Origin of the sequence: Rugamonas rubra, assembly GCF_900114705.1 — a bacterium.
Taxonomy (GTDB): Bacteria; Pseudomonadota; Gammaproteobacteria; order Burkholderiales; family Burkholderiaceae_D; genus Rugamonas; species Rugamonas rubra.
Map to the genome: position 1 here is coordinate 1 of NZ_FOTW01000028.1, position 95340 is coordinate 95340.

Consider the following 95340-nt stretch of genomic DNA (forward strand, 5'->3'; position numbering starts at 1 on the left):
ACAATATCGAGCGCGCGTTGGCATTGTTCATGGTCGTGGCGTGGCGCATCGCCCACTTGATGCGCCTGGGCCGCATCTGTCCGGATCTGGACGCGGGCCTGTTCTTTGATCCTGACGAAATCCGCGGAGCCTACCTGCTCACGAAGGAGCGACGGCCGGATCGACCTCCGACCCTGAACGAAGTCTTGCGACTGATCGCCCGCGTCGGCGGATTCTTGGGGCGAAAAGGCGACGGCGATCCAGGAGTGAAAACGATTTGGCAGGGGATTCAGGAAGTGCGCGTGGCCGCACTAACGATAAAAGCGCTACGCGAGGAAGCCGAGTGACTTGTGTATAAACCTATGGGGATAAGGAAGTGAGGTCGGATCTGGCCCACCCCTGCCAGTCAGCAAGGAATGAACCTCTTTGTAGACATTGTTGGGCGAAAAGAACTGAATAACCACATTGGTATCGAGGCCAAACTGCCGGGCAATGTCCTTCAGAACGTTCAGATTGGGTTCCTTACGAGTTTTCTCCGCACGAATGCCGTTTTGCAAATTCTCAAACTGCTTTTGTTGTCGTGGTAACTCGATATTGCAAGGCAAGGGTGAGTAGTACACAACCAGGGTGTCGCGATAGTTGGTGCAGTCGGCTCCCATGTCGTCTGAGTCCAAGACGCTGGAAATTATCGATGATAGCATCCGCGTTTTCCCTGCTCCGTTCGGGCCGACTACCAGGGTCATGGACGTTGCCTTGAAGATGTTCAGGGTGGGGTTGTCGCAGACCTCTTGCGGAACTAATTGGACAGGCCCGGCGAATGTTTGTATGGTTTTTATCATGGTTACGTGGCACAGGAAGAGGCAGCTCGCCAGAAGGGCAAAACTGACTCATTCTGCAATAGATATTTTCATAATTCAATAGCGCTTCCGCCAGCTAGCGGGTGATCTGCCAGATCGGACTGGTGTAAGGCGACGATTGTTGTCGCCTCGACCTCAAATAGCATGTCCTGCAGCACTAGGTGTGGCACGGAAATCAACGTGTAGGGCCGGCGCCATGTCGCTCAAGATGGCGCGCAGGGCGGCACTGAAGATGGCGAGCCGCTCCTCGCTGTGGTGGACGATCAGCGCGGTGACCTTGACCACGTCGGCCGCCGCCAGCGCGGTGCGCAGGTTGGCCAGCGCCTGCTGCACCTGTTCGGCGAAGTCGGGCGACAGCTCGCCGCCCTGGCCGGCGACGTAGACCAGCCGGGTCGACGTTGTCGCCTCGACGACGTGGGTATAGCAATTCGGCCGGGGATCGAACAGGGCGGGCGGATTGGTGAAAGTGTGCGGACCGGACCGAGGCCACTGTAAAACTTGACATCCTCCCTTCCCTGAAGGAAGGGATTCCTACGGCGCTAGGCGGTGGTTTGCTTAGTCGCTTCGGTGGGTTCCTGCTTCACAGGGCGGCCTGACTGCGCCGGCTCTCCACAGGCTAACAAGCGGTATCCCCGCTCTAACACATTGATCGCGCCGACCACATCGGCGTGATTTTCATAGCCGCATTCGACGCACAAGAATTTCGCCCGTGTTCGCCGATTGTCTTTTGATATGTGGCCGCAGCGCGGGCAAGTGCGACTGGTGTTGTGCGACGGTACGGCCAGCAGCACGCCGCCGTTCCACGCCAGCTTGTAGCCGAGTTGCCGTCTGAACTCGCCCCAGCCTTGGTCGAGAATGGCGCGATTCAGGCCGGACTTCTGTTTCACCATCCTGCCGGGCTGTTCGCAGTCGCCTCTGGAAGACTTGGACATGTTCCGCACCTGCAAATCCTCAATGCAGACGAGCGCGTGGATTTTGCTGATCGTCGTTGTGGTCTTGTGCAGGAAGTCTTTGCGGGCGTTGGCGATGCCGATGTGAATCCTCTGGACGCGGGCTTTCGCCTTCTTCCAATTGCTGCTGAACTTGACCTTGCGGCTCATGCGGCGCTGGTAGCGGGCAAGCCGTTGCTGGTGCTTCTTGAAGCTATTGAGCGGCGCGATGAAACTCGCGTCGCTCAGCGTGGCGAAGCGGGCAATGCCGACGTCGATACCGATGGCGGCAGTCGCCGTCGGCAGGGGGTGCTCGAGCTCGCGCCGCGTTTGAATCGACACAAACCATTTGCCGCCCGACCGGCTCACGGTGGCGTTGCGCAGTTCGCCGAGAACCTCCCGGCTGTTGCGATAACGCAGCCAGCCCAGTTTGGGAAGAAAGAGACGGCTGTTGGCCTGGTCGAGTTTGATCTGCTTCGGGTCGGGGTAACGGAAGGCATCGCCAGTGCCCTTGCGTTTGAAGCGCGGGAAATCGGCGCGTTTGGCGAAAAAATTCTTGTAGGCTTTGTCCAAGTCTTTCAAGGCATGCTGCAACGGATGACAAGGCGCATTTTTGAGCCACGGCGTGTCAAGGCCGTTGCGCCATTCGGTAAGATGCTTCGCCATCGCCACGTAGCCGATGAACTTATTGCCCGCCTGGTAGTTCTCTATTTGGACCGCCAGCGCCTTGTTGTAGACGAACCGGCACGACCCGGCGAAGCGGCGCATATCGCGTTGCTGTCCACCGTCAGGCATCAGTTCGTATTGGTAGGCTTGTAGGCGCTGCATCCTTAAATTATAGTTTGGTCTACGAATAATGAAAGCGATATTCGCCACGGTAGCCACTGCGTTTCCCTTATGTCCACCTCAACAAACTACCGCTCGCCGGCCTACCTCGGTAAAGTTCTGATATCGACCATGACCAACGAGTAGCCTCGATGATGAAACCTCGGATCAGCCTGTTTGCAGAACATGGGGCGTGAAGATCGGTGCTCCAAGATCGGTAATCCACTGGTCGGTTTAACCAAACATGTTGACCTCGAGGCGCTGGCCGGCGGCATCGACGCCGCCGCACCGAGGTCATCGCGCGCCAATGGCGGTCGTCCGCCGTATCCGAATGTATTGATGGTCAAGATCCTGGTGCTCCAGCCAGCAGCTTTACAACTTGGCTGACGACGCGCTGGAGTATCAGTTGCTCGACCGCCGTAGCTTCCTGCAATTTCTGGATCTGCCCGAGAGTAGCAGCATCCCCGACGCCAAGACGACATGGCTGTTTCGCGACCGCCTGGCCCAGGCCGGCGCCGGCACGCTGGTGTTCGAGCAGGTCCTACAGCAATTGCAAAAACATGGCTACATGGCGCGCTGCGGTCAAATCGTTGATGCCTCGTTGGTGCCGGCGCCAGTGCAACGCAACAAGCGCGACGTGGCCGACACCGTCAAAGAGGGCACCATGCCCATAACTTGGAAACATCACAAACGGGCGCAAAAAGATGTCGATGCGCGCTGGACCTAAAAGCACGGTAAATCGCACTTCGGCTACAAGCTGCACGCCAGCGTGGACAAGCGCTACAAGCTCATCCGCAAAATCGCCGTCACCAACGCCGCCGTGGCCGACACCACCGTCTTCGAGGCCCTGCTCGATTCGAGCAACACCAGCAAAGCGCTGTACGCCGACCGGGGCTACCCCAGCGCAGAACGCGAAAGCGCACTCAAACAGGCCGGCTGGCAGGTCCACATCCAACGCCGGGGCTACGCCACTAAAGGTATTTCTCGCCGCGAAGAAGCGGCGCAACCGCAGCATCGCCAAGCCGCGCGCCCGCGTCGAGCATGTGTTCGGCGCGCTGGCGCAGATGGGCGGAAAACTCGTGCGATGCCTGGGCATCGTACCCACCACCTTCGCGTTGCATCTCAAAACGGCCAGCTACAACTTGAAGCGCCTCGTCTTCTTGAAAGAGCGCGGGCTTGCACCGTTCTAAAACGGGGGAAATCCGCGGGGAAGTGCAGTTTTCCAGTTGTTTGATCAGGTTGCGCGCTCACCAGCGCCTATTCCGATCAGCCGCGTGATCTATTTTTTGGCTGCCCTCGACGACGGCTGGCAGGTGTTGTTCCTTCATGGCGTTACGAAAGCTAGTTGTTCGAGATGGCCTAAAGTCAAAGGCGAGGACGGCTCGGCCGTCCGCGCTCTCCCCCCCCGCCCTGAAGGGCGAGGTTTGCAGCGCAACTGATCAAGCCGACTTGAGGTCAAGCACATTTTCACCGCCGGGCGGCTAGCCGATCTTCAGCGCCTTCTTCTGGATCTCCTCGTCCAGCTTTTCCTTGATCTTGGCGGCGATCTTCTCCTCGATGGCTTGGCGGTCGGCCGCCGACATGTTCGCCAAATCGCTTTCCTTCAGCCCCATCGAACTCAGCACCGACGCGCGCATGCGCTGGGCCGGGGTCATCTTGGCGTAGGCCGCCAGTTCGGCCGCCGGCCCCGATTCGGCCGCCGTGGCCGCCGCCATGAAGGAGCCGAAGCTGACGCCTTTATTGGACGATTTGACGCTGACCGAGGCCGGCGCGGCGTTGTTGTCATTGATTGCCTGAATTTTCATATGTTCTCCCTATTGGTGGTGGATGGTGGCACATGCCACGCCGGCACTCTGCGGCGTGCGCTGCTTAGCGGGGGGCGGCGGATACTTCATGGCCGCGGCGGCCGCAGGCATTATTATCATAGCGCAAATCTTTCCATGATTAAACTTTTGCCGTTCTTGCCAGAAAGTACGCGCCGAAAGACTTACAATGGGCCTTGACCCTAGACACCGGAGTAGCGCATGAGCGACAGCGACTGCAGCCATTGTGATTGTTCCAGCGCCGCCGGCGCGCCCGCCGCCGCGCCGCCTTCGCCGGCCGGCGCCGTCGCCGTCGCCGGCAGCGCGCAATACCGCATCGACAATATGGACTGCCCGACCGAGGAGGCGCTGATCCGCGCCAAGCTGGCCACCGTGGCCGGCGTGAGCGGCCTCGACTTCAACCTGATGCAGCGCACGCTGACCGTCAAGCACAGCCTGGATTCGCTGCACACCGTGGAGGCGGCGCTGGACGCCATCGACATGCGGGCGCAGCGCCTCGACACGCTGGCCGCGCCGACCGACGCCGCGCCGCCGGCCAAGGCGCCGTGGTGGCCGATGGCGTTGGCCGGCGTGTGCGCGCTGGCCTCGGAGACGGCGCACTGGATCATCGGCGACGACCATTGGCTGGTGGTCGCGTTGGCGCTGGCGGCCATCGCCGGTGCCGGGCTGTCGACCTACAAGAAGGGCTGGATCGCGCTGAAGAACCGCGAGCTCAACATGAACGCGCTGATGTCGGTTGCCGTCACCGGCGCCGTGCTGATCGGCCACTGGCCCGAGGCGGCCATGGTGATGTTCCTGTTCGCCCTGGCCGAGCTGATCGAAGCCCGCTCGCTCGACCGCGCGCGCGACGCCATCCGCAGCCTGCTCGACTTGGCGCCGCAGACGGCCACCGTGCAGCAGCCCGACGGCGCCTGGCTGGAGACGCCGGCCAGCGCCGTGGCGGTGGGCGCCGTGGTGCGCCTGCGGCCCGGCGAACGCATCGCCCTCGACGGCGTGGTAAGCAGCGGCCGCTCGAGCGTCAACCAGGCGCCGATCACCGGCGAAAGCCTGCCGGTCGACAAGGCCGAGGGCGACAGCGTGTTCGCCGGCACCATCAACCAGAGCGGCTCCTTCGAGTTCCGCGTGACGGCCGAGGCCGGCAACTCGGCGCTGGCGCGCATCGTCCAGGCGGTCGAATCGGCCCAGGGCAGCCGCGCGCCGACGCAGCGCTTCGTCGACAGCTTCGCCCGCGTCTACACGCCGTCCGTGGTGGTCGGCGCGCTGCTGCTGGCGCTGCTGCCGCCGCTGTTGTTCGGCGGCGAGTGGCTGGACTGGGCCTACCGCGCGCTGGTGGTGCTGGTGATCGCCTGCCCGTGCGCGCTGGTGATATCGACACCGGTGACCATCGTCAGCGGGCTGGCGGCGGCCGCCCGCAAGGGCATCCTGGTCAAGGGCGGCGTGTATCTGGAGGAGGGCCGCAAGCTGCGCGTGCTGGCGCTCGACAAGACCGGCACCATCACCTACGGCAAGCCGGCGCAGACCGACTTCGTCGTGCTCGGCGGCGACGCCGGGCAGATCCGCAGCTATGCCGCCAGCCTGGCGGCGCGCTCCGACCATCCGGTGTCGCTGGCCATCGCCCAGGCGGCGCTCGCCGACGGCGTCGCGGCGCAGCCGGTGGACGAGTTCGCCGCCATCGCCGGCCGGGGCGTGCGCGGCAGCATCGCCGGCCGCTTGTACCAGTTGGGCAACCACCGGTTGATCGAGGAGCTGGGCCTGTGCTCGCCGGCCATCGAGGCGCAGCTGTTCGCGCTGGAGCGGCAGGGCAAGACGGCGGTGATGTTGGCCGACGAGGGCGGCGTGCTCGCCATCTTCGCCGTCGCCGACACCGTGCGCGAAACCAGCCGGCAAGCCATCGCCGACCTGCACACGCTGGGCGTGCGCACCTTGATGCTGTCCGGCGACAACACGCAGACGGCCGAGGCCATCGCCAAGCTGGTCGGCATCGACGAGGCCAGCGGCAACCTGCTGCCCGAGGACAAGCTGGCCAAAATCGGCGCGCTGCAGGCGGACGCGGGTGGTGGCTTGGTCGGCATGGTCGGCGACGGCATCAACGACGCCCCGGCGCTGGCGCGCGCCCATATCGGCTTCGCCATGGGCGCGGTCGGCGCCGACTCGGCCATCGAAACGGCCGACGTGGCGTTGATGGACGACGACCTGCGCAAGATTCCCGCCTTCATCCGCCTGTCGCGCGCCACGGCGCGCGTGCTGACGCAGAACATCGCCCTGGCGCTGGGCATCAAGGCGGTGTTCCTGGTGCTCACTTTCACCGGCCAGGCGACCATGTGGATGGCCGTGTTCGCCGACATGGGCGCGAGCTTGCTGGTGGTGGCGAACGGCTTGCGGCTGCTGCGCAGGTAGGGCGGGGCGGGTTAGTAGTGGTCGGCAGCGCGGACTGGCGAGTGGCAGTCGCCGACGGCAATAGCAGCGGAGAAATTCCTTATTTGCAAACGATATCGAACACGTTTTGACCCGCCTTTTCGCCTTTCCTGCCGGTTACGGCGCATTCCTTCGTGTCGTCATCAAGGCGCTTCGACAGCGAGAATTCGTTGAGCATGCCGTAGTCGCACTGGAACCATTTTCCTTCAGGGAATGGCCCTTCCAGACTGTACCGATAAGCCCATTCGGACTTCGTCTTGCGGATCCGCTCTCCCATTTGCGTGCCTAGCCGTTCGGGAGGGCCGTCGGTAGGCGCGGCGTCATGCAAGAACAGCGGCGCCGATATGAATGTTTTCCAGCCGGGGCGCGTATCAATCATCTTCAAGGACGACACCGGAATCTCAGACGGACATTCGACGCGTTGAATCGCGCCAATGGCGTGTGGCGCCAGCAGCGAGGCGAGTATCGGCAATGCAATGTGGGGAAAGCGCATGGTACTCACTCGATGACGGAGTAAGCGTCGGCATTTTCTGTCGGCCGAATACAGTTGCCCTTCTTGTCCTTGCCCAGGCTTCGGATGAATCGCTTCGAGATCTTTTGCTTCGTTTCCATATTGGGCCACTGATCCAAGAGGTAGATGCCATCCGAAACTTGACCGAGGTAGAACGCCGAATGGTTGCCGTGCGCCTTGCCGGGCCACTTGCCGTCCACGAAGGTGGCGACTGCGGTGCCTTCCGCCAGGTTCTTGTTGCCAAGTACTTTAGCACCTTCCCGCCAAGCCGCAGTATTCGGCGCTCTGGTGAAGTGTCGTATCAAGGTGACGCATTCAAAGTCGCCGATTTTGTCCTTCAGTTCCAGTTTGCGGGCATCAGAGTAGACATATGACATGGCGATCTCCATTGGGGGACGAAGAGTTCATCGTCCAACTTTGATCGTCTACTAGTATTGATTTTCAGCAATTGGAAATATCCAGCGGTTCCAGAAACAACGGAAATATCGAGGTTGGAAGACAGTGCACGTCTGCGTAGGCTGGCTATGCCAGCGGTTGCGGTAGTCGGCGCCGGATGAGAGAATCCCCAAAATGGATACCATGAACGGCCTTCCCGTAACCGCTGCCGTTGTCGCATGGGCCTGGGAGCGCGGTACATTGAGCTAGACTTCCGGCGCGACTACGAACAGCGATTTGACGATGTTCAGCTGGCTGAGTACCTGAACATTAAACCCAAGTCGACCAGCGGGGATTCATGGAGCAAGCAAGCAGGGTAAGCATTTTTTAGCTACGCCGCAAGATGTAAAGCAAGAACGTGGTCGAGGTTTTTATGCGAACTGCAACAGCTCTCCGTCCACATCAAACGCCAAAAACCGCCCCAACTGCCCATCCTGAATCGCCTGAATCGCGGTTTTGAACGCGCCCTCGACCGCGTTGTCATCCGGCAGCACTCCGCCGACGCCGGACAGGCTGGTCACCAGCACCACATCCCAATCCACCTTCATGTATTTGGACTCGTCCACCAGATTGGCGAAAGTGTCCAGCTCGCCGACCTGCTTGTCGACGCAGACCACCGGCACCAGCGTCTTGCGGCGCGGCGCGCCCTGCGGCGCCTCGGAGGCCGGTTCGGCCTCGGCCTTGGTGAAAACGAACAGCAAGCGCTGCGGCTGGGACTGGGTGGCGGCGGCGACCAGCAGGTCGGAGAAGTTGGCGATGTTCATGTGTCTATCCTAAAAATAATAGTGTCGCACGGGCCGCAACGGCGCGGCCCGGCATTGGAACGGCAGGTGGCGCGTTCCCCACCCGCATGTATAACCCGCCGCCGCATGCCTGCCTATAGGCGGAAGTGACTAGTTCCACCGCGTTTAGACCTGGCGCCGCCTCGTCCTTCCGGCACGATGCCGTTTGGAAATACCTTGACCTGGGTCATGTCGCCGTCGCGCCGTCGTCGCGACAATGCATGGGATGGAAGCGGTGTCTGCGCCGACCATTAATTGAGGAGAGCGGCAATGAATTTCGAATACAACAGCGGCATCAGCATGGCCTTGCAATTGGCCACGGTGGCGGGCGCCTTGGTGCTGGCCTTGCACGGCACGTCGATGTTGCCGGCCGAGCCGGTCGCCGCCGACGTCGCGGGCGCCGGCGCGCCCACCGCCTCCTGCACGTCGACACAGGCCGAGGCGCAGGACCAGGCCGCCAGGCGGAACGACGGTGTTCAAATGCCAACCTTGCTGACCGGGCCGCGCAACGCGGAGGTCGGCGTCGCCGGCGCAACTGCCGCCTTGTCCGATTCCGATTCCGATTCCGATTCCGATTCCGACTCCGATGCCGACGCCCAGGCCGACGTGGCGGCCGGCTCCGCCGCCAATGACCAACAAGACGATACGGCCGCCAGCGGCAAGATCCAATATGACAGCGGCCTGCCGGTCCCGCACCGCAGCCTGGCGCAGATGTTCGCCACCCTGGCCTCGCCGGAGCAGCCGGGCAGCATCCGTGCCCAGCTGATGCGCGACGCCGGCATCCCCGGCCGCTGGTTCGCCGCCGGGCGGGCGCACTATATTTTGCACGCCGACCAGAACGGCGGCGAGCCGCAAATCGCCGCCTACGCCGACCGCGATCAGTCCGACGATTGCGGCCGCGCCAGTGGCGGCGGCCTGCTCAACTACCAGCAGGTGTTGGCGCAATCGCACTATTCCCCTACATCGCGCCAGTCTTCCCCTACATCGCATTAATCGACGCAACTAGTCACAAGGGACTAGCCAGTTCTAGTCCTTTTCCCACCCCTCGCAAGACTTCTTGCCGATTCACACTAAACCCCCCGCTGCGTAGACTGTTTCCATCGACGGCCCCATGCATGTTGCGTGGGGAGGTGTTCATTTCCTGGTACCAGTACGGTGCAAGTGAGGAGGCAGCATGAGTCATTTTCTGGATCGTCTGAATTTTTTCAGCAAAACCACATCGACTTTTTCGGACGGCCACGGCGCCGTCGTGAACGAGGATAGAACGTGGGAAAACGCTTACCGCCAACGTTGGCAGCACGACAAAGTCGTGCGTTCGACCCACGGCGTCAACTGCACCGGTTCGTGCAGCTGGAAGGTATATGTCAAGAACGGCCTGATCACCTGGGAAACCCAGCAGACCGACTATCCGCGCACCCGCCCGGACCTGCCCAACCACGAGCCGCGCGGCTGCCCTCGTGGCGCCAGCTATTCCTGGTACGTCTACTCGGCGCAGCGCGTCAAGTATCCGATGATCCGTGGCCGTCTGATGGACATGTGGCGCGAAGCGCGCAAGACCATGGACCCGGTCACCGCCTGGGAATACATCAGCCAGGACCCGGAACGTTCCAAACAATATAAATCGATTCGCGGCCTGGGCGGTTTTGTACGTGCCACCTGGGACGAGAGCAACGAGATGATCGCCGCCGCCAACGCGTTGACGATCAAGAAATACGGCCCGGACCGCATCGTCGGCTTCTCGCCGATTCCCGCCATGTCGATGGTCAGCTACGCGGCCGGTACGCGCTACCTGTCGCTGATCGGCGGCGTGGCCCTGAGCTTCTACGACTGGTACTGCGATTTGCCACCAGCCAGCCCGCAGGTGTGGGGCGAACAGACCGACGTGCCGGAATCGGCCGACTGGTACAACTCCACCTTCCTGATGGTCTGGGGTTCGAACGTGCCGATGACGCGCACGCCGGACGCCCACTTCTACACGGAAGTGCGCTACAAGGGCACCAAGACGGTCGCCGTGTCGTCCGACTTTGGCGAAATGGCCAAGTTCGGCGACATCTGGCTGGCACCGAAGCAGGGCACCGACGCCGCGCTGGCGATGGCCATGGGTCACGTGATCCTGAAGGAATACCACACCAACAGCCAGTCGCAGTACTTCAAGGACTACGCCAAGCAGTACACCGACTTCCCGATGCTGGTCTTGCTGCGCGAGCAAAACGGCACCCTGGCGCCGGAATACTTCCTGCGCGCCTCGCACCTGGCCAACAACCTCGACGAAACCAACAATCCTGACTGGAAAACCCTGGTCATCGACGAGGCCAGCGGCGAGATCGTCGCGCCGGCCGGTTCGATCGGCTTCCGTTGGGGCGAGTCGGGCAAGTGGAATCTGGAAATGAAGCAGGGCAGCAACAACAAGCCGGTCGATCCGCTGTTGTCGCTGATCGGCTGCAGCGACGAGGTGGTGCCGGTCGGCTTCGCCTACTTCGGCGGCAAAGACGCCAGCGATCTGCTGATGCGTAACGTGCCGGTCAAGCGTTTGACCCTGGCCGATGGCAGCAGCGTGCTGGTCGCCACGGTGTTCGACTTGACGCTGGCCAACTACGGCATCGACCGTGGCCTGGGCGGCGGCAACGTTGCCACCAGCTACGAGGACGACATTCCTTACACGCCACAATGGCAGGTCAAGCACACCGGCGTGAAAGCTGCCGATGTGATCACCGTGGCGCGCCAGTTCGCGCAGAACGCCGACCAGACCCGTGGTAAGAGCATGGTCATCGTCGGTGCCGCGCTGAACCACTGGTATCACATGGACATGACTTATCGCGGCATCATCAACATGCTGATGATGTGCGGTTGCGTCGGCCAATCGGGCGGCGGCTGGGCTCACTATGTGGGCCAGGAAAAACTGCGTCCGCAAACCGGCTGGACCCCGCTGGCCTTCGCACAGGACTGGAACCGTCCTATGCGCCAGATGAACGGCACCTCCTTCTTCTACGCCCACACCAGCCAGTGGCGCCACGAGAAGCTGCACACCGAAGAGATCTCCTCGCCGACCTGCGGCCCGGACGTCGCTCCGATGACGCTGCTCGACTACAACGCCAAGGCCGAGCGCATGGGCTGGTTGCCGTCGGCACCGCAGCTGCAAACCAATCCGCTGGAGGTGGCCCGCGCCGCGGCCGAGTCCGGCCAGGACATCGGCGCCTACGCCGTGCAACAGATCAAGGCAGGCAAGCTGGAGTTCTCCTGCGACGATCCGGACAATCCGGCCAACTTCCCGCGCAATATGTTTGTCTGGCGTTCGAACATCCTGGGCAGCTCGGGCAAGGGCCACGAGTACTTCCTCAAGTACCTGCTCGGCACGCAAAACGCGCTGATGAGCAACGAGGACGATTGCATCAAGCCGCGCGACGTCAAGGTGCGTCCGGCCGCCGAAGGCAAGCTGGACCTGCTGGTGGTGTTGGACTTCCGCATGTCGACCACCTGCCTGTACGGCGACATCGTGTTGCCGACCGCCACCTGGTACGAGAAGGACGATCTGAACACCTCGGACATGCACCCCTTCATCCACCCGCTGTCGGAAGCCGTGCAACCGCTGTGGCAGTCCAAGTCGGACTGGGAGATCTACAAGGGTATCGCCGAGAAGTTCAGCGAAATCGGCGGCGCCTACCTGGGCACGCAAAAAGACGTGGTCTTGACCCCGTTGATGCACGACACCCCGGGCGAACTGGGCCAACCTTTCGATCCGAAAGACTGGCGCGCCGGCGAGTGCGAGCCGATTCCGGGCAAGACCATGCCGAACTTCACCGTGATCGAGCGCGACTACACGCAGATCCACAAGAAGTTCACCTCGATCGGTCCTTTGCTGGAAAAACTCGGCAACGGCGGCAAGGGCATCGGTTGGAAAACCGGCCACGAGGTCGAAGTGCTGCGCGGCGTCAACCGCACGGTGATCGAGGAGGGCGTCTCCAAGGGCCAGCCACGCCTGAACACGGCGATCGACGCGGCGGAGATGATCCTGTCGCTGGCACCGGAAACCAACGGCCACGTCGCCGTCAAGGCCTGGGCGGCGCTGTCGGAAATCACCGGCCGCGACCACACCCACCTGGCCCTGCCACGCGAGCACGACACCATCCGCTTCCGCGACGTGCAAGCCCAGCCGCGCAAGATTATCTCCTCGCCAACCTGGTCGGGCCTGGAATCGGAAGAGGTCAGCTACAACGCCTGCTACACCAACGTGCATGAACTGATCCCTTGGCGCACCCTGACCGGCCGTCAGCAGTTCTACCAGGATCACCGCTGGATGCGTGATTTTGGCGAGGGTTTGTGCGTCTACAAGCCGGCAATCAACACCAAGACGACGGCGGCCATGTTGGGCGCCCAACCGAACGGCAACAAGGAGATCGCGCTCAACTTCATCACGCCGCACCAGAAGTGGGGTATCCACTCGACCTACTCGGACAATCTGCGCATGCTGACCCTGTCGCGCGGCGGGCCCCACGTGTGGCTGTCGGAGACCGACGCCAAGGCGGCCGGCATCGTCGACAACGACTGGATCGAGGTGTTCAACGTCAACGGCACGCTGACCGCACGGGCCATCGTCAGCCAGCGCGTACCGGAAGGCATGACCTTGATGTACCACGCCCAGGAGAAGATCATCAACGTGCCTGGCGCGGAGATGTCCGGCATGCGCGGCGGTATCCACAACTCGGTCACCCGGGCCGTGACCAAGCCGACCCACATGATCGGCGGATATGCGCAACTGTCGTGGGGCTTCAACTACTACGGCACGGTCGGCTCGAACCGCGATGAGTTTGTGCTGGTGCGCAAGATGAACAAAGTCGAGTGGCTGGAAGGCCCCTTGGTGGCCAAGGCCTAACAGTCAAGATTGGAGTACAGCATGAAAATTAGAGCGCAAATCGGCATGGTGTTGAACCTGGACAAGTGCATCGGCTGCCATACCTGTTCGGTCACCTGCAAGAACGTCTGGACCAGCCGCGACGGCGTCGAGTACGCCTGGTTCAACAACGTGGAAACCAAGCCCGGCATCGGCTATCCGAAGCAGTGGGAAAACCAGGAGAAGTGGAACGGCGGCTGGCGCCGCACGGCCGGCGGCAAGATCGAGCCGCGCCAGGGCAGCCGTTTGAAAATCCTCGCCAACATCTTCGCCAACCCGAACCTGCCGCAGATCGACGAGTACTACGAGCCGTTCACCTACGACTACGAGCGCCTGCAGAACGCGCCGCTGTCGGAAACGCCACCGACGGCGCGGCCGATCTCCGTGATCACCGGCAAGAAGATGGACAAGATCGAATGGGGCCCGAACTGGGAGGACGATCTGGGCGGCGAGTTCGCCAAGCGTAGCCAGGACAAGTTGTTCGACAATATGCAGAAGGAGATGTACGGCACCTTCGAGAACACCTTCATGATGTACCTGCCGCGTCTGTGCGAGCACTGCCTGAACCCGACCTGCGTGGCCTCGTGCCCGTCCGGTTCGGTGTACAAGCGCGAGGACGACGGCATCGTGCTGATCGACCAGGACAAGTGCCGCGGCTGGCGCATGTGCATCTCCGGCTGCCCGTACAAGAAGATCTACTACAACTGGTCTTCCGGCAAGGCCGAGAAGTGCACCTTCTGCTACCCGCGTATCGAAGCGGGCCAGCCGACGGTGTGCTCGGAGACCTGCGTCGGCCGCATCCGCTACCTGGGTGTGCTGCTGTACGACGCCGACAAGATCGAAGCGGCGGCCTCGGTGGCCGACGAGCGCGACCTGTATCCCTCGCAGCTCGGTTTGTTCCTCGACCCGCACGATCCTGCCATTATCGAAGAGGCCCGTCGCCAGGGCATCCCGGACAGCTGGCTGGAGTCGGCCAAGCGTTCGCCGGTGTACAAGATGGCGGTCGAATGGAAGGTGGCCTTCCCGCTGCACCCGGAATACCGCACGCTGCCGATGGTCTGGTACATCCCGCCGCTGTCGCCTATCCAGGCGGCCGCCGAGTCGGGCCAGATGGGCATGAACGGCATTCTGCCGGACACCCAGAGCCTGCGCATTCCGGTGCAATACCTGGCCAACCTGCTGACGGCGGGCGACCAGGCGCCGGTGATCAAGGCGCTGGACCGCATGCTGGCGATGCGTGCCTACATGCGCGGCAAGAGCGTCGAGAAGATCGAACGCCTGGACGTGCTGCAACAGGTCGGTCTGAGCAAGGACATGGTCGAGGACATGTACCACATCATGGCCATCGCCAACTATGAGGACCGCTTCGTCATTCCAAGCAGCCACAAGGAAATGGCAGAGGACAGCTTCAACGAGAAGGGCAGTTGCGGCTTTAGCTTCGGCAACGGTTGCTCGGACGGCGTCTCGGACACCAGCCTGTTCGGCAAGCGCAAGCATGGTTCGGCGATCTTCATGTCGATGCCGAAGTCGCGCAAGAAGAAGGAAGCGTTGGACGTGTAATGGCACGTTTGATCCGCGCCACTTCGACTTGACCACCAAGGAACCATCATGAAAAGCTATAAAATTTTGTCCGCGCTGTTGCAGTACCCGGAGCCGGAGCTGATCGCCGCGCTGCCCGAGCTGGAGCTGGCGCTGGCCGAGCGGCCCGAGTGGCAGGCGCGGCTGCGCAAGCTGTTCGCCCACCTGAACAGTGAAACTTTGATCGATTTGCAACAACAGTATGTGATGACCTTCGACCGCAACCCGTCGCAGTCGCTGCACCTGTTCGAGCACATCCACGGCGAATCGCGCGACCGCGGCCAGGCCATGGTCGACCTGCTGGCCGAGTACCGCGCCCACGGCATGGACATGGTCGGCAACGACCTGCCCGACTACGTGCCGCTGTTCCTCGAGTTCCTCTCGATGCAGGACGAGGAGGAGGCGCTGCGCCTGTTGGGCGACGCCATCCACGTGCTGGCCCACATCGGCCGCAAGCTGGCCGCCAACGGCAGCACTTACTCGGCGGTGTTCGACATCCTCGAGGCGGTCTGCCCGGTCAAGGCCGAGGTGTTGGAGGAGCCGCCGGTGCGCGACATGGACGAGGCGCTGGAAACCTTCGGCCCCGGCGCCGACGGCGTCGAGCCGCTGCTCAAGACCATGCCGGGCGGCGCGCATCCGATCAACTTTTATCCCAAGGCTGCGGTAGCGCCGCAGCGTGCTTGAAGGAGACTATCGTGGACTATCTGCATCAATTTCTGTTCGGGATCTATCCCTACATCGCCCTGGCCATCTTCCTGCTGGGTAGCTTGATCCGCTTCGACCGCGAGCAATACACGTGGAAGTCGGAATCGAGCCAGACGCTGCACACCGGCATGTTGCGCCTGGGCAGCCCGCTGTTCCACGTCGGTGTGCTGGGCCTGTTCTTCGGCCACGCCGTCGGCCTGCTGACCCCGGTCGGCGTGTGGGACGCGCTGGGCATCGAACACGGCACCAAGCAACTGGTGGCGATGGTCGCCGGTGGCGTGATGGGCTCGCTGGCCCTGATCGGTCTGCTGATGTTGCTGGCACGCCGTTTCAGCAACGACCGCATCCGCGCCGTCACCACCTTCAAGGACAAGATCGTGCTGCTGTGGATACTGGCCACCTTGCTGTTGGGCTTGTCGTCGATCGTCAGCTCGGCCGGCCACATGGACGGCCACATGATGGTCCTGCTGATGAACTGGGCGCAACACGTGGTCACCTTCCGTGGCGACGCCGCCGGTTTCATCGAAGCCGCACCGCTGGTGTTCAAGCTGCACCTGTTCATGGGCATGTCGCTGTTCGTCATCTTCCCGTTCACCCGTCTGGTGCACGTGTGGAGCGGCTTCGGCGCCGTCACCTACCTGGGCCGCGCATTCCAACTGGTGCGTTCGCGCTGATCTGAACTGAGCTGAACTGAAGGAGATTTGTCATGGGTATCGCTGTCAACGGTGTCGAGATCACCGACGAGGAAATCGAGCTGGAGTTGCCGCACCATAAGGACGCGGCCAACCCCGTCAAGCAGGCCGTGCACGAGGTGGTGCTGCGCCACCTGCTGCTGCAGGAGGTGGAACGGCTGGGCCTGGACCAAGGCAACGAGGACAGCGACGACGTCCGTATCGAAGCCCTGTTCGCCCGCGAAGTGCGGGTGCCCGAGGCGGACGAGGCTGCCTGCCGCCGCTACTACCAGAGCCAGCAGGAACGCTTCAGCAGCGGCGCCATGGTCGAGGCGCGCCACATTCTGTTCCAGGTGACGCAGTCCGCGCCGCTCGACCTGCTGCGCGAAACCGGCGAGCTGATCCTGGCGGAGCTGCAAGCCCATCCGGAGCGTTTCGAGGAGCTGGCGCGCGAGTATTCCAACTGCCCGTCGGGCGCCGTCGGCGGCAATCTGGGCCAGCTGAGCCGGGGCCAATGCGTCGCCGAGTTCGAGCAGCTGCTGTTCCGCCTGCAACCGGGCGAGCTGGCCGGCCGCCTGCTGGAAACCCGCTTCGGTTTGCACATCGTGCAGGCGCAGCGCCGCATCGAGGGCACGGTGTTGCCCTTCGAGGCGGTCAAGGCGCAGATCGCCGACGAGCTGCAACGCCAGTCCTGGCAGCGCGCTTTGCATCAATATCTGCATATTCTTGTTGGTAAGGCAAATATCGAGGGCGTCTCGCTGGACGGCGCCGACTCGCCGCTGGTACAGTAAAGCGGGGTGCCCGCCGCGCGGGGAGGGGAGTAATGTGGCTGATAGGCAACATGCCGCCGTCCCCCGCGTGGGGTGGAATCCGTTAGTTGTTACATAAAGTGTTACATTGCACTAAGATGGTTGTCACGTTCGACTGGCCGACCCGGCCGCTCGGCGGACAACCATTTTTGTTGAATGCAGTCGATGCGCCTGTCCCACCTCCTTTCGCTGCCCTTGCTGGCCCTGCTGGCCGGGCAGGCCATCGGCGCCTGTGCGCCGCTGCGCTACGGTTACACTGACAAGGCCGTCGCGCCCTACTATCTGGGTAGCGGCAGCGAGGAGGGCAAGCCACCCGGCGCGCTGGCCGAGCTGACGCGCGAGTCGGTCAACGGTGGCGGTTGCCCCATCGTCATGGTGCGGATGCCGCCGGCGCGGCTGCGCGCCAGCCTGGAGGAGGGCAGGATAGACGCCACCTCGCTGTTCGCGCCGGACATCATCGGCACGGTGCCGAACACGGTGTATCCACGCGACAAGTCCGGCAAGATCGACCCCAGCCGTGGCATCCCCCTCTACACCGTGGTGTTCGTGCGCGCCGGCGACCACTACCCGCGCCACGGCGAGCCGGCCGCCTTGCTGCGCGGCCGCACGGTCGGCCTGTCGCAGGGGGCGCCGCACATCGCGGCGGTGCGCGGCCTCGGTGTCGAGGTCGACGACGGCGCCGCCAATCCCGAACTGAATTTCGAAAAGCTCAAGCTGGGCCGCATCGACGCCTTCGCCATCTCGATCTCGTCGATGGACGACATGGACCCGATGATGGCGGCCCGCTACGGCCGGCTGTTCGTCCGCCTGGACAAACCTTTGCTCACCAGCAGCTCCTACCTGGCCTTGAACCAGGCCTACTACGCGGCCAACCGCAGCCAGGCCGAGGCGATTTGGCGCTGGTACGGCAAGCACGGCCAGGCGCGCATGACGGCCCTGCTGAAGAAGTATCGCGACTGATCATTGTGCTTTCTGCACGGCAATCAATTGCGCGCTATACTTTGTCCACTGCGGTGGCTAGCCGGTTCGCCGCATTTTTGGATGACGCGCCGCCCATGTACCAATTTTTCTTCGCCCTGATGCTCGCTTTGCTGGCCGGCCGAGCCGTCGCCGACTGCGCGCCGCTGCGTTTCGCCTACACCGACAAGGAGGTGCTGCCGTATTACGTGGGGGCGGGCGCCGAGGTGGCCGAGCCGCCCGGCGCCGCCGTCGAGCTGATGCGCGAGGCGGCCGCCAAGGCGGGCTGCCCGCTCAGCCTGCAACGCCTGCCCACCGGCCGCCTGCTGGCCAGCCTGGACGCCGGCACGATCGACGCCATGCTGACCTATGCGCCGGAGGTGGTCGGCGCCCGCCCGAACGTGGTGTATCCGCTCGACCGGGCGGGGCGGCCCGACCCGGCGCGCGGCATGCGCCTGTACACGATGGTGTTCGTGCGCGCCGCCGACGGCCTGCCGCGCGGCGGCGCGCCGGCCGAGCTGTTGCGCGGCCGCGTGGTCGGCCTGTCGCAGGGCGCGCAACACATCAAGCTGCTGCGCGGCCTCGGCCTGACGGTCGACGACGGCGCCGCCAACCCGGCGCTGAACTTCGAGAAGCTCAAGCTGGGCCGGATCGACGCCTTCGCCATCGCGCTGGGCGCGCCCGACGAGATGGACGCCCTGCTGGCGGTGCGCTACGGCGGCCGCTTCGTGCGCCTGGACAAGCCGCTGCTGAGGCCGGGTTCCTGGCTGGTGTTCAGCAAGGATTACTACGAAGGCAACCGGCGCCAGGTCGAGGCGCTGTGGCAATGGATAGGCGCCAACAGCAGCCTGCGCATCGGCGCGCTGTCGAGGAAATACACCGGCCGGCTGTCAAGGATGCCCGACCGCTCCCTAGTTACTACGGACTAGGCGGGCTAGCTCGTCATGGGCATCGGCAAAAGCGGCCCGGGCCGCTACAATTTGCCCACTATGACGAACAGGAGCAACCCGATGTTAAGCGACCGGTTTGGTCGATCCATCGACTACCTGCGCGTGTCCGTGACGGACCGCTGCGATTTGCGCTGCACCTACTGCATGCCCAAACATTTCAAGGATTTCGAGGACCCGCCGGACTGGCTGAGCTTCGACGAGATCGAACGGGTGGTCGGCGCCTTCGTGCGGCTGGGCACCTCGCGGGTGCGCCTGACCGGCGGCGAGCCGCTGATGCGGCGCCATCTGCCGCAACTGGCCGGCCGCCTGAAGGCGCTGCCGGGGCTGGCCGACCTGTCGCTGTCGACCAACGCCACCCAGCTGACCCGCCATGCCGAGGACTTGAAGGCGGCCGGCATCAGCCGCATCAACGTCAGCCTGGACTCGCTGGACCGCGACTGCATGTCGCGCATCACCGGGCGCGACAGCCTGCCGCTGATCCTCGACGGCCTGAAGGCGGCCAAGGAGGCCGGCTTCGCGCCGATCAAGATCAACATGGTGGCGATGCGCGGCGTCAACGACGACGAGATCGACGACATGGTCGAGTTCTGCATCCGCCACCAGTTCGTGCTGCGCCTGATCGAGGTGATGCCGGTCGGCGCCACCGGGCAGGACAGCTCCTACCTGGGCCTGGCCGAGGTGCAGGCGCGCTTGAAGGAGAAGTTCCAGCTGCGCCCGCAGGCGCTCGAGCTGGGCGGCGGGCCGGCGCGCTACCTGGCCACCGCCGACGGCCTGACCAGCATCGGCTTCATCACGCCGCTGTCGCAGCACTTCTGCGCCAGCTGCAACCGGGTGCGGCTGGCGGTCGACGGCACGCTTTACCTGTGCCTCGGCCAGGAAGAAAAATTCGAGCTGCGCCCGCTGCTGCGCGGCGGCTGCAGCGACGCCGAGCTGGAACAGGCGATCCGCCAGGCCATCGAGCTCAAGCCGCAGCAGCACGACTTCAACCAGCGGCCCGACAAGATCATCCGCTTCATGTCGCAGACCGGCGGCTAGGTCGGCGCGGCGCGGCGCAACGCGCCGTCGCCGGCGGGCGCGGCGGGTATATACTAGAGCGCGCAATCAGCAGTCAGTTGCAGCGCCAACGCAGTAGAGGAGAACAGCAGATGCAAGCCCAACAATTCCACCCGCCGTCGCGCGCGCCGCGCGGCGGCCGCACCGCGTGACGATGATCATGCCCACCCCCGCACCGTTCGCCACCTGGCAGAAATTGTCGACCAAGATAGTCGGCATGCTGCTGGGCTTTTTGACCATCGCGCTGATGGTGATCGGCTCGACCCTCTACCTGTCCTGGCAGCTCGAGGGCAGCGCCGCCGCCATCAACGTGACCGGCAGCCTGCGCATGAACAGCTACCGCCTGAGCATCGCGCTCGACGCGCTGGCCGACGGCGCCGAGCGCGGCACGCCGCACGCCACGGCGCGGCGCCAGGTGTTGGCGGTCGACTCGACCTTGTCGCAGCTGCGCCAGGGCGATCCGCAGCGGCCCTTGTTTCTGCCGCCGGCCGCGCCCATCCGCACCGCCTTCAACCAGGTCGCCCGGCAGTGGCAGAGCGGCCTGCGGCCGCTCGCCGTGGCCATCCTGGAGCAGGACGCGGTCGCGCCGCGAACCACCCAGGCCTTCCAGTATCAGGCTGAGCAGTTCGTCGGCCAGGTCAACGCGCTGGTCCAGCTGATCGAGCAGGACAGCGAGGCGCGCACCTTCTGGCTGCGCGCCTCGCAGCTGTTGCTGCTGGCCTTGGCGCTGGTCGGCACGGTGTGCATCATCTATTTGCTGTTCAACCTGATCGTCACTCCCGTCACCAGCCTGCAGGCCGGCATGGAACGCATGCGCGAACAGGACTTCGGCGTGCGCCTGCCGGTCGAGACGCAGGACGAGTTCGGCCAACTGGCGCGCGGCTTCAACCTGATGGCCGACAAGCTGCAGAGCTTGTACGGCAACCTGGAGCAGCTGGTCAAGACCAAGACGGCGACGCTGGAGCACCAGAACCGCGAGCTGGCCCTGTTGTACGACAGCGCCGCCTTCCTGCAGCAGCCGCAGGCGGCCAAGGAGATGTGCGAGGGCTTCATGCAGCGCATCAGCGACTACTTCCACGCCGACGGCGGCTCGGTGCGCGTGCTCGACCCCAACCAGGGCAATGTGCATATGCTGGTCCACCACGGCATCTCCGACGCCCTGATCGAGGCCGAGCACTGCATGAAGGTGGGCGACTGCCTGTGCGGCGAGGCGGTGGTCAAGCGCGTCGCCGTGGTGCACGACCTGCGCCGCATCGACGACGGCCACAAGCTGCAATGCCACCGCGAGGGCTTCACCACCGTGTCGGTGTTCCACATCTACGCGCAGCGCCAGCACCTGGGCTTCTTCAACCTGCACTTCCGCAAGCCGACCACCTTCAACGGGCGCGAGACGGCGCTGTTGGAGACGCTCGGCCAGTTGCTCGGCACCGCCATCGAGAACCAGCGCCTGGCCGCGCGCGAGCGCGAGATGGCCATCTCCGAGGAGCGCAACCTGGTCGCCCAGGGCCTGCACGACAGCATCGCCCAGGGCCTGAACTATCTCAACCTGCAGGTGCAGATGCTGGAGCAGTCGCTCGACAAGCGCCAGCTCGACGAGGTGGCCGACATCGTGCCGGCGCTGCGCGCCGGCGTCGAGGAGAGCTACCAGGACGTGCGCGAGCTGCTGCACAATTTCCGCACCCGTTTGCAGGAGGGTAACCTGGTCAGCTCGCTCAAGACCACCATCGAGAAGTTCGAGCGGCAGACCGGCATCGAGGTCGACCTGCAGGCCGACAGCGACGGCGCGCCTTTCCCCCGCGAGCAGCAGTTGCAGTTGCTGTTCATCGTGCAGGAGGCGCTGTCGAACGTGCGCAAGCACGCCAGCGCGACGCGGGTCGAGGTGCGCCTGCGCGACCGCCACGACTTCCAGCTGACCATCCGCGACAACGGCCAGGGCTTCGACACGGCGGCGCTGGCCAGCGTGGGCGAGAGCCATGTCGGCATCCACATCATGCGCGAGCGGGCGCAAAGAATCGAGGCGCAGCTCAATGTGACCTCGGTGCCGGGCGCCGGCACCACCGTCAGTTTGCACTTGTCGCGCGCGCAGCGCCGCGCGGCGTAACCGTTTTTCAGTTAGGGTATCCATGGAAGTAGAAGACAACAAGCCGATCACCGTGCTGCTGGTGGACGACCACACGCTGTTCCGCAGCGGCATACGCTCGCTGTTGCAGCGCAATCCGGAGTTCGCCGTGGTCGGCGAGGCATCGGACGGCGTCGAGGGCATCAAACGCGCCCAGCAGCTGCAACCGCAGGTGATTCTGCTCGACCTGAACATGCCCGGCATGTCCGGCGTGGAGACGCTGCAGCTGATGCTGCAGGACTGCCCGGACAGCTCGATCGTCATGCTGACCGTGTCGGAGGACGCGCAGGACTTGTCGGTGGCGCTGAAGGCGGGCGCCTCGGGCTACCTGTTGAAGAACATCGACACCGAGTATTTGATCCGCGCGATCCGCCGCGCCGCCGCCGGCGAGACCGTGGTGGCCGAGGCGATGACGGCCAAGCTGGTGGCCCAGTTGCACGGCGGCGGACAGTCGCAGCCGGCCGCGTCCGACTTGGACAAGCTGACGCCGCGCGAGAAGGAGATCATCGCCTGTCTGGCGCGTGGCGAGAGCAACAAGGTGATCGCCCGCACGCTCGACCTGGCCGAGAGCACGGTGAAAATCCATGTGCAGAACGTGTTGAAGAAGCTGGGCTTGAGCAGCCGGGTGCAGGCGGCGGTGTATGCCGTCGAGCACCGACTGCTGGGCAGCGGCGGCGACCGCTGAGCGTTAGACCAAGTCGAGAAAACCCTGCGGCAAAAATCTAGGGTCAGACCCTAGGGTCTGACCCTGGATGTTTGCCGTAGGGTGGTTTGTAGCCGCTGGCGCCTTGGCGCAGCGGCAGGCAGCCCGCTTAACCGCAGCAACCGCCGCAGCAACCGCCATTTTTTTCGGCCGCTTTGCCGCTCTGCGCCTGGTAGCCGGCGCTGGCCAGATTACCGGCCAGTTGTTCGGTGCTGGTGTGGCGTTCGTCGAATTGCACGTCGGCCTGGCTGTTGAGCAGGGAGACGCGGACGTCGCTGACGCCGTTGCTGCTGTTGAGGATCTGGGCGACCTTGTCGGCGCAGGCTTCGCTGTTCATGCCATCGATTTTGAGTACGGCGGTTTGCATAAAATACCTTCGAATGTGGATTCATCAATCGGCGCGCGGGGGCGCGCGGCCGGCGCCGCGAGACGTGGCGCCGACAAGGTTCCAGCGTAATGGATGGGACCGCCGGCGTCGATGGAAAAACACGGCGCGCGCCGGCTAAGTTGGCAATCCTTGATGCACATCATCCAATTCCGGCGCCTGTCTTCACAAGTATTGCGCTGCGGCAGACAATGGCCCCGTTCGCCGTGTGCCGGCAGCCATCCAACGCCGGCCGTGGCGCACCCCAGGCCAGCACCACACACCGTTTGAACGCTGAACCAGCAAGAGAGAGTGCCATATCATGAGCCTGTTAAACATCGAAGAACCCGCGCCGGCCCGGCCGGCACCGTGGGGCACCAGCCACCCGATCTGGCGGCTCGGCTTCCGCCCGTTCTACCTGGTCGCCGCCGTGTTCGCCGCGCTCAGCATTCCGCTGTGGGTGGCGCAGTACTACGGCTGGATCGACGCCGGCGCCCACATCACGCTGGGCTGGCATATGCACGAGATGGTGTTCGGCATGAGCACGGCGGTGGTGATCGGCTTCCTGTTCACGGCCGGGCGCAACTGGACCAATCTGTGGACCCCGCGCGAGGGCCATCTGGCCGCGCTGGTGGCCTTGTGGCTGGCCGGGCGCGTCGCCATGGCCTGGGCGCCGCCGCTGGCCGCCGCCGTGGTCGACTGGGCCTTCCTGCCGGCCGCCGCCTGGCCGCTGTTCGTGGTGATGAAAAAGTCCGCCAACAAGCGCAACTACTTCCTGGTCGGCCTGCTGTCGCTGCTGGCCGTGGCCAACGGCGTCTACCACGCCATCGTGCTCGGCCTGCTGGAGATGGCGCCGGCCGTGCCGGCGCAGGCGGCGGTGCTGGTCATCGTGGTGATGGAGTCGGCCATCGGCACCCGCGTCATCCCCATGTTCACCCGCAACGGCGCGCCGGGCAGCACGCCGGCCGTGCATCCGAAGCGCGACATGGTCTCGATCGCCCTGTTGGTGGCCGCCGGCATCAGCTGGATCGCCGGCCTGCCGGTGTGGCTGGTGGCGCCGCTCGGCGGCGGCGCCGCGACGATGGTGCTGGTGCGGCTGATCGAATGGCAGCCGCACAAGACCCTGCGCGTGCCGCTGCTGTGGATTTTGCACCTGTCGTACGGCTGGATCGCGGTCGGCTTCTTCATGCTGTCGCTGGCGGCGATGTCGCTGATTCCGTCGAGCGCCGCCTTCCACGCGCTGACGGTCGGCTCGATGGCCGGCCTGATCCTCGGCATGATGACGCGCACCACCCTGGGCCACACCGGCCGGCCGCTGAAGAGCGGCAAGGCGGAGTTCGCCATCTACGCGCTGATCCAGCTGGGCGCCGTGCTGCGCGTGGCCGCCACGCTGGTGGCGGGCGCCGGCCACGACCATCTGCTGATCTGCAGCGCGCTGTGCTGGACGCTGGCCTTCGCCGTGTTCGCCGTGGTCTACCTGCCGTACCTGGCCAAGCCGAGGATCGACGGCCGCGAAGGCTGACCCGGCGCGCCGGGCGCGCAGCCCGGCCGAGTAGCGGTGTCATGTGGGAAGGAGGAGGGCGGCGACCAGTCGGGCGCCGCCTTTTGCTGTCTACTTCAGGCGGGGTCAGTGCCGACATTCGGACACGACCTCAACCATAGCCGGCGCCAGCGAGCCACCGAACTGCTGAGCCTGTGTCCGAATGTCGGCACTGACCCCGGTGGTGGGGGGGGGGCTTAGGCGGCGCCTTCCAGCGTGTCGTTGTTGAGCCAGCCGTCGAGCGCTTCGGCGTTCATCGGCCGGGCGAACAGGAAGCCCTGGGCCAGCGGACAGCCGAGGTTTTGCAGGATCTGCGCCTGGCGCTCGTCCTCGACGCCTTCGGCGATCACCGCCAGGCCGAGGTTGCGGCCCAGCTGGATCACCATCTCGGCGATGCTGCTGCCGCGCGCCGAGCCGGTGATCTCGGTGACGAAGGCGCGGTCTATCTTCAGGCGGTCGATCTGCAGCCGCTGCAAATACGACAGCGAGGAGAAGCCGGTGCCGAAGTCGTCTATGGCGATGCTGACGCCGGTCTGCTTGATCTGGCCGAGCATCTTGATGAGCAGGTCGGGCTCCTCCATCGCCATCGATTCGGTGATCTCCAGTTCGACGAACTCGGGCGGCGCGCCGGTGTCCTCGAGCGCGGTGCGCAGCATGTCGAGGAAGTAGGGGTGGCGGAACTGCACCTGCGAGACGTTGATCGACATCATGAAGTCGAGGTGGCCGGCGGCGCGCAGCTTGACCAGTTCGCGGCAGGCGGTGCGCAGCACCCATTCGCCCAGGTCGATGATCAGGCCGGAGTATTCGGCGATGGGGATGAAGCGGTCGGGCGAGATGAACTTGCCGTCCGGCGTTTGCCAGCGCAGCAGCGCCTCGGCGCCCACCGGCCGGCGGGTGACCAAATCGATCTGCGGCTGGTAGACCACGAACAGCTGGTTCTGGCCGAAGGCGGTGCGCAGCGCATGCATCATGCGCACCCGCTCGCGGATCTCGACGCCCATGCTGCGCGAGAAGTAGAAGTGGCCGGCGCGCTGCTGCGACTTGGCGCGCTTGAGGGCGATGTCGGCGTCCTTGAGGGCGTCGGCGCCGCTGCCGTCGTGCTCGCCCAGGCGCACCAGGCCGAGCGTGGCCGACAGCTGCACGTCCTGGCCGTCGATGCTGAACGGGGTCTGGAACAGCGCCAAAATCAGCGCCGGATTGACCTGGCCGGAGTCGCCCAGCACGCAGAAGATGTCGCCGCCGATGCGCGCCACGGTCAGCTCGTTGCCCAGGCGCGACTGCAGGCGGCCGGCCACGGCCAGCAGCAGCATGTCGCCGAACTGGTGGCCGAGGGCGTCGTTGGTCTCGGCGAAGTGGTCGAGGTCGACCAGCGACAGCGTGGCGTCGTCCTTGGCCGGGCCGCTCAGGGTGGCGTCGAGGATCTCGACCAGGCGGGTGCGGTTGGGCAGCTTGCTGAGCTGGTCGTAGAAGGCGGCGTTGTGCAGGTGGGTGACCAGTTCGACGTTGTCGAGGCCGACGGCGACGTTGCTGCAGAAGACCTCGAGCAGGCGCTGGTCGATCTCGCTGAGCGGGCGCGCCAGCTCGAAGTAGGCGACGAAGTTGCGGCTGGCCTTGCCGGCGAAGTGCAGGGTCAGGTGCTCGGGGTGGTAGACGTTGCGGCGCTGCGCCAGCGCCAGTTCCATCGCCTCGAGCACGGCCGGGGCCAACTCGGCGGTCAGCTGGCAGTTGTCGAGGCGGCGGAAGTCGCCCGCCGTGGCCATCACCATCAGCTCGTGGCAGCCGGCCTCGGGGCACTCCTGCACGCACAGTACGCCGCAGGTTTTCTGGCCGACCAGGTCGGCGATCTGGGTCAATACGCCGGCGGCGAAATTGCGCACGCCGTGCAAGGTCATCAGCTCGGTGCTGGCCTGGACGATCTGGCTCAGGCCGCGCCGGCTGTCGTTGATCTTGCGGATTTGTTCGTAGGAGCGGATCGCCGCCGTCACCGTGGTGAACAGCTTGATGCGGGTCAGCTCGGACTTGGTCTTGTAGTCGTTGATGTCGAAGTCGCGGATGGCGTCGATCTCCGGCGCGTAGCCGGGCTGGCCGGTGCGCAGGATGATGCGCACGTCGCTCAGCTTGAGCGTCTCGCGGATGTAGCGCACCAGGTGCAGGCCGGCGTCGTCCTGCTCCATCACCACGTCGAGCAGGATGACGGCGATCTCTTGCTCGTGCTTGAGCATGTCGCGCGCCTCGCCGGCCGAGTAGGCGTGGACGAATTCGAGCGGACGGTGCTGCATGTCCAGGTTGCCCAGGGCGAAGGTGGTGGTCGAGTGGACGTCCTCGTCGTCGTCGATGATCATCACGCGCCAAACGCTGCGTTCGCCGGCCGTCGCGGCGCCGGCCGGGTGCTCTTCTAAGAATACCAGATCGTCGTGATCGTCCTTGGAGTGCTCAAGGGGGGTGATCGATGGGGGCATGTGTCGCTTCTCCAAGATTTCTCGGTGTTCTTTTCAGACAAGTATATAGCGAATTGTCAAAGGCAACGATCATTTCGGCGCCTTTGTGGGGTGTCGATGGTGCCATTTTGCAAGTTTTTACATGCCCGGCATGGAATAATGCCGTTTCCATCACGAAACTCCTGTCAGACCGTCAATTGGTACTAACACGTACCATGCCGCGTGCCTTGTTGCGTATTTGGCGCGGCGCGGGACGTGGCGCCCGGCGGACTGGTAAAATGATCCGTTTCCTACCTCACAGACCTCCTACCTATGTCCGGCAATACATTTGGCAAGCTGTTTACCGTTAGCACTTTTGGCGAATCCCACGGCCCGGCGATCGGCTGCGTGATCGATGGCTGTCCGCCCGGCCTGGCCCTGTCCGAGGCCGACATCCAGCCCGAACTGGACCGCCGCAAGCCCGGCACCTCGCGCCACGTGACCCAGCGCCAGGAGTCCGACACGGTCGAGATCCTGTCCGGCGTCTACCAGGGTGTCACCACCGGCACGCCGATCGCCCTGCTGATCCGCAACGAGGACCAGCGTAGCAAGGACTACGGCAACATCGCCGAGAGCTTCCGCCCCGGACATGCAGACTACACCTATTGGCACAAATACGGCGTCCGCGATCCGCGCGGCGGCGGCCGCTCGTCGGCCCGCCTGACCGCGCCGGTGGTGGGCGCGGCGGCGATCGCCAAGAAGTGGTTGCTGCAACAGTACGGCACCGTGTTCAAGGGCTGCATGAGCCAGTTGGGCGACATCGCCGTGCCCTTCGAGGACTGGAGCCACGTGCCCAACAACCCCTTCTTCGCCGCCAGCGGCGACGCCGCCCTGATCGCCCGCATGGAGGACGCGATGGACGCGCTGCGCCGCGACGGCGACTCGATCGGCGCGCGCATCGACGTGATCGCGCACAACGTGCCGGTCGGCCTGGGCCAGCCGATCTACGACAAGCTCGACGCCGACATCGCCTACGCCATGATGGGCATCAACGCCGTGAAGGGCGTCGAGATCGGCGCCGGCTTCAAGTCGGTGGCGCAGAAGGGCTCCGAGCACGGCGACGAGCTGACCCCCGAGGGCTTCGTCGGCAACAACGCCGGCGGCGTGCTGGGCGGCATTTCGACCGGGCAGGACATTTCCGTCTCCATCGCCATCAAGCCGACCTCTTCGATCCGCACGCCGCGCCGCTCGATCGACAAGGACGGCAATCCGGTGATGGTCGAGACCTTCGGCCGCCACGACCCCTGCGTCGGTATCCGCGCCACGCCGATCGCCGAGGCCATGCTGGCCCTGGTGTTGATCGACCACGCGCTGATGCACCGCGCCCAGTGCGGCGACGTGCGGGTCAGCACGCCGAACATCGCTCTGTAAGCGTTCTTTGTTTTACCGGGCGGCGCCAACGCGGCGCGGTCCGGCGCTGCCCCGTCGCCATGCCCAAACAAGCCTTCAGCTTCGCGCTCTTCCTGTTCGCCTATTACGCCCACGCCGGCACCTTTTCCACCTACGCCACGCTGTACTTCGCCGCCAAGGGCATGACGGTGGCGCAGATCGGCACGCTGATGGCGATGATCCAGGTGCTGCGCATCGTCGGCCCCAACGTCTGGGGCTACGTGGCCGACCACAGCGAACGCCGCGTGCTGGTGCTGCGGCTGACCGGCGTGGCTGCGTTGACGGCGTTCTCCGGCATCTTCCTCGGCCAGACCTTCGCCCAGCTGCTGCTGGCGATGGTGGCGCTGAACCTGTTCACCAGCGCGCAGGGGCCGATCTGCGAGGCGCTGATGCTGTCCGAGATGCGCGGCGACCTGACCCACTACGGCCGGCTCAGGCTGTGGGGTTCGGTCGGTTTCATCGCCTCGGTCATGTTGGCCGCCGTCGCGCTGGACGCCTACGGCATCGCGGCGCTGCCGTGGATCGCCGGCGGCCTGCTGCTCGGCGTGCTGGGCGCCGCGCTGCGCCTGCGCGAGGTGCCGCGGCTGAGCCACGCCCAGCCGGCGCCGCCCTTGCTGAGCATTCTGCGGCGGCGCGAGGTGATCGCCTTCTTCGTTTCGACCGCGTTGATGGTGGCGGCGCACACCTCGCTGTACACCTTCTACTCGCTGTACTTGGAGCGCAACGGCTACAGCAAGACGGTGATCGGCGTCATGTGGTCGCTCGGCGTGACGGCCGAGGTGCTGTTGTTCTACTTCCAGGCGCCGCTGTTCCGCCGCTGGGGCGCGCGCAACATGATGTATCTGGCGCTACTGTGCGGCGTGCTGCGCTTCGCCGTGATGGGCGCCGCCGCGCACGCGCTGTGGCTGCTGGTGCTGGCGCAGTTGCTGCACGCGGCCACCTTCGCGTTGCACCATTCGGCCTCGGTGATGACCCTGCAGCGCTGGTTCTCCGGGCCGCTGCAGGCGCGCGGGCAGGCGCTGTTCATCAGCATCTCGTACGGTATCGGCGGTTCGCTGGGCGGGCTGTTCCTGGCGCAGTGGTGGCAGCGCGCCGGGCCGCAATCGGTGTACTACGTGGCGGCGGCGTTGTGTGCGGGCTCGCTGCTGGCGGCGGCCTTGTCGTTCCGCTGGCAGCGACTTGAAAAGCCGGGCGGCGCGCTTGCAGGGTCAGACCCTAGGGTCTGACCCTAGCGCCAAGGCGGGGAGTCTGACCCTCGCTTCTTGTTAGTTGACGCGGCTGGTGGCCGTTTCGAGCTTGTGGCGCCGCTCGACGGCCTTGACCACCAGCGCGCGCATGTCGTTGAGCAGGGCGAACTCGGTCTGGCTCAGCTGGATCGGCGGGAAGCTCTCGTCCCAGTCGCCGTAGAGGAAGCCGGCCGGCTGGCCGTTGGCCGACAGCGGCAGGATGACGAAGCTGCGCGCCGCCGACAGGGTGCTCTTCCACCACAGCGGCAGCTTGGCGGCGAACTTCGGGTCGCGCGCGTTCTCGATGAAGATCACGCGGTCGTTGCTGAGCGCGGCGTGGAACACGTTCGGCTCGTAGGCGTCGTCGAAGCTCATCAGCGGCAGCAGCTCCTTGATGTCGTCGCCGAAGCCGATCTTGGCGGCGTACTGGCCCTCCCTGCGGTTGCGCACGAAGGCCACGGCGCGCGAGAAGTCCAGGCCCTGGAACACCGTCTCCAGCGCGATGGAGACCATCTGGCCGGGGCTGGCGGTGTCGAGCACGTCGCGCATATCGGACAGGCCGCTGAGCAGGATCTTGTTGCCGGCGGCGCGCATGCGCGTCTTGGCCAGCGCCTTGGCGCGCCGCTCGGCCGGCTTGGACAGCGGGGCGATGGTCAGATCCTCGGCGGCCACCACCTTGGCCTGTTCGATGGCCGTCATCAGGCCCTCGGGTGCGACGCCGATCATCTCGGCGTAGCGTTCGGTGAGCAGCTGCACGGCGGCGTGGCCGGCCTCGTCGTCGTGCCACAGCGAGTCGGCGCACTGCGCCGCCATGGTCGACAGGCCGGCGATCCAGTCGCTGGCGCTGACGGCGGCGCCCGGCTCGGGCGGCTCGACGCGGCGCATGCCGTTGATCAGGTTGGCCGGCAGGCCCCAGTGCATGGCGGCGGCGCTGCCGATCTCCTCCAGGGTCAGGCCGAGCAGCTCGGGCGCGGCGGCGTCGACCGAGCCGCCGGCGTGCTGTTGCAAGGCCAGCCAGCGCTGCGGCAGGTAGTAGGTGAGCATCATGCGGCCCAGGCTGTGCAGCATCGAGCAGACCACGGCCTCCTCGCCGTGCCGGCTGGAAGCGCTGGCGGCGACCTGCTGGGCGACGATCCCGGCCAGCACCGCCTTCTCCATTTCGATGTGGGCGATGGTGGAGTCGGGCGAGGCGGCCGACAGCTCCTCGATCAGTTTGAGGCCGAGCGCCAGGTGGCCGATGGCGTCGGTGCCCAGCACCAGCACCGCCTTGCTGACGGTGTTGACGTGCTGGCCGAAGGCCGAGTACATGCCGCTGTTGGCCAGCCGCAGCACCTTCTGCGTCAGCACCGGGTCCGACAGCACCGTCTGCGCCATGTTGAATTCCTGCTCGTCCTCGCCGCGCATGGCGCCGAGGATGGCACTGATGGCCTTGGCGAAGCCGGGCATGTCGCCCTGCTGGCGGGTGCGGTCCCACAGCTCGGCCAGGGTCTTTTCACCCAACGGGCCGCTGGCTTTGAAGGCGGGGATCATAGGTGCACCTGGCGCAGTTCGGTCGGCACCAGGTTGGCGTAGGTGCTCTCCTTGAGCGCGGCCATGGCGACGTTGGCCGGCATCGGCTTGCCGGTCAGGTAGCCCTGGATGCGTTGGCAGCCGCGCTGTTCCAGGTAGTGCAGCTGCTCCTCGGTTTCGACGCCCTCGGCCACCACCGACAGGTCGAGGTGCTTGGCCAGGTCGAGCACGGCGTTGCAGATGGCGCCGTCCTTTTGCGAGGCGGGCAGGTCGCGGATGAAGGTGCGGTCGATCTTCAGCACCGAGATGGGGAAGCGCTTCAGATAGGCCAGCGAGGAGTAGCCGGTGCCGAAGTCGTCGATGGCGATGCGGGCTTTGCGCTCGGTCATTTTCGACAGGATGGCCTCGGCGTGCACCGGGTCGATCATCAGCGTGCCCTCGGTGATCTCCAACACCAGCTGGGCGCCGTCCAGGCCGGAGTAGGCGATGGCGTCGTCCAGTACGTCGAGGAATTTATCGTTGCGGAACTGGCGCGGGCTGATGTTGACGGAGATGTACAGGCTGCGCTTGGCCACCTCCTCGAACTGCTTGAGCTGGACGCAGGCGGCCTTCAGCGCCCAGGCGCCGAGCAGGTTGATCAGGCCGTTGGTCTCGGCGATCGGGATGAAGCGCACCGGCGGCACCATGCCCAGGGTCGGGTGCTTCCAGCGCATAAGAGTCTCGAAGCCGAGGATCTCGCGCGTGTGGGCGTCGACGATGGGCTGGTAGTAGAGCAGGAACTCGCCCTCGCGCACCGCCTGGAACATCGCCGCCTCGAGCGAGATGTCGTGCTCGGGCGCGCTGCCCTCCTGGCGCGGGCTGTAGACCACGCAGCGCGCCTTGCCGGTCTCCTTGGCGCGCGACATGGCGGCGTCGGCCAGCGCCACCAGGCGCACCTCGTCCTCGGCGTGGTCCGGGTACAGCGCCACGCCGACCGAGGCGCCGACGTAGATGGTGTGGCCGTCGACCTCGAAGGGCGATTGCAGGGTGGCGATCAGGCGGCCGGTGACCAGCTTGATCTGCGCGTCGCTGTGGGTGCCCGGCAGCACGGCGACGAACTCGTCGCCGCCGACGCGGGCCAGGGTGTCGCTGTCGCGCAGGGTCTTGCGCAGGCGCGCGGCGGCCATGCGCAGCACGGCGTCGCCGACCGGGTGGCCGAGGCCGTCGTTGACCTTCTTAAAGCCGTCCAGGCCGATGGTGGCCACCGAGAAGCCCTGGCCGGAGCGGCGCGCCTGGGCGATCACCATGCGGATGCGGTCCGACAGCAGCAGCCGGTTGGGCAGCTCGGTGAGGGCGTCGTGGGTGGCCATGTGGCGCAGCCGCTCCTCGGTGGCGTGCTGGGCCGACAGGTCGCGGCCGACCAGCAGCAGTCCCGGGTTGTCGCTGTCGACGTCGAAGGCGGAGATGCGTAGCTCGTAGCTGATGTCCTGCTCGGGGGTCTTCAGGTGCAGTTCGACGCGGCAGGCGCTGCGCGCCTCGATCGCCTCGATCAGGGTGGCCTTCAGCGCGGCGCGGTCGATTTCGGCGACGTGGGCCGCCAGCGGTTCGCCCAGCAGCGTGCGGCCGCAGCAGATCAGGGCCACGGTCCGCCGGCTGGCGAACAGGATCTGCCCTTGCTGGTTGAGGCGGAACACCACATCGCCGGCCTCCTCCATGAGCTTATCGAGTTCATGGCGCAGATCGAGCACAGGCGGGACTGGGGAGCTGGAAAGCATTGTGACGATCTACACTTTCATTTTTTTCATATCTTGCATTCTACAATCTTATCGGCGCGATGGCACGGGGCAGCATGGCGCCCGCCCGGCAAAACCAGAACGAAATGTATCATTGAACGCGGTGGAAATACATGAACAAGGACAACTTATATGAATGTTTTGTTCATTTTTCTGCGCCGCCATGGAAAAACGGCGGCGCAGAATGGGGGGGGGGCGCTTGGCCTGCGCGTTTTTCTTGCCTAGTGGATAAGCTTTTGCCAGCCCGGCGCCGGCGTGAAACGCTCGCCCAGTTGCGCCGCGCGGGCGGCGAACCGGCTCGCGCCGAGCGTGGCGATGAAGCGCAGCGCGCCGCCGCTGTGGGCGGGAAAACCACAGTCGCGCACCGAGATGCGGTCGGCCTGGCCGACGTCGCCGGCCAGCAGGGTGTCGACGCCGCGCAAGGCCGTCAGCGCCTGGGCGTACAGCAGGCGGTCGCGCGCCTGCTCGACGTCGGCCGCGCTGGCCTTGGCGGCCGCCGCGGCCGGCTCCTCCGGCGGTAGCTGGGCCAGGCCGGCGGCCATGGCGGCGTGGCGCAGCAGCGCGGCCGGCAGGCCTTCGGCGCGCAGCAGCGCCAGTTCGTCCAGGTAGGCCAGGCGCAGCGTGGCGGCGAACTGCTCGGCCTGGGCCGACGGTGCGGCCGGGATGCGGCTCAGGCGGATCAGGTTCTTGGCCACGGCGCCCAGCGCGCACTGGCAGAAGTAGCGGCTCTCGATCAGCAGGGCGTTGTCGAAGTCCACTTGCAGGCCCTCGACCATGGCGCACAGGACGGCTTCCGGCGCCGGGTAGTGGCCGCGCGTGCGCTGGCGCAGCATGGCCGGCGCCACCTGCAGCAACGTTTGCAGCGGCGCCGAGTTGAGGGCGCCGCCGGGCAGGCGGTAGCCCTTGGCGTCCCACGGTTGGCCGGCGGCGGCGCCGTTGGCCAGCAGCGCGGCGAGCTGTTCGGCCAGCGCGGCGGCGTCGGCGGCGACGTCGTGCAGCAGGCCGGCCTCCAGCGCCTGCGCGGCGCTGAGTGGTTTGCCTTCGACCAGCAGCGGCATGGCCGCCTGCAGTCCGCTCAGGCGCACGGCGCGGGCCAGTTCGCCGGCCACCGGCGCCAGGCCCAGCTTGACCTGCGGCAGGGCGATGCTGGCGTCGGCCAGGGCGACGCGGTGGTGGCAGGCCAGCGCCAGGCCGAGGGCGTGGCCCTCGACGGCGCCGCACAGCGTGGCGATCAGCGGCTTGTCGAGCAGGTCGAGGCGGCGCAGCAGGGCGTTGTAGTCGGCCAGGGTGCGCATGCAGTCGGCCGCCTGTTCGGGCGCCAGGGCCAGCAGCTGTTCCAGTTCCTCGTGCTGGGCGGGATGGTCGGCGCTGTCGGCGCCGCCGTCGATGGCCAGCACCACTTGCAGCAGCGGCGCCGCTTCGATGCGTTCGACGGCGGCCTTCAGCTCGCGGCGGAAGGCGGCGTTGAAGGGGCTGACGGCACGCGCCGCCAGGTTCAGGGTCAGGCTGTCGCCTTGTTGGTGGTAAGTGATCATGGCGGTCTCCGTCAGATGCGTTCGATGATGGTGGCGATGCCCATGCCGCCGCCCACGCACAAGGTAATCAGGCCGCGTTTGAGTTCGCGCGCCTCCAGTTCGTCCAGCAGGGTGCCGAGCAGCATGCAGCCGGTGGCGCCCAGCGGGTGGCCCAGCGCGATGCTGCCGCCGTTGACGTTGACCTTCTCCTCGGGCACGCCCAGCTCGGTCATGAAGCGCATGACGACGGCGGCGAAAGCCTCGTTGACCTCGAACAGGTCGATGTCGGCCACCGTCAAACCGGCCTTGAGCAGGGCCTTGCGCGCGGCCGGCGCCGGGCCGGTCAGCATGATGGTGGGGTCGCTGCCGGTGACGGCGGTGGCCAGCACGCGGGCGCGCGGACGCAGGCCCAGGCGGGCGCCGGCGGCGGCGCTGCCGATCAAGGCCAGCGCGGCGCCGTCGACGATGCCGGACGAGCTGCCGGCGGTGTGCACGTGGTCGAGCCGTGCCAACTGCGGGTATTTGCGCAGGGCCAGGCTGTCGAAGCCCATCTTGCCGGCCGCCTCGAAGGAGGGCTTGAGGCCGGCCAGGGTGGCCAGGGTGGTGGCCGGCTTGATGAATTCGTCCTCGGCCAGAATCAGCACGCCGTTCTGGTCGCGCACCGGCACCACCGAGCGGAAGCGGCCGGCGGCGCGGGCGGCGGCGGCCTTTTGCTGCGAGCGCAGGGCGTAGGCGTCGATGGCGTCGCGGTCGTAGCCGTCGAGCATGGCGATCAGGTCGGCGCCTATGCCCTGCGGCAGGAAGTCGGTGCGCAGGCTGGTTTCCGGGTCGAGCGCCCAGGCGCCGCCGTCGGAACCCATGGCCACGCGCGACATCGACTCGACGCCGCCGGCCACCACCAAATCCTCCCAGCCGGAGCGCACTTTTTGCGCCGCCAGGTTGACCGCCTCCAGGCCGGAGGCGCAGAAGCGGTTGAGCTGCACGCCGGCCACCTGCCAGTCCCAGCCGGCCACCAGGGCGGCGGTCTTGGCGATGTCGGCGCCCTGGTCGCCGACCGGGGTGACGCAGCCGAGCACGACGTCGTCGATCTGCGCGGTGTCGATGTTGTGGCGGCTTTGCAACTCGCGCATCAGGCCGGCCAGCAGCGTGATCGGTTTGACGCTGTGCAGGCTGCCGTCCTTCTTGCCCTTGCCGCGCGGGGTGCGGATGGCCTCGTAGATGAATGCTTCGTTCATATTGTCTCCAAGCGCGCGGCCGGGGCGGCGCGGTGTTTGATGGTTTTTGTTGTGATTTTCTTCACTTATGTGTGCAATCATAGAGCCGGCTCAACAACAAAGCAACTGCTTGCTTGATTATTGTGTTTGCGCTAATCTGCCTTCTCCAATCGACCACGGGGCACGCATGTTCAACAGTCACGAGCACCAGGAGCTGCAGCGCACGCTGAAGCGCTTCATCGACCAGGAGATCAATCCGCATGTCGACGAGTGGGAGGCGGCCGAGGCCTTTCCGGCCCACGAGTTGTTCAAGAAGCTGGGCGACCTGGGCCTGCTGGGCCTGACCAAGCCGGTCGAATACGGCGGCCTTGGACTGGACTATTCATTCTCGATGGCGATGGCCGAGACGCTCGGCGATGTCGACTGCGGCGGCATTCCCATGGCGATCGGCGTGCACACCGACATGTGCACGCCGGCCTTGGCGCGCTTCGGCTCGGACGCGCTGCGCCGGCAGTTCTTGGCGCCGGCCATCAGCGGCGACATGGTCGGCTGCGTCGGCGTGTCGGAGGCGGCGGCCGGCTCGGACGTGGCGGCCATCAAGGCCACGGCGCGCAAGGACGGCGACGACTACCTTATCGATGGCAGCAAGATGTGGATCACCAACAGCCTGCAGGCCGACTGGATGTGCGTGCTGGCCAACACCTCGGACGGCGCGCCGCACAAGAACAAGACGCTGATCATCGTGCCGATGGATGCGCCCGGCGTCTCGGTCGGCAAGAAGATCCGCAAGATCGGCATGCATTCGTCGGACACGGGGCTGATCCACTTCGACGGCGTGCGCGTGCCGCAGCGCTACGCCATCGGCGAGGAGGGCATGGGCTTCACCTACCAAATGCTGCAGTTCCAGGAAGAGCGCCTGTGGGCCGCCGCCAACGCCATCCAAAGCCTGGTCAACTGCATCGAGACCACGGCCGAGTGGGCGCGCGAGCGCACGATGTTCGGCGGCCGCCTGCTGGACAACCAGCACGTGCAGTTCAAGCTGGCCGAGTTGAAGACGGAAGTGGAAAGCCTGCGCGCGCTGACCTACCGCGCAGGCCAGTTGTACATCGGCGGCGCCGACGTGACCGAGCTGGCCTCGATGGCCAAGCTGAAGGCCGGCCGCCTGCTGCGCCTGGTGCCGGACGCCTGCCTGCAATTCTGGGGCGGCATGGGTTACAGCCTGGAGAACCGCGTTTCTCGCCTGTTCCGCGACGGCCGGCTGGCCTCCATCGCCGGCGGCGCCGACGAGGTCATGTTGGGCATCATCGCCAAACAAATGGGGCTGGTGGCGCGCAAGCGCTAGGTCCACTTTTTGATACCGCCGGCGCCGCGCGGCGCCGAGCGCAATCCGAACCGGGAGTAGACATGAACGAATTCGACACCCACGAGATCAGCAACACGGTCGCGCCGTTTGAGAACATCAACCTGTACGCCTGCGATCCGGCGCTGCAGGAGGCCTTGCTGCGCGAGGGCGGCGCCAACGCGGCAGCCTCGCTGCAGGCGCTGGGCGAGCTGCTGGGCCGCGCCGAGACGCTGGAGCTGGCGCGGCTGGCCAACCAGAACAAGCCGACCTTGCACAATTTCGACCGCGAGGGCCGCCGCATCGACGAGGTGGAGTACCACCCGGCCTGGCACAAGCTGATGACGCTACTCATAGAGAACGGCACCCACGCCTCGCCGTGGGACGCCGTCGAGGGCGGCGAGCAGGTGGCGCGGGCGGCGCGCTACATCCTGTTCGGCCAGGTGGAGAACGGCTCGCAGTGCCCGGTGACGATGACCTACGCCTCGGTGCCGGCGCTGCGCCAGGCGCCGCGCATCGCCGCCCGCTGGCTGCCGAAGATTTTGTCGCGCCAGTACGACCCGCGCTCGCTGCCGATCGAGCAGAAGCGCGGCGCCCTGCTGGGCATGGGCATGACGGAGAAGCAGGGTGGCTCCGACGTGCGCAGCAACACCACGCGGGCCATGCCGGTGCCGCCGGCCGAGGGCCGCCGCCTGTTCGGCGAGGAGGGCGACGCCGAGGACTTGTTCCGCATCGTCGGCCACAAATGGTTTTTCTCGGCGCCGCAGTGCGACGCCCACCTGGTGCTGGCGCAGACCGACGACGCCGGCAGCGCCGGCCTGAGTTGCTTCTTCCTGCCGCGCTATCTGCCCGACGGCAGCCGCAACCAGATCCGCGTGCAGCGCCTGAAGGACAAGCTGGGCAACCGCTCCAGCGCCTCGTCCGAGGTGGAGTTCACCGGCGCCTACGGCTGGCTGGTGGGCAGGCAGGGGCGCGGCATTCCGACCATTTTGGAGATGGGCAGCCACACCCGGCTCGACTGCGTGGTGGGCAGCGCCGGCATCATGCGCGCCGCGCTGACGCACGCGCTGCACCACGCGCGGCGCCGCGTCGCCTTCGGCAAACCGCTGGCGCAGCAGCCGCTGATGCAGAACGTGCTGGCCGATATGGCGCTCGAATCGGAGGCGGCGACCGTCTTCGCGCTGCGGCTGGCGCGCTGCTTCGACCAGTCGGACGATCCGGCGCAGGCGCTGCTGGCGCGTGTTCTGACGCCGGCCGGCAAATATTGGATCTGCAAGCGTGGCCCGACCTTCGGCGCCGAGGCGATGGAGGTGCTCGGCGGCAGCGGCTACGTCGAGGACGGCCCGTTGGCGCGGCTGTACCGCGAGTTCCCCGTCAATTCGATCTGGGAGGGCTCGGGCAACGTGATGTGCCTGGACCTGCTGCGCGCCTTCGGCAAAACCCCGGCCGCACGCGAGGCGCTGGCGGCCGAGCTGGCGCTGGCCGGCGAGGGCAACGTGCCCTACACCGGCTACACGGCGACGCTGCTGGCCGACCTGGCGCAGCCGCAGTCGGACGAGTACGGCGCGCGCCGGCTGGCCGAGCGCATCGTGCTGGCGGTGCAGGCCGGCCTGTTGCTGCGCCACGCGCCGGCCTTCGTGGCGGACGGCTTCGTCAACTCGCGGCTGGGCGCCGGCGTGGGCGGCGCCTTCGGCTGCCTGCCGGCCGGCGTCGACTGCGCCGCCATCCTGGCGCGCGCGCTGGTGGAGGACGAATGAGCGGCGCCGCCGCCGTGGTCGCCGTCGACAACAACCGCCGCGCCGACCTGCTGCGCGTGGCGGCGCGGCTGTTCCGCGAGCGCGGCTTCGACGGCACCACCATCCGCGACATCGCCGACGCCGTCGGCATGCGCTCGGGCAGCCCCTTCTACCACTTCAAGAGCAAGCAGGAGATCCTGGCGGCGGTGATGGAGGAGGGCCTGGTGGCCGGCCTGCCGACCGCCGAGGCCATCGTCGCCGGCGGCCTGGCGCCGCGCGAGAAGTTCCGCGCCCTGGTGCGCGCGCATTTGGAGACGGTGCTGGCCGAGGGTCACGACTTCATTCCGGTGCTCTTGTATGACTGGCGTTGTTTGACGCCGCTGCTGCGGCAGCGCGTGCTGGTGCTGCGCGACCGCTACGACCAACTGTGGCAGGACCTGGTGACGGAGCTGTACCGCGCCGGCGAGCTGGCCAGCGACGGCAAGGTGGCGCGCCTGCTGCTGATGGGGGCGATCAACTACAGCGTGCTTTGGTATCGCGAGGGGCAGGGCTCGGACCTGGACCAGATCGCGCAGGAGGCGGTGGCCATGTTCCTGCGCCGCGCCGCGTAGACAGGGGCCTTGGGGCTGATTCGAAGCGCTCCGGCGGGGCGGGTTCTACTTGCCTCACCCCACCCCGGGACGCGGAAGCCGGGGTCTGACCCCTGGCGGGGTCAGACCCCTTCGCCTTGGGGGCTTGGGCCGGCATCCCGCCGATCGTTGAAGGGCCTTTTATTTCGTAAATCGGTTCCATCGCGTGCCGATGGCTGGGATAATGCGGCTTACAACCGAAAAACGGCAACGAAGACGCCGCCCGTATCCCGGTGCGCGGCCGTCCTCACGACAAAAAAGAGCACACTCCACCATGAAACAAGATCCGCGCTTCCCCAATCTCTTCATCACCGACCACCCGCTGATCCAGCACAAACTGAGCCACATGCGCGAGAAGGACACCTCGACCCGCACCTTCCGCGAGCTGCTCAAAGAGATCACCCTGCTGATGGGCTACGAGATCACGCGCGACCTGCCGCTGACCACCCGCCAGATCGAAACCCCGCTGATGACCATCGATGCGCCCGTCATCGCCGGCAAGAAGCTGGCCATCGTGCCGATTTTGCGTGCCGGCATCGGCATGAGCGACGGCCTGCTGAACCTGGTGCCGTCGGCACGCGTCGGCCACATCGGCGTGTACCGCGACCCGGACACCCACCAGCCGGTGGAATACCTGGTGCGCCTGCCCGACCTGAACGAGCGCACCTTCATCCTGTGCGATCCGATGGTGGCGACCGGCAATTCGGCCGTGCACGCCGTCGACGTGCTCAAATCGCGCGGCGTGAGCGACGACCAGATCATCTTCCTGGCCTTGGTGGCCGCGCCGGAAGGCATCACCGTGTTCCAGGCGGCCCACCCCGGCGTGAAGATCTACTGCGCCTCGCTGGACTCGCACCTCAACGAGCACGCCTACATCGTGCCGGGCCTGGGCGACGCCGGCGACCGCATCTTCGGCACCAAGGGATAGTTTCAGCGCGCGCCGACCATGTCCACACCGCACGACGCCAAGTTCCACGCCCATCTGCAATTGCTGGCCGACAAGTACGCGGCCCGCCTGCCGGCGACGCTGGAGCAGATCGCCGCCGTGCTGGCCGCCTGCCGGGCCGATGGCGCCGCGCCGTCCGCCGAGCACCTGCATGTGTTGCACGAGTTGCTGCACGGCGTGGCCGGCACGGCCGGCACCTTCGGCTTCGCGCTGCTGGGCCAGCAGTGCCGGCAGGTCGAGCAGCAGTTGCGCCAGGCGATGTTGACGCCGTCTTGCTGGGCCGCTGCCGCCGCCGATTTGGACAAAGTGTTGCGCTGGGCCGCAACAAATCCACGTGCGCGCACCTAGGGCTAAAACTTTGCGTTATGATCTTGCCCACGTTTGATATGTGTCAAACACTGTCAGGATTTCTTCTCTATAGTGAAATCCATGCTGTACGAGGCGGGTTGGGAAGTGCGGTTTGTAGGGTGAAAGCAGGGTGAAATTCCCCTCTGCGAATTTATTTTCACAAAGACGTGCTTTTCTCGTTTTGTTCGGTATAATGCGGGATCGTTTAGATTCAAGAGTAGTGCAGTTGCAGTTGGTCTGTCATTTCTTTCTTGCTTCAAACGATATCACGGGCGCAAGCCCAACTTAACTGAAATAGGAATTGTAATGGCAACTGGTATCGTAAAATGGTTTAATGATTCGAAGGGCTTCGGCTTTATCACCCCTGACGAAGGCGGCGAAGATCTGTTCGCTCACTTCTCGGCGATTCAGTCCGCAGGCTTCAAGTCGCTGCAAGAGAACCAACGTGTCTCTTTCGAAGTGACCGCTGGTCCTAAAGGCAAGCAAGCTTCGAACATTCAGCCAATCTAATACGCTGAGTCAAACGAAATAAAGAAATCCTCGGAATCCGAGGATTTTTTTTCGTCTGTCGCTTTTGCAGCAAGTGCCAGCGCGCCGGTGCGCCGGTGCGCCGAGCCCGCCCCCTCCAAGGAGCAAACCAGTTGCTGCCCCCTGGCCTGCGCATAGGCGGGGTCAGTGCCGACATTCGGACACAGACTCAGCATTAAAGTGCTTCGGTGGCATAAGCAATGGTTGAGGTCGTGTCCGAATGTCGGCACTGACCCCGGCGCCCTGACCCCGGCGCCCTGACCCCGGCGCCCTGACCCCGGCGCCTGACCCCGGCGCTACGCCAATGGGTAGCTCTTCCGCAGTCGGCGCCTCACTTCCAGGCCTTGCGCCAGTAGTCCGGCTGCGCGTAGGTGTGCCGCAGGAAGTCGACGAAGGCACGGATGCGCAGCGGCAGATGGCGGCGCTGGGCGAACACCGCGTACAGGTCGTTGCCCGGCGCCGAGTACTGGTCCAGCACCGTCACCAGCTTGCCCGCCTCGATCTCGGCGCCCACCTCCCACATCGAACGCCAGGCCAGGCCCTTGCCGGCCAGCGCCCAGTCGTGCAACACCTCGCCGTCGTTGCAGCCCAGGTTGCCGCCCACCTTGAGCGTGACGATCTTGCCGTTCTCGCGGAAGTTCCAGCCGCGCTGGCTGCCCTCGCTGCTGATCGCCAGGCAGTTGTGCTTGGCCAGCTCGGCCAGGGTCTGCGGTTCGCCGTGGCGCTTCAGGTAGGCCGGCGAGGCGACCAACACCCGTTCGTTGTCGGCGAGCTTGACACTGACCAGGTTCGAGTCCGACAGGCTGGCGATGCGGATCGCCACGTCGACGCCTTCGCCGATCAGGTCGACCACGCGGTCGTTCAGGTTCAGCGTGACGGCCACGTCGCGGTGCTCGGCGACGAAGGAGGGCAGCAGCGGGGCGACGTGCTGGCGGCCGAAGCCGGCCGGCGCCGAGATCAGCAGGTGGCCGGTGGCCTTGGCGCTGCGCTCGGCGACGGCGCTTTCGGCGTCCTCCAGCTCGGCCAGGATGCGCTGGCAGTCCTCCAGGAAGGCCGCGCCCTCGTTGGTCAGCGCCAGCTTGCGCGTGGTCCGTTGCAATAATTTGACACCCAGGCGCGCCTCCAGCGCGTCCAGACGGCGGCCTATCATGGCCGGCGCAATGCCCTCGGCGCGGGCGGCGGCCGACAAGCTGCCGCGGGCGATGACTTCTACAAAGGTGGAGATTTGACGGAACTGGCCCATGGGACTCATTTGTGATAAAAACGCATAGATGAAGTGATTTTTTGTTCAGTTTGCATAACTAAATAGTGAATATACTTCAAATCACATCAAGGCGTAACCGAACGCCCACACTAAAAGATTCAGGACGCAACACCATTAGCAGTGCTTATAATTTAGGTCGGTAGTTCATTTTTTCTAATACGGAGATACATCCATGACGCAGTCCACCATCAACTTGCCGGCAGGTATGGAAATCACGGGCGAGATCAAGCCTGGTTACGAACAAGTGTTGACGTCGGAGGCGCTCGCCCTGGTGGCCAAGCTGACCCGCGCCTTCGAACCGCGCCGCCAAGAGCTGCTGGCCGTGCGCGTCGAGCGCGCCAAGCGCCTGGATGCCGGCGAGCGTCCCGACTTCCTGGCCGAAACCGCGCACATCCGCGCCGGCGACTGGAAGATCGCGCCTATCCCCAAGGCGCTGGAATGCCGCCGCGTGGAAATCACCGGCCCGGTCGAGCGCAAGATGGTCATCAACGCCTTCAACTCGGGCGCCGACAGCTACATGACCGACTTCGAGGATTCGAACACGCCGAACTGGGACAACCAGATCACCGGCCAGATCAACATGATGGACGCCGTGCGCAAGACCATTTCGCTGGAGCAGAACGGCAAGTCCTACAAGCTCAACGACAAGATCGCCACCCTGGTGGTGCGTCCGCGCGGCTGGCATCTGGACGAGAAGCACGTGCTGGTCGACGGCAAGCGCATCTCCGGCGGCATCTTCGACTTCGCCTTGTTCATGGTGCACAACGCCAAGGAACAACTGGCGCGCGGCGCCGGCCCTTACTTCTATCTGCCGAAGATGGAATCGCACATCGAGGCGCGGCTGTGGAACGACATCTTCGTGATGACGCAAAACGAGCTGGGCCTGCCGCAGGGCACCATCAAGGCCACCGTGCTGATCGAGACCATCCTGGCCGCCTTCGAGATGGACGAGATCCTCTACGAGCTGCGTGAGCACAGCTCGGGCCTGAACGCCGGCCGCTGGGACTACATCTTCTCCTGCATCAAGAAATTCAAGCTGGACAAGGACTTCTGCCTGGCCGACCGCGCCAAGGTGACGATGACGGCGCCGTTCATGCGCTCCTACGCCCTGTTGCTGCTGCAGACCTGCCACAAGCGCAACGCGCCGGCGATCGGCGGCATGGCCGCGCTGATCCCGATCAAGAACGATCCGGAAAAGAACGACATCGCCATGGGCGGCGTGCGCAACGACAAGGCGCGCGACGCCACCGACGGCTACGACGGCGGCTGGGTGGCCCACCCCGGCCTGGTCGAGCTGGCCATGACCGAGTTCACCAAGGTGCTGGGCGACAAGCCGAACCAGATCGACAAGCAGCGTCCCGACATCGCCGTGACCGCCGCCGACCTGCTGAACTTCCAGCCGGAAGCGCCGATCACCGAGGCTGGCCTGCGCTACAACATCAACGTCGGCATCCACTACCTGGGCAGCTGGCTGGCGGGCAACGGTTGCGTGCCCATCCACAACCTGATGGAAGACGCCGCCACCGCCGAGATCAGCCGTTCGCAGGTGTGGCAGTGGATTCGTTCGGACAAGGGCGTGCTGGAAGACGGCCGCAAGGTCAGCGCCGACATGGTGCGGGCGATGATTCCGGAAGAGCTGGCCAAGGTGCAGCGCGACGCCCCGGGTGGCAACGGTCCGACCTATGTGCGTGCCGGCCAGATCTTCGAGGAGATGTCGACCTCGGAGTCGTTCGCCGAGTTCCTGACCTTGCCGCTGTACGAGGAAATCTAAGTAGCTAGGGGAGCGGCGCCGCGCCGCTTCCCGGCCCTACGACAACCCGCGCCGGAGCCGACTGATGTCGGTTGCGGCGCGGGTTTTTTGCGTCCCGGCGGTTTAGAAGTTGTTCTTCCACAAGCGCAGGGCGGTGAACACCGCCAGCGGCGTCTCGCCCTGTTCGAGCTTGCCGGCGGCCACCAGTTGGCGGGCGATCTCCGGCTCGCGGTAGCGCAGGAAGGGGTTGGTGGCCTTCTCCACGCCGATGGTGCTGGGCACGGTCGGCAGGTTGTGCTCGCGCTTGTCCGTCTCCACCACGACGCGTGCGCGGGTGGCCTGGTTGTCCGGCTCGACCACGCGGGCGAAGCGCAGATTGGGCAGCGTATACTCGTGGGCGCAGAACACCTTGGTGGCGTCGGGCAGGGCGGCGAGCTTGCCGAGCGAACTGAGCATTTGCGCCGGCGTGCCCTCGAACAGGCGGCCGCAACCGCCGGCGAACAGGGTGTCGCCGCAGAACAACCAGGGCTCCTCGCTGTCGGCCGCGTAGAGGTAGGCGATGTGGCCGTTGGTGTGGCCGGGCACGTCGAGCACCGCCAGCTTGAGGGCCAGGCCGGGCACGTCGATGCGGCTGCCTTCGCCCACCGGCCGGGTGACGGCGGCGATGGTTTCGTTGCGTGGCCCGAAAACAGGAACCGGAAAATGCTGTAATAATTCGGGAACGCCGCCGATGTGGTCAGCGTGGTGGTGGGTGAGTAGAATGGCGGTAAGCCTGAGGCCGTGTTCCTTGAGCGCGGCCAGCACGGGCTTGGCGTCACCGGGATCGACCACGGCGGCGTGCGCGCCGTCATGGATCAGCCACAGATAGTTGTCATTGAAAGCGGGTATGGTGAGAACACTGAGAGTGCGGGTAGCGGAATTGGTCATTGGATCACTAGGGTCTGGGCATGGATAGCGCGGCATCCGACCAGTCCATTATAGCGCTGGATGGCTGGCTGCAAACGCCGGCCGGCCTGTATGTGCGCGCCTGGGAACAGGCCTGCCTGGATAACTTGACAGCCGACATTTTCGGCTTCAACGCCGTGCAGATCGGCATGCCGCAAATCGACGCGCTGGCGGCCAGCCGCATGCCGCACCGCTGGCTGGCCGACACGCGGGTGCGGCCGCGCCTGGCGCCGTCGCCGGCCCAGCAGCCCGAGCTGCGGCGCCAGGTGGCCGTCACGCTCGACTACGCCGAGCTGCCGTTCGCCTCGCAAAGCCTGGACCTGGTGGTGCTGCCCCATGTGCTGGAGTTCGCCGCCGAGCCGCACCAGGTGCTGCGCGAGGTCGAGCGGGTGCTGATACCCGAGGGCCGGCTGATCATCTGCGGCTTCAACCCGGCCAGCCTGTGGGGCGCGCGGCAGGTGCTGGGGCGGGTCGGCGGCTCGTACTACCTGCCGCGCGCCGGCGAGTTCATCTCTATGCCGCGCCTGAAAGACTGGTTAAAATTGTTGAACATGGGCGCCAGCCAGAGCCACTTCGGCTGCTACGCGCCCGCTTGCCGCACAGAAAAGTGGCTGCACCGCTACGCCTTCATGGATAATGCGGGCGCGCGCTGGTGGCCCTATCTGGGCGGCGTCTATATTGTGCAGGCGATCAAGCGCGTCAAGGGCATGCATTTGATCGGTCCGGCATGGAGCAAACAAACGGCGACGACCCCGGCGGTCGTGCCGGTAACCAACAAGAGGCGGGAACAGCAGGATGGATAAAGTCGAGATTTTTACCGATGGCGCGTGCAAGGGTAATCCGGGCGTCGGCGGCTGGGGCGCCTTGATGGTGGCCGACGGGGCCGAAAAGGAGATTTTCGGCGGCGCGCTCAACACCACCAACAACCGCATGGAGCTGCAGGCGGTGATCGAGGCGCTCAGCGCGCTCAAGCGCCCCTGCACCGTGACGCTGCACACCGACAGCCAGTACGTGCAGAAGGGCATCAGCGAGTGGATCCACGGCTGGAAGGCGCGCGGCTGGAAGACGGCGGCCAAGGAGCCGGTCAAGAACGTCGACCTGTGGCAGGCCTTGGACCTGGCCCAGGCGCTGCATCAAGTGGAATGGCGCTGGGTGCGCGGCCACAACGGCCACCCCGGCAACGAGCGGGCCGACGTGCTGGCCAACCGCGGCGTCGAGTCGGTCAAGGGCCGCTGAGCCGGCCAAGCACAACCCCCGCGCCGCGCTTTGTTATACTGCGCGGCTCGCCTTAGCCTGAACACGAAGACCTGCCACTATGCGCCAAATCGTACTCGATACCGAAACCACCGGCATCAACCCCAAGCTGGGCAACCGCATCCTCGAGATCGGTTGCGTCGAGCTGAAAAACCGTATGTTGACGGGGAATAATTTCCACGCCTACATCAATCCCGAGCGTGACTCGGAAGAGGGCGCGCTGAACGTCCACGGCCTGACCACCGAGTTCCTGCGCGACAAGCCGAAGTTCCACGAGATCGTCGAGCAGTTGCGCACCTACATCGCCGGCGCCGAGGTGATCATCCACAACGCGCCCTTCGACCTGGGCTTTTTGAACCACGAGTTCAAGCGCCTGAACCTGCCCAGCTTCAGCGAGCACATCGGCGGCGTGATCGACACCTTGGTGCAGGCCAAGGAGCTGCATCCGGGCAAGCGCAACTCGCTCGACGCGCTGTGCGACCGCTACGGCGTGTCCAACTCGCACCGCAAGCTGCACGGCGCGCTGCTCGACGCCGAGCTGCTGGCCGACGTCTACCTGTCGATGACGCGCGGGCAGAACAGCCTGGGCATGGACGTCGAGGAGGAGGTCGACGCCGGCGGCGCCCTGCTCGAGCCGATCCCGCTGGCCGACATCATCTTCCAACCGGCCGACGCCGACGAGCTGGCCGCCCACGAGGCCACGCTGAGCGGGCTGGACAAGGCCGTCAAGGGCAGTTGCATCTGGCGCGCGACGCTGGCGCCGCAGGGCTGAGAAAGGTTTTTGCGAAATATCGCACGCGGGGCCTTCCATTTCCTCGCGCTTGTATGCGATAATTCGCCCCGCTTCGGGAGGTTAGCTCAGGGGTAGAGCACTGCATTCACACTGCAGGGGTCACAAGTTCGAAACTTGTACTTCCCACCAAGAATTCGTTTCAAGATCAAAGGCTTGCCACTTACGTGCGCAGGCCTTTTTTTCGTGTGCCGCAAAAGTGCCGCAAGCCGGTCCTGAATCGGCCCGTCGGCATACGTGACGATGACATGGCTCGGCAGTTTTCGGAGGGAGGATTTGTTTCGGCGACATGAGCCGCGGCGGGGTGGCGGGGTGTATATTGGCCGACTCAGTGAAGGGTAAATGGCATGTTGACGAAACGATGGTGGCGATGCGTGATGGCGGTGGCCAGCCTGGGGATTTGTGGCGCGGCCAGCGCCGCTCCGGATGGCGGGGTGAGTCTGATCGCCGCCGACGCTGGTGTTTTCTGCACCCTGGACGAGCGTAATCCCACCGCCCCCGGCAATGGCATGGTCTGTGATTTGCTGCGTGAGTTGTCCCGCCGTGTCGGCCATCCGCAATCGCCCAAGCCATATCCATTGCAGCGCGCCATGATGGTGGCCGCGACCGGGCCGGGTATTGTCATGGCGCCGCTGACGCGCACGCCGCTCCGGGAGCGCAACTACCAGTGGCTAGTGCGCCTGTTTGATGAGGATTTTGTGGTCGTCGCCAAGCGCGGCTCAAACGTCGACATTTCGACGCTCGACAAGGTTGGCCGCTTGCGCGTCGGCGTCGTGCGCGAGGGGGTATCCGCCGAACATATCAAGAACCATGGATGGCAAGGACTGCAGTTGGCGACGCGCGACGTCGCCAACGCGCGCAAGCTGGACCGTGGGCGCATCGACGCCTGGGTGGGGCCGTGGAATGGCATCCTGAGTACCCAGCGCGCCGCCGGACTACGGACCGAGGATTTGCGGCGCGGGGTGCTGTTAAAGCGCACCGGTGTCTATCTGGTTGGTTCGCCCGATCTCGATCCAGCCATCGGCGGAGCTTGGAAAAAAGCGTTTGACGACATGATCCGGGATGGCAGTTATGGCAGGGTCTTGCACCAGTACGGGTTTGTGTCGCCGCCGCCGTCGACCGTGCCATAGTGATAGCACCTTACTCGTTGATTGCGGCCTTGCGCCGTTCATCCTCTTGGTTGCGCAGCGACGGGGCGCGGCCCAGCCACGCATAGAACCCGCTGCGCGAGACGCGGGCGACGCGGCAAAGCAAGCCCAGTTGGTAGCGGAAAAGTCAGGGTACCTCACGTGGTACTGGGCGGTTGAGCGCGGCCGGGCCCGTTCGGCCGCAACGGCCAAGCGGGGCATGGGGGGCGCAGGCAGGAACCGTTACAGTTCCACCTTCACGCTCAGCTTGACGGTGCGCGGCGCGCCGGCGGCGAGGCGGCCGCCGGAACCGGCCCAGTATTGTTTGTCGCCGAGGTTTTCCATGTTGACCTGCCAGGTGGTGCGCTTGCCCATGGTCTGGCTGATGTGGCGGCCGCCGATGGCGAACAGCGTCGCGCCGCCCAGCCAGGCCTGGTTCAGGTCGTTGACCGGCCGGCGGCCGGTGTGATAGCTGCCGGCGTTGAGCGACAGGCCCGGCACGTGGTCGTCAAGGGAGTAGGACAGGAAGGCGCTGGCGGTCTGCTTGGCGGCGTTTTCCGGCAGCTTGCCGTTGTAGCTGTCGTTAATCTCGCGGAACTCCGGCCGCAGCAGCTGGGCCGAGGCCTGCCATGCCAACCGGGGGCTCAACTGGCCCTGGCTCGCCAGCTCGACACCCCGGTAGCGCTGCTCGCCGTCCGCCACGAAGCGGTTGGCGGCGTTGGTGTAGTAGCCGGGGCGGTTGATGTCGAACAGCGCGGCCGACAGCAGCATGCCGCCCGCGGCGCGCCAGCGCATGCCCAGCTCCCTCTGCTTGCTGACGCCGGGCGCCATGCGTTCGTTCTGGTTGACGGTGCCGGCGGGCGCCGGCTCGCCTTCCTCCAGCCCCTGCGCCGCCGATGCGTAGAACGACAGGTCGGCCAGCGGCTTGTAGATCAGCGCCGCCATGGGCGTGGTCTGGTCGGCCGTGTAGTGGTTGGCGCCCTGGTCGCTCCGGTAGCTGGCCCTGCGGGCGCCGCCGATGAATTGCCATTGCGGTGAGAATTCGACCCGGTCCAGCGCGTAGAGGCCGGTATCGCGGGTTTCCAGCGCCGGCGTGGTCGGCGTGGTCGGCGGCGGACTGTAAGTGATGGTGGCGATCGGCGACGGCCGGTACAGGTTTTGCGAGGCGACCGCGTAGTTGCGCTGGTAGATGGGGTCTTGGGTCTTGTCGGTGCGGCTGAGGCCCACGGTGATTTCATGCTTGATGGCGCCGGTGGCGGCGGTGCCGAACAGTTCCGCCCGCAGCATGTCCGAACCGACCGCGAGATGTTGCGAATTGCCGGCGATGCGGCCGGCGCCGCTGGCCACGGCGGCCGGATTGGTGAAACGGAAAATCGCCAGGTTGCGCTCGCGCGCCACCTCGGCATGGCCGCCCTCGACGGTCAGCGCCCAGCCTTCGGCCAGCGCGTAGTCGGCGCGCAGCGCGACGCTCTTGCTGGTGGCGTCGAACTTGGCGATGTCGGGGCCGACCAGCTTGGACGGATCGACGGCATGCGGCAAGGGGATCACGCCGTTGACGGCGGCGGGCAGCGCGATGCCGGCCTGTTCGGTGAGCTTGCGGTGATCGTATTCCAGGTCGGCCTTCAGCAGCAGGCGGTTGTTGACGCGCCAGTCCAGCGCGGCCGAGGCGAAGCCGCGCTTGCCGTCGTCGACCCGGTCGAGGACGGTGCCGAGCGCACCGCCGGCGGCGTTGAGGCGCACGCCGAACTCCTGCCGCGCGCCGAAGCGGCGCCCGACATCGATGTTGGCCACGGCCGTTCCCCGGTCGTCCAGCGTCACGCCGGCGCTGGTCAGCGGCGTCGCGCCGGCGCGCTTGCTGACGAAGTTGACGACGCCGGCCGGGGAGGTGAAGCCGTAGTACAGCGCGGAGGCGCCCTTGAGCACCTCGACGCGCTCCTTGTTCTCCATCGGCACCTGGGAGAAGTTCATGATCGGCACCGAGCCGTTGAGGCGATAGTTGGTGCGGTTTTCCACCGCGATGCCGCGGATGACCAACTGGTCCCAGGTGTCGCCGCCGTTTTGTTGGCGCGTCACGCCGGCCGTGTTGCGCACGGCGTCGTACAAACCGGCGGCGGCCTGCAGTTCCAGCACTTCGCGCGTGATGACATTGACGGTGGAGGGCACGTCCATGACGTCCGCGCCGCGGAAGCTGCCGGCGGCGACGGAGTTCGGGCTGAAGCCCTGGGCGCGCGCCGCGGTTACCTGGACGGTCTTCAGGATGGCATCGTCGCTGCTCTGCGCCAATAGGTGGCTGTGGGCGCAGGCCAGGGGGACGGCGAAATACAGGTGGAACAGGCGGGGACTGCGTGGCGCGGCCATGGATGACACTTTCGATAAAGTAGCAGAAAGAAAGCGATTATATTGCAAATGAGAAGCATTATCAATTGCATTCGCCCGTCGCTGGATTGTCCTGTCCGTCGTGAAAGTGTCGATTGCGTAAGCGGGTCGGCGCCGGAGCCGATTCGGCCCCGGCTGCTGGATTCGTCGTGCCCTCCGTGTAATCGGTGCGCCTGGCCCGTTCGGAGCGACAACGCGACCGGACCGCCGCGCGCCGAGACCCCGAAGCGGCGACGACCCGCGCAAGACGGGCGGCGCGCTCGGTGGCCGCTCAGGCGCGGGTCGACCAAGGCAGCATGCGGCTCAACACCGTGTCGCGGCGGACCCGGTGGTGGAACAGCGCCGCCGCCACGTGCAGGGCGACGACGCCCCAGGCGATCCATTTCCCGACGAAGTGGTGGACGGCGTCGACCGGGGGCTCGAACGTCTCCCAACTCAAGCCGCCGAGGCCAGCCAGCCATTCGAAGAGCCTGGTCTCGCGGAAGCTCGGCACGGCGAACCAGCCGAAGTCGGTCGCCGCGTCGGTGCCGACGTAGCCGGTTAGCGGCAGCAGGAGCAGCAGGCCGTACAGGCCCCAGTGGGCGGCGTGCGCGAGCCTATGCTCCAATTTCGAGCCGGGCGGGTCGGCGGGTTGTCCGTCCAGCAGCCGCCACAGTAAGCGGGGCAGCACCAGCGCGCCCACCAGCATGCCCAGCGCCCAATGCACGTTGAGCACAGGCCAGGATTCGGGCGCGCTGTCGTCCATGAACCAGATGACGTAGTAGACCACGACATAGGCGGCGATGAAGGCGGCCGCGCTGGTCCAGTGGAAGAATTTGGCGAGGGTGCCGAAACGACTTGGTGTGTTTTTCCATTGCATTGTGGGGCTCCAAAAAATGCTTGCTCGGTAGGGATAGGAGGGGCGTCAGTCGGCGCGCAGGCCGGCCAGGATGCGCTCCAGCCCCTCCAGGGCCAGCGCCAATCGTTGCGCCGGGATGCCGTCCGGCTCCGCGATCCAGAACGAGGCCTCGGTCACCGCGCCGTAGAGCATGCGGGCCAGCGCGCCGGCGTGGGACGGCGCCACGACGCCATCGGCGATCAGTCCTTCGAGCGCGGCTTGCAGCGCGGCGATGCCCTTGCTCTGGGCCGCCGCCGGCACGTCGCCGAACATCGCGCGCGCGTCCTGCAGAATGATCCGGCGGATCTCCGGCTCCAGCGCCAGTTCCAGGTAGGCGCGACAGCGCCGGCGAAAACTCTCCCACGCGGTGGGCGCGGCGGCGGCGATGGTCCGCAGGCGCCCGTCGACCTCGGCCTCGATCTGTTCGATCACCGCGAGCAGCAAGCGCTCCTTGCCGCCGAAATGGTGGTAGAGCGCGCCCCGCGTCAAACCGACGGCGGCCGTGAACTCGTCCATCGAGGCGTGGGCGTAACCCCGCTCGGCGAAGGCACGACGCGCCGAGGCCAGCAACTTGGCCCGGGTCTGTTCCATCATTTCGACGTGGGTCCGGTGTCCCATGTTTGCTCCTCCCAATATGCGGTGCGCGCCATTTTACATCCGTCGCGTATGTAATTGCGGAATTCGTGGCCGGCACATCGCCTGGGCGGCAATGAGTCCTATCCCAACCTGTTTCAGCCGTACGGCGGCTTCCCGGACGGCGTCAAGGTGGACAACGGTTACATCACGCTGCCGGATCTGCCGGGCATTGGCTTCGAAGGCAAGGCCGACCTGTATGCCGAGATGATCAAACTCGCCGTGTAACTGCCGCTCGCCCATGCCGGCACAAGCTGGCCACGAGAAGGCCGGCATGCGGCGCCGCTCCGCCGCCGCCGCTGACAACGTGCTCGCGCCATTTGCCAATGACGGTCCATGTCCGCACTTCCTGCGCCCGGAACGCGCTCGGCGGTGTCGGCCGTCTGAATAGCCGGCCGTTCACGCGGCATCACTGAGCGCTACTCATCCTGGTTGGTGGCACACTGCTTCAATGTTGTTGCCTTCTAAATCAATGACAAAGGCACCATAGTAGTTAGGGTGATAGTCCGGGCGGAGGCCGGGGGCACCATTGTCTTTTCCTCCGGCGCTGATCGCTGCGAGGTAAAAAGCATCCACTTGCGCACGAGTTTCTGCCCGCCATGCCAGGTGGCAGCCGGCAGTCGCTGATGGCCCGCCGTACGGTGATGGGCCATCGATGAACCATACATCGGCTTTTTTGCCGTCAGGCTCAGAGGAGTCAGGGTAAGCAAACCCCAACATGTTCGCGCCGTAGTTGCCTTCGAAGCATACGCTGTAGCCCAATGGCGCAAGTGCCGCGCTGTAAAACGTTTTGGTACGACCAATATCGGTCACGCGGAAAGTCATATGGTCAAGCATGGTGAGTTACTCCTGAGGTAAATTGTCGTGTGCGATTGATACATGATAACTGTACAGGCATACAGTATTAATGGCAAGATATTAACACTACAAGGGCTGGGGACGGGACGATTAGCCTCCGATCAGATAGTGCCGGCACTGTGCCTCCGCCGGCGATCCGCTGGTGTAGGCGCTTGCAAGCGCTCGGGATGCCAACAATTCATCGTTATTCCAGCATCCGGCGACGCACGACACGGTGATGTATGTGGAGGGCGCGCCGGTGTTGCGCAACAGCAGCAACGTGGTCGGCCTGGCGGCATCCTCGGCGGCGCAACCTCCAGCGCGTGCCGGTTTGGCTGAACAGCTCCGGCGACGGCTGGACGCTTTGCCCGCGCCCGGTTTTCTATTGTAAGATCGGCGGATTCGCCGCTTCTTTCACCCCGGCGCCCCCCCCCAAGTACTCAAAAGGAAACCATGCCGTTCACATCGAAAGTAGTCTTCATGGCCGTCGCGCTGGCCTGCGCGGCCGGCGCTCGGGCCGACGACGTCATCAAAATCGGCCATGTGGCGGCGACCTCCGGTCCCATCGCCCACCTCGGCAAGGACAACGAGAACGGCGCGCGCATGGCGGTCGACGAGTTGAACGCCAAGGGCGTGCTGATCGGCGGCAAGCGCTACCGCGTGGTGCTGCAGGCCGAGGACGACGCCGGCGATCCAAAGCAGGGCGCCGCCGTGGCGCAGAAACTGGTCGACGCCAAGGTGCAGGGCGTGGTCGGCCACGAGAACTCGGGCACCACGATACCGGCCTCGCGGATCTACCACGCGGCGGGCATTCCGCAGATTTCACCCTCCGCCAGCAACCCCAAGTACACGCGCCAGGGCTACAACACGGCCTTCCGCAACATCGCCAACGACGAGCAACTGGGTGCCGCGCTGGCCAGGTATGCGGTGCAGGCCGGCAAGGCCAAGCGCATCGCCGTCGTCGACGACCGCACCGCCTACGGCCAGGGTGTCGCCGACGAGTTCGCCAAGGGCATCAAGCGGGCCGGCGCGGGCGCCAGCATCGTCGCGCAGCAGTACACCAACGACAAGGCGAGCGACTTCAGCGCCATCCTGACCGCCATCAAGGCCAGCAAGCCGGACCTGATCTTCTTCGGCGGCATGGACGCCGTCGGCGGGCCGATGCTGCGCCAGATGAGGCAGTTGGGCATGGCCGTCCAGTTCATGGGCGGCGACGGCCTGTGTTCCGATTCGCTGGCCCGGCTGGCCGGCGACGCCATGCGCGACGGCCAGGTGATCTGCGCCGAGGCCGGCGGCGTCGAGCCGGCGCAGCAAAAGGGCATGGACGATTTCAGGGCGGCGTACCGGCGCAAATTCGGCATCGGGGTGGAGACCTACGCGCCGTACGCCTACGACGCGCTGCTGACCATGGTGCAGGCGATGCAGCAGGCCGGTTCGCCCGAGCCGGCCAGGTATTTGCCGGTGCTGGCGAAGATCCGCCACCAGGGCGTGACGGGCAATATCGCCTTCGACGCCAGGGGCGATGTGCAAGACGGCGTGTTGACCATCTACACCTTCCGGGGCGGCAAGCGCCAGCAGGTGGCCGTGGTGAAATAGACGCTTGAATTCGCCCCGCCGGATGCCCGGCGAGCGCCCGCTCTCGCGGTGGCGGCGGCTTCGACTGGTGGCGCGCCGTCCAGCTTAGGCCGCCGCGGCGATGGACGGGCGGGGGTGGGGCGGCTGGCGCCGAAGCTGGGCCGTTCCGCTCGCCTGCTGCCGCCCGCCCGCCGGCGCGGTCCGATTCCCTGGGCCGGAGAAGTTGAATATGCTGACATCGCGTTTCAATTCCTCGGCCTGCTCTTGCAGGCTGCTGGTGGCGCTGGAAGCTTGTTCGACCAAGGCGGCGTTTTGTTGGGTTGCCTCGTCCATGTGGTCGATCGCCTGGTGGATCTGGTCAATTCCATGGCTTTGTTCATGGCTGGCCGTGGCGATCTCGCTGACGAGGGTGGTCACTTGTTTGACCGACTGAACGATCTGACGCATGGCTTGGCCGGCTTCGTCGACCAGGCCGCTACCGGCGTCGATCTTGTCGACGGTGTCGGCGATGAGGACCTTGATCTCCTTGGCCGCGCCGGCCGAACGCTGGGCAAGGCTGCGCACCTCGGTGGCGACAACGGCGAAGCCCTTGCCGTGTTCGCCGGCGCGCGCCGCCTCCACCGCAGCGTTGAGCGCCAGTATATTGGTCTGGAAGGCGATGCCGTCGATCATGCCGATGATGTCGACGATGCGCCGCGAGCTCTCCTGAATCGAGGCCATCGTTGCGATGACGGAGCCGACCACCTGGCCACCGTCGACGGCAAAGCCGCTGGCCTTGAGTGCGATCAGATTGGCCTGTTGGGCGTTGCCGGCGTTTTGCTGCACGGTGCCGGTCAATTGCTGCAAGGCCGAGGAGGTCTGCGCCAGGGTGTTGGCTTGCACCACCGTGCGGGACGACAAATCCATATTCCCTGCGGCGACCTCGCGCGACACGGTCGATATCGTGTCGGCGCTGAAGCGGATTCTGCCGACCGTGCCGCTCAGGCTGTCCTTCATGCGGTTGAGCGCGGCCAGCAGTTGCCCAGGCTCGTCCTGGTGGACAGTGTCGATGTGCCCTTGCAGTTCGCCCGCCGCCACGGCGTTTGCCACATTGACGGCGTCGCGCAACGGACCGGTGATGCTCTTGGAGATGCACACCGCTCCGGCGATTGCCGTGCCCAAGGAAGTCGCCAGGATCAACAGCAGCAAGGTGGTGGCGGCAGCGATGCGCTCGTTGGAATTGGTTTCGGTCGCCGCGGCGCGTTGGTTGGAGAGGGCCACCACGTGGTTGATCGCCAGCAGGTGCTTGTCGTACGCCTGTTTCATCTTGGCCATGGCGGCAAGCGCGTCTGCCCTGTTGTGGGCCCTCATCGCCGGGATCAGCTCTTTCTGCGCGGCGTCGTAGAAGGCGAGCGCGGGCTCATGGGCTTGTACTAGCAAGGCGTTGGCGAGTTCGCTCTCCAGTTTCTCCTTCATCCAGAAGGCATGCCGCGTGTCATATTCATTCTTCAAGCGGGCAAAGTGCTCGACCAGCTTGTCGTGCTCCGCCGTATCCTCGGCCATCAGCATTTGAAACCCCACCAGATAGGATTCCAAGATGTATTCCGGCGGCGGCAGCACGTCGGCGATCAGGTCTTTGCTCTGGATGATCCGTTGATACAACTGCCCGTTCACCTTCAACTCGTTCAAGGTCTTGAAGGACCAGATCCCGTAAACGGCAAATCCGAGCGAAAACAGGGCGACCAGCACTGCAATACGTTGGGACAGCTTGAGTGCGCGTAACAAATTCATCTGATGCCTCTTAACTCGGTGGGCGACTGGCGTCGCATTGAGCTTGGGTCGGGGCGGCGTTGCGCATGGCGGGTGGCCGCTACAACTTCCGACGGTAATTTCTTGTGGTGTGAAGATTTTATCTTACAAAAATATCGAATATAGCAATTAAACTAATTTATTTGATTAATTTGTTGTTCTATTGGCGGCGATTATTTTGATCTTGACTGCGCCGTCGAGCGCATCCCGCCGCCTCGAGCTCGGCCACGCTGAGGCCGGCGCCGCGTCGCCTATAGATACTTGTAACTTAGTAATATGTCCCCAAGTAAGTCGGCATCCCCACCACGCAGAAAGTGATGCACCCAATGCCTGAATTGCTGAATCGACTCGAATGGCGCTACGCCACCAAAAAGATGGACCCTAGCAAGGATGTTGCGCAGGAAAAGGTCGAGCGCATCCTCGAGGCGGTGCGCCTGACGGCCAGCTCCAGCGGCCTGCAGCCGTACGAGGTCATCGTCGTCACCAACCCGGCGGTGCGCGAGCAGATCAAGCCGCACGCCTGGAACCAGGGCCAGATCTCGGACTGCTCGCACCTGCTGGTGTTTGCCGCCTGGGACAACTACACCGCCGAGCGCATCAACGGCATGTTCGACCTGGTGAACGAGCAGCGCGGTCTGAAAAACGAGGGCTGGGAGGCGTATCGGCAACAGCTGCTGGCCAGCTATCCGGCGCGCGACGCGCAGACCAATTTCGAGCACGCCGCCCGGCAAGCCTATATCGGCCTCGGTTCGGCGCTGATCGCCGCCGCCTACGAGGAGGTCGACAGCACGCCGATGGAGGGCTTCGACCCGGCCAAGGTCGACGAGGTGCTCAAGCTGCGCGAGCGCGGCCTGCGCTCGGTGGTGATGCTGCCGCTGGGCTATCGGGCCGGCGAGGGCGACTGGCTGGTGGCGCTGAAGAAGGTGCGCCGTCCGCGCGCGCAGTTCGTCACCGAGGTGGCGTAAGCCCCGTCCAGCCCGGCCGGCCGGCGCCGCTTGCGGCCGGCCGGCGTTGGCCGCCGAGCCCCTGTTTCAGGGGCATTTTTTTCGTCCGGAAGTACTCTTGCTTGTGAGAATTGGTCGTGGAAAAGCTTATAATTAGTTAAACCTTGGATTTTTCACCATCACCCTGCGCCCGATCGGCAAGGCAAGAACACCATGACCAGCATCTCCCCAGTCGGCGCCGCGAGCGCCATCCAGAGCGGCGCGGCCGCCGCCGCCAACCGGGCCGAGGCGCCGTCGTCCAAGGCGGCGGCGGCCGACGCCGTCGTCAAGCTCAGCCCGGAAGCACTGGCGGCCTCGCTGCAGGGCCTGCCCCGCGTGGTGGACGCCGGCGGCGCGCCGCTGATCTGGGAAAGCAAGTCGCGCGACCCGATCACCTCCCTGATCGAGCGCAACTACTCGGCGCAGTCGACGGCCGGCCGCTTCCGCGGCCTGGGGGCGGCGCTGCTCGGCAGCTTCAAGGGCGAGGGCGCCGACGTGTCGCAGGCGGCGCAGCAATTGCCGCCGGGGACGCAGGTGGCCGGCTACGGCGCGTTGTTCTCGACCCAGCCGCCGGCGCTGCACGGCCGTGGCGACAACCAGGTCAGCCTCAACATCACCACCAAGAGCGGCGCCAAGGTAAAGGTGACGCTGGACAGCCAGGACGACGGCCTGGCCGTGCAAATGAGCACGAGCGGCTCGCTGAGCGAGGGCGAGCGCGGCGCGCTGGCCGGCCTGGCGGCCGCCTTCCAGGGCGCCATCGACGGCATGACCCAGGAGCCGCCCAAGCTCAAGCTGGACGGCTTGACCCAGTTCGACCGCACGCTGTTGGCGTCGGTGGACCTGCACGTGGCGGTGCGCTTGCCGAACGATCCGCAGCGCACGCAAAGTTTGGACTTCCACGCCGACGGCGCGCACAGGACGGTCGGCATCGACGGCCCGTCCGGCGCGGCCAAGGTCAGCGTCGACCTGGCCAAGCTGGCCGGCCTGGGCAGCGCGGAGCAGCAGGCCAAGGCGATGGGCAGCTACTTGAAGCAGGTCGACCAGGCCGCCGCGCGAGGCCGTGGCGACGCCGGGCTGGTGGCCATGTTCAAGGACGCCTTTACCGCCATGAACAGCCATGTCGGCGCGCCCAACCAGCCGGCCGTCGGCGGCTACCAGTCCCGCCAGGTGACGCTGTCCGACGAGGACCACGCCATGCTGACCGGCTTGGCCGACTTCAGCGCCTCGATCACACAGGCCGTGAAGTCGATCAATCCGCTGCGCCCCGGCGAGCTGGACCGCTTTTCCTACGAGTTGTCGCAGAACACCAGCGTCGGCGGCCGCAGCCAGGGCGACCGCACCATCGCGCAGCAACAACAATCGTCGCTGAGCGCCGCCTTCCACGCGTCCAACAAGTCCGGCGTCGAGCTGCGCCTGGACTTGACGCAGGAATCGCAGAACTACGACTACTACCAGATCGAGGACACGGCCAGCAGCAACGCCGACATGGCCTATCGCGACGGCCTGCTAACGCGGGCCACGCTGAGCCAGGAGGCGCGCCAGTCGACCCGCCTGATGCGCTACGAGATGGGCCGCCTGACAGCGGACACGACCACGCCCGGCCATCAATCGTTGCAGCGCGACCTGGTGGCGGCGCTGGCGCCCGACCTGAAGGGCGAGCGCCGCAAGACCGCCGACGAGATCTACCAGCACCAGCAGGCGCTGGCCCAGGTACACGAGCAGGTCTTCCTGCGCGCCTATCCCGAGCAAAGCGACAGCGCCTGGTCGGTGGCGCCGGCCGGCTAAGCGGCGCCGCCCGCCCAAGCGCACCGCGCCCCGTCCGGACCCGTTCCGGCGGGGCGTTGTTGCGTCCGCTCAGGGGCGGGCGTTGGCGGCCAGCGTCGCCTCGAGCGGCGCCAGGTTGGCCGCAACGAAGCTGCGCAGCGCGGCGCGGGCCGTCTCCGGCTGCTCGTCGAGCGGCGTATAGAGCAGCAGCACGGCGCCGTCGTCGCTGCCGCGCAGCAGGCGTTGGCGCAGCGCCCACAGCTTGCCGACATAGTCGTTGGCGGTGCGGCGCCCGTCGATGGCGTACCAGCGCCACACCAGCAAGCGGCCGTTGGCGCCCTTGAGCACCGTCTCGTTCACCGTCAAGGCCTGGCCCTGCAGGCTCTCCTGGCGCAGCGCGCTACCGGCCTCGTGCCAGGCCTGATTCTTGGCGTCCAGCGTGAGGCGGTTGCCGGAGCTGATCATCGGCCGTTCCGGCTGCTGGTTGCGGTAGTACAGCAGCGTCAGTCCGACCTGCTGTTGGCCGGCGGCGTAGCTTTGCCGCAGCTGCGCGGCGGGGGCGGCGAAGGCCGGCTGCCAGTCGGCGAACGGGGCGGTGGCCGGCCAAGCGGCCTGGAAGCCGTCCAGCCGCACCGGCTGTGGATTGAACTGGGCCCGTTCCAGATAGCCGGCGGCCAGCGGCCCGGCGCCGGCGGCCAGCAGCACGGCCAGCGCCGCCAGCGCCAGCCGGGCCGGCGCGGCCGACGGCGTGGCGGCCGTCGCGGCGGCGCGGGCGCGGGCGGCGGCGTCGGGCAGCGGCTGGCGGCGGTCCTCGCGCCACAGGCTGCCGATCAGGAACAGCAGCGAGATCACCAGGCCGAAGAAGACCCAGCCGTAGATCAGGTGGTCGAAGCCGACCGCCATTGTCATGCCGCTCAGGTGGCCCATCAGGACGATGCCGTAGGCGCGCACCGCGTTGGCGGCGATCGGCACGAGCACGGCGAGGGCGATGAAGGCGGCCTGGCGCAGCCGCGAGCGGTAGGTCAGCCAGGCGTACAGGCTGCCCAGCGTCAGCGACGAGATCAGGTAGCGCAGGCCGCTGCAGGCCTCGACCACCGACCAGCTGCCGCTCGGTATCATGAAGGTGTTGCCTTCGCGTAGGACGGGGATGCCGCTCAGGCGCAGGGCGGCGATGGTGGCGTTGGCGGTCACGTCCATCAGCGGCGGAATGAAGACGTCGCCGAAGGGCACGGCGAACACCAGGAACAGCAGGGGAAAGGCGATGGCGCGGGCGACGCGGCGGCCCAGCAGCAGCAGCACCGCCAGGGGCAGCATGGCGACCATGGCGTACTGGCGCACGATCTGCACCTCGCCCAGTTGCGCCAGCAGCCAGGCGGCGGCGCAGCCCAGCAGCAGGGGCAGGGCGGGCCAGCAGGGGCGCAGCGGCAGGCGCGCCAGCGCGGCACGCTGCTGCCAGATCAGCCACAGCGCGCCGGGCAGGATCAGGTAGCCGTGGGCGAAGGTGTCGGAACGGTTCCAGATCGCCACGATGGAGCGCGCCGTGGCCAGGTTCGCCAGCAGCGGCAACAGCAGCGCCAGGGCCAGGCACAGCGCCAGGCCGGCGCCGGAGCGGGGCAGCGCGGCGATGGCGGCGGGGGCGACGCCTGGCGTGATGGTCGGCTGCGGCAGGGTCGGCTTGTCGTCCGGCATGGCTTGTCTTCCGCTGAGGGCTGTGGCGCGCCGGCCATGAAGGCCAGCATGAAACCTCGCCGGTTATCTTGATAATTATCTAAAAGACATTTAAGTTCCGTATGTTACCGTAGTTTCGTTTGCATTATTGTAATTTTTTTGTGCTAAGGTGGGCGTTCCCGCCCACTTCCCGGTGCCCCGCATGCCGTCATTGCTTGCCGTCTTGTTCCGCCGCCGGCCGGCCGCCGGCCTGGCCGCCTGGTCGGCAGTGTTGTTGAACTGCATCGCGCCGCCGGCCGGGGCGGACCAGCTGGAGCAGACCATCGTCATGGTCAAGCCGGCGGTGGTGGGTGTGGGCACCTTCCTGGCCGGACGCAGCCCGCCGATCCGCTTCGTCGGCACCGGCTTCGCCGTCGGCGACGGGCTGAGCGTGGTGACCAACGCCCAGTTGGCGCTCGGTCCGCCGCTGCCGCTGCAAGGGGAGGTGCTGGGTGTGTTGCTGGGCAACGGCGCGCAGCTCGAATTCCGCGCCGCGACGGTGCGCGCGGTCGACAAGGAGCACGACCTGCTGCATCTGCGCATCGCCGCGCCGGCCTTGCCGGTGTTGCAGTTGGAGTTGGCGCCCGAACACGCGCCGCAGGAGGGTAGCGCGCTGGCCTTCACCGGCTTTCCGCTCGGCCTGGCGCTCGGTTTGAACCGCGCCACGCACCGCGCCACCTTGTCGGCGGTGACGCCGGTGGTGCTGCCGGCGCTGGCCACGCGGCAGTTGAACCCGCGCGCCATCGCCCAGTTGAGCCAGACGCCGTTCAAGGTGTACCAGCTCGACGGCACTGCCTTCGCCGGCAACAGCGGCGGGCCGGTCTACGCGCCGGACAGCGGCCGGGTGGTCGGCATCGTCAACCAGATGTTCGTCAAGGGACTGAAGGAGACGGCGCTGAGCACGCCGACCGGCATCACCTACGCGGTGCCGGCGCGCCACATCGAGGACTTGCTGCGGCAGAAATGAGGCGGCTCCCCGGATTTGCGCGCGCCGACGAAAACCAGCGGAGGCCAATCGAGGGTCAGACCCTAAGGGTCTGACCCTTGTACTCTTGTCGCCTAGGCCGGCGCGCCGTTGCAGTGGGCGCAGACGCCGTATAGCGACAGCGAATGCTCGTGCAGGGCGAAGCCGCGCTCGCGCGCCACTTCCTCCTGGCGCCGCTCGATGTCGGCGTCGACGAACTCCTCCATCTTGCCGCAGCGGGTACAGACCAGGTGGTCGTGGTGCTCGCCCTGGTTCAGCTCGAACACCGAGGCGGCCGATTCAAATTGGCGGCGGCTGAGGATGCCGGCGGCGGCGAACTGCATCAGCACGCGGTAGACGGTGGCCAGGCCGAGGTCGATGTGCTCGTCGCGCAGCAAATGGTAGACATCGTCGGCGCTGAGGTGCTTCTTCTTGCCCTCCTGGAACAGCTGCAACACGCGCAGGCGGGGCAGGGTGGCCTTCAGGCCGGAATTGCGCAATTCTTTTGGAATATCCATTGGTCTCCTTCGGCGCTTTCCTTGGTATTTACGAGAACGATTCTCATTCCGAATAATATGCGTAATGGGAATCATTTGCAATGAAGATGTGTCGATGGCGGGTGCCAGCGGCAGGCGGCGGCTAAGCCGGTTAAAGATGATCTACGTTAAGATCGGCGGGAGTTTTGTATGCTAGCCCCGGGCGGCGTCCCGTATAATTGCCGTATGGTTACAAATGTGAAAAGAAGAATGTTGTGCGCTTGGGTGGCCTGTCTGGCCATCCTGTTCAGCGCGCTGGCGCCTTCCATCTCACACGCGCTGACCGCCGCCGCGCCTTCCTCGGCCGCTGCTGCCGGCGCGCCCGGCCTAATGGCGATCTGCAGCAGCAACGGCGCCAAGGCCACCGCCCCGGCCGCCATCGACCCGCATCCCGCCGCGCTGCAACACCACATGGAGCACTGCGCCTACTGCATGAGCCACGGCGGCGCTTTGGCGCTGTTGCCCACCTCGGCGCACGTCTTCCCGCTGCTTGTCGGCGACGATCTCTACCCTTCCTTGTTCTACCGGGCACCGGCGCCGCTGTTCTCCTGGTCCGCCGCCAGCCCGCGCGGCCCGCCGGCCGCCACCTGACCCTCGCCTAAACCACGTTCCACCACGCCCGCGCCACCAGGCCGGGTCGAGCAGCCGCGTCCGCTTGTCGGCCGCCGCCGCGCCGTGCCGCGCTGTGCCGTGTCGCGCCGTCTCTCTGCGGCCAGGCGCAGCCGTGGCATGCCCCGCCGCCGCCGCGTCCTCGGCCGGCCCGCGTGGCGCACCCCATTTGAGCACCTTAGAAAGGAAGTACCCATGAAATACTCCATCCAACTGACCCCGCTCGCCCTGGCCATTTGCCTGGCCCATCCCGCGCTGGCGCAGAGCCAGGCCGTGTCCGGCACCGTGTCCGGCACCGTGTCCGGCACCATGTCCGGCACCATGCCGGAAGTGCGCGTGGTCGGCCAGGCGATGCCGCAGCCCTTGGCCGGCAGCGACAGCAGCCAGTTGCTGTCCAACGTGGCCGGCTACAACGTGGCGGCCGGTGGCGGCGTGTCCGGCCTGCCGGTGATGAACGGCTTCGCCGACGACCGCCTGAAGATCCGCATCGACGGCATGGAAGTGAGCTCGGCCTGCGCCAACCACATGAACGCGCCGCTGTCCTACATCGCGCCCAAACAGGTCGGCAAGATCCGCATGCTGGCCGGCCTGACGCCGGTGAGCATGGGCGGCGACAGCATCGGCGGCAGCATCGAGGTCGAGTCGGCGCCGGCCGAGTTCGCCGACGCGCCCGGCCTGCTGCGCAGCAGCGGCAGCGTGTCGCTGGGCGCGCGCAGCGTCGACCGCAGCGTCTCGGCGGCGCTGAGCGCCGGCGTCGCCAACGAGCGCCTGAGCATCGCCTACAGCGGCAACCGCGTGCGCGCCAACAGCTACCGCGACGGCAACGGCGACCAGGTGCGCGACAGCCTCTACAAGAGCACCAACCAGAGCCTGACCATGGCAGCGCAGGGCGGCGGCCAGCTGCTCACGCTGCGCCTGGGCACCCAGCGCATCCCCTACCAGGGCTTCCCCAACCAGTACATGGACATGACGCGCAACCATGCCGACTTCGCCAACCTGAACTACACCGGTGCGCTGGCCTGGGGCAAGCTGGACGCCCGCCTGTACTGGCAGCGCACCGAGCACGACATGGGTTTCTTCAGCGCCGAGCGGGCCGGCAAGATGCCGATGCTGACCGAGGGCCGCGACCGTGGCTACGCCGTCAAGGCCGAGCTGCCGCTGGCGGCCGGCGGCACCCTGCGCCTGGGCAACGAGTACCACAGCTTCCGCCTCGAGGACTACTGGCCGTCGGTGCCGGGCGCGATGATGATGTCGCCGCTGGTCTATTTGAACATCCACGACGGCAAGCGCGACCGCGTCGTCCTGTTCGCCGAGTGGGACCAGAGCGTCAACGCGCAATGGAGCACCCAGCTCGGCCTGCGCGGCGAGCGCGTCAACAGCGACGCCGGCCAAGTCCAGCCCTACAACTACACGATGATGAACGCCGCCGACGTCGACGCCGCCAAGCTCTTCAACAGCCGCGAGCACGCCCGCCGCGACAACAACGTCGACCTGACCGCGCTGGCCCGCTACGAGGCCGGCGCCGGCGCCAGCTACGAGTTCGGCTACGCCCGCAAGACCCGTTCGCCCAATCTGTACGAGCGCTACACCTGGGGCCGTGGCACCATGGCGATGCGGATGATCAACTGGTTCGGCGACGGCAACGGCTACGTCGGCAACCTCGACCTCAACCCCGAGGTGGCGCACACCCTCAGCGCCAGCGCCGACTGGCACGACGCGGCGCGCCAGCGCTGGAGCGTTAAAGTAACGCCGTACTTCAGCTTCGTGCGCGACTACATCGACGCCGACGCCATCGGCAGCTTCAACCCCTACAGCGTCAAGACGGCCAGCGGCCGGCTGCTGCGCTTCGCCAACCACGACGCCCGCCTGTACGGCGTCAACCTGGCGTGGAACCTGGCGCTGGCGCAGGACGCCCGCTTCGGCAAGCTGGCGCTGAAGGGCACGGCCAGCATCACCCGTGGCGAGCGCACCGACGGCCTCGACCTGTACCGTATGATGCCGCTCAACGCCAGCGTCGCGCTCGAACAGGCGCAGGGCGCCTGGCACAACACGCTCGAAGCCAAGCTGGTCGGCCGCAAGCACCTGGTCGACAGCCAGCGCCTGGAGCCGGAAACCGGCGCCTACGCCGTGTTCAACGCGCGAGCGCAGTACCAGGCCGGGCGCAACGTCAGCCTGTCGGCCGGTGTCAGCAACCTGTTCAACCGCTACTACGCCGACCCGATGGGCGGGGTCGACCTGGCCGGCATGGCGGCGAGCCGCAGCGGCACGCTGCGCGCGTTGCCCGGCTACGGCCGTTCCTTCGACCTGGGCATGACGTACTCGTTCTGAGGCGAATGCCGCCGGGCCAAGATGCCGGCGGCGCCCAAACCGCCCACCGGCAGAGAGCCAGGGTCAGACCCTCAGGGTCTGACCCTCGGTCTGCGTCTGCAGGTCTTTCCTTCGGCAAATGGGCGCTGGGCCGGCCGTGGAAGGTGTTACCATGGCCGCTCAAAGATGCGCTGCTGCCGACCAGGCGGCGGCGTTTGATCAGCACTCCTGGCTGGTTGACGATATTTTTGTCCGCACGCCACCAGGAAAGCAGCTCAGATGCATACCGATCCGTCCCCCATCCCGTCGTCGACGGGGCCGTGGCTGCACCAGCGCACGCTGGACCAGCTGGCCAGCCACGGCTGGTCGCAACAAAACCACTTTCTTTCCGATGAACTGACGCTGGCGCTGGCGGCCGAATGCCGCCTGCTGGCCGCCACCGGCGCCCTGACGCTGGCCGCCGTCGGCCGGGGCGACGCGCAGGCGCTGCGGCCGGACATCCGGGGCGACCGCACGCGCTGGCTGGCGGCCGGCCAGTCCGACGCCTGCGACCGCTACCAAGGCATCATGGAGCAGCTGCGGCTGGCGCTGAACCAGGCCTTTTTCCTCGGCCTGGACAACTACGAAAGCCATTTCGCGCTGTACGCGCCGGGCGCCGGCTACCAGCAGCACCTGGACCGTTTTCGCGACGACGACCTGCGCACCGTGTCGGCGGTGATTTACCTGAACGCCGACTGGCCGAGCGGGCAGGGCGGCGCGCTGCGCCTGCATCCGCAAGGCGAGCCGATGCTCGACATCGCGCCGCTGGGCAGCCGGCTGGTGCTGTTCCTGTCGGCCGACATGCTGCACGAGGTGCTGCCGGCGACCTGCGAACGGTTGTCGCTGGCCGGTTGGTTCCGCCGCCGCAGCTAGGCCCGGCGCTCCGTTCGGTTCTCTACCCCGCACTGCGATACGCCACGGGGTCTGACCCCGCATGGGGTCAGACCCCTTCGCCCCTGGGGTAAGTAAGCCGGTGGAATCTTTTTCTCTTGATAATATGGCGTTTTTCACTATACTATGCGGTATAGTATGTATCTTGATAGAAAAGCCATGCCGCCAAACACAAAACCTACTCAGCACCGGGAAACCAAGCTGCCGCGCACCGCCTGGTTGGAGTCCGGCCTGGGCCTCCTGTCCGGGACCGGCCCGCAGGCCATCACCGTCGAGCAGTTGTGCAAGAGCGTGGGGCGCTCCAAGGGCTCCTTCTACCACCACTTCGCCGACGTCAAGACCTACGGCGACGCGCTGGTGTCGTTCTGGGAACAGCGCGACACCGAGAGCGTGATGCGGATGGTCGACCAGTCCGCCGGCGCCTGGCAAAAGCGGCAAGCCTTGGCGGGCCTGGCCTTGTCGCTGGACGGCAGCACCGAGCGCGCCATGCGCCAGTGGGCGGCCAGCAATGCCGACGTGGGCGGCCGGGTGGCGGCGATAGACCAGCGCCGCATCGCCTACCTGGCCGGTCTGATCGACGAGATCAACGGCCACGGCGATCCGGCCGACGCGCTCGACCTGGCGCGCATCGAGTACGCCACCTTCGTCGGCCTGTTCTATGTGCTGCCCTGCGGCCAGCGCGTCGATTCCAGCCGCATGTTGCGGCGCTTCTTGATGTTGATGACGCCGGCGGCGCCGCCCTTGCCGCCCAACTGGCCCGATGCCTGACTTCATTTTGTTAGTTCGCAGTACCTTCCCTGTCCGGCATGAACACCTGCCTTTTTTGACTCATCTCTTTGAAAGCACACATGAACCGACCACTGCTCGCCGCCACGCTGCTGGCCACCTTCACCGCCCTGTTGCACACCTTCGTCGGCACGCCCGAGATTGAAGGCCCGCTGCTGCAGTCGGGCCTGCCCTCCGAGGTCAGTCTACTACTGCTGGCCTGCTGGCATTTGGTCACAGCGGCGCTGGTAATCTCGGCGCTCGCCTTGGGCCTGGCGCTGCGGCCGACAGCGGCGTGGGCGCGGGCCACGGTCCGGCTGGTGTCCTATCTATGGTTGAGCTTTGGCACGGTGTTCGTCCTGGTCGACCTGATTTACGTCGGCCCGGCCATGCTGTTGCGGCTGCCGCAATGGGTGCTGTTGCTGCCGGTCGGCGCGCTCGGCCTGTGGGGCGCGCGGGTCGACCGCCGCAAGCAGATCGTCGCCGGCGCTGGCGCCGCCTTCGCCTAAGTGCTCAGGCCGGCTGTGCGCCGCCGCGGCGCGGTTCGCCGACCAGGCCGCGCCGCGTCGCCAGCACCACCGCGTGGGTGCGGGCGGTGGCGCCGAGCTTGTCGAACAGGCCCTTGACGTGGGTCTTGACGGTGCCGACGCCGATGCCCAATTCGCGCGCGATCGACTTGTTGCAGCAACCCTCGGCCAACAACTGCAGCACGTCGCTCTCGCGTCCGGTCAGGCCGACGCGGGAGAAGCTGTCGGCCACGCAGCGGCTCAGCTCCGGGCTGATGTAGCGCAGGCCCCGGCCCAGCGCGCGCACGGCCGCCAGCAGCTGCCCGGCGTCGCAGCTTTGCAGCAGATAGCCGTGCACGCCGGCCGTCATCGCGGTGTGCAGCTCCCATTCGCGGTCGAGCTGGGTCACCACCAGCACGCGCGCCACCGGCGCCGGGCCGTGGCCCTCGGCCGGGCGCACCCGCGCCAGCCCCTGGCGGTAGTCGGCCAGCACCACGTCGACGCCGTCGCCGGTGGCCTCGTCCAGGCTCAGCTCGATGTCGGCGCAGCCGCCCAGCAGCGCCACCAGGCCGGCGTTGACGATGGCGTCCTGGTGGATCACCAGCACGCGAATTTTTTCAGCGCGATTCATAGACTTCTCCGTAACAATGATGCCCCTTACGAATCGGGCGTGAATGGATCTTTCGGCAGCAGCAGCCGGCGCCGGCCGAACAGCTTGGCGTCCAGGGCGTAGGCGCCGGGGCCGAGCAGCAGCAGCGCCAGCGCGCCGAACACCGCCACGGCCGGCGCCGGCCCGGCGCTGGCCCAGTTGTTGAACAGGCTGAGCGCCTGGTAGACGGCGCAGACCGCCGCCGCCAGCGGCGTCAGCAGGCCCAGGCCCAGCAGCAGCATGAGCAGGGCCAGCAGCAGCCACCACCACGGCGGCAGCGTCCCGCCCAAGCTGTCGAGCAGCAGGCGGGTGGCCACGGCCAGGCGCAGCAGCAGTAGGCCGGCGCCGGGGCCGCCGGCGGGAAAACTCGAGGTGAATCCATGCATGGCGGGGAGCGGCCCGGTGGGCCAAGCTGTCATGGCATGCAGCTTAACGGCGCGCGTGGCGCGGCGCAGCCCCCGATCCGGTTAGCGGGCGCTAACCCTATCGGGGTATGGCAGGAACGGCAATCTTGTGACACACTGGGCGGCTCGGTAGAACCAGATGGAAGGCGCAATGAACACAGGCAGCGACAGCAGCGCGCACCCGGCAACCGAGGCGGCCCCGCTCATCACGGTGATGACGGTCGACGACCATCCGCTGTTCAGGGAGGGCATCGCCAGCGTCATCGAGGACGAGGCCGACATGCGCCTGCTGGCCGAGGCCACCAGCGGCCGCGAGGCGATACAGCGCTACCGCGAGCTGCGGCCCGACGTGACGCTGATGGACATCCAAATGCCGGACATGAACGGCATCGACGCCACCATGGCGATCCGGCGCGACTTCCCCAACGCCCGCATCGTCGTGCTCACCACCTACGAGGGCGATGTGCTGGCGCAGCGCGCCATCAAGGCCGGCGCGGTCGGCTATCTGCTCAAGAGCATGCTGCGCAAGGAGCTGCTGGCGACGGTGCGCAACGTGCACGCCGGCCGCCGCTGCATCCCTGCGGCGGTGGCCAGCGGCATGGCGGCGCACTGGCACGTCGACGCGCTGAGCAAGCGCGAGCTCGAGGTGCTGCAACTGGTCGCCGGCGGCCAGAGCAACAAGCGCATCGGCGTGCTGCTGGCCATCTCCGAGGAAACCGTCAAAGTGCACATGAAGAGCATCCTGGCCAAGCTGGCCGCCAGCGACCGCACCCACGCCGTCACGCTGGCCATCGAGCGCGGCATCCTCGACCTGCGCGCCTGCGGCACGGTCGGCGTGATCTGACGCCCGGCCCTGCGGCTAGCGCAGTCTGTCGCTGCGCGCCAGCCAGCCGTTCAGGCGGCCGAGCCAGGTGCGCGCCGGCGCGCGCGCGTAGGCCCGCGCCGCCGCCACCCGCAGCGTCACCTCGGTGCCCTTGCCGGGAGCGCTCCACAACTCCACCTCGCCGGGGATCTTGCCGGCGCGCTCGCGCATGCCGGTCAGGCCCCAGTGGCCGGGCCGCCGGCCGGCGCGCAGCACCGTCTCGTCCATGCCCTTGCCGTCGTCGCGCACGCGCAGTTGGAACTGCTCGCGGCCGTAGATCAGCTCCAGTTCCACCTCGCCGGCGGCGCCGTGCTGGAAGGCGTTCTGCAGCGCCTCGCGGCCGATGTGGTAGACGTTTTCGCAGGCGTTCTCCGCCAGCGGCATCGGCTCGCCGGTCAGCGCCAGGCTGAAACGCGGCGGGTACTGCTCCTCCAGCGCCTGGCCGTACTGGGCGAAGGCCAGCGGCAGGTCGCCGCCGTGCGAGGGCTCGACGCGCAGGCCGGTCAGCTGGTTGCGTCCCTCGACCATCACCGCGTCGGCCTGGTCGAGGATCTTCTCGGCCAGCGCGCGCGCCTCGCCGTCGGCCGGCAGGCGCTTGAGCAGGGTCTGGAAGCGCAGGATCAGGCCCTGCACGCTTTGCAGGAAGGTGTCGTGCAGCGCGCGGGCGATGCGTTCGCGCTCGTCGAGGCGCTCGACCATGCGCTGTTGCAGCTGGCGCGTGACCTGGCGCATGCGCAGCACATATAGCAGCGACAGCAGGCCGGCCGCCACGGCCAGGCACAGGGCGGTGAACCAGCCGGTCTGCAGGAAGGACGGCCGGATGCTGAAACGCAGCGAGGCCGCTTGCGGGTTCCACATGCCGTCCTCGTTGGCCGCCATCACGCGGAACGTGTAGTCGCCCGGCGCCAGGTTGGTGTAGAAGGCCTGGCGCAGGCGGCCCGGATCGTGCCAGTCGGCGTCGTAGCCGTCGAGCCGGTAGCGGAAGGCGATCCGCTCCGGCATCGACAGGCCGAGCGCGGTGAAGTCGAGCCGCAGGGCGCGGGTGTTGGCCGGCAGCGCCAGGCCGGCGCGCGGCGGGTGGAAGCGGCCGTCGGCCGTCACGCCCTGGATCTGCAGCGGCGGCGGCAGCCGGTTGCGGCGGATGGCGGCCGGGTCGATCCAGCTGATCTGGCTGGCGGTGGACAACCACAGCCGGCCGTCGGAGGCCTCGACCAGCGAAGGCACCGGGCGGATCTGCGCGGCGGCGCCGACCAGGCCGTCGTGGGCGTCGAAGCGCTCGTAGGCGACGCCGCTGCCGGGCCGGCGCAGCGCGGCGGCCAGCTCGGCGGCGCCGATGTGGCTCAGGCCGTCGGCGCCGAACAGCCACAGCTCGCCGGCGCCGGTGCGCACGATGCCGGAGACGCCACGGAAGTCCTCGCCGTCGCGCCCGCGCAGCGGCACGAAGCGGCGGCGGGCGGCGTCGAACCAGGCCACGCCGCGCTCGCCGCCGGCCCACAGCTGGCCGTCGCGCCGGTACAGCGTCAGCACGGCGCCCAGTTCCAGGCCCTGGGCGGCGTCGTACACGGCGACGCCGCCGGCCTCGACGCGGGCGATGCGGTTGCGCGGATAGCCGGCCCACAGCACGCCGTCGTCCTGCGTCAACAGGCTGACGGCGTAGCTGTCGGGCAGGCCGGCCAGGCCGCCGTTCTTGATCCAGTCGCCCTGGCGCAGCAGGTACAGGCCGGCGCGCGAGAACGACAACCACATGTCGGCGCCGCCGCCGTGGCTGATCGCCTGCAGGTCGTAGCCGTCGGCGGCCGGCGGCCGGGCGATGCGGCGCATCCGCGTGCCGTCGCGGCGCCATAGTTCCTGCTCGGCGCCGAGCCAGACGGCGCCGTCCGGCGCGCGGTAGGCGGCCGAGACGAAGGCGCGCGCCAGGACGCCGCGCTGGCCCTCCGGGCCGAACAGGCGCAGCGGGCCGGCGCGGTCGCCCACCAGCATGCCGCCGCCGGCGCCGGGCAGCAGGAAGGCGTGGTCCAGCTGGGCCTCGGTGGGCACGGTGGCCAGGCGGTTGCGGCGCAAGCGGTCGACGCCGGCCGAGGTGCCGATCCACACATTGCCCTCGCGGTCCTGGAAGAAGCATTGCGGCAGGCCGCCGCTCAGGCCGTGGTCGCGGGTCAGCAGCTGGCCCGGCGGCGGCGGCAGATTCGGCCGGTCCGGCAGGCGGCGCTGCACGCTGTCGGCGCGCATCAGCCACATGTTGCCGTCGCGGTCGAAGTGCATGCCGCTGCCGGGCAGCTCGGCCTTGGCCGGCGTGCCGGCCGGCGGCGCCGAGGTGCGCATGCGGTAGTAGCTGTCGACCGCGTCCGAGGCCCACAAGGTGCCGTCCGGCGCCAGGCCCATGCCCATCAGGTCGAGCCGGGGCCAGGCCGGCGCGAAGCGCTGCTCGCCACGGCGGCGGAAGTAGACGCCGCCCTGCATCGAGATCCATTGCGTGCCGGCGCGGTCGAAGATCACTTGGCGGCCGATGCGCGAGGGCAGGCCCAGCTCGGCGCCGGCCGCCACGAAGCGGCCGCCCAGCAGGCGCGCCATGCCGTCGCGGGTGGCGGCCCAGACCACGCCGTCCGGCGCCCGGCTCAGGTGCATCACGGCGCCGTCGGGCAGGCCCTCGGCCACGCCGTAGTGCTCGGCGCGGCCGTGGTGGAAGTGGCTGACGCCGCCGAAGCGGTAGCCCAGCCACAGGCCGCCCTCGGGCGGCGCGTACATCGCCAGCACGTTGGGCGACGACAGGGCGTTGCCGTCGATGGCGTCCATCCGCTCGAAGCGCTTGCCGTCGAAGCGGAACAGGCCGGTGGCGGTGGCCAGCCACAGCCAGCCGTCGCTGGTCTGCACGAAATTCAGCACGTCGACCGGCGCGCCGTCCTGCGCGCCCCAGCTGGTGTGGCTGAATTCGTCGAGCAGGCGCGGTCGCGCCGCGCCCGGCGCCGCTTGGGCGGGGGCCGCAGCGCGCGCCTGTGGCGGTGCCTGGGTCTGGCCGGGGCCGACCGTCAACAGCAGGGCGAGCGCCGCGACCAGGCGCCGCGCCGGCAATGGGAAAGTGTGAAATCGCATGGCCGGCATCTTAACATCGACTTGACGCAAAGTTAACGCCGTGTGCGCGTTGGCCGGCTCCCTCCAAGGGGGGAGGCTGCGCTCACTTGTATTGGTGATTCGCCAAGCCACGCCGCTGGCTATGCTGGTGGTACTCGCCGTGGTGCGCCGTGAGGGCGCGGCGGCGGGTCACCACCACCAGGGAGCAAGCAATGACAACAGAAGACCAGGCGCCGGAATTGAACCGGCGCCGCCGCAGCGTGCTGCTGGCAGGTGCCGGCGCGGGGGCCGGCGTCGCGCTGACCGCCGGCCTGCCGCTGGCCGCGATGGCGGCGCAGAAGGCCGGCGCCGCCCAGGCGCCACACCATTCACATTCCAAAGGAGTCAAACAGATGGGCACTATCACCACCCGCGACGGCGTAGAACTGTATTACAAGGACTGGGGGCCGCGCAACGGCCAACCGATCGTCTTCAGCCACGGCTGGCCGCTCAATTCGGACAGCTGGGAATCGCAGATGATGTTCCTGGCCTCGCAGGGCTACCGCTGCGTGGCGCACGACCGCCGTGGCCACGGCCGCTCCAGCCAGCCGTGGGACGGCAACGACATGGACCACTACGCCGACGACCTGGCCCAGGTGATCGACAAGCTGGACCTGAAGAACGCCGTGCTGTTCGGCTTTTCCACCGGCGGCGGCGAAGTGGCGCGCTACATCGGCCGCCACGGCACCAAGCGCGTCGCCAAGGCCGGCCTGATCTCGTCGGTGCCGCCGCAAATGCTGCAGACCGCCGCCAACCCGGGCGGCCTGCCGCTGAAGGTGTTCGACGACATCCGCGCCGGCTCGCTGGCCGACCGCGCGCAGCTCTACCAGAACATCGCCAGCGGCCCGTTCTTCGGCTTCAACCGGCCCGGCGCCAAGGTCTCGCAGGGCATGATCAGCTGGTGGTGCGCGCAGGGCATGCAGGCCGGCCACAAGAACACCTACGACTGCATCAAGGCCTTCTCCGAGACCGACTTCAGCGAGGATCTGAAGAAGTTCAACATCCCGACCCTGATCGTGCACGGCGACGACGATCAGATCGTGCCGATCGACGCCGCCGGCCGCGCCGCCGCCAAGCTGGTGAAGAACGCCACGCTGCTGGTCTACGCCGGCGCGCCGCACGGCTTGACCGACACCCACAAGGACAAGCTCAACGCCGACATGCTCGCCTTCATCAAGGGCTGAGCCCCATCCCATCTCATTGAACGCAAAGGAAACCACCATGTCCATCAAAGCCACCCCAACCCCCGGTTCGCAATTGATCTCGCCGCACGACCACACGCTGATCATGATCGACCACCAGTCGCAAATGGCCTTCGCCACCCACTCGATCGACGCCGTCACCCTGCGCAGCAACGCCGCCCTGGTGGCCAGCGCGGCGGCCGGCTTCGGCGTCTCGACCATCGTCACCTCGGTGGCCGAGAAGAGCTTCTCCGGGCCGATCTTCGACGAGATCAAGGCCGCCTTCCCGCGCCTGGAGGTGAGCGACCGCACCTCGATGAACACCTGGGAGGACGCCAACGTCATCGCCCGCGTCAACGCCATCGGCAAGGACCGCCTGGTGCTGGCCGGCCTGTGGACCTCGGTGTGCATCGTCGGCCCGGCGCTGTCGGCGCTGGAGCAGGGCTACGAGGTGTATGTGATCGCCGACTGCTGCGGCGACGTCTCGGCCGAGGCGCACCAGCGCGCCATGGACCGCATGGTGCAGGCCGGCGCGCGTCCGATGACCTCGCTGCAGTACATGCTAGAACTGCAGCGCGACTGGGCCCGTGGCGAGACCTACGAGCTGACCACCGGCATCGCCAAGAAGTTCGGCGGCGCCTACGGCCTGGGCATCATCTACGCCCAGACCATGTTCAACGCCCACGAGGGCTAAGCCCGGCGCGGCCGCGCCGCGCCTCGCCAAGCTGCGCCCGTCCCGCAACGGCCGGCGTGGCGGGACGGGCGCGGCCGCCCCGGCGACCCATCCATTGGAGCCTCATCATGAAAATTTACCTGGTATCGTTGGCGGCGGGACTGCTGGTCGGCGTCATCTACGGCGTGCTCGACGTGCGCTCGCCGGCGCCGCCGGTGATCGCCCTGGTCGGCCTGCTCGGCATCCTGCTGGGCGAACAAATCCCCCCGCTGGTACGCCAGTGGCGCGCGCCGGAGGCGGCCAAGGTGGCCTGGTTCGGCGACCAGGTCAAGCCGCACTGTTTCGGCCAACTGCCCGGCGCCGCCGACAAGAGCAAGACCGCCAAGGCCGACGCCTGACCCTTCACCCCGGAGTCCCCCGACATGAGCACTAACAGCAGCACCACCCATCCGGACCTGATCCTGCATCGCGGCCTGTTCACCACGCTGGACCGAGGCAATCCGCACGCCGAGGCGGTGGCCATCAAGGACGGTCGCTTCAGCCGCGTCGGCCGCGCCGACGAGATCATGGCACTGGCCGGCCCGGCCACGCGCGTCATCGACCTGAAGGGCAAGCGCGTGCTACCCGGCCTGATCGACAACCACATCCACATCATCCGTGGCGGCCTCAATTTCAACCTCGAACTGCGCTGGGACGGCGTGCGCAGCCTGGCCGACGCGATGGCCATGCTCAAGGCGCAAGTGGCGATCACGCCGGCGCCGCAGTGGGTGCGGGTGGTGGGCGGCTTCACCGAACACCAGTTCGTCGAGAAGCGCCTGCCGACCATCGAGGAGCTCAACGCGGTGGCGCCGGACACGCCGGTGTTCATCCTGCACCTGTACGACCGCGCGCTGCTGAACGGTGCCGCGCTGCGTGCCGTCGGCTACACCAAGGACACGCCGGAGCCGCACGGCGGCCAGATCCTGCGCGACGGCGCCGGCAACCCGACCGGCCTGCTGCTGGCCAAGCCCAACGCCGCCATCCTGTATTCCACGCTGGCGAAGGGGCCCAAGCTGCCGATGGAGTACCAGCTCAACTCGACGCGCCACTTCATGCGCGAGCTGAACCGGCTAGGCGTGACCGGCGCGCTGGACGCCGGCGGCGGCTTCCAAAACTATCCCGAGGACTACCAGGTGATCCAACAGCTAGCCGACGCCGGCCAACTGACCATCCGCCTGGCCTACAACCTGTTCACGCAAAAGCCGCAGCAGGAAAAGGACGACTTCCTCAACTGGACCAAGAGCTCGACCTACCAGCAGGGCGACGACTACTTCCGCCACAACGGCGCCGGCGAGATGCTGACCTTCTCGGCGGCCGACTTCGAGGACTTCCGCCAGCCGCGCCCCGACATGCCGGCCAACATGGAGGACGACCTGGAGGGCGTGGTGCGGGTGCTGGCGCAGAACCGCTGGCCGTGGCGCATGCACGCCACCTACGACGAGACCATCAGCCGCGCCCTCGACGTGTTCGAGAAGGTCAACCAGGAGATCCCGCTGACGGGCTTGAACTGGTTCTTCGACCACGCCGAAACCGTCTCCGACCAGTCGATCGACCGCATCGCTGCGCTGGGCGGCGGCATCGCCGTGCAGCACCGCATGGCCTACCAGGGCGAGTACTTCGTCGAGCGCTACGGCCACGGCGCGGCCGAGGCGACGCCGCCGGTGGCCAAGATCCTGGCGGCCGGCGTGAAGGTTTCGGCCGGCACCGACGCCACCCGGGTCGCCTCGTACAACCCGTGGGTGTCGCTGGCCTGGCTGGTCACCGGTAAAACCGTGGGAGGCATGCAGATGTACCCGCGCGCCAACTGCCTGGACCGCGAGACGGCGCTGCGCATGTGGACCGAGAACACCACCTGGTTCTCCAACGAGGTGGGCAAGAAGGGCCGCATCGAGGTGGGCCAGCTGGCCGACTTGATGGTGCCGGACCGCGACTTCTTCGCCTGCGCCGAAAGCGAGATCGCCGACATGAGCGCGCGCCTGACCATCGTCGGCGGCAAGGTGGTCTACGCCTCCGGCGAGTTCGCCGAACTCGACCAGGCGCCACCGCCGGCCATGCCGGACTGGTCGCCGGTGCGCCGCTTCGGCGGCTACGCCGGCTGGGGCGAGCAACTGGGCCGTGGCGCGGCAGCGCGCAAGGAGCAAGAGAAGCAGGAACTGCTGCGGCGCCAGCAGCAGGCCGCCTGCGGCTGCGCCCACCAGTGCAATGTGCACGGCCACCAGCACGCCACCGCCTGGACCAGCAAGCTGCCGATCGCCGACCTGAAGGGCTTCTGGGGCGCGCTGGGCTGCGCCTGCTGGGCGGTGTGAGATGGAGCGCGACGCCATGAACCGACCGCCGCAGCAGGCAACGCAAGCGCCAGCGCGGCAAGCCGCGCAGCAACCACGACCGCAGGCAGCGCAGCGGCCACCACACCAGCCAAGTGCGGCGCTTGACGGCCAGGGTTTCGCCGGCCGCCTGCGCGCGCTGGCCGGTGCGCCCGCAGTGCGCTGGCTGTGTTTGCTGTTGTTGTGCGCCGCCTACCTGCAGGGCGGCTTCAATAAGCTGAGCGACTTCGCCGGCGCCGTCGGCGAGATGCGCCATTTCGGCCTGGCGCCGGCCTGGCCGTTGGCGGCGCTGGTCATCGCCGGCGAGCTGGGTGCCTCGGCGCTGATCCTGAGCGGCTTCCATCGCTGGCTCGGTGCCGGCTTCCTGGCGCTGTTCACGCTGGCCGCCACGCTGGTCGCCAATCGCTACTGGGAGATGGCCGGCATGGAGCGCTTCATGGCAGCGAACAGCTTCTACGAGCACCTCGGCCTGGCCGGCGCCTTCCTGCTGGTGGCCTGGCACGACCTACAAGGGCCGGCCCCGGCCGGGCGGCGCTGACATGGCGGCCAGCCAGGCGCCGGTCGGCGCGGCGCCGATGGACGGCCCGCTGTTGGGTTTTGTCGCCGGCTATGTCGACACCCTGTGCTTCATCGGCCTGTTCGGCCTCTTCACCGCCCATGTGACGGGGAACTTCGTGCTGATCGGCCGCGCCCTGGTGCAGCCCAACCACGACATCCTGCTCAAGCTGCTGGTGTTCCCCGTGTTCGTGCTGTTCGTCGGCCTGACGCGGGCGCTGGTGCTGCGCTGGCAGCGCCTGGGCGCGCCGGCGCTGCGCAACTGCATGCTGCTGCAGTTGCTGCTGCTGTTGGCCGGCGCCGCGTTGGGCTGGCTGGCGGCGCCCTCGGCCCGGCCTGGCGCGCCCGTCGTGCTGTTGACCGGCATGGTGTGCGCGGCGGCGATGGCGGTGCAGAACGCCTACGGCAAGCTGTTGATGCCGGGCGGGGCCGCCACCACGGTCATGACGGGCAATGTGACCCAGCTGGTGATCGAGCTGGTCGACTGGCTGCGCGGCCACGGCGGCGCCCGGGAGCGCGCCGCCGTACTGTGCTGGCCGGTGCTGGCCTTCGCCGGCGGCGCCGTCGCCGGCGCCTACGCCTTCGTGCTGTGCGGCTTCGCCGGGCTGTTAGTGCCGAGCTTGCTGCTGGCGCGGCTGGCGTGGCGGCGCGGCGAATACTGAGGTCGGCGCGCAACAATCCGTCCGCCGCCGCCGATCTGCACTACAATCGGGGTCGTATTTGGCGTTGCGCCATGCCGCGTCGCGGCCATGGGCGGTGCGCCGTTTCCCACCCCGAGGTAGCACCCATGATTCCGATTGCCCCCAACGAAGCCGGACCCGCCGGCTGCGGCCAATGTAAGAGCGAGGTGCCGCTCGGTTTCGACTTCGAGTACGCCTACCAGCCCATCGTCGATCTGCATACTTCCAGCGTTTTCGCCCATGAGGCGCTGGTGCGCGGGCCGAACGGCGAGTCGGCCCAGTCGGTGCTGGCGCAGGTGAACGACAGCAACCGCTACCAGTTCGACCAGGCCTGCCGCGTCAAGGCGATACGCGGCGCGGCCGAGCTGGGCATCCAGGAGTTGTTGTCGATCAATTTCCTGCCGAACGCCGTGTACCGGCCGGAGGCTTGCATCCGCAGCACCTTCAACGCGGCGCGCGAGTACGGCTTCCCCATCGAACGAATCATCTTCGAAGTGACCGAGGGCGAGCAGGTGGCGGACCGGGCGCACCTGGTCAACATCTTCCGCGAGTACCGCCGCTTCGGCTTCAGCACGGCGATCGACGACTTCGGCGCCGGTTACGCCGGCTTGAACCTGCTGGCCGAGTTCCAGCCCGATATCGTCAAGATCGACATGGAGCTGGTGCGCGACGTCGACAGCAGCCGGGCCAAACAGGCCATCGTGCGCGGCATCGTGTCGATTTGCACGGCGCTGGACGTGCGCGTGCTGGCCGAAGGCATAGAGACCCCGGCCGAGCGCGATTTCCTGCGCGCGGCCGGCATCGAGCTGATGCAGGGATACCTGTTCTGCCGGCCCGCCTTCCGCGCCATCGGCGTGATTGCGCCCGGGTCGCTGGCCTAGCGCGCTTGGCTGACCGTAGCGGTCCTCAAGGGCCAACGAGCGTTGGTAGCGCTATCCCAACACTGTTGTAAAAATTACAAAGCAGTAGTGCGTTTGCTCTAAAATACCCGCCATTTCAATGCCATAAGAGCAACTCCGCGATCCATTTTCTGTTGTAGACTTGTTGCCTTGCATCAACTTTCTCAATAAAAAACAATCAGGGGTAAAGATGAAATCAGCGATTTTGGCGGCCGGTCTGGCCCTCGGCGTATTGGCGCAGGCGCCGGCCCAGGCCTGGCAGCAGGAGACCCACCGCCGCATCGTGCTCGACGCGATCGACTACATGAAGGCCAACCCGGCCAGCACCAACTACGCCAAGCTGGCCGCCGGTGTGACGCGCGCCGGCTACACCATGGACCAGTTCGCCAAGGCGCTGGGCCAGGGCGCCTACGACGTCGACGACTTCGCCGACACCTACCTGTGCGGCGCCTCGACCGGCAACTGCCAGCAGGCGCCGGTGTGGGGCGCCGGCGCCAGCATCGTCAAATACACCTCCTACTGGCACTTCCAGAACCACACCTCGGGCGCCGACGTGCACGGCAACCCCTTCGGCGGCTACAACTACGCCAAGCTGGCAGTGGCCGGCGACGTCGACAACATGGCCGCCGGCTGGCTGTACGGCGACTACCTGGACGACGGCGCCGGCGGCCTGAAGGGCTTGTTCGGCGACAGCAGCAAGTACAACAGCTACGGCGTCACCGAGGCGCACTACCGCCTGGGCGGCAGCTCCAACGCCGCGCAGTACGCCGACTTCGAGACGGCGCCGTTCCAGCCGATCGACAACCTGGGCCAGTACTGGTGGCAGCAGTTCCTCGCCCAACCGACCGCGCAGACGCTCGGCTTCGTGCTGCACACCACCGACCTGCTGCAGCCGCACCACACCTGGACCTCCTCGGCGCACGACCACGGCGGCTGGGAGCAGTGGGTGCTCGACTACTACGAGAAGGAAAACCTGAACAATCCGGCGCTGGTGACGGCGGCGCTGGCCGATTACACGCCGGTGCCGGCCGACGGCATCGACATCCGTCCCTTGTTGACCCAGGGCGGCACCTACTCCTACGCCAACGGCGGCATCGTGCTGTCGTCGAAGGACCAGGCCGACCGCAGCCGCGTCGGCCGGCAAATGATTCCGCACTCGATCGCCATGGTGGTCCACGTGCTGAACCGCGCCGCCGAACGGCTGGCCAATTGATCGAGCGGGAGATGAGCTTGGCGGCGGAGTCGGCGCCGCTCGCCGGCCGGCGCCAACGGCGCCCGGTGGACTCGCCGCGTGCCCTGTTGGGCGGGCTGCTGCTCGGCCTGACGTTGGCGGCGGCCCTGCCGGCGAGCGCCGAGGTGAACTACGCCGTGCGCGACGCAGCCCTGGCGGCGCGCGTCAACGGCGCGCCGCTGCACGCCTTCGCCCTGGACACCGCCTGGCGTCTGGCGCGCGCCAAGCAGCCGCAGGTGTCGCGCACGGCGGTCCTGGAGACCTTGATCGGTGAGCGACTGCTGGCCGCCGCCGCGCGCAAGAGCTATGGCGAGGCGGCGCTGTATTCCGGCCAGCGGGTCGGCTTCGCGCAGGACGTGGCGCTGGACGACCAGTTGGCCGGCAGTCTGCGCGGCCTGTACGGCAAGGAGCTGGAACAGGTGCTGCTGCGCCTGCCAGGCGGCAGCTTGAACGGCGTGGTCACCGAACGCCCGGCGCTGGACGGCGCGGCGCTCGACGCGGTGTTCGGCAAGCCGGGCCAGCTGCGCCTGGAGCTGGCGCTGGGCGAGCAGCAGCAGACGCGGGCCAAGGCCATCGTCGTGCTGCGCTACGCCTTGCCGAACGGCGGTAAAGGCGCGCTGAGCTTGTACGATATCTACCGCCGGCAGAACGTGCAGGGCCGCGCCCAGCTGTTCGCCCGCCAGGCCGACTTTGTGCAGCAGCAGGCGATGCAGAGCCTGGCCGCGCTGTTCGTGCTCGACTGGGCGCGCGGCCGCTTCGGCGCCGCCGCCGTCGACGATCTGCGCGGCGTGTTTGCCGACCAGGAGGCGGTGCTGGCCTTGCAGCGGTTGCACGGCATCGGCATCGACACCGATTCCGGCAGCCCCCTGCTGGAGCAACTGGCGCGCCAGGTGGGCGCGGCCGAAGTGCAGGCGTACTATAAGCAGCACCAAGAGGAGTTCGTGCGCATCGAGCGGGTCAAGGCGCGGCACATCCGCCTGCCCGACGAGGCCAGCGCGCAGGCTGTGTATGGCGAGCTGCGCGCCGGTGGCGACTTCGCCGCGCTGGCGCGGCGCCACTCGCGCGCGGCCGACGCGCGCAACGGCGGCGAACTCGGTTGGATCAAGCACGAGGGCAAGCCGGACTGGTTGGCGCAGCTGGCCTTCGCCCAGGACAAGGGCGAGGTGTCGCGGCCGGTCCGCGCGCCGGTCGGTCCGCACGACCCGGCGTATTGGGAGATCGTGCTGGTCGAGCAGCGTGTGAACGGCGTGCAGGCGGCCGACTCGGAGGCGGTGCGCTATGTCGCCAGCAACGCGGTGGCGCGCGAGAAGGCGCTGGCGCAGTTGGCCGCGCTGCGCGCGCACGTGCTGCGCGAGGCACGCATCGAACTCAATCGCCGCGTGTTGGACCAAGCTTTGCAGCTGTTGGAGAAGGCATCATGAAACCATTTTATGGACTGGCGGGCTTGTTGTTGCTGGGCGCGGCGGCCTGGTGGAGCTGGCCGCAGCAGGCGGTGCTGGCGCCGTTGGCGTCGTCCGGGGCGGCGCGGGACGGCGCCGCGCCGGCCGCCGGCGCGGCCGCCGGTTCGGCGGCGGCCGGGCAGTGGTTCGCCGCCATCGCCGACGACGAGCGGGAGTTGAAGCGGGTGCCCTTGCCGCCGCTCGAGGGCAACCGTTCGGCGTGGTTGAGCATGGCCGAGGCGCGCGAGCACGGCGACAGCCGCACGCCGCCGTTGCAGCGCGACGAGGCGCCGGCGCAGCGCGCCAGCGCGGCCCAGCTGGCCGACCCGCAGGCCTACCGCCAGTATGAACAGGGACAGAAGCAGCGCATGCTCGGCGCCTATGTGGCGGCGGCCGACAGCGAGCTGCCGGCCCTGCGCGCCGACGTCGAGCGGGCCAGGGCGGCCGGCCTGCCGGCGGCCGACATCGCCAAGGTGGAGGAGAAGATCCGCCGCATCGAGGAGCAGCGCCGTATCGTCGTCAAGGACAATCCGGGCCTGGCCGCCGCGCCAGCGGCGATCAGGCGCTAGGATCGCTGGCGCTTGGGACGCGGGCGGTTTTTTTACCCCGCACCCCGATGCACCACGGGGTCTGACCCCATTCGGGGTCAGACCCCTTTGCTTGCGGGGTAAGGCCGGCGTTCCGCTAATCCAGCGGTGCCGACCCCAATGTACCGTTGGGTTTGGTCGGCGTTTTGCGATCCCTAAATTCCCCCCATTATCCGGCTAGTAGAAGTAGGGCGTCTTACGCGCCCACTCGTCGCCTTTGTAGCGCTTGTGCAGCAGGTTGAAGGCGTTCTTCGACAAGGCCTTGGCGTCGGCATCCAGGCAACCGCCACGGGTCGACTGCACCACCACGTGCAGCAACCATGGCAGGTCCGGGTCGGCCGGCACTGCGGCGGCACGCTGCAGCACGTGGGCGCCGACGAAACCGGTCGAGGTGGGCAGGGCGCCCAGGCTCGCCATCTCCTTGCCGCGCGCGTCGGCGCGGCCGGTCTCCGGCGCCGGTGGCGACAGTTCTATGTCGGTGTCCGGCGCGCCCCAGCCGGCGGCGCCGGTGGGGATTTTGCACCACAGGTCGGCCAGCGCCTCGGCCTTGTCGCGCGGCTTGCTGTCGGCCTCGACGCGGCTGCCGTTGACGACCGGCGACAGGCCGTACCGCAGCGCGCTCAACACCATCGCGTGGCGCCGCGCCGGGGCGGCGGGCAGGGCGCGGTATTGGCGCATGGCCTCGGCCAGGGCCGGCGCGGCCTGCGCCAGCTGGGCCGCCTGCAAGGCCAACTCGCTCTGGCCGAGCAGGTCGGCGCGCATCCAGGCGGCCACGGCGATGCTGGCGCGCAGGCCCGCGTCGAGTTTCGGATGGCCGGCCAGGGCGAGCAATTCGGCGGTGCTCAAGCCGCCGTTGAGCCAGCGCAGGCCGTCGGCCGCAACCTGCGGCGGTTCGGCGGCGCGCGCGCTCTCGCCGGTGTCGGCGTCGGCGCTGCGGCTGACGGTGCGCAGCAGGTAGTTGGCGGCGTCGGATGGCGAGGCGGCCACGGCGAAGCGCTCCTGCAGGAACAGGTTGCGCGCGTTCGACGAGGCGCTGGCCGACAGCGCCGGGCTGGCCAGCATGGCGTCGCCGATGGCGCGTGCTTGTTCGGCCTGGCCCTTGATGCGGTAGTGGCGCGCCAACGCGTAGCGCAGGGTCAGGTATTCGGGCGAACCGGCCGGCACCTTGAGCGCGGCCTGCTCCAGGTCGGCCGGCATCTGGCCGGCCTTGACGGCGGCGGCCACCAGCCAAACACGGGCCTGGCCGGCGTCGCCGCCGCGCTTGCGCCACTGCTGCAGCGCGTGGGCACGCTGCGGCGCACAGCTGGCGTCGGCCGCTTTGCCGGTGGCGGCGCCGGCGCCGTCGTTACTGTTACCGTTGCCAGCATCCGGGGGCGGGCCGCATTGCTGCAGTGTTTGTATCCAGTCGATGAAGCCGGTGGCGCCGCGCAGCTGTTGCGACGCGGCCTGCTTGTCCTTGCTGGTCCATTCGGACAGGCGGTCGTCGGCCAGCACGCGCCAGTCGCCCAGGTGGTCGTCCAGGTACGGATCGGCGTGCGGCTCGTCGAGCAGCCTGCTGAGCTGCTCGAAGCGGGCCTGCGGCGTCAAGCGCACCTGCATGGCGCGGACGACGGCGCGGCTGGCCTCGTGCAGGCTGGCCAGCGCCGGATCGCGCTGGATCTTTTGCGCGGCGACGGTGATGGCGGCCAACCGGTCCTCCTGCAGTCCGGCGGCGCCGGCCTTGGCCAGACGCGCTGCGGCCGGGTTCTGCTCGGCCGCTTGGCCGGCGGCCTGGCTTGCGGCTTGGTTGGCGGCTTGGCTGGCGGCGCGCGCCAGCGAGCGCAGGTTCAAGTAGTCGCCCCATTGCCGCAACGGGTGGTCGGCAGTGGCGCCGATCTGGGCGAAGCGCTGCGCGCTGACGGTGTAGTTGCCGTCGTAGAAGGCGGCGGCGGCCAGCTGGTATTGCTGCATCTGGCGCCAGTACAAGGCCTCGCCGGCGGGCAGCTCGGCCGGCGGCGCCAGCACCACCTTGGGCGCGCCGTAGCCGCGCTGCTGCGCGTCCGGGTCGTCGCCGCAGAACTTGAACACCTGGCGCTGGCTGGCCACCCAGGCCGCCAAGCGCGCCGGCGTGGCGTCGGCCCGTTTGGCCAGCCCGTTCAAAGTGTCGGTGGCGAAGCTGTAGGCGCCGGTCGGGCAGTTCAAATAGCCGCGTGCCAGCATGTCGTTGTCGTTCTTCGGCGCCGGGGCGCGCTTGAGCGCGCTGCCGACGGCGCCCTGCCAGGCGGCGTAGACCTTGGCGCCGTCGCCGGCGTCGAGCCAGCCGCCGGCCTTGCTGCCGAGGGCGCGCTCCAGGCCGCCGCTGCGGTTGGGCTGGGTCTTCAATTCCTGCGCGCCGAGGGCGATGGCGCGCCAGGCGGCGTACAGGTACATCCGTTCAAAGCTGGGCAGCAGCACGCCGAGTTCGCCGTTTTGGTAGCGGGCCGGCGCGATGTCGCTGGCGCCACGGTTGACGAAACGGTCGTAGGCGTCGCCGCCGCTGGCGGTGGCGGCGGCGCAGGCCAGGGCCGCGCAGGCGGCGGCGATCAGGCGTAGCATCATGGGGTGGTCCTCGATTGGGAAACGATTTGTGTGGGGGTGAAGGTGGAGCGGCGCCAGGCGCGCCGGTCGAACCAATAGCGTTTGGTGTAGCGCGCCTCGACCTCGGCGCTGAACGGTTCCTGCGGCGAGAAGCCGGCGGCGCCGCCACGGCAGCGCTGGTGCAGCCGCTCCGGCTGGTGTTCGATCAGTTCGCGCAGTTCGGCGCTGTCGCGGCCCATGCGGAAGAACATCGGCACCACCTCGTCGGCGTCGAGGTTGTCGAGCCAGGCGGGCGAGCGGCACCACCAGGTCAGCGCGGTGACGCTCAGGCGCATGCGCGGCGGCAGCGCGGCGCGGATCTGCCGCACCAGCGAGTGGTAGAACTGGCGCTGCGAGGGTTTGGCCTCCATGTCCAGCTGGACCCAGCCGGAGCTGCTGTCGGCGGCGGCGTCGAGCGCGGCGCCGACGATCAGCGCGCGGCTGCCCTCGATGTCCTCGGGCGGGTGCACGGTGCTCACTTCGACGTGCAGCACCGGCGTGACGCGGGTGCCGGCCGCCAGCGCCGGCTGGCGCATGCGCGGCCGGGTGCGGATGGCGGCGCCGCTGAGCAGCACGTGGCGGTGCAGCACGGCCGCCTCCTGGGTCGACCAGGCGGGCAGTTCGGCCTCGTCCCACAGCCAGGCGATTTGTTGCGCGGGGGCGGGGCGCGCGGCGCCAAGCAGGGCGCACAACAAGGCGGCGGGCAGGGCGCGCGGCCGTTGGGTGAGCAGGGCGGCGAATAGCCGGGGTGGGCGGGCAAGGCCGGCGCTGCCGCGAGGCGGGCGTCGGCTGGCGGTACAACTGGGGTCAAGCTGCATGGTCAGGCGATTTCATCTCTTCGCGCCCCTGCCGGGTGCCGGGCGCTCAAGACGAAATTGTAACCGATACAACTGTGCGCAAAAGCCAAGCGCGCCGTATCAAGTCGATTGCTAGCCGCGGATCCAGCGGGCGAACGGCTTCGGGTCCAGGCCGGCGGGCACGAACCAGGCCTTGCGCGCCAGGTCGTACTCGGCGCCCAAGGCCTTGACCTCCATGCGCTCGTGGAAGGTGGCGCTCAGGTACAGGCGCGCCGGCGCGGCGGGGCGTGGCCGGTCCTCGTTGCGGCCCAGCGCGGCGTCGGCGGCGGCCATGGTTTTGGCCAGCCGCATCTGCGCGATGAAGGGGCTGCGCTGCAGCGGGTCGCTCGGCGAGAGCAGGGTCAGGCGCGCCTTGGCGCGGGTGGCGGCGACGTAGAACAGGTTCTCCTCGTCGCGCAGCGCGCACAGCGGGCTGGGGAACTCGCCCACCTCGAGGAAGGGTAGCAGCACGTGGGCGTATTCCTTGCCCTTGGCGTTGGCGACGCATTCGATGGCCACCACGTCCTTGTCGCGCTTGCGGCTGGCGAAGGCCTCGCTGGCGTTGATCCAGGCCCAGAAGTCGCGCAGCGACATGCCGGTGCCGGCCGCCGCCGCGAGGAAGCCGGCCAGCGACTTGGCCACCACGCTGGCGTCGTAGGGCCGCACGAAGATGCGCCGCGCCGCCGTCTCCAGGTGCATCTGCGCGCAGACGGCGCGCAGCGCCTGCTCGGCGTTGGCCTCGGCGCCGGCCTCCTTCAGGCTGGCGATGACCTCGGTGATCTGCCGCGCCGCCGCGCGCGACTGCTCGCGTTCGTCGCTGCTGATGTAGGCGCTGAAGAAGTCGCGCAGCAGCTGCGGGTCCTTGGCGATGGCGAACTTGGCCTGCTCCATCTTCTGCGGCGTCAGCTCGACCTCGGCGAAGATCGCCAGCGCCTCGACGATGCCGGTGCGCACCTCGTAGGATTTGACGGCCTGCAGGTCGTCCAGGGCCAGCGCCATCATCCCGCGCAGGAACAGGATCTCGTCGCGCTGCAAATAGCCGGCCATCTCCTGGGTGCGGTAGCCGATCTTGGCGCGCATCAGCGCGTTCTCGATGGCCACCGACTGGTGGCGGTCGCGGATCAGGATGGCGCAGCCGTCGAGCGGGTTGCCGTCGCGCTTCCACTGTGCCAGCGCGGCCACGGCCTGCTCGGCGCAGGCGTCGTGGCCGGCGGCGTTGTCGTAGTGGCCGTCGCGGATCTCGGTGCGCAGCGGCAGGTTCGAGTCGACCGGCTTGTGCTTGAACTCGGCCATGGCGTAGGCCAGGTGTGGGCCGTGGCGGTAGGTGTAGGTGAGCGGGTAGCGCACCAAATTCGGATAGCTGTGGCCGAAACGGTGGCGCAGGAAGTCCTCGCTGGCGCCCAGCTTGGCGTGGATCACCTGGTCCTTGTCGCCGGCGCCGACGAAGAAGCAGCTCGGCTTGGCGATCAGCGCGTTGAGGATGCGGAAGGCTGCCTCGTTCAAGTCGTGCAGCTCGTCGCAGACGACGACGCGGTAGGCCGCCATGTCCTGCGCCAGGTCGGGCATGGCCGACAGGCTGCGCGCCAGGTCGTAGGTGGCGTCGAAGGGGCCGCGGAACAGCGCGCCCTCGCGGCTGCCCAGGCGGATGCGCTCGTATTCGGTGGCGACCAGGAAGTCGGTCAGGGTCATGTTGAGCTGCTCGGCGCACTCCTCGGGGCCGAGGTAGTCGACGTCGACCTGCTCCAGCGCCATCGTCGCCTTCAGGCTCAGCTGCACGTCGAGGAACTGGCTCAGCGCGATGTTGTGGGTGCGCAGATCCAAGTCTTCATACAGGCCGCCGAAGCGCGCGCCGGCCTGCTCGATGGCGGCCAGGGCGTAGGGCTTGAGTTGGCGCGGCTGCGGGCAGGCCTTGGCGTCGTCGCTGTCGATGCGGGCCAGCTCGCGGGCGGCGAAGTCCTCGAAGGTCAGCACGGCGATGCGCGCCACGGTGGCGTAGGGCACGCCGACGTCGAGCAGGCGCTGGCGCATCACGTCGCGCGCCTCGGGGGTGAAGGTGAGCGCCAGGATCTGCTCGGGCGCCAGCTTGCGGGCGATGGCCTCGCCGATGCGGATGGCCAGCGTGGTGGTCTTGGCGGCGCCGGCGTTGGCGTCGATCAGCACCACCTTGTTCTGCGCCAGCTGGATGGCGGTCTGTTCCGGGGTGGGGCGCAGGCCTTGCGGGATGAAGCGGGGGAGGTTGGGCTCATTCATTGCGCCCATTATACCGGCCGGCCCGCGCCGGCGGGCCGGCGCCGCGCCCTCAGGCGGCCAGCGGCTGCGGCTTGAGCGCGACCAGGCGGGCGGTGGCGCCGGCGATGAACTGGGCGCCGAAGACGCGCCGCTCGGCCTGGGTGTCGTGGCTGTCGATCAGGTTGGCCAGCAGGTCGGCGGCGGCGGCGGCCATCTTCTGCATCGGCTGGCGCAGGGTGGTCAGGTTGTAGCTGAGCCAGTTGGACGGCTCGACCGCGTCGAAGCCGGCCACCGACAGCCGGCCCGGCACGTCGATGCCGAGCTCGTGGCGGGCGCAGTCGAGGCAGCCGATGGCCATCACGTCGTTGCCGCAGATGATGGCGTCGGGCGCCCGGCCCAGCTGGGCGATGACGGCGCGCAGGCCGTCGGCGCCGCTGCGGTAGTCGTGGTTGCCGGTCACCACCACCGGCGGCGGCAGGCCCAGCTCGGCCAGCCGCTCGCAGGCGGCCTGGCGCCGCTCGGCCGAGGCGCTGGAGTCGGCCGGGCCGTCGACGATGGCGAACTGGCGGTGGCCGGCCGCCGCCAGCCGCGACACCAGCATGCGGCTGGCGTCGCGCTGGTCGCACAGTACGCTGTTCACGCTGTGCATGCGCTGGTCGGAGGCGGCGCGGTTGAACATCACCAGCGGCACGTGGCGCCGCTCGAACTCGCCGATGTGGGCGTCGCTCAGGCCGGCCGAGGCGATCACGCCGTCGACCTGGTATTGCCAGACGTCGGCCAGGGCCTGGTCGACGTCGGCCTCGCGCGCCAGGTTGAACAGCAGCACGCGCTTGCCGTGGCGCACCAGTTGCTGGCTCAGCTCGGACAGCGCCTCCGGGTAGTACAAATTCGTCAGGTTGCTGATGATGACCGCCACCATGTTGCTGCGCCGGGTGATCAGGCTGCGCGCGGCGGCGTTGGGGATGTAGTCGAGCTCGGCGGCGGCGGCCATCACGCGGGCGTAGGTCTCCTTCGACACGCTGGCGCCGGGCTTGAAGCAGCGCGACACGGCCGACTGCGACACGCCGGCCGCCAGCGCCACGTCGTAAGAGGTGACGCGGCGCGCCTCGTGGGCGGTGGCGCTGGTGGGCGGACTTGGGGGCGGCTTGGCTTTTTTCATCGTCTCGGTGTGCGCGAACGGCCGCTGCGGGACACGGTGCGTGGCGTCGGCGGCCTCTCTTATACGGTCGAGGATAGCCGAATGTATTACTTTGTGGCAATGCCCTGGGGGATGCTTGCATGAAATAACCTTCGGGAGCGCACAAGAAAGGTGCAAACTGCCCAATTCGCCCCCAATGGCCGTGGAAAGTTCGGCCGCGGTGTGCACCGGGCGGCGCCGGGTCTGTCGGATCGGAAAATTATCTGATACAATCCCGCCCCTTTATCACGTGAAGGGTCGACATGGCCATTGCTTGCGGCGTCGATTTTGGCACGTCAAATTCCACAGTGGGCTGGGTCCGCCCAGGTCACCCGGTAATGCTGGGTCTCGAGGACGGCAAGACCACCTTGCCGTCGGTCGTCTTCTTCAACGCCGAGGACGAGGAGGTCAGCTTCGGACGTGCCGCGCTGGCCGAGTACCTGGCCGGCTACGAGGGGCGCCTGATGCGCTCGCTCAAGAGTTTGCTGGGCACCAGCCTGATCGACGGTCAGACGGAGGTGGGCGGCCGCGCCTTGCCCTTCCGCATGCTGCTGGCCCAGTTCATCGGCGAGATCAAGCGCCGCGCCGAGCAGTCGGCCGGCCGCGAGTTCACCTCGGCCGTGTTCGGCCGCCCGGTGTTCTTCATCGACGACAGCAAGGCCAACGACCAGCTGGCCGAGGACACGTTGGCCGAGGTGGCCCGCTCGGTCGGCTTCAAGGACATCGCCTTCCAGTTCGAACCGATCGCCGCCGCCTTCGACTACGAGTCGCAGATCGCCCGCGAGGAGCTGGTGCTGATCGCCGACATCGGCGGCGGCACCTCGGACTTCTCGCTGGTGCGCCTGTCGCCAGAGCGGGCCGGCAAGGCCGAGCGGCGCGACGACATTTTGGCCAACGGCGGCGTGCACATCGGCGGCACCGACTTCGACAAGTACCTGAGCCTGTCGGCGGTGATGCCGCTGCTGGGCTACGGCAGCCGCCTGCGCAACAACAGCGAGGTGCCGTCGAGCTACTACTTCAACCTGGCCACCTGGCACACCATCAACCTGGCCTACACCAAGAAGATGTGGACCCAGCTGGCCGACATCAGCCGCGACGCGGCCGAACCGGACAAGATGGGCCGGCTGCAAAAGCTGATCGACGAGCGCGCCGGCCACTGGCTGGCGATGAAGGTGGAGGAGGGCAAGATCGCCCTGTCGGCCGACCCGGTGGTGCAACTGGCGCTGGACCGGCTCAGCCCGGCGGCGACCATCGAGCTGCGCCGCGAGGGCTTCGACGAGGCCATAGTCCACCTGGTCGGCTCGGTCGAGAGCACCGTGCTGAACCTGCTGCGCGACGCCGGCGTCAAGCCGGAGCAGGTCGACACCGTGTTCTTCACCGGCGGCTCGAGCGGCGTGCGTTCGCTGCGCGAGAAGATCGCCGCGTTGGTGCCGGGCGCGCGCAAGGTCGAGGGCGACTTGTTCGGCAGCATCGGCGCCGGTCTGGCGATCGACGCGGTGCGCAAGTTCGGCTGAGTTCCCTGGTAGGGCTTGGGCCGGGGAGATTGGCCGGGCCCGCCCGCTGCGGTACAATCGCGCTCTTTCGTACCGACCCACCGCGCGGCCCCGGCCGCGCCACCGTAGCTCCACCGCAAGGAAACGCGCAATGAATGTGTTCGACAAACCGATCGTCATGATCGACTTTGAAACCACCGGCCTGTCGCCCGACATGGGCGACCGCATCACCGAGGTGGCGGCGCTGCGCATCGTGGGCGGCCGCGTGGTCGAACGCTATGTCTCGCTGATCAACTGCAAGGTGCGGATTCCCTCCTTCATCACCGGCCTGACCGGCATCACCCAGGCGATGGTCGACGGCGCGCCCTCGGTGGCGCAGGTGATGCCGGCGCTGCTCGACTTCATCGGCGAGGACGCCCTGTCGGCCCACAACGCCAGCTTCGACGAGAAGTTCCTGCGCGCCGAGGCGGCCCGGCTGGGCTTGACGCCGGCGCACCAGGGGCTGGTGTGCTCGCTCAAGCTGGCGCGCCGGGTGTTCCCGCAACTGACGAGCTACAAGCTGGGCAACCTGTCCGGCCAGCTGGGCATCGCCTTCAAGAGCGCGGCGCACAGGGCCGAGTCCGACGCCGAGGTGGCCGCCGAGGTGCTGATCCACATCGGCCACCACATCGGCCGCACCTACGGCATCCGCGAGGTCGACCCGGCGTTGCTGCAGTCGGTCAACAGGCTGGCCGCCGCCAAGGTGCACCAGTTTTTGCAGAAGCAGGCGCCGCCGGTTTAAGCGCTGTCACTTACTGTCGAAAGTACCACAAACCATGATCGTATATCAGCGATAAAATTTTTCGGCTATTTGTGGCGCAGCCAGCAATTTTCCGTGCTACGGCAAAACAGGCTGCAGAGGTGTTGCCAATAAAGTAGCCGTGGGCGCCGGCGAACGCATTTTGGGCAGCTATCATCGTTGTAAAATCGACATTTACTCGCTCCGTCACTAATGACCAATCAAGCAAAGGTGGGCTGACGCCAACTGCAATTCCTTCGAAACGATGCTCAATAAATACGCCTCTTTGGCTATCGCAGCCCTCTGGTTCGACCAAAATTACCTCTACATCATAGTGAGCCGATAGTAAACTACGCGCGATTCCTGTGAGGCTGGCACCGGTCCCCGCACCGGCAACCAAAATGATTGACTCCACAGTAGGCCATCCTTGTAATTGGGAAACAATTTCCGCTCCCGTTCCATATTCGTGCGCTTTTACATTGCCCGGATTAGAGAACTGATCGGTATAGAAGTACTGTTTTCCTAAATTTTCGGCATTTCTCTGATGCCATTCGACGACCTCTCTTGGCGTAGATCCCGCTTTCAACATCTCGACGCCAATGAGTGTTGCACCGAACAATTCCAAACAGCGCCGCTTCGTTGGGCTAAAATTCAACCCTACTGCAAGTTCGACCGGCACGCCGAATTCAGAGCACGCAGCAATCAATCCAAATCCAAAATTGCCACCGGTTTTTTCAATGACGGTAGTTTGACCTTGGACTATGGAGCCCGATTGAAGCGCATCCTGAATAATATAGCGAGCAGCGCGCACCTTGTGACTTCCGCCTGGGTTATTGCATTCAAACTTTACCAATACTCCGGGCTCAACTTCTTGAAGATAACTTGGGGTTCCTCCAAAAATAGAGGTAGTCGAAAAATGATTATTTGGCCATTTCAGCTGATCTTTTTGATTCAACATGATGGGGCCCTTTCTGAAGTGTATTCCAACATAATGACATACCGATTAAACACAAAGGCACTACCATTATATTAGTGCCATTCCAACCCAATCCTGCCAATAACGGTGCCGGTAAAAAAGCACCTAAAGTGGCGCAGCCAGCAATTGCCGTGTCATTGATTCCTTGCCAGCAATGACGTTCTTGATCCAGTACATTCTGTACTAATACTGTCCCACCTCCTAAGTAAACAAAATTCCAACCTAATCCGACAAGAATAAGTGAAATTGGGAAAATATTATAGCTGACGTCCAACATTCCAAGCCCGGCTGCGGTGAGTAACATAGAAAAACCGGTGATTAATACTTTCTGCAAGCCAATTTTATTAACTAATGAATTAATAAAAAATGACGGAATAAACATTGCGAGAACATGAGCTTGAATTGCGCGGGAAATTGTATCAAAAGTACAAATATTCTTCATGACAAGCGAAGACTGAATCATAAGTAAATTCATCATGAAGTAACCGCTTGCTGATGAAAACACCGCTGTCACAACAAACATATTCCAGCGCCTAACACCAATTTGACTCGCAGGATTGAAATTTGCCGCTAAACTAATCCCGGGATTTAAGGGTTTCCATATTATCATAAGAACTAGGCTAAGCGCGCCAAACAAAGAAAAGGCTGCGTAGCACAGAGAGAATTCCTTATAACCGTCAAAATTGCGTAATAAGCTGGCGATGAATGGACCTGCGATTGCCGCCAGCACGCCTCCAGCGACGACAAATGATATGGCCTTGGCTTTTAGTTCTTGTGCTATATTGTCAACCGCTGCAAACCTATAAAAATTCGCACAGGAAATATATATTCCCATTAATCCATGTGATAAAATTAATAAAGAGAAATTTCCTTTATCTATTGAATAGTATCCAACCATGCCTGCGATGGTTAAGAAGATGGAGCCGATAGCAAACATGATGCGCCGTCCGTAACGGCGCATCAACATAGATACCGGATAGGTGAAGAGCATGACCGCGAAAAATTGAGTGCCATATGGAACTGTTCCCAAGGCTGCGGTGGAAGCTAGTTTCGCCCCTACCAACGCAGCGATAGTGACTGAAATTACGGCAACGGTTAGGTTGATAGCTTGCCCTAGTGTCAATAGATATGTCGCCCAAGGCACGCGGGTTAAATGCGATGATTGTATGGTTGCCATAGCTACTCCAAAGGATATCAAGTTAGCGGTATGGAATTTGGAATCGACTATTTGTGGTATCGATCAACATCAAAGATGGCTGCAGGAAAGTTGCACGATAGCCTTTCTTTTCCGGCACCAAGACTCTTGCGATGTACACTCAACAACCCAATTGGGGCGCAGCAGTCAACATGGGTTCCGCCGCAAGGTATAACGTGTTCCGCACAATGCCAAAATCTGACATCGGGGATAATTGAATGTGTACTTACGGATACTAATGAGTTTTGCTTAACAAATTGATTCGCACAGGCTTCTATTTGTGTGATTTCTTCGGGTGTAAATCGATCTTTTATTCCGAAATCAAAACGTGCAGAGTTGATTTTTATATGGCAGCCAAGAATAGATTTAACTGCATCGGGACGATGCATCCCAACTCCGATATATAATAAATGCGATGCGGTGTGACTAAGAGACAAACGGGAGCGCCGTTCAATATCGATGCTTACTATGACTTCAGAGCCAATTTCAAGTCCGGCCAACATGATTTGATCGTCAATGTGAACAAGATGCCAGATCACGCCATCCACCTGCACGTCTGGAAATTCCTTTAAACCGCTGAAATTTGTGTATATTTTTTTGCGCCTGTAAAACGAATAATGCGCCCATCTGGAAAAAAAATTGTACCTTGATCGGCTTCCTGCCCACCGCCTTCTGGAAAAGCGACCGTTGTGTCAAGTTCAATATAGTCCGGTCCTACTTTGATAATTTTTGCCGTTGCCTGAGAAAGATAGAAATCATCGTAGTATAATTTATTTGTCTGGCGGTCGAGTTTCATTATCCTTGACTCCATGTGTCCGGGAGGACTCGAAGATTATTGTCATTGCCATGGAAAATTACTTGCGTGCTTGTGCGCAATATAACTTTGCAATGAGACGCCACATTGTTGGTGACTGTACATTGTGGTCCAATAAATACATCATCGCCGATTGTAACGGGGCCAAATACACAAGCAAATGCACCAATTTGCACTCGATTACCGATGGTAGGGTGACGTTTTCCTGTTGAATTATTTGAAATTCCACGAGCGCCAAGGGTGACGCCACCAAGAACGTAACAGTCATCGCCAATTTCCACCGTTTCTCCAAATACAGTTCCAATCCCGTGATCGAGAATGAATCGTTTGCCAATTCGGCAAGCAGGATTCAGATCGGCACCGGAAAGTAATTTACCTCGGCTAGAGATAATCGATGCATATAGCGGAAAATCGGGTTTTAGATTTACATTGCAATAAAAATGGCTATTAATTTTGTGCGCAAGGCGATAGTGTAAAACCGCTTTGAACGAAGTATAGGCTTGGATGATTCGGAAAGAATCGTTATTGGCAGCAGGATATTTATTGGTAAATGCCTCAACATCTTCGGTCAATTCTAGCGCAACGTCGCTCAAGAGCGTTGTTCGATCCAATTTACCTGATTATGTTCTTACGTCAGCCTTTCCCAGCACCATCCATTTCGGGCACGGCCTCGTCTGCGCCAGCGCGACCGCCAGTCGCGGCACCATGGCGGCCATGTCGGCGCGGCGGTTGAAGCGATACTGGACCTCGGCGAGGTATCGCCGGGCATACTTCGCGAATTTAAACGCGTGGTGCGTCCCGGACAGGGC

83 protein-coding genes, 1 tRNA gene and 3 pseudogenes are annotated in these 95340 nt (G+C 66.1%); 52 read left to right on the plus strand and 35 right to left on the minus strand.

Going from position 1 to position 95340, the window contains the following annotated elements:
• On the plus strand, positions 1-326 hold a 326-nt coding region (locus BM252_RS24790; RefSeq protein WP_281249348.1), incomplete at its 5' end, for an IS4 family transposase.
• Here the strand turns inward: BM252_RS24790 and BM252_RS30490 are convergent.
• The 3 genes from BM252_RS30490 to BM252_RS24800 all read right to left on the minus strand — a co-directional run bounded on the left by BM252_RS30490 (position 306) and on the right by BM252_RS24800 (position 2593).
• Positions 306-722 (minus strand): P-loop NTPase family protein, encoded by a 417-nt coding sequence (locus tag BM252_RS30490; RefSeq protein WP_139236743.1) that lies wholly within the window; start codon positions 720-722, stop codon positions 306-308. The genes BM252_RS24790 and BM252_RS30490 overlap by 21 nt on opposite strands.
• Before the next feature lie 249 nt (positions 723-971).
• Complete coding sequence (locus tag BM252_RS24795) at positions 972-1283, minus strand: RidA family protein (protein WP_342742548.1); 312 nt, start codon at positions 1281-1283, stop codon at positions 972-974.
• Between the two features lie 92 nt (positions 1284-1375).
• On the minus strand, positions 1376-2593 hold the full coding sequence (locus tag BM252_RS24800; RefSeq protein WP_093390358.1) for an RNA-guided endonuclease InsQ/TnpB family protein: 1218 nt from the start codon (positions 2591-2593) through the stop codon (positions 1376-1378).
• A gap of 152 nt (positions 2594-2745) precedes the next feature.
• On the opposite strand from BM252_RS24800, the pseudogene BM252_RS32260 reads away from it, so the two are divergent.
• A pseudogene (locus BM252_RS32260) lies at positions 2746-3780 on the plus strand (IS5 family transposase).
• Positions 3781-4071: 291 nt separating this feature from the next.
• Here BM252_RS32260 and BM252_RS24810 read toward each other — a convergent pair.
• The gene (locus BM252_RS24810) at positions 4072-4395 is read right to left on the minus strand and encodes a hypothetical protein (protein WP_093390359.1); all 324 of its coding nucleotides are present in this window, start codon (positions 4393-4395) and stop codon (positions 4072-4074) included.
• Positions 4396-4614: 219 nt separating this feature from the next.
• Here BM252_RS24810 and BM252_RS24815 point away from each other — a divergent pair, with 219 nt between their 5' ends.
• Positions 4615-6810 (plus strand): heavy metal translocating P-type ATPase, encoded by a 2196-nt coding sequence (locus BM252_RS24815; RefSeq protein WP_093390360.1) that lies wholly within the window; start codon positions 4615-4617, stop codon positions 6808-6810.
• Between the two features lie 79 nt (positions 6811-6889).
• Here the strand turns inward: BM252_RS24815 and BM252_RS24820 are convergent, their stop codons facing one another.
• The 3 genes from BM252_RS24820 to BM252_RS24830 all read right to left on the minus strand — a co-directional run bounded on the left by BM252_RS24820 (position 6890) and on the right by BM252_RS24830 (position 8538).
• On the minus strand, positions 6890-7321 hold the full coding sequence (locus BM252_RS24820) for an STY0301 family protein (RefSeq protein ID WP_093390361.1): 432 nt from the start codon (positions 7319-7321) through the stop codon (positions 6890-6892).
• A gap of 5 nt (positions 7322-7326) precedes the next feature.
• The gene (locus BM252_RS24825; RefSeq protein ID WP_093390425.1) at positions 7327-7716 is read right to left on the minus strand and encodes a BPSL0067 family protein; all 390 of its coding nucleotides are present in this window, start codon (positions 7714-7716) and stop codon (positions 7327-7329) included.
• Between the two features lie 429 nt (positions 7717-8145).
• Positions 8146-8538 (minus strand): hypothetical protein, encoded by a 393-nt coding sequence (locus BM252_RS24830; RefSeq protein ID WP_093390362.1) that lies wholly within the window; start codon positions 8536-8538, stop codon positions 8146-8148.
• A 288-nt stretch (positions 8539-8826) separates the two neighbouring features.
• Here BM252_RS24830 and BM252_RS24835 point away from each other — a divergent pair, with 288 nt between their 5' ends.
• From BM252_RS24835 to BM252_RS24885, 11 genes are all read left to right on the plus strand, one after another.
• On the plus strand, positions 8827-9549 hold the full coding sequence (locus tag BM252_RS24835) for a nitrous oxide reductase accessory protein NosL (protein ID WP_093390363.1): 723 nt from the start codon (positions 8827-8829) through the stop codon (positions 9547-9549).
• A gap of 181 nt (positions 9550-9730) precedes the next feature.
• On the plus strand, positions 9731-13426 hold the full coding sequence (locus BM252_RS24840) for a nitrate reductase subunit alpha (protein WP_093390364.1): 3696 nt from the start codon (positions 9731-9733) through the stop codon (positions 13424-13426).
• A gap of 21 nt (positions 13427-13447) precedes the next feature.
• Positions 13448-15004, plus strand: coding sequence for a nitrate reductase subunit beta (narH, locus tag BM252_RS24845; protein ID WP_093390426.1), 1557 nt, complete (start codon positions 13448-13450; stop codon positions 15002-15004).
• A gap of 48 nt (positions 15005-15052) precedes the next feature.
• Positions 15053-15706, plus strand: coding sequence for a nitrate reductase molybdenum cofactor assembly chaperone (gene narJ, locus BM252_RS24850; RefSeq protein WP_093390365.1), 654 nt, complete (start codon positions 15053-15055; stop codon positions 15704-15706).
• A gap of 11 nt (positions 15707-15717) precedes the next feature.
• Entirely contained in the window at positions 15718-16401 is a 684-nt protein-coding gene (gene narI, locus BM252_RS24855; RefSeq protein ID WP_093390366.1) for a respiratory nitrate reductase subunit gamma, read from the plus strand.
• A gap of 32 nt (positions 16402-16433) precedes the next feature.
• Positions 16434-17189 (plus strand): peptidylprolyl isomerase, encoded by a 756-nt coding sequence (locus BM252_RS24860; protein WP_093390367.1) that lies wholly within the window; start codon positions 16434-16436, stop codon positions 17187-17189.
• Positions 17190-17372: 183 nt separating this feature from the next.
• Entirely contained in the window at positions 17373-18167 is a 795-nt protein-coding gene (locus BM252_RS24865; protein ID WP_093390368.1) for a substrate-binding periplasmic protein, read from the plus strand.
• Positions 18168-18262: 95 nt separating this feature from the next.
• Positions 18263-19093, plus strand: coding sequence for a substrate-binding periplasmic protein (locus BM252_RS24870; RefSeq protein ID WP_093390369.1), 831 nt, complete (start codon positions 18263-18265; stop codon positions 19091-19093).
• Between the two features lie 81 nt (positions 19094-19174).
• Complete coding sequence (moaA, locus tag BM252_RS24875) at positions 19175-20149, plus strand: GTP 3',8-cyclase MoaA (RefSeq protein ID WP_093390427.1); 975 nt, start codon at positions 19175-19177, stop codon at positions 20147-20149.
• A gap of 178 nt (positions 20150-20327) precedes the next feature.
• Positions 20328-22268 carry a type IV pili methyl-accepting chemotaxis transducer N-terminal domain-containing protein gene (locus BM252_RS24880; RefSeq protein WP_093390428.1) on the plus strand — a complete coding sequence of 647 codons (1941 nt, stop codon included), beginning with the start codon at positions 20328-20330 and terminating at the stop codon, positions 22266-22268.
• 22 nt (positions 22269-22290) lie between these two features.
• Entirely contained in the window at positions 22291-22971 is a 681-nt protein-coding gene (locus BM252_RS24885; protein WP_093390370.1) for a response regulator, read from the plus strand.
• 127 nt (positions 22972-23098) lie between these two features.
• On the opposite strand, the gene BM252_RS24890 is transcribed toward BM252_RS24885, so the two are convergent.
• The gene (locus tag BM252_RS24890; RefSeq protein ID WP_093390371.1) at positions 23099-23356 is read right to left on the minus strand and encodes a heavy-metal-associated domain-containing protein; all 258 of its coding nucleotides are present in this window, start codon (positions 23354-23356) and stop codon (positions 23099-23101) included.
• A 319-nt stretch (positions 23357-23675) separates the two neighbouring features.
• Between BM252_RS24890 and BM252_RS24895 the strand changes: the two genes are divergently transcribed.
• Complete coding sequence (locus tag BM252_RS24895) at positions 23676-24875, plus strand: NnrS family protein (protein WP_093390372.1); 1200 nt, start codon at positions 23676-23678, stop codon at positions 24873-24875.
• A 215-nt stretch (positions 24876-25090) separates the two neighbouring features.
• Here BM252_RS24895 and BM252_RS24900 read toward each other — a convergent pair whose 3' ends face one another.
• Positions 25091-27352 (minus strand): GGDEF/EAL domain-containing response regulator, encoded by a 2262-nt coding sequence (locus BM252_RS24900; RefSeq protein ID WP_093390373.1) that lies wholly within the window; start codon positions 27350-27352, stop codon positions 25091-25093.
• Positions 27353-27643: 291 nt separating this feature from the next.
• On the opposite strand from BM252_RS24900, the gene aroC reads away from it, so the two are divergent.
• A complete protein-coding gene (gene aroC, locus BM252_RS24905; RefSeq protein ID WP_093390374.1) occupies positions 27644-28741 on the plus strand; it encodes a chorismate synthase in 1098 nt (365 codons plus the stop codon).
• Between the two features lie 59 nt (positions 28742-28800).
• Positions 28801-29985 (plus strand): MFS transporter, encoded by a 1185-nt coding sequence (locus BM252_RS24910; RefSeq protein WP_093390375.1) that lies wholly within the window; start codon positions 28801-28803, stop codon positions 29983-29985.
• A gap of 39 nt (positions 29986-30024) precedes the next feature.
• Here the strand turns inward: BM252_RS24910 and BM252_RS24915 are convergent, their stop codons facing one another.
• From BM252_RS24915 to BM252_RS24930, 4 genes are all read right to left on the minus strand, one after another.
• The gene (locus BM252_RS24915) at positions 30025-31515 is read right to left on the minus strand and encodes an HDOD domain-containing protein (protein WP_093390376.1); all 1491 of its coding nucleotides are present in this window, start codon (positions 31513-31515) and stop codon (positions 30025-30027) included.
• Entirely contained in the window at positions 31512-33248 is a 1737-nt protein-coding gene (locus BM252_RS24920; protein WP_245774431.1) for a putative bifunctional diguanylate cyclase/phosphodiesterase, read from the minus strand. Before BM252_RS24920 ends, BM252_RS24915 begins: the two co-directional genes overlap by 4 nt.
• A 239-nt stretch (positions 33249-33487) precedes the next feature.
• Positions 33488-34801: an enoyl-CoA hydratase-related protein gene (locus tag BM252_RS24925; protein WP_093390378.1), complete on the minus strand. Its 1314-nt coding sequence runs from the start codon at positions 34799-34801 to the stop codon at positions 33488-33490.
• 11 nt (positions 34802-34812) lie between these two features.
• The gene (locus BM252_RS24930) at positions 34813-36015 is read right to left on the minus strand and encodes an acetyl-CoA C-acetyltransferase (protein ID WP_093390379.1); all 1203 of its coding nucleotides are present in this window, start codon (positions 36013-36015) and stop codon (positions 34813-34815) included.
• 166 nt (positions 36016-36181) lie between these two features.
• Here BM252_RS24930 and BM252_RS24935 point away from each other — a divergent pair, with 166 nt between their 5' ends.
• From BM252_RS24935 to BM252_RS24960, 6 genes are all read left to right on the plus strand, one after another.
• Positions 36182-37336 carry an acyl-CoA dehydrogenase family protein gene (locus BM252_RS24935; protein ID WP_093390380.1) on the plus strand — a complete coding sequence of 385 codons (1155 nt, stop codon included), beginning with the start codon at positions 36182-36184 and terminating at the stop codon, positions 37334-37336.
• 62 nt (positions 37337-37398) lie between these two features.
• The gene (locus tag BM252_RS24940; RefSeq protein WP_093390381.1) at positions 37399-39090 is read left to right on the plus strand and encodes an isovaleryl-CoA dehydrogenase; all 1692 of its coding nucleotides are present in this window, start codon (positions 37399-37401) and stop codon (positions 39088-39090) included.
• Positions 39087-39680: a TetR/AcrR family transcriptional regulator gene (locus BM252_RS24945; RefSeq protein ID WP_093390382.1), complete on the plus strand. Its 594-nt coding sequence runs from the start codon at positions 39087-39089 to the stop codon at positions 39678-39680. Before BM252_RS24940 ends, BM252_RS24945 begins: the two co-directional genes overlap by 4 nt.
• A 292-nt stretch (positions 39681-39972) precedes the next feature.
• A complete protein-coding gene (upp, locus tag BM252_RS24950) occupies positions 39973-40626 on the plus strand; it encodes a uracil phosphoribosyltransferase (protein ID WP_093390383.1) in 654 nt (217 codons plus the stop codon).
• Positions 40627-40644: 18 nt separating this feature from the next.
• Positions 40645-40992, plus strand: coding sequence for an Hpt domain-containing protein (locus tag BM252_RS24955; protein ID WP_093390384.1), 348 nt, complete (start codon positions 40645-40647; stop codon positions 40990-40992).
• 306 nt (positions 40993-41298) lie between these two features.
• Positions 41299-41502 (plus strand): cold-shock protein, encoded by a 204-nt coding sequence (locus BM252_RS24960; protein WP_020703630.1) that lies wholly within the window; start codon positions 41299-41301, stop codon positions 41500-41502.
• Positions 41503-41851: 349 nt separating this feature from the next.
• Here the strand turns inward: BM252_RS24960 and BM252_RS24965 are convergent, their stop codons facing one another.
• Positions 41852-42763, minus strand: coding sequence for a LysR family transcriptional regulator (locus tag BM252_RS24965; RefSeq protein ID WP_093390385.1), 912 nt, complete (start codon positions 42761-42763; stop codon positions 41852-41854).
• Positions 42764-42956: 193 nt separating this feature from the next.
• Here BM252_RS24965 and aceB point away from each other — a divergent pair, with 193 nt between their 5' ends.
• Positions 42957-44555 carry a malate synthase A gene (aceB, locus tag BM252_RS24970; RefSeq protein WP_093390386.1) on the plus strand — a complete coding sequence of 533 codons (1599 nt, stop codon included), beginning with the start codon at positions 42957-42959 and terminating at the stop codon, positions 44553-44555.
• 102 nt (positions 44556-44657) lie between these two features.
• On the opposite strand, the gene gloB is transcribed toward aceB, so the two are convergent.
• The gene (gene gloB / locus BM252_RS24975; RefSeq protein WP_093390387.1) at positions 44658-45461 is read right to left on the minus strand and encodes a hydroxyacylglutathione hydrolase; all 804 of its coding nucleotides are present in this window, start codon (positions 45459-45461) and stop codon (positions 44658-44660) included.
• Between the two features lie 20 nt (positions 45462-45481).
• Here gloB and BM252_RS24980 point away from each other — a divergent pair, with 20 nt between their 5' ends.
• The 5 genes from BM252_RS24980 to BM252_RS25000 all read left to right on the plus strand — a co-directional run bounded on the left by BM252_RS24980 (position 45482) and on the right by BM252_RS25000 (position 48653).
• Positions 45482-46282 carry a class I SAM-dependent methyltransferase gene (locus BM252_RS24980; protein ID WP_093390388.1) on the plus strand — a complete coding sequence of 267 codons (801 nt, stop codon included), beginning with the start codon at positions 45482-45484 and terminating at the stop codon, positions 46280-46282.
• Positions 46275-46715 carry a ribonuclease HI gene (gene rnhA, locus BM252_RS24985; RefSeq protein ID WP_093390389.1) on the plus strand — a complete coding sequence of 147 codons (441 nt, stop codon included), beginning with the start codon at positions 46275-46277 and terminating at the stop codon, positions 46713-46715. The genes BM252_RS24980 and rnhA overlap by 8 nt, the downstream gene beginning before the upstream one ends.
• 79 nt (positions 46716-46794) lie before the next feature.
• Positions 46795-47505 carry a DNA polymerase III subunit epsilon gene (gene dnaQ / locus BM252_RS24990; RefSeq protein ID WP_093390390.1) on the plus strand — a complete coding sequence of 237 codons (711 nt, stop codon included), beginning with the start codon at positions 46795-46797 and terminating at the stop codon, positions 47503-47505.
• Between the two features lie 75 nt (positions 47506-47580).
• Positions 47581-47655: transfer RNA gene (locus tag BM252_RS24995), tRNA-Val, on the plus strand.
• 215 nt (positions 47656-47870) lie between these two features.
• Positions 47871-48653, plus strand: a complete 783-nt coding sequence (locus BM252_RS25000; RefSeq protein WP_093390391.1) for a substrate-binding periplasmic protein — start codon at positions 47871-47873, stop codon at positions 48651-48653.
• A 240-nt stretch (positions 48654-48893) separates the two neighbouring features.
• On the opposite strand, the gene BM252_RS25005 is transcribed toward BM252_RS25000, so the two are convergent.
• The 3 genes from BM252_RS25005 to BM252_RS25015 all read right to left on the minus strand — a co-directional run bounded on the left by BM252_RS25005 (position 48894) and on the right by BM252_RS25015 (position 52521).
• Positions 48894-51008 (minus strand): TonB-dependent siderophore receptor, encoded by a 2115-nt coding sequence (locus BM252_RS25005; RefSeq protein WP_093390392.1) that lies wholly within the window; start codon positions 51006-51008, stop codon positions 48894-48896.
• Positions 51009-51297: 289 nt separating this feature from the next.
• A complete protein-coding gene (locus BM252_RS25010; protein WP_093390393.1) occupies positions 51298-51885 on the minus strand; it encodes a cytochrome b in 588 nt (195 codons plus the stop codon).
• A 45-nt stretch (positions 51886-51930) separates the two neighbouring features.
• Entirely contained in the window at positions 51931-52521 is a 591-nt protein-coding gene (locus tag BM252_RS25015) for a TetR/AcrR family transcriptional regulator (RefSeq protein WP_245774432.1), read from the minus strand.
• Positions 52522-52602: 81 nt separating this feature from the next.
• Between BM252_RS25015 and BM252_RS25020 the strand changes: the two are divergent.
• Positions 52603-52764, plus strand: a pseudogene (locus tag BM252_RS25020) (mandelate racemase); the annotation flags it as partial.
• Positions 52765-52959: 195 nt separating this feature from the next.
• Here the strand turns inward: BM252_RS25020 and BM252_RS25025 are convergent.
• A complete protein-coding gene (locus BM252_RS25025; protein ID WP_093390396.1) occupies positions 52960-53373 on the minus strand; it encodes a VOC family protein in 414 nt (137 codons plus the stop codon).
• A gap of 453 nt (positions 53374-53826) precedes the next feature.
• Here BM252_RS25025 and BM252_RS25030 point away from each other — a divergent pair, with 453 nt between their 5' ends.
• Positions 53827-54969: a branched-chain amino acid ABC transporter substrate-binding protein gene (locus BM252_RS25030; RefSeq protein WP_093390397.1), complete on the plus strand. Its 1143-nt coding sequence runs from the start codon at positions 53827-53829 to the stop codon at positions 54967-54969.
• Between the two features lie 84 nt (positions 54970-55053).
• On the opposite strand, the gene BM252_RS25035 is transcribed toward BM252_RS25030, so the two are convergent.
• A complete protein-coding gene (locus tag BM252_RS25035; RefSeq protein ID WP_093390398.1) occupies positions 55054-56718 on the minus strand; it encodes a methyl-accepting chemotaxis protein in 1665 nt (554 codons plus the stop codon).
• Between the two features lie 344 nt (positions 56719-57062).
• Here BM252_RS25035 and BM252_RS25040 point away from each other — a divergent pair, with 344 nt between their 5' ends.
• Together BM252_RS25040 and BM252_RS25045 are read left to right on the plus strand one after the other, a co-directional pair.
• A complete protein-coding gene (locus tag BM252_RS25040; RefSeq protein WP_093390399.1) occupies positions 57063-57701 on the plus strand; it encodes an NAD(P)H-dependent oxidoreductase in 639 nt (212 codons plus the stop codon).
• A gap of 192 nt (positions 57702-57893) precedes the next feature.
• On the plus strand, positions 57894-59504 hold the full coding sequence (locus tag BM252_RS25045; protein WP_245774433.1) for a hypothetical protein: 1611 nt from the start codon (positions 57894-57896) through the stop codon (positions 59502-59504).
• Positions 59505-59573: 69 nt separating this feature from the next.
• On the opposite strand, the gene xrtA is transcribed toward BM252_RS25045, so the two are convergent.
• A complete protein-coding gene (gene xrtA / locus BM252_RS25050; RefSeq protein ID WP_093390400.1) occupies positions 59574-61172 on the minus strand; it encodes an exosortase A in 1599 nt (532 codons plus the stop codon).
• A 181-nt stretch (positions 61173-61353) separates the two neighbouring features.
• On the opposite strand from xrtA, the gene BM252_RS25055 reads away from it, so the two are divergent.
• Positions 61354-62157 (plus strand): S1 family peptidase, encoded by an 804-nt coding sequence (locus tag BM252_RS25055; protein ID WP_093390401.1) that lies wholly within the window; start codon positions 61354-61356, stop codon positions 62155-62157.
• Positions 62158-62249: 92 nt separating this feature from the next.
• Here the strand turns inward: BM252_RS25055 and fur are convergent, their stop codons facing one another.
• Positions 62250-62672 (minus strand): ferric iron uptake transcriptional regulator, encoded by a 423-nt coding sequence (gene fur / locus BM252_RS25060; protein WP_093390402.1) that lies wholly within the window; start codon positions 62670-62672, stop codon positions 62250-62252.
• A gap of 228 nt (positions 62673-62900) precedes the next feature.
• On the opposite strand from fur, the gene BM252_RS25065 reads away from it, so the two are divergent.
• The 5 genes from BM252_RS25065 to BM252_RS25085 all read left to right on the plus strand — a co-directional run bounded on the left by BM252_RS25065 (position 62901) and on the right by BM252_RS25085 (position 67810).
• Positions 62901-63281 carry a DUF2946 domain-containing protein gene (locus tag BM252_RS25065; protein WP_245774434.1) on the plus strand — a complete coding sequence of 127 codons (381 nt, stop codon included), beginning with the start codon at positions 62901-62903 and terminating at the stop codon, positions 63279-63281.
• Positions 63282-63494: 213 nt separating this feature from the next.
• Complete coding sequence (locus BM252_RS25070; protein WP_245774435.1) at positions 63495-65627, plus strand: TonB-dependent receptor; 2133 nt, start codon at positions 63495-63497, stop codon at positions 65625-65627.
• Positions 65628-65885: 258 nt separating this feature from the next.
• On the plus strand, positions 65886-66518 hold the full coding sequence (locus tag BM252_RS25075; protein WP_093390404.1) for a 2OG-Fe(II) oxygenase: 633 nt from the start codon (positions 65886-65888) through the stop codon (positions 66516-66518).
• A 177-nt stretch (positions 66519-66695) separates the two neighbouring features.
• Positions 66696-67304 carry a TetR/AcrR family transcriptional regulator gene (locus BM252_RS25080; protein WP_174900675.1) on the plus strand — a complete coding sequence of 203 codons (609 nt, stop codon included), beginning with the start codon at positions 66696-66698 and terminating at the stop codon, positions 67302-67304.
• 80 nt (positions 67305-67384) lie between these two features.
• Positions 67385-67810, plus strand: a complete 426-nt coding sequence (locus BM252_RS25085) for a hypothetical protein (RefSeq protein WP_093390406.1) — start codon at positions 67385-67387, stop codon at positions 67808-67810.
• 4 nt (positions 67811-67814) lie between these two features.
• Here BM252_RS25085 and BM252_RS25090 read toward each other — a convergent pair whose 3' ends face one another.
• Positions 67815-68438, minus strand: coding sequence for a LuxR C-terminal-related transcriptional regulator (locus tag BM252_RS25090; protein ID WP_093390407.1), 624 nt, complete (start codon positions 68436-68438; stop codon positions 67815-67817).
• A 26-nt stretch (positions 68439-68464) separates the two neighbouring features.
• Entirely contained in the window at positions 68465-68875 is a 411-nt protein-coding gene (locus BM252_RS25095) for a hypothetical protein (protein WP_217429964.1), read from the minus strand.
• Positions 68876-69011: 136 nt separating this feature from the next.
• On the opposite strand from BM252_RS25095, the gene BM252_RS25100 reads away from it, so the two are divergent.
• Positions 69012-69704: a response regulator gene (locus BM252_RS25100; RefSeq protein WP_093390409.1), complete on the plus strand. Its 693-nt coding sequence runs from the start codon at positions 69012-69014 to the stop codon at positions 69702-69704.
• Positions 69705-69719: 15 nt separating this feature from the next.
• Here BM252_RS25100 and BM252_RS25105 read toward each other — a convergent pair whose 3' ends face one another.
• Positions 69720-72812 carry a sensor histidine kinase gene (locus BM252_RS25105; protein ID WP_174900676.1) on the minus strand — a complete coding sequence of 1031 codons (3093 nt, stop codon included), beginning with the start codon at positions 72810-72812 and terminating at the stop codon, positions 69720-69722.
• Positions 72813-73003: 191 nt separating this feature from the next.
• Here BM252_RS25105 and BM252_RS25110 point away from each other — a divergent pair, with 191 nt between their 5' ends.
• The 10 genes from BM252_RS25110 (at position 73004) to BM252_RS25155 (ending at position 82420) form a co-directional block, all read left to right on the plus strand.
• Entirely contained in the window at positions 73004-74014 is a 1011-nt protein-coding gene (locus BM252_RS25110; protein ID WP_217429965.1) for an alpha/beta fold hydrolase, read from the plus strand.
• A gap of 37 nt (positions 74015-74051) precedes the next feature.
• Complete coding sequence (locus BM252_RS25115) at positions 74052-74705, plus strand: hydrolase (protein WP_093390411.1); 654 nt, start codon at positions 74052-74054, stop codon at positions 74703-74705.
• Between the two features lie 107 nt (positions 74706-74812).
• The gene (locus tag BM252_RS25120; protein ID WP_093390412.1) at positions 74813-75082 is read left to right on the plus strand and encodes a DUF1427 family protein; all 270 of its coding nucleotides are present in this window, start codon (positions 74813-74815) and stop codon (positions 75080-75082) included.
• 24 nt (positions 75083-75106) lie between these two features.
• On the plus strand, positions 75107-77029 hold the full coding sequence (locus BM252_RS25125; RefSeq protein ID WP_093390413.1) for an amidohydrolase: 1923 nt from the start codon (positions 75107-75109) through the stop codon (positions 77027-77029).
• A gap of 148 nt (positions 77030-77177) precedes the next feature.
• On the plus strand, positions 77178-77585 hold the full coding sequence (locus BM252_RS25130; protein ID WP_245774440.1) for a DoxX family protein: 408 nt from the start codon (positions 77178-77180) through the stop codon (positions 77583-77585).
• A 1-nt stretch (position 77586) separates the two neighbouring features.
• Positions 77587-78264 carry a YoaK family protein gene (locus BM252_RS25135; RefSeq protein ID WP_245774436.1) on the plus strand — a complete coding sequence of 226 codons (678 nt, stop codon included), beginning with the start codon at positions 77587-77589 and terminating at the stop codon, positions 78262-78264.
• 125 nt (positions 78265-78389) lie between these two features.
• Positions 78390-79163: an EAL domain-containing protein gene (locus BM252_RS25140; RefSeq protein ID WP_093390414.1), complete on the plus strand. Its 774-nt coding sequence runs from the start codon at positions 78390-78392 to the stop codon at positions 79161-79163.
• Between the two features lie 208 nt (positions 79164-79371).
• A complete protein-coding gene (locus BM252_RS25145) occupies positions 79372-80394 on the plus strand; it encodes a phospholipase (RefSeq protein ID WP_093390415.1) in 1023 nt (340 codons plus the stop codon).
• An 11-nt stretch (positions 80395-80405) separates the two neighbouring features.
• Positions 80406-81833, plus strand: coding sequence for a peptidylprolyl isomerase (locus tag BM252_RS25150; RefSeq protein ID WP_093390434.1), 1428 nt, complete (start codon positions 80406-80408; stop codon positions 81831-81833).
• Complete coding sequence (locus BM252_RS25155; protein WP_139236744.1) at positions 81830-82420, plus strand: hypothetical protein; 591 nt, start codon at positions 81830-81832, stop codon at positions 82418-82420. The genes BM252_RS25150 and BM252_RS25155 overlap by 4 nt, the downstream gene beginning before the upstream one ends.
• Positions 82421-82615: 195 nt before the next feature.
• Here BM252_RS25155 and BM252_RS25160 read toward each other — a convergent pair whose 3' ends face one another.
• From BM252_RS25160 to BM252_RS25175, 4 genes are all read right to left on the minus strand, one after another.
• Complete coding sequence (locus BM252_RS25160) at positions 82616-85015, minus strand: hypothetical protein (RefSeq protein ID WP_093390417.1); 2400 nt, start codon at positions 85013-85015, stop codon at positions 82616-82618.
• The gene (locus tag BM252_RS25165) at positions 85012-85851 is read right to left on the minus strand and encodes a DUF3142 domain-containing protein (RefSeq protein WP_245774437.1); all 840 of its coding nucleotides are present in this window, start codon (positions 85849-85851) and stop codon (positions 85012-85014) included. The genes BM252_RS25160 and BM252_RS25165 overlap by 4 nt, the downstream gene beginning before the upstream one ends.
• 111 nt (positions 85852-85962) lie before the next feature.
• Entirely contained in the window at positions 85963-88119 is a 2157-nt protein-coding gene (locus BM252_RS25170; protein WP_093390419.1) for a UvrD-helicase domain-containing protein, read from the minus strand.
• Positions 88120-88168: 49 nt separating this feature from the next.
• Complete coding sequence (locus tag BM252_RS25175) at positions 88169-89257, minus strand: LacI family DNA-binding transcriptional regulator (RefSeq protein WP_093390420.1); 1089 nt, start codon at positions 89255-89257, stop codon at positions 88169-88171.
• Positions 89258-89538: 281 nt separating this feature from the next.
• On the opposite strand from BM252_RS25175, the gene BM252_RS25180 reads away from it, so the two are divergent.
• Positions 89539-90789: an Hsp70 family protein gene (locus BM252_RS25180; RefSeq protein WP_093390421.1), complete on the plus strand. Its 1251-nt coding sequence runs from the start codon at positions 89539-89541 to the stop codon at positions 90787-90789.
• Positions 90790-90919: 130 nt separating this feature from the next.
• Positions 90920-91549: a 3'-5' exonuclease gene (locus tag BM252_RS25185; RefSeq protein WP_174900677.1), complete on the plus strand. Its 630-nt coding sequence runs from the start codon at positions 90920-90922 to the stop codon at positions 91547-91549.
• A 10-nt stretch (positions 91550-91559) separates the two neighbouring features.
• Here the strand turns inward: BM252_RS25185 and BM252_RS25190 are convergent, their stop codons facing one another.
• The 6 genes and pseudogenes from BM252_RS25190 to BM252_RS31485 form a co-directional block, all read right to left on the minus strand.
• Positions 91560-92504 carry a pyridoxal-phosphate dependent enzyme gene (locus tag BM252_RS25190; RefSeq protein WP_093390422.1) on the minus strand — a complete coding sequence of 315 codons (945 nt, stop codon included), beginning with the start codon at positions 92502-92504 and terminating at the stop codon, positions 91560-91562.
• On the minus strand, positions 92467-93699 hold the full coding sequence (locus tag BM252_RS25195; protein WP_093390423.1) for an MFS transporter: 1233 nt from the start codon (positions 93697-93699) through the stop codon (positions 92467-92469). The genes BM252_RS25190 and BM252_RS25195 overlap by 38 nt, the downstream gene beginning before the upstream one ends.
• A 47-nt stretch (positions 93700-93746) precedes the next feature.
• A complete protein-coding gene (locus BM252_RS25200; protein WP_245774438.1) occupies positions 93747-94271 on the minus strand; it encodes an alanyl-tRNA editing protein in 525 nt (174 codons plus the stop codon).
• 14 nt (positions 94272-94285) lie between these two features.
• Positions 94286-94513 carry an alanyl-tRNA editing protein gene (locus tag BM252_RS31855; RefSeq protein ID WP_245774439.1) on the minus strand — a complete coding sequence of 76 codons (228 nt, stop codon included), beginning with the start codon at positions 94511-94513 and terminating at the stop codon, positions 94286-94288.
• Complete coding sequence (locus BM252_RS25205; protein ID WP_174900678.1) at positions 94513-95124, minus strand: serine O-acetyltransferase; 612 nt, start codon at positions 95122-95124, stop codon at positions 94513-94515. Before BM252_RS25205 ends, BM252_RS31855 begins: the two co-directional genes overlap by 1 nt.
• A gap of 27 nt (positions 95125-95151) precedes the next feature.
• Positions 95152-95340 (minus strand): annotated as a pseudogene (locus BM252_RS31485) (IS1595 family transposase); the annotation flags it as partial.

Coding starts and splice junctions, on each gene's coding strand:
- BM252_RS24930 (WP_093390379.1), bottom strand. CDS start 36,015: ATGAACGAAGCATTCATCTACGAGGCCATCCGCACCCCGCGCGGCAAG.
- BM252_RS25175 (WP_093390420.1), bottom strand. CDS start 89,257: ATGAAAAAAGCCAAGCCGCCCCCAAGTCCGCCCACCAGCGCCACCGCC.
- BM252_RS24935 (WP_093390380.1), top strand. CDS start 36,182: ATGTTCAACAGTCACGAGCACCAGGAGCTGCAGCGCACGCTGAAGCGC.
- BM252_RS24955 (WP_093390384.1), top strand. CDS start 40,645: ATGTCCACACCGCACGACGCCAAGTTCCACGCCCATCTGCAATTGCTG.
- dnaQ (WP_093390390.1), top strand. CDS start 46,795: ATGCGCCAAATCGTACTCGATACCGAAACCACCGGCATCAACCCCAAG.
- BM252_RS25065 (WP_245774434.1), top strand. CDS start 62,901: ATGTTGTGCGCTTGGGTGGCCTGTCTGGCCATCCTGTTCAGCGCGCTG.
- BM252_RS25195 (WP_093390423.1), bottom strand. CDS start 93,699: ATGGCAACCATACAATCATCGCATTTAACCCGCGTGCCTTGGGCGACA.
- fur (WP_093390402.1), bottom strand. CDS start 62,672: ATGGATATTCCAAAAGAATTGCGCAATTCCGGCCTGAAGGCCACCCTG.
- BM252_RS25120 (WP_093390412.1), top strand. CDS start 74,813: ATGAAAATTTACCTGGTATCGTTGGCGGCGGGACTGCTGGTCGGCGTC.
- BM252_RS25095 (WP_217429964.1), bottom strand. CDS start 68,875: ATGACAGCTTGGCCCACCGGGCCGCTCCCCGCCATGCATGGATTCACC.
- BM252_RS31855 (WP_245774439.1), bottom strand. CDS start 94,513: ATGAAACTCGACCGCCAGACAAATAAATTATACTACGATGATTTCTAT.
- BM252_RS25185 (WP_174900677.1), top strand. CDS start 90,920: ATGAATGTGTTCGACAAACCGATCGTCATGATCGACTTTGAAACCACC.
- BM252_RS25160 (WP_093390417.1), bottom strand. CDS start 85,015: ATGATGCTACGCCTGATCGCCGCCGCCTGCGCGGCCCTGGCCTGCGCC.
- BM252_RS24835 (WP_093390363.1), top strand. CDS start 8,827: ATGAATTTCGAATACAACAGCGGCATCAGCATGGCCTTGCAATTGGCC.
- BM252_RS24980 (WP_093390388.1), top strand. CDS start 45,482: ATGGATAGCGCGGCATCCGACCAGTCCATTATAGCGCTGGATGGCTGG.
- BM252_RS25035 (WP_093390398.1), bottom strand. CDS start 56,718: ATGAATTTGTTACGCGCACTCAAGCTGTCCCAACGTATTGCAGTGCTG.
- BM252_RS24840 (WP_093390364.1), top strand. CDS start 9,731: ATGAGTCATTTTCTGGATCGTCTGAATTTTTTCAGCAAAACCACATCG.
- BM252_RS25155 (WP_139236744.1), top strand. CDS start 81,830: ATGAAACCATTTTATGGACTGGCGGGCTTGTTGTTGCTGGGCGCGGCG.
- BM252_RS30490 (WP_139236743.1), bottom strand. CDS start 722: ATGACCCTGGTAGTCGGCCCGAACGGAGCAGGGAAAACGCGGATGCTA.
- BM252_RS24880 (WP_093390428.1), top strand. CDS start 20,328: ATGCCCACCCCCGCACCGTTCGCCACCTGGCAGAAATTGTCGACCAAG.
- BM252_RS25015 (WP_245774432.1), bottom strand. CDS start 52,521: ATGGGACACCGGACCCACGTCGAAATGATGGAACAGACCCGGGCCAAG.
- BM252_RS24870 (WP_093390369.1), top strand. CDS start 18,263: ATGTACCAATTTTTCTTCGCCCTGATGCTCGCTTTGCTGGCCGGCCGA.
- BM252_RS25075 (WP_093390404.1), top strand. CDS start 65,886: ATGCATACCGATCCGTCCCCCATCCCGTCGTCGACGGGGCCGTGGCTG.
- BM252_RS24945 (WP_093390382.1), top strand. CDS start 39,087: ATGAGCGGCGCCGCCGCCGTGGTCGCCGTCGACAACAACCGCCGCGCC.
- BM252_RS25030 (WP_093390397.1), top strand. CDS start 53,827: ATGCCGTTCACATCGAAAGTAGTCTTCATGGCCGTCGCGCTGGCCTGC.
- BM252_RS25180 (WP_093390421.1), top strand. CDS start 89,539: ATGGCCATTGCTTGCGGCGTCGATTTTGGCACGTCAAATTCCACAGTG.
- BM252_RS25110 (WP_217429965.1), top strand. CDS start 73,004: ATGACAACAGAAGACCAGGCGCCGGAATTGAACCGGCGCCGCCGCAGC.
- BM252_RS24810 (WP_093390359.1), bottom strand. CDS start 4,395: ATGAAAATTCAGGCAATCAATGACAACAACGCCGCGCCGGCCTCGGTC.
- BM252_RS24890 (WP_093390371.1), bottom strand. CDS start 23,356: ATGCAAACCGCCGTACTCAAAATCGATGGCATGAACAGCGAAGCCTGC.
- BM252_RS25055 (WP_093390401.1), top strand. CDS start 61,354: ATGCCGTCATTGCTTGCCGTCTTGTTCCGCCGCCGGCCGGCCGCCGGC.
- BM252_RS24825 (WP_093390425.1), bottom strand. CDS start 7,716: ATGTCATATGTCTACTCTGATGCCCGCAAACTGGAACTGAAGGACAAA.
- BM252_RS24815 (WP_093390360.1), top strand. CDS start 4,615: ATGAGCGACAGCGACTGCAGCCATTGTGATTGTTCCAGCGCCGCCGGC.
- BM252_RS25170 (WP_093390419.1), bottom strand. CDS start 88,119: ATGAATGAGCCCAACCTCCCCCGCTTCATCCCGCAAGGCCTGCGCCCC.
- BM252_RS25165 (WP_245774437.1), bottom strand. CDS start 85,851: ATGCAGCTTGACCCCAGTTGTACCGCCAGCCGACGCCCGCCTCGCGGC.
- BM252_RS25070 (WP_245774435.1), top strand. CDS start 63,495: ATGAAATACTCCATCCAACTGACCCCGCTCGCCCTGGCCATTTGCCTG.
- BM252_RS25090 (WP_093390407.1), bottom strand. CDS start 68,438: ATGAATCGCGCTGAAAAAATTCGCGTGCTGGTGATCCACCAGGACGCC.
- BM252_RS25135 (WP_245774436.1), top strand. CDS start 77,587: ATGGCGGCCAGCCAGGCGCCGGTCGGCGCGGCGCCGATGGACGGCCCG.
- aroC (WP_093390374.1), top strand. CDS start 27,644: ATGTCCGGCAATACATTTGGCAAGCTGTTTACCGTTAGCACTTTTGGC.
- BM252_RS24830 (WP_093390362.1), bottom strand. CDS start 8,538: ATGAACATCGCCAACTTCTCCGACCTGCTGGTCGCCGCCGCCACCCAG.
- BM252_RS24885 (WP_093390370.1), top strand. CDS start 22,291: ATGGAAGTAGAAGACAACAAGCCGATCACCGTGCTGCTGGTGGACGAC.
- BM252_RS24800 (WP_093390358.1), bottom strand. CDS start 2,593: ATGCAGCGCCTACAAGCCTACCAATACGAACTGATGCCTGACGGTGGA.
- BM252_RS25115 (WP_093390411.1), top strand. CDS start 74,052: ATGTCCATCAAAGCCACCCCAACCCCCGGTTCGCAATTGATCTCGCCG.
- moaA (WP_093390427.1), top strand. CDS start 19,175: ATGTTAAGCGACCGGTTTGGTCGATCCATCGACTACCTGCGCGTGTCC.
- BM252_RS24820 (WP_093390361.1), bottom strand. CDS start 7,321: ATGCGCTTTCCCCACATTGCATTGCCGATACTCGCCTCGCTGCTGGCG.
- BM252_RS25025 (WP_093390396.1), bottom strand. CDS start 53,373: ATGCTTGACCATATGACTTTCCGCGTGACCGATATTGGTCGTACCAAA.
- BM252_RS24895 (WP_093390372.1), top strand. CDS start 23,676: ATGAGCCTGTTAAACATCGAAGAACCCGCGCCGGCCCGGCCGGCACCG.
- xrtA (WP_093390400.1), bottom strand. CDS start 61,172: ATGCCGGACGACAAGCCGACCCTGCCGCAGCCGACCATCACGCCAGGC.
- gloB (WP_093390387.1), bottom strand. CDS start 45,461: ATGACCAATTCCGCTACCCGCACTCTCAGTGTTCTCACCATACCCGCT.
- BM252_RS24900 (WP_093390373.1), bottom strand. CDS start 27,352: ATGCCCCCATCGATCACCCCCCTTGAGCACTCCAAGGACGATCACGAC.
- upp (WP_093390383.1), top strand. CDS start 39,973: ATGAAACAAGATCCGCGCTTCCCCAATCTCTTCATCACCGACCACCCG.
- BM252_RS25125 (WP_093390413.1), top strand. CDS start 75,107: ATGAGCACTAACAGCAGCACCACCCATCCGGACCTGATCCTGCATCGC.
- BM252_RS25190 (WP_093390422.1), bottom strand. CDS start 92,504: ATGTTGAATCAAAAAGATCAGCTGAAATGGCCAAATAATCATTTTTCG.
- BM252_RS24940 (WP_093390381.1), top strand. CDS start 37,399: ATGAACGAATTCGACACCCACGAGATCAGCAACACGGTCGCGCCGTTT.
- BM252_RS25085 (WP_093390406.1), top strand. CDS start 67,385: ATGAACCGACCACTGCTCGCCGCCACGCTGCTGGCCACCTTCACCGCC.
- BM252_RS24960 (WP_020703630.1), top strand. CDS start 41,299: ATGGCAACTGGTATCGTAAAATGGTTTAATGATTCGAAGGGCTTCGGC.
- aceB (WP_093390386.1), top strand. CDS start 42,957: ATGACGCAGTCCACCATCAACTTGCCGGCAGGTATGGAAATCACGGGC.
- BM252_RS25105 (WP_174900676.1), bottom strand. CDS start 72,812: ATGCGATTTCACACTTTCCCATTGCCGGCGCGGCGCCTGGTCGCGGCG.
- BM252_RS25100 (WP_093390409.1), top strand. CDS start 69,012: ATGAACACAGGCAGCGACAGCAGCGCGCACCCGGCAACCGAGGCGGCC.
- BM252_RS25045 (WP_245774433.1), top strand. CDS start 57,894: ATGACCAGCATCTCCCCAGTCGGCGCCGCGAGCGCCATCCAGAGCGGC.
- BM252_RS24925 (WP_093390378.1), bottom strand. CDS start 34,801: ATGATCACTTACCACCAACAAGGCGACAGCCTGACCCTGAACCTGGCG.
- BM252_RS25145 (WP_093390415.1), top strand. CDS start 79,372: ATGAAATCAGCGATTTTGGCGGCCGGTCTGGCCCTCGGCGTATTGGCG.
- BM252_RS25140 (WP_093390414.1), top strand. CDS start 78,390: ATGATTCCGATTGCCCCCAACGAAGCCGGACCCGCCGGCTGCGGCCAA.
- narJ (WP_093390365.1), top strand. CDS start 15,053: ATGAAAAGCTATAAAATTTTGTCCGCGCTGTTGCAGTACCCGGAGCCG.
- BM252_RS24915 (WP_093390376.1), bottom strand. CDS start 31,515: ATGATCCCCGCCTTCAAAGCCAGCGGCCCGTTGGGTGAAAAGACCCTG.
- BM252_RS25000 (WP_093390391.1), top strand. CDS start 47,871: ATGTTGACGAAACGATGGTGGCGATGCGTGATGGCGGTGGCCAGCCTG.
- BM252_RS25080 (WP_174900675.1), top strand. CDS start 66,696: ATGCCGCCAAACACAAAACCTACTCAGCACCGGGAAACCAAGCTGCCG.
- BM252_RS24865 (WP_093390368.1), top strand. CDS start 17,373: ATGCGCCTGTCCCACCTCCTTTCGCTGCCCTTGCTGGCCCTGCTGGCC.
- BM252_RS25005 (WP_093390392.1), bottom strand. CDS start 51,008: ATGGCCGCGCCACGCAGTCCCCGCCTGTTCCACCTGTATTTCGCCGTC.
- BM252_RS24860 (WP_093390367.1), top strand. CDS start 16,434: ATGGGTATCGCTGTCAACGGTGTCGAGATCACCGACGAGGAAATCGAG.
- BM252_RS25040 (WP_093390399.1), top strand. CDS start 57,063: ATGCCTGAATTGCTGAATCGACTCGAATGGCGCTACGCCACCAAAAAG.
- BM252_RS24965 (WP_093390385.1), bottom strand. CDS start 42,763: ATGGGCCAGTTCCGTCAAATCTCCACCTTTGTAGAAGTCATCGCCCGC.
- BM252_RS25010 (WP_093390393.1), bottom strand. CDS start 51,885: ATGCAATGGAAAAACACACCAAGTCGTTTCGGCACCCTCGCCAAATTC.
- BM252_RS25150 (WP_093390434.1), top strand. CDS start 80,406: ATGAGCTTGGCGGCGGAGTCGGCGCCGCTCGCCGGCCGGCGCCAACGG.
- rnhA (WP_093390389.1), top strand. CDS start 46,275: ATGGATAAAGTCGAGATTTTTACCGATGGCGCGTGCAAGGGTAATCCG.
- narH (WP_093390426.1), top strand. CDS start 13,448: ATGAAAATTAGAGCGCAAATCGGCATGGTGTTGAACCTGGACAAGTGC.
- BM252_RS24920 (WP_245774431.1), bottom strand. CDS start 33,248: ATGCTTTCCAGCTCCCCAGTCCCGCCTGTGCTCGATCTGCGCCATGAA.
- BM252_RS24910 (WP_093390375.1), top strand. CDS start 28,801: ATGCCCAAACAAGCCTTCAGCTTCGCGCTCTTCCTGTTCGCCTATTAC.